The following is an 88,673-nucleotide window of genomic DNA, read 5'->3' on the forward strand; positions in this document are numbered from 1 at the left end:
TCAGCTGAGTTTTCAGTCATGAATCTGCGGCTCTTTACGTCTTGTCTCATCCCCGTATAATTTCCGTTGCCGAAGATTGAGTCATACATGCAAGGCATAACCGTCAGCGCCTGCGGCTTTTCTTCATAGGTGACGAGCGAGTTTACGGCCACGCCTTTATAGTCGTCTTTCTTTATTATCATGCTCAGGCGGTTTTGCATGCTTATGTTGCGTGTCCACAGACTTTGACTTATGGCTGCTTCACTGTTGTCGGTATAGCCTTTGCCGCTGTTCCAGTGAGCTGTCATACCGGCCGTTTCGCTGAGATATAGTTTCTCTTTGTTTATCTTATATTCAAAGTCGCCTTCAGCCCTGTTTTCTGTAGCAGCATCGGCCAACTGTTCCGATATCACGGTGTTGCTCCCGTCGGGAAGCAAATATGTAGTCTTGTCATAACTGTTTCTGTGTTCATGGTCGTTGGAGTAAACAATGTTAAGCCGAGTTTCGTGGTCATCGTCGTTTTTCCATACGGAATTAATGCTTGCTGCGTGCGACTGATTAAAATAATAGTTGTGCTTGTCTATACCAGGCGGAGTAGGGCGCACAATGTCGGTAAACTGTTCAGCTTCGCCACTGTTGTTGCATGATGCAAGTTCTGCCGACACGTCAGTGCCGTCGTTGGCCGTCTTATATGTTGCTATGTGCTGTCTCTTTTTTGAAAAATAAGTCATTACGGCTTCTTCGTGCCACATCATGCCATTGTCGTCGGCACCGACGCCGAGCAGTGCTTCCATATTTAACGTGCCGGCTGCCTCAGGTTTCAGTTTCAGGTTTATAGCTGCCTCGTCTGGAATAACGAGTTTTTTCAGGGCTTTCACTCCCTGATGGTTCTCCATCACCTGAACCGTTGCCACCATCTGTGCCGCAAGATTGTTGGTGGCAATGCTGTAACGTCCGGCAAGAGCGTCCATGCCGTTGATGTAAAGGTGGCTTATATTCTTGCCCTGATAATAAATATGTCCGTTGTCGTCAACCTGAATGCCGGGCATACGCCTTAGCACATCGCCTATTGATATGTCGTTCTTGCCGATAAAGGCGTCGACCGAATAGTTGAGCGTGTCGCCAAGCTGCCAGATTTTACCCGATTTCACCACTACTTCCTGTAGCTCTATCGACTCTTTTTCTGTCTTATAGTTATGTGTTGCCGATATGTTCTTTACGGTTTCGCTTATTTTCTTTATGTTGAAACCGTACACCATGAGCCTTATTTCACTCTCGTTGCTGTCAAACTGCAGTTTATAGCGTCCGTCGCTTTCCGTAAACGTGTATGCAATGACGCTTGTCGTGTCTTTTTCCGACAGCGCCATTACTGTTATGTCAGACAGCGGTGTGCCTTTGCCGTCGGTAATCTTGCCTGTGAATATGGTCTGCGCGAAGGCTACACTATAGGCAGACATTAATATCAAGAGCAGTATGGTGTAACGTTTCATCAGCGATTTTTCCTTTTTCGTTTTGTTATGACTCATTATTCAAGCTCAATCGGGTTGTAAGGCTCAGGAGGATAGTCGCCTGATGTAACCATGTGTACGGTTTTTCTGTCGTCGCTGACAAACAGCTCCTTTGGACCGCCCACGGCCAGTGCGCCTCCCGGGTCTTTATAAATCTTCTTTATCAGAGCCATAATCTTCTCTCTTGTCATCACCTTTTCTTTCATGTTGTGGGCTTTATAAGTTGTTATCATGTCGCCGGGCCGTCCTTTCTCCAGTCCTACGCATGTCCAGATATAGTCATTGTCGTCTGAACTTATCTGCATGATGAGTCCGGGCAGGCCGGCAAACTTATACGGACCGCTATATATGGGAATGTCGGGTGTGTACCATGCCGTGTATTTACGTCCGCGGAACGTGCACGATGCCTTTTTGCACTGATAGCCAATTATTGTTTTGCTTCCGCTTTCCAGCTTCCATTCAATTTTTGGAGCAGCCTCATTGTAGCATAGGTTTGTATAGTTATAATACATCCTGCGCCTTACGTTAAGGGTTTTTGTTTTCGTGTTGGTGAGTATTTCTTCAGGCAGCACGTCGTTTTCGTCGAGTTTCGAAGGATAGTTCTCGTCTTTTTCGTATGCTATCGTGCGCAGAGAGTCGTTAATATGCAGCAGTCTGCTGTAGCAGTAAGTGTAGTTGTATCCGATATCGAGCCTCTGCAGGTCTTTACATACGGATGCACGGTCGGCAGTGTCTTTTACGAATTTAACGTCATAGTAAACCTTTATCCTGCATGAGTCGATGTCCTTCATGTCTTTTTTGCTGATGCTGAACGGACGGCTTATGCCCGATGAGCGTCTGGCTTTGCGTATGTTGCTTTTAACGCTTTTAGCAAACTGCGGATTGTCTTTTATGTCTTGTGCGCAGGATGCGGCACACATAAAAAGTGACAGGCTAATGATGATAACGATGTTTTTCATAATTTCGCGTTTATATGTGATATGACATGCAGTTGCAAATTTAGCCTTTTCTTTAATATCGTGTACTCTGTGTGCATAACTTTTTTTGCCGCTGGTTTAATTTGTTTAAAATTATAATTATATGATGTTGTAATTTGTTTTATTAAAGAAATATAACCACGGATAGATTATAAGAACTTGATAAATACAATATTGTCTTCATTGACACGTTAAATAAATACCAATACAGCTTGTTTATGAAGATTTATATTTTGATATTGCTCGTAATTTGTCCTATTTCTGCTAGTTGTCAGAATGTGGAAAAAGGAATTGTAGTATATACCGATAGTGTTGAAACGCCTGATTATGATAAGACGGCAAAAACGTATGATATTGATACAGATGCACCTGTAGGTTCGCTCATGTCAAGGCTGGGCAAATTTGATGTTTCGTATATTGACAATTCTTTTATGACCGAAGGAGTTAAACGTTGTTTGCGTATGGCTCTTGATGTATGGGAAGACAGATTGAGCATAGATGTTCCTGTACATATTATGCTGGATGCAGGTGAAGACATAGATCCTTCATTAGAAATAAAAACTGCTGTTGCTTATGCTGGCAATGGAAAAAATGCGCTGCCGTGGAGTCTGTTTGCCCAAACAAATGAAAATGAAAAAGACAATATTCATGGCACAATAACAATAAACGCTTTGATAAACTGGAATACATCATGGAGTAGCGATGGGACAGATTGGGGTATTGATAATCTGCAAACAGCCTTGCTCAGGCATATTGCCCATGTGCTCGGCTTTGGTACAAGTGTTGTACAGCAAGAAGGCGAGTTAGGTTTTGCAATAAGACAACAGGCTTCGCCTTTTGATAATCTTGTCAGTGATGGACAAAAAACTTTGGGCAGTCTTGCTGTCGGTGCAACATCAGCTACACTGAATGACTTTTTTAAAGAGGCAATCAGTTTGTATACTCCACATTCAGCCTATAAACTTTTTACTTCACCTACTGGCTATGTGCCATACCGTAGCGGAAATTATTTTTCATTAAGCGGCGACAATATCATGAACTATCCTTATGGCGACCGCACACGTCTGTTGCCGATAAGCGACGAAACTCTTGACGTGATGTCTGCCATCGGATGGAGAATCAATCCTTATGACGTTCACATTAAAGGAAACAATACTGATGTGTTAGGGTATGGCAGTCTTTATACCAGTCATACTTTTTGTGCAGAAGATTCTTTAGGATGTCGTGTCGCTTGTGACTGGATTTATCAGATATACGACAATAATGCTCATAAATATGTAGACGCAGCTGTAGGGCAAGGAGCAGATTTTATTGTGACACCAACTGATGAAGGCTTATCTTATGTTGATGAGTTTATGTGTCTGCAAGGTCGTATTACTTGTATCACTAATGGAAATGAATACACATTTCCATTGACACTTGATGCACGTCCGCAATTTGTCAGTTATAAAATATCAAATGTACAGCAAACCGCCAATTCTGACTATTACAGCTTTGACATTACTATATATTCTCGTGGTGCGACAGGCGGGGATGTAATTGTCTCAAGTGACTACGGTACATTATGCACACTTACATTAACCGATTCGGATGAACATACCCTGCATATATCTGATGCATTGAAGATTGGAGAAACTTATTTGTACGTAAATCTTACTAATAGATATGGAACAACGACTAAATATATAAAAGTGAATCCGCAGTCGACAAAAATTTCAGACATGATAACTACGGTCCAACCTTCTGCATATGATGTATACACAATGCAGGGTGTACTTATAGGTCGAAACATGCAGCTGTCAGCACTTGGTAATGGCTCGTATATAATAAGAAGTAAAACTGATCCATTGAAAGGCAGAAAAATTATATTGAAATAATTGCTTTATGTTATTATATAATAACGCCGCTAGCCATAATGGTTAGCGGCTACTTGTTTATATTTGCATATATATTAAATTCTTTCGTATTATAGTTTGAAAACTTATGTTTTAGAATTTAAACTTTAATGTGATAACAGCCTCTGCCTGCCGGAGCCTGTAAGAGTATGAGTAAATGTCGTTATCACGGAATGTCCTTATAGTGTATTCTTTTCTGTTGGTTATGTTTTTCAGTGCGAGTTCAATCTCTATTGCTTTTCCTGTCCATCTTGTTCCGCCGTCGATTTTTGACACATTCGAGCGGCATCATATATTAATCAAAATAGGAAAAATTTTGGCAAACTTTGGCGACGGTAGATGGAGCTCTATTAAAACAATGTGTCGACATGAATTTGAACTTTTGATATCTGTTTTTGATTATTGTATTTCAAAACGTCAGTTGGCTATTGTCATGTGAAAGTAGGAAAATAGAGTGATTCTGTTGCTTATTATTGGATCAGTTATGCAATTTATGGCGTTTTGAGTGCTAAGATGATGGGTTTTTAGGTGCAAAAAGCATGATGTTGTGCGTTATTATGCCGTTTTTGGCGAGGTAGATGGGCGAGTTTCTTATCAAAAGTGGCAGGTTTTTTAACCGTTACTCTATGAGTTACGACCCAAAAGTGGGCGAGTAATGTTTTTTAACAGTATGAGGTTTTTGCACAAAATTATTGATATATGCATATCGTGTTGGTATATAGATAATTACAGATGCACACGAAAAATGGCTGTTTTTCGTGCCTGATTGCGATTTTTCGGGAAGAATGTGGTTATTGATGCTTACTAAAAATCACAATGTAAGCAAATGATGGTGTTTGCTTGCATTGTGATTTGTGTGGATAAAGATGTTGTATGGGAACTCTTACCCTTATTAATCAGCTCTCGCGGTCAATGGGTTTTGCCGATGTTCTTGCCGTGCGAGTAAGCGTGTACAGCAATTTCGCCGATAATCTTTTCTGCCATTTCGGCGTCTATCGTGCCGCCTTCGGGCAGGCGTGTGTAGTTGGCGTCGTGCTCATCCTGCTGCTCCAGACGGCCGCACAACAGCAGTTCGAAGTTGCGCTTATATTCGTTCACCATGGCCTGATAGAAGTCGTCGGTGCGGCAGGCAAAGCGGACAAGCTCCATGTCGCTGGTTCCGGGCTTCATAAACTCGCGCAGCTGCTGCTCCATCTCCTCTGTTGCGAAGTTGAGGCGCATCAGGGCAAAGAAGGCCTCGCGATTGAAATAGCGTGAAATGTGCTCATAGTGGTTGAGCATGGTTTTCTTTACGTTTATCGGCTCAAAGCCGTTCTGGATGTCGGTGCCGTGCTGCGACTCTATTATTCCGGTGACGAAGTATTTGAAGAAACTTCTCACCACGGCCGCCAGCACGATGTCTTTGCTGATCTGTTTCATATCTTGTCATTGTTATTGTTGTCGTTGTCTTGCAGCGCAGCCTTTATGTTGCGCATCAGTCCGTCGTATTTGGCACGCTTTACGGCGCTGCCTTTGAAGAGCCGGCGATAGTCTTCCACAGTCAGTGATGTCCATTTCTCGCGCGTCATGTTGAGCAGTTCTTCGCGCGGGCGGAGCTGCTCTTCAGTTGTGCCCTGCGCAAACCTATTCCACGGGCAGGCGTCCTGGCAGCGATCGCAGCCGTAGATGCAGTTGTCCATCTTGCAGGCATATTCCTGCGGAATGTCGCCCCGGTTCTCAATGGTCAGGTAAGAGAGACAGCGGTTTGAGCTGAACTCTGTGCGCCGGCTGTCGTCTGTAAGATGCAGGGCGCCGGTGGGGCAGGCGTCTGTGCAGGCGTGACAGTTGCCGCAACGTGAGGGCAGGGGGCTATCGTATTCAAGTTCTGCGTCGACAAACAGCTCTCCGAGGAAGAACATGCTGCCGGCATGTGGGATTATAAGCTGATGGTTGCGCCCAATCCAACCCAGTCCGGCTTTCATCGCCCAATAGCGTTCGAGCACCGGAGCCGTGTCGCAAAAGGCGCGGAAGGTAGGGATTTGAGAATTGAGAATTGAAAATTGAAAATTTTGATTACTCTTTTGGTTGTGGACGGGTAGGTTATTTGGGGCGCTGCCGAGTGAGGATTGTGAGGCGGCATTTGCGCTGCATGGTTTGTCTGCTTTGGGGAGTGTTGCCGCCAGTGTGGCGTTGTTGTCTGTGCGTTCTGTGAGTCCGAGCGTTGAGGCCAGCTTGCGCAGCTTGTCTTTCATTATGTAATGATAGTCTTGGCCCAGGGCATAGACGGCTAATTGTGGCTCGTCGGCGGGTATGCGGCTTGACGGAGCGTAGCTGAGCGCAACACAGACGATGCTCTTTACGCCGGGCATGAGCAGCTGCGGGTTGAGCCTTTTGTCAGTGTTGGCAGCCATATAGTCCATGCCGGCATGGCCCTTACGGCTGAGCCATGCAGCGAATCTTGCTGCCTCTTCGGCTTCAACAGGCTCAGCCTTGGCTATGCCACAAGCAAAAAAGCCGAGGTTGCGTGCCTCAGCTTTTATCGTTTCACTCGAAAGTCTTAAACTCATATCCCTGTTCTTTTAGCCATTTCAGTGCCTCCGGCAGAGCGTATCTCAGTTTGTCGATGCTCTTCAGCGAGTCGTGAAACGTGATGATAGAGCCGTTGCGCGTGTATCGCTTCACGTTTTTCAGCACGTCTTCGGCAGTAAGCCATTTGCTGTAGTCGCGTGTAACGAGGTCCCACATCACGATGCGGTATTTGCGCCCCAGCCAGAAATACTGTTCCCACAGCATCCACCCGTGCGGCGGTCTGAACAGATGCGCGTTGATAAGGCGGTTTGCCTTTTCGGTGTTTGCGCTGTAGGCTTTGGTAGAGTGCTTAAAGCCGCCCCAGTGGTTGTATGTGTGGTTGCCCACCTGATGGCCGGCTTCGACGATTTGTCTAAACAGCTCGGGGTGCTTGCTTACGTTTTCTCCAACCATGAAAAATGTGGCGTGAGCCCCATATTCGGCCAAGGTCTTCAGGATAAACGGCGTTGATTCGGGTATAGGCCCGTCATCGAAGGTGAGGTATACCGCCTTCTCGTTCTTGTCCATTCTCCATGTTGCCCTCGGGTAGAGCCAACGTAGCCATTTGGCCGGCTGTTCTATAATCATCTTTTTTCTTTTTCTTTCTGATGTTAAGTTTATTCAAATTTATAATTGAGAGTCGCGAATGGAGAAATTAAGCAGGGCGTAAGCCAATTATGATTTGTCTTTAGAGGTATTCTCTCGTATATTCCTTCAAGCCAACTCTTTGGCAGTCGGCTTAAATGTCGTGAGAGCAATCATAATTATCCATTCTCAACTCTCAATTATCAATTATAAATCATTCTTCGCCCATCAGTCGTCCGCCTTTGCTCTGATATGTGGCAGCGTCGGCGTTAAACTGCTTCATGAGGCTCTCAGCCCATTTGTTGTCTATCATGTGGGCTATGTCGATGCAAGAGTTCATGACGTATAGGTGCATCATGCAGTCTTGCTGCGACTGCATAAAGCGGCTTCCGCTGAGCGAGTTGTACCAAACCATATACTGGTGTGCGTTCTTGAACACTGAGTTGATGGCCTCCTTAGCCTTTGCCTTGTTGCCCAGCAGGGCGTAAGCCTTGGCTATGTCGATACCTCCGCTGAGATAGTTCATCGGCACATTGTATGCCGGTATGACTTTCTCTGCATATGCCAGGGCCTTGGCTGCCTTGTCTTTCTTGCCCTCCTGTATCAGGTTGAGCGCAAGCTGCGCAAAGAGACGTCTGTGAGTGTAGCAAATGCGCATCACAGTTTCGTCGAGATAGATGCCCTTCTTGTCGAGACCGCCGAACTTGAAGCGTGTCATGAGGTTGGTGTAAACACGCTCGGTGTCGAAGTTCTTCATGCCCGGAGCATTTGTCGTGAACGGTGTGATGCGGTTAGCCAGACCTTCCTGTATGAAGTTGTCGCCAAGGTTCATATAGTTTTCCTGACCAACAGTGATAGCCACGTAGACAGGACGTGTCCAGTTGCATTGTGAAATCATCTCGAGCATCATCAGGTCGCCTTTGTAAAGAGCGTTCTTGCCTTTGAGCGAGATGATCATCTGATCAGGTATAGAGTCGCTCGCCATCATCATGCCGCTCTTTCTTACGGCCTCTTTGTCAATGGTCAGATACAGCGTGTCGGTAGGTATGACATGCATGTCGTCCTTGCCGTCGCGTACCCAATGCTTGAGGACGTTCTTTACTTCAAACGGATTGTCGCCCAATGTGGCCTTTGCCTCTTTCGGGTTAGTCTTATAGAAGTCGAGAATCTGCTGCTTCAGTTCGGGTACAACCTCAACATACTCGTTGGTGCCTGAGTAGTAGTCGAGTCGCGGCCATGTGATAGGCACAGAAGGAGAGTTGTAAGCCTGGCGGCACATCTGATCGATATACCAGTCGGTCTGCAGATAGCTCAGGTTGCAGACGCGTGCGTCTGTCCTTGCTCCCTCAACTTCCTGATTATACCAGAGCGGGAAAGTGTCGTTGTCGCCGTTTGTGAATATAATCGGGTTGCCCTTGTCCTGCATTGACATCAGATAGTTCTGTCCGAAGTCGCGGCATGTGTAGCGTCCGCTGCGGTCGTGGTCGTCCCATGTCTGGCTTGCCATCTGTATAGGAACGAGCAGGCAGAGGATAGACACTATTGCAGACACGGCAGTGCCGTTGATGTTGAGTCGCTTCAGAAGATCGATGATGGCTGCAACGCCAATACCGCACCAGATGGCAAAAGCATAGAACGAGCCTGCATACGCATAGTCGCGCTCGCGTGGCTGCATAGGTGTCTGGTTAAGATATATGACGATGGCCAGACCTGTCATGAAGAACAGGAAGAACACTACCCAGAACTGGCGTATGCCACGCTGTCCGCGGTAAGCCTGCCAGAACAGACCGATAAGACCGAGCAGCAGTGGCAGACAATAGAACACGTTGTGGCCCTTGTTGTCCTTCAGGTCATCAGGCAGCTTGCTCTGGTCGCCCAGACGCCAGTTGTCGAAGAACGGAATACCAGAAATCCAGTTGCCGTGCTCAAGTTCGCCGTTGCCCTGAATGTCGTTCTGACGTCCGGCAAAGTTCCACATGAAGTAGCGCCAGTACATGAAGTTGCACTGATAAGACAGGAAGAAGCGTATGTTCTCCATCTGTGTAGGCATCTTCACGGTTATAGGCTCGCCGCAGCGGTCGTAAGGCACCTGTGTGCCGTCAACTCCGCCCATCCAGCTCTCGTATGCACTAGCGTGTGCGGCATCCCACATACGCGGGAACACCATGTTCTGTGCGTAGATGTAGTCGGTCTTATAGCGAACTATGAAGTAAGAGTCTTTTTCGTCGGCAGAAGCTTTCTCCTTGCGCTGGTATATAGGTGCGCCCTGCTTCATGCGCGGCTTGCAGTATTCGCCGTCGCGGTCAAACTGTACCTGAGAGGTGTAAGCCTGTCCGAAGAGCAGCGGGCTGTCGCCATACTGGTCGCGGCTGAGGTAGCTTCCCAGCGTGAAGATGTCCTCGGGAGAGTTCTGGTCCATAGGCGGGTTGGCCGAAGACCTGATGACGATGAGGGCATAGCTTGAATATCCGATCATAAGCATAAGCATGCAGAGCAGAGCTGTGTGCTTGATGCGTGAGTTTACGAGCAGCTCCTTGCCGCGCTTCCATTTGAGTACGAACCACAGGGCTGCAAGAACTATTATGCCGATGATGAAGGCAGATATGCCGAAACCGTAGAACGGCACGCCGAGCATGGCAACAGAGAGCAGGAACGAAATATTCTCGCGCTTCTGGTTCTTGTTGTTGTAGCTCTCATAGATAGCCCATATGACGATGGCCACGAGCAGTATGATGTAGATAATCTCGCCGGTGTTGAACGGGCAGCCCAGCACGTTGACAAAAAACAGCTCGAACCATCCGCCAACCTTGATGATGCCCGGAACCACGCCGTAGAGGATGGCTGCAACAAGCACAAACGATATGAAGAGTGCTATGAGAGAACCCTTGAGGTTGGCATTGGGGAACTTGCGGTAATAGAACACCAGGACAATGGCCGGAAGACAAAGGAGGTTGAGCAGGTGGACACCGATACTCAGTCCGGTCATGTAGGTGATAAGCACCAGCCAGCGGTCGCTGTGAGGCTCGTCGGCATGGTCTTCCCATTTTAGTATGAGCCAGAACACAATGGCCGTGAACGCTGAAGAGTAGGCATAAACCTCACCCTCAACGGCACTGAACCAGAATGTGTCGCTGAATGTATATATCAATGCTCCCACAAGGCCGCTGGCTTCAATGGCAATGAGCTTGCCTGTTGTCAGCTGGCTCCAGTCTTTCAGAATAAGTTTGCGTGTCAGGTGCGTTATGGTCCAGAAGAGGAACATAATACATGTTGCGCTGAGAAGTGCGCTCATAGTGTTCACCATGAGGGCCACTTGTGACGGGTCGCTGGCAAACTGAGAGAACAGATTGGCTGTGAGCATGAAGAAAGGTGCACCGGGCGGGTGACCGATTTCTAACTTATACCCTGTTGTAATAAACTCCGGACAGTCCCAAAAACTGGCTGTCGGCTCAATGGTGCTACAATATACGAAGGCTGCAATAAAAAAAGCTAACCAGCCTAGAATATTGTCCACTAATTTAAATTGTTTCATTGAATATAACTGTTTTTTATGAATTTCAATTTTCAATAAAATACGTGCAAAGATAATGTAAATCAGAGATAAAACAAAATAAATTAATTTGTTTTAATATTATCTTGAGTTTGTGTAACTGCCTAAGGCATAACATGTTGTGTGGCTTTTGGCCCTCTGCCGCATCTCGCGGCATGTCAATATGTGCTGTGTATGCTTTATATCTATGTGCGTAACTTTTTGATATTCAATGTATTATCATATATGCACCGCTGCTCTTGGCTACACGAAAATTTCAACGCCGTAGATGATGAGCGCATATCGCAGAAATTTTCCGATTATAACGCTTATTACGGTTATGGCAACATTAGAGCGCATCAGGCCGAGTACTATTGTTATGCCTTCGCCGATGACTGGAAGAAAGGAGAAAAAGCCCATCCATGCGCCACGGCCTGCCATGAACCGTTTGGCTCTGTCGAGTTCTTTTTTGTTCACGTGCAGGTATTTTTCAATCCAGTCTATGCTTCCGAGCATGCCGATGCCATAGTTGAGCATGCTTCCGAGCACGTTGCCTATTGTGCCGTAAATAACCAGCTGCCACGGGTCGAGCCCGGCTGCAAGAAGCGCAAGCATAACCACCTCGCTGCTCAAGGGGAATATGCTGCCCGCAAGGAATGCAGATATCAGCATTCCTACATATCCGTAGTTTGTCAGAATTTCTATCAGGGAATCCATAAGTTATATGCTGTTAGTGCTAAGGTACCTGCTGTCAGGCAGCAGAACGTGATGTTTGTCAGCTTTGTATTTGTCAGTGCTATATAGTGGGCTGCCAGTATGCTCGTGCTTATTGTCATGATGCTTAACAGCGGCTTTATGTGCTGCGGTTGTAATATTATAAAGACAAAGGTTATGGCGGTCATTGTTATGAGAATCTCATAAATCATCCTGGTTCTTATCTTGTCCTTATAGCTGTTGCGCAGAAAATGGAAGCTGCCTATTGCGGCGATAATCGTGATGTAAGCAAAAGTAGCTATTACGTGATAATTGCTGAAGTCAAACTGGAATGGCGATGCAAACTGAGCTATCGACTCTATGTGGGCGAGCAGGAGGTCGGCCGTGCCGTTGAAGATGAAATATCCCGACAGAAACCAGTATGGCGCTGTTATGCCGATGAGCGACGCCAGGAGCGAACGCATGCTGAACGACATGAGGTTGGCACGCATCATTATCCATAGGAATGGTACGAAGTATAATATCTGAATGAAAAAGATGCTGGCAATGCCGATGAAGAAAAATGCATAGAACACCAAGCCTTGCGAGCGCTTGTTCTGATAGCATTTGAACAGAATAAGATATGTGGCAACAACACAAAACTGGACGACCCACACGTCTGTGGAATCGAAAAGAAAAGCAGACATGAGCGTAAGTGCCATAAACGAACAGGAAACCATACGGCTGTAGATGCGTATGAGCGAGTTGCTGTTGTTGAGCTCGACCATCAAATAGGCAGAAAGTCCGAACAACAGGAAATGAAGATACAGCTGATTTGCGATGAGGCCGCCTGCCAGCCATATCATAATTGAATAAACTGCCGTCACCGGCAGTGCGAAGCGGCTTCCCGCTATTTTGTTCTGTAATCTTTTTACCACTTCTGAAAACCTTAAATTCTTTAATTATAATGGAAATATATGTTCCAATGAGAACACATTATTATAATAATAGAAGATGGTGTGACAAAATATTGTTAAAGGATGCTTCCGTTATTTGTTAACAGTCTTCCCTTGTAACTAAGGCAGATGTAAAGCTGTTTTAACGGGCTGTTTATTTCGTTTCTGCTCATCGGGCACGAACTTATTTCAGCCTTTTCCTGTAACTACATATTTTGACACACCGTATTGACCTTCAATATTACCTTCCGTCTAGAGGTCTTGTCCTATATCACTGCGGAAGTATTTGTCCTTAAACTCAATCTTCTGAGCTTCTTCAAACGATTTCTTCAAGGCTTCTTCCTTGTCTTTTCCGTAAGAGCTTACGGCTATCACGCGTCCGCCTGCCGTAACGATATTGCCGTCTTTGATGGCTGTACCGGAGTGGAACACGATACTTCCTTCAACTTTGTCAATGCCGTTGATGGTGTAGCCCTTGGCATATTTCTCGGGATATCCGCCGCTTACAAGCATTACGCATACGGCTGCGCGCTCATCGAATTCAATTTCATGCTTGTCGAGATCGCCGTTGGCCACGCCTTCAAAGAGGTCTACGATGTCGCTCTTCAGACGCAGCATCACGCTCTCAGTCTCTGGGTCGCCCATGCGGCAGTTGTATTCGATAACCATCGGGTCGCCGTTGACGTTGATAAGACCGAAGAAGATGAAGCCCTTATAGTCGATGCCTTCTGCTGCAAGTCCGTCTACGGTCGGGCGTATGATGCGGTCTTCAACCTTCTGCATCCATTCTTTTGTTGCGAAGGGCACAGGAGTTACGCTGCCCATTCCGCCTGTGTTGAGGCCTGTGTTGTGTTCGCCTATGCGCTTGTAGTCTTTTGCCTCAGGCAGGATCTTATAGTTCTTGCCGTCTGTCAGTACAAATACTGAGCATTCGATACCGCTCAGGAACTCTTCGATTACAACATTTGCCGATGCGTTGCCGAACATTCCGTCGAGCATTTCCTTGAATTCTTTCTTGGCTTCTTCAAGTGTCGGAACAATAAGAACACCCTTGCCGGCACACAAGCCGTCGGCCTTTAGAACATATGGAGGCTGGAGCGTTTCGAGAAATTTCAGTCCTTCCTCAATGTTTGTGCCGTTGAATGTCTGGTATCTTGCTGTCGGTATGTTGTGGCGCTGCATGAATCCCTTGGCAAAATCTTTTGATCCTTCAAGAACAGCTCCCTGCTTTGACGGACCGATGACGGGGATGTTGGCTGTGCGTGCATCATTCTTGAATTCATCATAGATGCCTTTTACCAGAGGATCTTCAGGTCCTACAACAACCATGTTGATGCCTTTCTCTACGGCAAATTCCTTCAGTGATCCGAAGTCGTCAGCCTTTATGTCAACATTCTCGCCTACATTGGCTGTTCCGGCATTGCCCGGAGCAATATATAGTTTCTCAACTTTGTCGCTTTGAGCTATTTTCCATGCCAGTGCATGTTCGCGGCCGCCTCCGCCCAATAATAATATCTTCATTTTTATGATAAGATTTGTTTATCGTTTTTACTTTAGATAATCCTCAAAATATTGTGTTATTCTTTCATGCAGGTGTACGCTTTGATGACCCATCATGTTGTGTCCCTCGCCGGGATATACAAAGAAGTCGGGCTGCGTGCCTGCCTCGATGCAAGCCTTAAGGAATGAGATGGCATGCTGCGGAACTACAGTCGGGTCAACCGTGCCTATTATTATCTGCAGTTTGCCTTTCAGGTTCTTTGCTTTGTTTATCAGGCTTGTTTCTGCATAACCTTCAGGGTTGGCCTGCGGTGTGTCCATATAACGCTCGCCGTACATCACTTCATACCATTTCCAGTCGATTACCGGACCGCCTGCAACTCCTACTTTAAATACGTCGGGGTAGGTGGTCATGAGCGATGTTGTCATGAATCCGCCGAAGCTCCAGCCGTGAACTCCCATGCGTGTGGTGTCTACATAAGCAAGGCTCTTCAGATATTCTACGCCTTTGAGCTGGTCTTTCATCTCCTCTACGCCAAGGTGGCGGAATGTTGCCTGCTCAAAGTCGCGTCCGCGGTCGCACGAACCTCTGTTGTCGAGGATGAAGAGCAGATAGCCCTTCTGAGCCATATATGTTTCCCAGCTGCGGCTCGCATAGTGCCAACGTGCCTCCACGTTGCGTATGCCGGGGCCTCCGTAGACGTATACAACGGTAGGATATTTCTTGTTAGGATCAAAGCCTATCGGCTTCACCATTCTGTAATACAGGTCTGTGGTGCCGTCGGCAGCCTTGATGGTTCCACAAGAATATTCAGGTACATTGTAGCCTTTCCATGGGTCGGCAGCTGTAAAATAGTTGACGTTTTTAGCGTCGCCTGTGCTTACAATGTTTATCTTGCGCGGCACATCTGGTTCGCTGTAGTTGTCATAAAGATATTTTCCGGTGCTTGACAGAATCATCTCACAATGTCCTCCTGCGCCGCGTGTTGAAGCGTGGAAGCCTTTGCCGTTGTCAAGTAGAGTGCGCTTGCCGGTCTCTATGTTAACCATATAAAGGTTGTTCTGGATGGGGCTGCATTCTGTTGAAAGTATGATTGCACTTTTCTTCGACTCGTTGAATCCTACGAGTTCAAGTACAAGCCATTTGCCGCTTGTTATCTGCTTGAGCTGTTCGCCTTTGGTATTGAACAGATACAGATGGTTATATCCGTCTTTCTCACTCTGCAGTATGAACTTGCTGTCGTCCCAAGGCAAGAATGTGATAGGAGTTACCGGATGAACATATTTGTCGTTATGTTCCTTATAGAGAGTCTCGAGCTTGTTGCCTGTTGTTGCGTCATAGCTTACGAGCGCCATGTCAGTCTGGTCGCGGTTAAGCTCTATCATATAAACTTTCTTGCAGTCGGGGCTCCATGCTATGTTTGTGAAATAGCGGTCTGTTGGGTCGCCTGCTTTCAGATATATTGTCTTTCCTGTCTTCAGGTTATAAACGCCCACTGTAACCTTATGGCTTGTTTCGCCCGCCATAGGATATTTTATTGGCGTTTCGGTGGCTATTCTGGTGTCGATATTAACGAGCGGATAGTCGGCAACCATGCTCTGATCCATGCGGTAGAAAGCCAGACTCTGTCCGTCAGGACTCCAGAATGTGCCTTTATATATTCCGAATTCATCGCGGTGTACGCTCTGTCCGTAAACAATCTCCCTGCTTCCGTCGGTTGTCAGCTGAGTGGTTTTGCCTTCGCCGTCGGTAACAAACAGGTTGTCATCCTTTACAAAAGCAACAGCTCTTGATGCGGCGTTCCATTCTGCGTTGCTTTCGCCTTCGCAGCTCTGGCGCCATATAACCTTCTTCGACTTGAAGTCGATGAGCATGCGCTCTTTCTTGCCGTTGATCAGTACGAGTGATTTTTCGGGATAGGGGAATGAGGCATAGAACAGGTGACGGATTTTTGTGCTGTCGTCTGTTCCGGCCCATTTGTTGATGTCGTCAACAGTAAACATCACGGTCTCTTTGCCGGTTTTCTTGTTGACCAGGCTGCATTCTTCCGTGTCTGTTCTCACGAGTTGGTCACCCCACCATGTAAGATACCTGTTCTTAGGCACCATGTTATGGTAGTTCTTGCCGCCGAAGTTAAGATCTTCTAGCGTAAACTGCTTCTGGGCATTTACAGCTGTTGTTGTTAGCATCATCAGTAATGAAAATAAACCCAATTTGGCTAAAGCCGCAATATTCTTATGTTTCATAATCAAAACGTTTTACGGTGATCGCGTTTGCCTTTGTTGTCTTTGTAGCCTTTTCCGCCTTTGCGTCCGCCCCTGTCGCCGTTGTCGTCGAAGTTGCGGCCCTTGCGCTTGTCGTAGCTAAAATCCTTATGGTCGTCGAAGTCTCTGCGCTCACGGCCGCCTTTTCTGCGCTCGCGTCCGCCGTCGCCGCTGTCTTTGAACGAAATCTTGTGGAATTTGAACGTGCGGATGTCGCCTTCCTCGTTGTCATCCTCCTCTTCAATGCGCTTCTTGAACTCGCGGTTTTTCTTGAAGCGGTGCTTGTCGGCCATGGCGCGTTTCTCTTCTTCGGTCTTCAGGATGTTTCCTTCGCTTCTGAAGTCTTTCAGCTTGCCGTCAAATATCTGATATTTACGGAATTCGCACTCAAGCGAACCGTTGTAGAGAGGTATCTTTATTGATGGTTTCAGGCCTATCTGGTCGAAGCACTCCTCGCGATAACTGAGCACCCATGCATCGTTCTCTTTAAACTGATGTTTCAGTATTTCGCCTATAGTGCGGTAAGTTCCCAGCAGGTCGGGTGTAGATATTCTTTCACCATAAGGCGGGTTTGTCACCATTATAGCCTTTTCAGCAGGCTGCTTAAAGTTCTTTATGTCAGCCTGTTCTATAGTTATGCATTTTGTCATGCCGGCAGCCTTGACGTTGAGGCGCGCCTTTGTAACGGCTGCAAGGTCGATGTCATAGCCATATATATGGTGAGTAAATTCGCGCTCATTAGAGTCGTCGTTGTAAATCTGGTCGAAGAGGTCGCGGTCAAAGTCGGGCCATTTCTCGAAGGCATATTCCTTTCTGAACAGACCTGGGGCCATGTTGTGGGCTATCAGGGCAGCCTCTATGGGCAGAGTTCCCGATCCGCACATCGGGTCAACAAAGTCTGTTTCGCCTCTCCAGCCGGTCATAAGAATCATTCCGGCAGCGAGAACCTCATTGAGAGGAGCCTCGACAGACTCCTGTCTGTATCCTCTTCTGTGAAGACTTTCACCACTCGAGTCGAGCGACAGCGTACACTGGTCTTCGGCGATGTGCATGTTCAGGCGAATGTCCGGGTTGGCCACTGATATGTTAGGACGCTTTCCGAATTTTTCGCGGAACTGGTCTACTATGGCATCTTTCACCTTGTAAGACACAAATTTGGAATGTCTGAATTCCTCAGAGAACACAACCGAGTCAACCGAGAAACTCTTTTTCAGGTCGAGATACTGTGTCCAGTCTATTTTCTTTATTTCGTCATACACCTTGTCGGCCGTGTCTGCCTTGAAGTGTGCAATAGGTTTCAAAATTCTTATTGCCGTGTGCAACTGAAAGTTAGCCCGATACATCATTTCCTTGTTACCGGTGAACGACACCATGCGTCGTCCTGTCTGCACATTGTTAGCTCCAAGCTCTGTCAGCTCCTGTGCCAAAACGGGCTCCAGACCCATGAACGTTTTGGCGATGAGTTCAAATTCTTGTTCCATTATAAAGGTTTTTCTTTGTTATTTTGCGAGTGGTTGTTTTATTGGGTTAATTTGATTTTTTATATTTCCTTTTTTGCAGTTCTATGTCTTTTGGGCTACAAAGCACAGGCCTGCTGCAATCTGGTCTGACAGCAACTTGTGCAGCCGCTCTATGTTAATTCCGATATGATATGTGATTGTTCTGATATTTACCGTCGGCTTCCCATAATATCCGGGACACAAGATAGAACGCGAAAGCTCTATGATTTCTTTAAGCGTCTTGCCTGAAGGAAGCCGATCCCCGTCACGATGCCGGTGAAATAATTCCTTATGAGATTCCGGCTTTGACAGTCGTTCTGTTGTCGTGGTGAGAATCTTCGTTAAATTATCAGTGCTCATGCAATTTTTATATCTATAATTTCTGCAAAATTAATTCATTTATAATTAAAAGCCAAATTTTTTTTACTTTTATTCCGTTTGACTTTTTCATATCCGTTATATGATGTTGCATGTGGCTTGTCCGTGCGGTTTCGCGGCATGTGGCGTCATGCTGTTTAGCTTTTGTTTTTATATGTTTTGACATTGACTGGCATACAACTTGTCGGGCCGGCTTTGTCAAAAAACAGCCAAATTTGTTTTGTTCTGCTCTCAACTTGCATTATCTTTGCATGCCGAAAAGCGATGCCTATGCTTAATGTGGCATACTGTTGCATGGTTTTCAGGCTTGTTTTTGTTTTTTATTCTTATTATTTTCAGATGATATGGATTGGATACACGGCATAATAGAGAATACTCAGTTTCCTTTGTTGACGGCGTTTTTGCTTGGTCTTATAGTGGCACTTCACCCCTGTCCGCTTGCCACCAACATTGCAGCCATGGGCTATATTGCGCGCGATGTGGCTAACTGTCGCCGAGTGTTTCTTAACGGACTTTTCTACACCTTCGGCCGGATGATTGCCTATTCGGTGCTTGGCATGGTGCTTATCGTTGTTTTGCGCAACGGTGCCGACATGCTGTCGCTGGGCCACTGGTTCAGCGAGTGGGGCGAGCGTCTGCTGGCTCCGGTGCTTATAGTCATCGGATTATATTTCATGCTCGGCCATCTGATACACCGCCATGAGCATTGTCCCAATGTGCATTCACGCGGACATCGCTTCCATGGAGCCGGAGGCAGCATGGCTCTGGGGCTTCTTCTTGCCCTGTCGTTCTGTCCAGAGAGTGCCGTGGTTTATTTCGGCATGCTCATGCCTCTTTCTGTCGAGTCGCACGGCGGATTTATGCTGCCCGTAGTATTTTCTGTTGCCACAGCCATACCTACGGTGCTTATGGCCTGGGCTGTGGCTTACGGCCTTGCCGGCTTGTCGGCCATGAAGGAGCGCATGCATGTTCTTCAGCGCTGGGTCAGTGTCGGCGTTGGCGTCCTGTTTATCGGGGCAGGAGTGTTCTGCCTGTTCTTCTGATGCCTTCCGGCTGTCGGTTTTTCCGGTGTCAGCGTGTTTGGCTTCCTTCAAAGCTTATGTTTACATGCTCAAAGCCCATTGCCTTCAGCATCTGCGTAAACTGCCTTTTGGCGTTGTCCTGTGCGTTTTCTATATTTTCTTTTGTAAGGCATCTTGCCTTCATTTTTGCATAGGCGCGCTTATACATGTCGGCCCTGTCCTTGTCGCTCCATGAGCCCGACTCGAAGAACGATTTTGTGCGGGCTTCGTCTATGAAGTTCTCATCGAGCAGCTTTATCTTCGGCAAGGTTATCACGAGCGTGTCTTTGTCGGCTTTTATCCAGTCGGCCTTGGCTTCGCTCATGTCGAATCCGAGGCGCAGTGTGCCGTAGTATATTCGTATCAGCTCGTCGTCCTTAAAGAAGCCTTTCCTCACGGTGTCTATCATTTCCTCGTTTTCAATAGACAGAAACTCCCATTCGCCTATCTCTTTCATCGCCAGCACCTGTGTCGGCGTTATGTCGATTTTGTCGTCTACGTATACCGTGGCCTCGTTGCCCCTGCACGACCTGACAAGATATGCCGACGCAATGATGGCTACAAGGATGACGATGAATATTATAGATAGCTTCAGGCGTCCTATCATCAGCCACATGCTGGCCCATTTGCTCCTTTTGCGGCGGTAGTTATTATTGAATTCTTCCATTTTCGATAGTGTTATTTTCAAGAATCATCGGCAGGTCGCTGTCGGTGAATTTCTTTCTGAACGTTATGGTTATGTTCTCCTCCTTGTATCCCATTTTGGTTATCATTGGTATCAGGGCATGCGCTGCGCTCTCCTTGGCCATGTCGAGTATGCCCAGCCGCGGTATGCTGCTGATTATCGCCGCCCGTCCCTGTTTCTCGTAGTTGGCCATTTCGGCGTCGCTGAAGTTCGACCTTATCAGCGACACGTGTTTCTTTATCTCGTTGTGGTCAATGCGGCTTCCGGTCAGCTCAACCTTCGGGTCGGGCAGTATTATCTCTATCTTGTCGCCGTTGCGCCTTACGTTCTTTTCAGAGAAGTTGCCGAAGTCGATATATGCCTTCAGCGTGGCGTCTATCGGTATGGCTATCTTTCTCGTCGTGAGCGGCACGGAGAAGTCGAACTTCTGCTGCAGGAACGAGCCTTTCAGCTTCACCTGGTCGTCGTGCGTTACAATCTTGTGCACCTGATATTCTGCCGTGTACAGCTTGGCGCATTTCTTTATCTGCATCACCATGACAGGTATGGTGTCTATCTTTTCGGCTTCTCTTTTCACGGGCTTTCTGTCTGTGCATGCCGTAAGCATCATTGCCGCGAGTGCCAGATATAATATTATTGTTTTCATACTTGATTACAAAGTTAATCAAAAAAGTTATAATTACGGCGTCATTCAACCGTTATTTTTTTGCGTCTTTTATATTATTTTGATGTTAAAGCCCGTTTGTTTTTCTCATTGTGTAACCGTCAAATCAAATTTAAGGCTCGTTTAATTATTTTTATTTTGTTCTTCGTGCTATTTGCATTATCTTTGCACGAGTAATTCTTAAAATACTGAAATGAAATTAACGCACACATTGATTTTTATGGCGCTGATGTCGGTCGCCGCCGTGTCTTGCAGCGAGAAGAAACAGCCGAGCAACATCATTGCCCATAAACCTGTAAAGAAGGCGCCCTCAGCTCCTGTGAAGATGCAGAATTCTGATTATGAGGATGCCGTGAGTTGGATAGGAAGTTCTTATAATGTCAAGATAAGCCGCAGGTCAGACACCGGTCTGCCGCTGATTGTAGACGACAGCGGCAACAAGTATTACGACAACGTTATAACGCTGAGCGTCGTACGCCCTGACGGGTCAGAGTTTTTCAACCGCAAGTTCACCAAGTCTGATTTCTCGTCATATATCGGTGAAGAGTATGCCAAGAAGAGCGCCTTGCTCGGCATCGTGCTTGAGAAGGCAGACGGCGACAACCTGAAATTTGCAGCCAGTGTGGGTGCCCCCGACGTGCTCAGCGACGACTATGTGCCGCTCATCATCACTATTTCGCGTACAGGAGGAGTGAGCATTCGGAAAGACTCGCGCATCGACTCTAACAGCGATCAGCCCGACTATGAGGATGAAGGTGTATAGACTGTTGTAACATATTGATAATCAGTAGATTGTAAAAGGCCGTCTTTTAGCTCCTAAAAGACGGCCTTTTACATGCCGAAAGCATACCTTTTGCAGTGTGAAAGGTATGCTTTTGTATTTTTGCAGAATATGTATGCCGGTCTGATTGGCTATTTCCGCTGTCTGAACTCATGCGGAGTTATGTCGGTTATGCGCTTGAAGAACTTGCAGAAGAAACTCGGGTTGGGGAAGTTTAGCTCCTCGGCTATCTGCGCTATCGGTGTGTTGCCGTATCTCAGCATAATCTTTGCGTTGGTTATCAGCGCGCGGTCTATCCATTCTTTTGCCGTTATTCCGCTGGTCTCCTTAATCACAACGCCGAGATAGCGCGGCGTTACGCACATCTTGTCGGCATAGAACGACAGAGCGTGCTCCTTCTTGTTGTAGGTGCTCACCAGCTGTATAAACCTGTCGAACATCTCCCTGTTGTGGGGCTTGTTGTGTTCGTCGGTGTCGTTGTGCTTGTTTTTCAGAAACTTATAGTAGTGGATCAGCGAATATATTATCCCGTCTATAGTTTCGTCAGGACAGTCTTTCTGTCGTGCAATCTCCCATGCCGACAGAAACATCCTGTCGGCAATGTTTATGTCGCTCTGTCCTGGTGTGGCCACAAAGTTATAGGCGTTGCGGTTGTATTCGCCCGGAATTTTTCCGCTGAACACCATGTTCATCTTCTCGTTGCTTATCATCATGCCGCACATCTCGAAGTCATCCGAAAAGTGGTTCACCTGTATTATGCTCCCTCTTCCTATGAATGCTATCGAGTTTTTCTCCAGTTTATAGTCTCTCAGGTTTATCGTTATGCTGGCTTCTCCCGCCTTGATAAATGCCAGGCGGCAGTCTTCTATAATATAAGGTGTGCCTGTCTGAAGCAGGTTACTGAACAGCTTGTGTCCTGTGCGCAGCATGCCGACGTCGCGGCCTATAATCTGTAGTGCGTTTTTCTGCTCGTCGATATTTCCTAGCATGGATTTTATCTCGGAGAATGAAAAACGTTCAGGATACATGTTGTTTGTCTTCATAAAACGTATTTTTTGAGTGCAAAAATAATGAAAATGTGGAATAAAGGCAATAAAATACTCATATCTACACCTTTTTTACGATATTTTAAGTACAAAAGGGACATTTTATAGCTTTATAGGATAATACTTGTAGTGTTATTATTTGCTACCTTTGCACTGTGTTCTTTTAGTTGCCTGTATTGCATTTGTTGCTACATCTTGCAGTGGGCTTATTGGTATGAAATATTAATTATATGTGAATAACAGTGATATGAAACGTTTAATTGTTTTTATTGCGTTGGCCTTGTCGTTCGTGTCGGCCTTCTCTCAGATAACGCTCGACGAGTGCAGGGAGCTCGCCCGGGCCAATTATCCGCTCATAAAGCGTTTTCGCCTGGTTGAGCAGAGTCGCTCTTTGTCGGTGAGCAATGCCTCCAAGGCATGGCTTCCGCAGGTTTCTCTCAATGCCCGCGCCTCTTATCAGAGCGAGGTTACGCGGCTTCCGGTAGACATACCTGGCGTAGAAATCAGTCTGCTTCCTAAAGACCAGTATGATGTCAGCGTTAATGTCAGTCAGCAGATTTACGACGGCGGCAGCGTCAGCTCATCGAAGAGACTTGAAGATGCGCGCAGCGACGTGGAGCGTGAGCAGGTCAACGTGGCCATTTATGATGTCTACGAGCGCATAGATCAGCTTTATTTCGGCATATTGCTGCTTGACGAACAGATAAGGCAGGTAAGGCTTCTGCAAGACGACCTGTCGCTGAGCTATCAGGCTATAAGCGGAATGGTGCGCGGGGGAGTGGCCAACCAGACCGATCTTGACGCCGTTAAGGTGGAGCAGGTGAAGGCCGTTCAGACAGAAACGGGTCTTGTTACGTCGCGTGCCACTTATCTGAAGATGCTCTCAACATTCATCGGCAAGCCGCTATCCGGCAGCGTGAGCCTTGTCCGTCCGGCTGAGTCGGATGTTTCGGGCATGGTCAACAATCGTCCTGAACTCGCCCTTTACAGTGCGCAGAACCGTCTGCTCGACCAGAAGCTCAAGAGTCTCGACACTCATCTGCGCCCGCGTTTAGGTCTGTTCCTGCAGGGCGGCTATGGCAATCCGGCACTTAACATGCTTAAAAACGGCTTTGAGGCTTATTATAAAGTTGGCGCGACGCTTACGTGGAACTTTGGTAGTCTGTATACACGTGCCAACGATAAGCGCAAGATTGAGACCGAAAGACTCAACATACAGGCCGAGCGTGAGGCTTTTCTCTTCAATACCGGCCTGCAGAGCGAACTGCAGCGCGGCAACATAGAAAGTCTGCGCCGCCAGATCAGTCAGGACGACGAGATAATAGCCCTGCGTGAAAACATACGCTCCAAGGCTGATGTCAAGGTGGCAAACGGCATCGAAACCGTCAATGAGATGCTGCGCGACATCAATGCCGTGAGCGAGGCAAGGCTCACAAAGGCCTTTCATGAGATACAGCTTTTACAGGAAATATATAAACTTAAAAACATAAACAACTTTTAGCCGTATGAAAAAGTTTGCATTTATATTCTTGTCCGTGGCCCTTGCGGCATGTTCTTCAGGCAGTTCCGACTATGACGCCACGGGCATGTTTGAGGCCACAGAGGTGATAGTTTCTGCCGAGCAGAACGGCCGCCTGCTCTCGTTCACCGTAGAAGAGGGCGACCGCCTTCAGGCCGGCAGTCAGGTAGGACTAATCGACACCGTTCAGCTCCAGTTGCGCGCCTTGCAGCTCGGCGCCACAAAGGATGTGTATGCCACGCAGCGTCCTGACATAGAGACACAGATAGCAGCCACGCGTCAGGAACTGGCCAAGGCCGAGGCTGAGCAGCGCCGTTATGAGGCTCTGGTGAAGGACAATGCCGCCAACCGCAAGATGCTCGACGATGCAGTGAGCAACGTGCGTGTGCTGCGCCGCCGTCTTGCCGCCCGGCAGTCGTCGCTCGGCAAGAGCACAAGCAGTCTTAACAGTCAGATGACTGCCACAGAGATACAGCGCCGCGAGGTTATCGACCAGTTGCGCAAGTGTCATGTCGTGTCGCCAATAAGCGGCACGGTGCTCGAGAAGTACGCTGAGCAGGGCGAGTATGCCACAACGGGCAAGCCTCTGTTTAAGATAGCCGATGTCGTCGACATGAAACTCAGGGCTTATGTAACAGCCAGTCAGCTCAATTCGATAAAGATAGGGCAGAAAGTTAAAGTCTATGCTGATGAGGGCGAAGACAAGCGGCGTGAGTATCAGGGCGTGATAACGTGGATATCAGACAAGGCGGAGTTTACTCCAAAGACTATACAGACCCGCGACGAGCGCTCAAATCTCGTCTACGCTGTGAAGATTTCTGTAAGAAACACCGACGGTCTAATTAAAATAGGAATGTATGGCGACGTCAGGTTCTGATGCCGGGGGCATAGTATGGGCCGACGGTCTCTGCAAGAAATATGGCAAGACCGAGGCTCTCAGTCAGCTCTCATTCAGCGTTGACGAGGGCGAGATTTATGGCATCATCGGTCCCGACGGCGCCGGCAAGACCACTCTTTTCCGCATACTAACCACGTTGCTGTTGCCTGATGAGGGCAAGGCTGGCGTAGACGGACTTGATGTTGTGGCCGACTATCGCGACATACGCCGCCGCATAGGCTACATGCCGGGGCGCTTCTCGCTTTATCAGGATCTTTCGGTCGAGGAAAATCTAAAGTTCTTTGCATCTGTGTTCAATACTACCGTTGAGGAAAATTATGCCCTTGTGGCTGATATCTACCGTCAGATAGAGCCTTTCAAGGACCGCAGGGCGGGCAAGCTGTCGGGCGGAATGAAACAGAAACTTGCGCTCTGCTGCGCCCTTATCCATGCTCCGCGCGTGCTGTTCCTCGACGAACCAACAACGGGTGTCGACCCAGTGTCGCGCCGGGAGTTCTGGACCATGCTGAAAAAACTGCGAGATGAACACGGACTAACCGTGCTTGTGTCAACGCCATACATGGACGAGGCGTCGTGGTGCGACCGCATTTCGCTTATGCAGGGCGGCCGATTTATGCAGACCGACACACCTGTCGGCATTGTTGAGGCTTATGCCGACAGACTGTTTGCTGTCATGGCTGCCGACATGCACGGACTTATGACCGGACTGAAGGCATGTCCGCTCGTTGCCACTTCGTTCTCGTTCGGTGCAGCCTATCATGTTACGCTCGTGCCAGGTGCAACCCCTGACGCCCTGCGCTCGTGGCTCACGGCAAAGGGCTACGCCGAAGTCGGCATAACGGAGATAAGCCCTTCGGTTGAAGACTGCTTTATGGCATTAATGAAAACATCAGAAAAATGACAGACGAAAAAGTTATAATAGCAGAAAACCTGACAAAGCGTTTTGGCAGTTTTGTTGCCACCGACCATATATCTTTCAGCGTAAGACGCGGCGAGATATTCGGATTTCTCGGTGCCAACGGCGCCGGCAAGACCACGGCCATGCGCATGCTCTGCGGTCTGAGTCGCCCGTCGGAGGGCAGGGCTGTGGTGGCAGGCTTCGACGTTGCTTCGCAGGCAGAGCAGGTGAAGCGCCACATAGGCTATATGAGTCAGAAGTTTTCGCTCTATGACGATCTGACCGTGGCTGAGAACATGCGACTCTTCGGCGGCATATACGGCATGGGGCGCAGACAGATAGCCGAGCGTACAGCCGGCATGCTTGTCGACTTGGGGCTCGAGGGCGAGCGCAACTCTCTCGTAAAGTCATTGCCGCTCGGCTGGAAACAGAAGCTGGCTTTTGCGCTTGCCATATTCCATGAGCCGGAGATAGTGTTCCTTGATGAGCCTACGGGAGGCGTCGACCCTGTTACCAGGCGCCGCTTCTGGGAGCAGATATATCAGGCTTCCGACCGCGGAATAACTGTGTTTGTCACCACTCACTATATGGACGAGGCCGAATATTGCGACCGAATGTCAATAATGGTAGACGGAAAGATTGAGGCTCTCGACACTCCCGCTGCGCTCAAAAAGAGCTTCGGAGCCGACAGTCTGTATGATGTGTTTTTCAGTCTTGCCCGCAGGGCCAGGCGCACTTAGGGCTGGGCGGTGTCAGTATTGTTTTTCGTGTTTATGATAATTATATGATATGAGACGGTTTATTTCTTTTGTCCACAAGGAGTTTTGCCATATCCTGCGCGACTGGCGCACCATGCTTATCCTGCTGGTTTATCCCGTAGTGCTGATAGTGCTGTTCGGGTATGCCGTCACCACAGAGGTTAAGAATGTTCGCGTGGCAGTGCTCGACTTGTCTCACGACGCTGTTACGTCTAAGATTTGCGGGCATATTGCCGCCAGCCGTTATCTCGTCATGGCAGCCGCGCCTCACAGCCGTCCGGAGGTTGAAACCTTGTTCAGGCGCGGCGACATAGATGTGGCGGTGATTTTCGAGAGCGGCTTTGCCGACAATATTCGCCATGGCGGCGATGCCCGTGTGCAGATACTTGCCGACGGCAGTGAGCCTAACCAGGCTGCCGTGCGTGTTCAGTATGTCGAGCAGGTGCTTGCGGCTGCCAAGAGCGATGTCGTGGGAGATGCCGTAGGCCGTGGCTTCACGATAGTTCCCGTTACGCGCATGCTCTACAATCCGCAGCAGAAAAGCGAATACAACTTTGTGCCGGGCGTTATAGGCATGATTCTGTTGCTTATCTGCGCCATGATGAGCAGCATAGCCATAGTGCGCGAGAAGGAGAGCGGCACCATGGAGGTGCTTCTGGCGTCGCCCCTGCCGCCGGCGTGCATCATCCTTGCCAAGCTCGTTCCTTACTTCGTGATATCCTGCATAAACCTTGCGGCCATATTGCTGTTGGCTTTCTATATGCTGCATGTGCCCATGGCGGGCAGCCTGATATGCTTTCTCGGCGTAACGCTGCTCTACATACTCGTGTCGCTCACGCTCGGACTGCTCATCTCTACGCTTGTCAGCACGCAGATTGCGGCCATGATACTGTCGCTGCTGCTCATCGTGCCCACCATATACCTGTCAGGGCTCGTGTTTCCGCTCGAGAGCATGCCGGCAGTTCTGCGCGACATCTCGGCCATTGTTCCGGCGCGGTGGTATATCGATGCGGCGCGCAAGCTGATGATTCAGGGGGCAGATGCCGTTTATGTGGCTGCCGACGCTGCCGTAATGGCTGTCATGGAGGCGGTTTTGCTTGGCGTATCTCTTAAATTGTTTAAAGTAAGATTATAACTGTGTTATGGTGATAAGATATTTGATAGAGAAGGAGTTTTTGCAGATCAGGCGCAACGCCATTCTGCCCAGATTGTTTGTCATGCTGCCTCTTGTCCTGCTCATAGTGGTTCCGTTTGCCGCCAATCAGGAGATAAAGAACCTGAAGTTCTGTGTCGTCGACAACGACCACAGCTCTTTTTCGCGGCGCCTTGTGCAGAAGATAGACGCATCGGCATATTTCTCGCTGGCAGACTATTGCGGCAGTCATTCGGCAGCCATGCGCAGCATAGACGGCGGCAGTGCCGACGTGGCTGTTGAGATAGGACACGACTTTGAGCAGAATCTTGTAAAGACGGGCGTGGCAGACATTAATGTAGAGGCCAACGCCGTCAACGGCATGAAGGGCATGCTGGCTCAGGCATACATGCTTCAGATAATAGCCGACTATGCAGCGCAGCTTGGCGAGGAGCACGGCATTGACGCTTCGGGCGTGAGCCTTGCCGGAGCAGATGTCAGGCCGAGGTTTCTTTATAACGGACAGCTCGACTACAAGATGTTCATGATTCCGGCTGTTATGGCCATGCTGCTCACGCTGCTTATCGGCTTTCTGCCTGCGCTGAACATCGTCGGCGAGAAGGAGAGCGGCACGATAGAGCAGATAAACGTAACGCCGGTGGGACGGTTCAGTTTTATCTTTTCCAAGCTCATTCCTTACTGGCTCATAGGTCTGTTCATGCTTGCGTGGTCGGTGTTTCTTGCGTGGCTCATCTACGGAATGCTCCCGGCGGGCAGCATCCTGTTGCTGTTTCTCTATGCCACCTTGTTTCTGCTCATCGTGTCGAGTCTTGGTCTGATTGTGTCCAACTATTCGGCCACCATGCAGCAGGCGGCCCTGCTTATGTTCTTTTTCCTCGTGATATTCATCCTTATGAGCGGCATGCTCACGCCGGTGTCTGCCATGCCCGAGTGGGCACAACTCATCACCTATGTCAATCCGCTGCGCTATTTCATCGAGGTGTTGCGGGCGCTCTATCTTAAAGGCAGCGGCTTTGCCGACCTTCAGATGCAGTTCTTTGCCATGCTGGCTTATGCCGCCGTATCGTGGACATGGGCTATATGCAGCTACAAGAAGAGTGCGTAGACTTTTCAGCGTGGCATGCGGTACCAGGCTTTATCTTTCAGCCGCCGTTCCGCCCTGCCGCTATCGTGTTTGCTGCATCCTTTTGTTAAGGCCTTTGGATGTCTCGGCTCGATAGAACAATGGTTGATAAAATCTGTAGAGCAATAAGTATAATACTTTTTCCTAAAAACTCGTCACTCGTCACGTTTGCTTTTAACATGTTGACTGTCAATGTGTTGCAGTGTGACGAGTTGACGTCTCAACTCGTCACACTGCAGTGAAAATCCCGGTCAGCCAAAGTCACAAAAGGCATTTTTGAGATAATAATGCCATAATGTGATGAGTTGAAAATCCAACTCGTCACACTCTATCTTGTTGTGTTACAGATATTTACATGCCGATGTGATGAGTGATGAGTTTTTCAGAAAAACTTTTTTGTTTTTCTCCGCATGTGTCCTTTCCTGATTTCGGTTGACTTCAAACCGTTCTTTCCCTGATTAAGGTTGACTCCGGTTAAACTTATAACTGTTATTGGTTGACAAAGTCATTAAAAATTTTGGTTTAATGCCGTGTTGTGAATATCAGATTTTTATGACATTATCATCATTACCCCACGTTCTTGTCATATTGCTATTTATCCAAACAACGCTCCTCATTTTTCCAATATGTCCCCTTTTGCATCCTGATATGCCATGTTTCACATCGCAATATGCCGTTTTTCGCACGGCAAAAGGTGGCATATCGCATAATCTTACCCTTGTTTTACTGGAATATGCTCTTTGAGGTCATGGTGACCTGTTTATAACGGAAATCACGACAGAGTCTTAATCCTTGTTTTACTGGAATATGCTCTTTGAGACATATAGGTTAGAGGACTTTATACCTGGGTACTAATAGTCTTAATCCTTGTTTTACTGGAATATGCTCTTTGAGATTACTTAGATGTAAACGGAGTGACACTGACGATAAATGTCTTAATCCTTGTTTTACTGGAATATGCTCTTTGAGCCAGGCAGGAACTATGATTGTCGTCTCGTTAAATAGAGGTCTTAATCCTTGTTTTACTGGAATATGCTCTTTGAGCCCTAAAGTAGTACTAACAAAAAACAAAAGTCTTAATCCTTGTTTTACTGGAATATGCTCTTTGAGTGGACTCTCCTAAGAAACGGAGCGTTTGAGAAGTACGAGTCTTAATCCTTGTTTTACTGGAATATGCTCTTTGAGAAGATACATTAGGACTCGTAAAAATAGGATATAGAGAGTCTTAATCCTTGTTTTACTGGAATATGCTCTTTGAGATGGCATAACATTGAAAGATATTTATATCACAATGAGTCTTAATCCTTGTTTTACTGGAATATGCTCTTTGAGACTCAATATATTACTGTTATGAAATATTTTATATCGTCTTAATCCTTGTTTTACTGGAATATGCTCTTTGAGTTTGTTAAAAGAGGCATTAAGCGAATTTGATTCTAAGTCTTAATCCTTGTTTTATTGGAATATGCTCTTTGAGATTTAGTAAAGTCAAGGACACTACAGCCACTCTTATACCAGTCTTAATCCTTGTTTTACTGGAATATATTTGTAGTATGTATTAAGTACTTGGTATACAATGAAATATGAATGTTAATGTAAAAATGTCAAAGAACGCTTTGTTATAATCAGAACAACAATATTCAGAATTGTTGTTATAGCATTACATAATGTAAAAATCATCAACGACAAACAAGTTCTTTTTTGCCCGTGTAATGGCTGTGTACATCCATTGGTAGACGAATGGCTTAGGCTGTAAGGCAAAGTTTCTGGGTATGTCGAGATAAACGTTGTTCCATTCGCCTCCCTGTGATTTGTGGCATGTTATGGCATATCCGTAGACACAGCGGAGAGCATTAAGATAAGGGTCGGACATCATTCTGCTCCTGAATGTGTCGGAGTTTTGTTTTATGCCTTCCTTTTTCATTCTTATGTAGAAGTCGATGAACAGTTCCTTTTGCTGCTCTTGCGACAGGTTTATCTGGTTTGAATATATAATGTCGGTGATGATAAGTTGTGAGTAAGCTTTGTTTGTGAACAGTTCCGTTACAGACACTGTTAGGAATGTAAGTCCCGCCCGTCTTATCACGGTGTCGCCAATCTCAGTTATCTTTACGAGGTCGCCGTTCATAAGTCCTGATATGCAGTTGTTCTGGGTGACAAGCAGAAGGTCGTCTGTGGCAAGGGTAAGTTTGTTTATGCCCAGAGCCGGCCTGATGATGTTTGTCAGGATGTCGCATTGTCTGTTTGTGGTGCATATAAGTGTAGACGCATTGTATCCGTGGGCTTTCAGGTCTTTGATGTAAAGCTGGATAAGCTCAGCCTGACTGCCGAGCATGCGTATGTTCTTGCAGCCTTTAAGAGGAAACTTAGCCCATTTCCACGGCTGAGGGTTAAAGTATAGCTTCCTGAGCTTTTGTGACGCCAGCACAATGTCGTTGTCCTTGTTCTGTCTTACTACCTCCGTAAGTTCGGCTTCTTCAACACTGATGTTGAATGTACTTTTCATGTAAGTTCCGGTCAGGGCGGGCGATGTCTTTTGGCTTATTGGCGGCAGCTGGCAAGTGTCTCCCACGAAGACAAATTTGCCATTTATGTCGTATTCGAGAAGGTCGTGCAGCAGGCGGCCGCTGCCGAACATAGCCTGGCTCGAAGTCTTGTCGGGCACGTCAGAAATCATTGAAGCCTCGTCGACAATATAGATGTGTGCAGTATTGGTGTTGTTGGCTTTTGTAACCTCGAATTTAAGCATCAGCTGTCCCGACTTGTCTGTTCCGGTTTTCTCTCTGTCTTCAACAATGGTTTCAAGATCCTGATTAAAGTCGCTGTATTTATAAATCAGTCCGTGCACGGTGGTGGTGGCGTCGCCCGTAATGTTGTTCATTATCTTGGCGGCACGGCCGGTAGACGCAACCATGTGGTAAGGAGTGTTGAATTTTTTCAGCTCGCCGATAAGCGACTTTATCAGTGTTGTCTTACCGGTTCCGGCATAGCCTTTTAATATGAATACACGTTTCTGTGAACTCCTGACAAAATCAATAAGGCGAAACAGGGCGCGTTGTTGTCCTTCACGCAGCGTTATGTTGTTTTTACTCATATTTTCTGAACCGCTTAAAGTGAAATTCTATTTTCTTTGATCCGTCGCTCATTTCCTCAGTTATTCTGTATGATGTGGATGCTACACATGTAATGCCGTGGCTTTGCAGCTTTCTTACAATATTGAATGTGAGATTCATCTCTCCCATGACATGCACTGTAACTTCACGGTCTTTTGCCTTTTCTAATATTTCTGTTACATACTTGTCTGCTATTTCAGATATTTTGTTTTCGTCTTCCAGCGGATCGATGTTTGGGAACGGCATGTCCATGCATTCACCGTAAGCCTTTGCTGCGTCAAGCTGCTCTCTGCTCCATTTTGCTGACGGATGGTTAGACAGATTGATAAACAGGCGTGGCCTTTCCTGTTCTGCCGTTTCTTGGGCTTTGGGCTTTGGAACGTTAAGAATATTGATCATGGCAGTGATACACTCGTCAATGTTTTTTCTTAATTTGTTCGGCGCAACGGGGTTGTTCCTCATACCCGCATGATTGAAGTCGTTGCGCATTTCTTCGAGAGCCTTATATTTGCTCAAAAAAGTGTCATCAACGATATATCCGTCAGACGCTATGATGTCTACAAGTTTTTCAAAATCCTTGTCATTAGAACTTATATACTCATGCTCTTTTTTCTTACGGCGCATGTCGGCTTTGATGATTGCCTTGTTGGCTATTTCACGTTTGTGACTGTCGTTTATAGGTATTCCGTATCTTTCACAGAAAAACGTAGTTATTCCTTCTTTTAGCATGGTTACGGCAGCCTGATACTGCCCTTTGTCGAAGCACCATCTTGCTGCCATGATGCAGTTTTTAGCCGTCTTTTCTGTCGTAAATGCTGTCATGGATAGTTTTATCTTGTCGAGCAAAGGATTTAATGGCTGTATGAATGTTGTTTCGGGCATGTCTGTCATATTATCCAGTGTTGCAGGACAATATACGTCTAAGCCCCTGCAGAATTTCATGCTGTCGACAAACTGCTGTAAGCCGCCTGTAAATCTTTTTAGCGCCTTGGCGTTATTCTTAAGACTTTCATCAATCTTATTTTGTTCATCAGGATTTTGACTATGTGCAAGTTTGAGTACATGTGATGTCTTTTTCTCACAAAGATATTTTAGGCCGTTAACGTCTCCGTTTGATAGAAAATTAGCGGCAGCAAAAGTCCAGTCCTGAAGAATGCTTAGAGGCAAGAGGTCTACTATAGGGGCTTTGTTTTCTGCATGGTCAAGTGCTTCATAGTTACCGTAAGATATGGCAGCCACGTTGACCTTCTTCATGAATTTTGCATAGTTGCTAAGCACAAGGATAAGCATCGGCAAGTATCTGAAACTGTGGGTGAGGTCGACATATAACTCATCGCCTTCTTCAAGAATGTTGTACACAGTGTTGAATATATTCCATGTTTCGCCTTCGTTCTTGCCGTCGTCAATCCTTACTTCTTCTGTCTTTGCAGGAAGAGACATATCCTCTATTATATGTTTTAGTCCGGCATAATCTTCGTGTTCTCCGGTAATTTTGTTACATTTCTGATTATCGGCAATATCCCAGTTCTCGGTTTTAGCCCTGTCTGTCAATAAGATGAACACCCGGTCGTTGTCGGTCCATGATTTAACATTGTGGTATTCAATCAGGGCTTGTTGGATAAAGCGCGTTTCAGATGAAACGAACGTGTCTTTACAGTATTTGCATTTCTTATAGAAACCTGTTCCGAGAACTGATATAAAAACTCTTCTTGCCATGTATTATGCTTTAATTGATTGTAGAATTGAATCAAATTTCTGAGGTATATTCTCAAGCGCGTGTCGTCCTATGATGGCGTATGACTTTGTCTCCTCAATCTTTTCACGTAAGTCAGACCTTAAGAACTGCGATACGAGTACGCTTTTTGACTTGTCGCTTCCATAGTTTTGACGTATAACGCTCATTTTGTTGATGTTGTCTTGTGTTACATCGCCTGATTTACATTCAACAAAGAGTAGTTTATTGCCTGTGTTAACGAGTATGTCTATTTCATTTTTATCGAAATCCTTCAGACGGGCTTCCATGTCGCGTGGGTTGAATGTTACGTTGCGCCATATCTCATATCTGCCGTCAGACCATCTGAATATTGCGTCTGCGACAAGTGCCTCCCACCATCTTCCTTCAAACAACAACTTTAGGGCATCGTGGTGGCAGATGTCAAGTAAGGTTGTGGCGGTGTTGTCTTTGATGCAGACAGACATAGAAGCAGGATTGTACTCATATTCATATTCCTCGGTTACAGATAGAGTTGACAATGTCTTGCTTACATATTGTCGGCGTAATTGATTAAACAGTCTTCTATTTTCATTAATGAAACAAGCTATCTTGTTTGATGCATCGAGCGTTTCTTTATCTGGTGCGGTAGTGTCATAGCTCTTTAGATGTTGTCCTTGTAGTCTGAAAATTGTCTTGTTGTCAACTTTGCCGTTCAGTGGTACGGAGGAATAGGTGTCAAGGTCGATGCATGACACCGAGTCGGTGTATATAATCCTTGCCTTATGCTGTTTGGCTACAATGTATGCACCGATAGCCATTATCTTTGTACCGCCGGTAATGTTGTAAGTTACGTTACAGTCGTTGCCTATCTTGCTGTGTATCTCTTCGCATTTTGATATTATTGATTTTATGTCGAATGCATTGATATCGCAGTATACTTTACACAACAGGCCTTTTTCTTCAAGGACTTTCTTGAGGTTGTGAGCCACTGCTAAGTTTTGCCTTGATCCTAAAACATACACCTCTTCAGAGTTAAACTCAATAATAGGGTAGTAGAGTGGCAAGTTTTCTTTTCCTAATAATGTGATGTGTACTTCTTTCATTGTACTTCTAGTCTTTCATTGTTAGCCGGACGAAACCAAGGAGATCGCAGTCTTTGCTTACGCGGCGCGTCTTGGGAAAATCATACTCCGTGTATCTAAAGTTTTTAGGCCTTGCCGCGTTTATGATATCTGACTGAAAATTGCTGCAACGTTCGCTCCATGCTCCCGTGATAAACCGCCAACCGCTGCCATGTCCTATGCGGAGAACGCATTTTTTGCCTGATTGTCCGCATTGGTCTGTCTTTTCAAGCATATCTTTGCATTTTGATATGTAGATTTCCACTTTATCGCTTTCGTCATCGTCTGCTCTTTCTTCCCAATATTCTATTTCTGATTTAAGCAGGTTGGCTGTATGGGTGTTTATTGCTGAGAACAAAGCTTCCAATGACATCATGCATTTGGGCATACGATGAACTTCTGAACGGGATTTTTCATATCTGTCCAAATCGAGCTTAAGGTCAAAAGTGGCTTCTTCTTCTTCACCGATAGCTTCAATCAGTTGCGGCTTTGATGTGTCCCAGAAGCTTCGGCTTGTCCGTTCGTTGATGTTGACCATATTAAACGCAACTGTATGGTAAACATCTGTGAAGATGGCATCTCTTATTATTAGAAATCTGAAAACGTCTTTTTTCTCATTTTCACCAAACAGGTAGTTTGACATAACCTTATCGTCGATTTTATTTCTGTTGTTATATATTTTCAGCATTTCGGGTTGCATAAGGTTTGCTTCAGTTGCCATTATAGCTGTACGGATAGCTCCTTTGATTGAACTTCCTGGAATGTAAGGCCTGCCAAGGCCGTCGTGGATGAACTCTTTTAATGTTTCGGTAACCCTTTCTCCTCCGAAATAATCAATAATTCTTGCATAGTCTTCAACTTTTGTCCCTTTAGGCGCATATGTATTGATTATTTCGTTAATCGGATTACCCCGTTCTATGGCGCGCACCCAATTATCGATATGCTCAATACCGATAAGGCTTAACACTTTGTTCGGATCTGTTACGGCTACAACGTCATAATCTTCTGAATCTTTAGTAACACAGAAGTCATTGTTCTTAATCAGCATTCTGCCGGAGCCTATATGAACAGGTGTAAGGGTCTCTATCTTTATTTCACTCATAATCTCTGTTTGATTTTGAAAACTATAGGTTTGCCGCTTCTGTAAACGGGATGCATGGCATTGTCGTTCCAATCCGGCTGTAAGTCGACAACTTTACCTTCAAGGTTATAAGTTGTTTCAAATACGGATCCTGTGCTGAACGCATAGACCATCTTTTTCCGAAGATGTCTAAATTGTGAGTTTGTGCTACCTGCCATATATCCTCCACGCTGAATAAGTGAATAAGTGCTGCCGTTGTTCATAATTTCTGCAAGTTCGTCTTGCGTAGGGATATATAGTGACAGCAGTACCGACTTATTGGCTTCGGACGGCTCGTTATATGTAAACGGAAAAGTGTCAACGTTAAACTTTCCACCGCCTACGCTCTTATCCGTACCGATGCCGGTCTCTCCTAAGAGAGTGAACAACTCTTTTAGTTTATTGAGAGTATCGCCTTTTGCATCAGTGATGCAGTAGAGGCCTGCGTTATCGGCATAGTAATGCCAGTCGAAGAAAAACGGTTCAGCATCTTTGCTACCGTCGCGTGATACACTTACTCGTTGGCTTATTTGTGATTTGAATATTAAAGGTTTCTCCTCATCTGCAAATGTACCATCAGGGACAATGAAACTGCCTTTGATTTGTGATTTTTTGATTTTCAAATTATTGCCGGTAGCCATCTCCAACCATAATGATTGTTCGATGTATCTTACTTTTTTCAGCTGTTTGCGGTATTCATGCTCTTCTGCATCAGTTACTGTAATGTCCAGCCGGCCTTGCATGCGAGGCATGAAGAAATATTTATCGTAATACGGAAATGCTGAACTTATGGCAAATGATGAGATAAATGTCTTAATGTCATCGCATAGCCCAGTGTTTGCACCAATTGCCGCCAAGGCTGACGATATGGTGTCGGAATGAAGTTCGGAAGCCGCCATGTCATAGTTCTCATGTCCCGTGCCGATGTGAACGGGTGACAAGTGGCTCATTTTTATGATGGTGTAATCGGCCATGATTAATATGTTTTTACTTCTTCTTTCATTTCTTTAAAAACAACTTGTCCGTATCCTCGTGAACCGTTGCCTCCAAGATAATCATCTTCGAGCAGTCTTATTGCATCTTTGATGGTGTTTCTGAGTTCATCCTCGTTATCTCCATCAAAAATATTCAGTACCATCTCAAGATTGAATTTCGCGCCGGCCGGTACACGTTCGAAGGTACGAGGATTTGGCTTTGCTGTTATTCTGTTTATGGTTACTTCGGTTTTACTTTCAGTGTACAGCAAGTCGGTGTTGTTAAGTTCTTCAGGATTTTTCAATTTTCCATCTCGTACTATTATTCTTGATGGATGTCCATTATTTATATTTATTTCACTTGCCACACCAAAGAGTTTTCCTGCTTTAGTGTTGGGGTCTTTAGTTACATCCCCGTTGTCTGTTTCACCGTAGGCAAGTTCTATCAACGAGCGCATTTTGCCTTTCAATGAACTGCCGGGTATGTAGGGCAACTGGGTTATTGGGTTGCGTACAACGAATTTGTCTGGGCCTCCAATATTTAGAGCTGTATTAGTGCCACCAATGTGTAATCCTGTCTTCAGTACTATTGTTCCTGTATAGATGATTTTCTTTTTCAATTTTATATCGGACATAATTTTTATTTTTTTAGTTTAAACTAGTTTTCTTCACCTCCGTATGCTTTATGGTAAGCCAATACGGCTTCGATTAAGTTACAGAAATTCTTGAAAGTTTTTTCGTCATTAACGTATGTATAGGCATCATCGAAGAAAAATTTAAATAGTTGGACTCCTAAATTTTTCCCCTCTCTTCCTGCTGCATATGCCATCTTTGGACGAAGCAGAAAAAATGAAGACTCACACTTTTTGTAATCTTCTATCTGTATGCGTTTTATTTCACCATATATACTGCGTATTTTAGAATTAGTAAGACCACTTTGTACCAATTCATTTCCTAATTCTTCTGCGTATGTAGGCAACTCTTTGTCTGCTTTATCAATAATCCAATTGGGTTTTATTGGTTTGTACATACGTCTTGCTTTTTCTCTAATTTCTTTTGGTGTCATTTTGATTGATTTTTTAGTTATTTCTTAGTTCAAGTTCAGCCCATCTGCAGGCCATGGCCCACAGTTCTATTGGGTGGTATGAGGTTGTTATTTCTTGTCTGTCAAACTTACGATTCTTGTCGCAGATGTCTGCCATGCAATGTTCTATTATTTTGCAAGCTTCTTTATTCTTTATACGGGATTTCATGCGTCCTAAATCGTATGTCAGTATCCAATATGTCTTTATATTGTTGATTTCATGACATTTTATATCTGCGTTTTCCCAATGACCAAGCAATTTGGAGATGAATGATTTTGGGAGACTTTCATCATTTTTCATTAAATTTACAATTTCGTTTTTAACGGCTTTTATAAGTGGGTACTCCTTGTCGAAGTTCATTGCCATACCTAAGAACGATAGAGAGTTCTTATTTTGAGTTCCGCATTTATGCCCTTTGGCTGTGTCTTCTTCCTTGGCACTAAGTTCGGCACCCTTTATTATCGGGAACTTTTCGTTAATGAATGTTATTCCTCCAGAGATTGAGAAAGCAGGGTTATTGCAGGTAAATTTTTTGAAGTCATTGTGAATGCGCTCGGCTAAACTGATAGTAACACTCCAATCGCCGACAATGAAGACATCATCTCCTCCACTATATATAATAACAGAATGCTCTTTGTCTGTTTCTTCCCATATAGTGTTGAGATAGCCTGAGAAGAAATAATCGAACGATCTGCTTAGTGCCGACATTCGTGACAGAGTGGAACGTTCAGACAATCCGTATTGGAATATATTGCCAAGGTTGTCTACATCCATGCGCAATATGCCTAAGCGGCTGAAGTTTCCGTCCTTAGACTTTATGCAAAGTTCATTAAATTTGTTGCACTCAAATCTGTTGCCTCCGTAGAAATCGAAGTCGAAGATGACATTTCCGCCAAGCTGTATTTGAGTTATGTCGAAATCATTGAAGAGTACAACGGATACATTTTCATCTTGCTTTTGAATTTTACTGAGATCTATGTTGTCGCCGTGGTTTATGAAATAATAATGTATTCCAAGAGCGGCAGGTTCAATATGGGTTATGTGGCTTGGCAACGGCAGTTCTTTTGTTGAGACAATCATCAGCTGATTATCCTGCAATGTCTTTCCCAATTTTATCTGCTCTTTCGTCGTTTTTCTTATTGGATAAAGTTCACCTTCTTTTAAAAGGTCTTCACCAACTCGGAAATATTCTCCCGTACAAACGTCAACAGCTCCATGTCCTTCTGTCATATAAGGGTTGAAGAACGATGCATAGTTTGCTGATATAAGATTCTTTAGTTTGTTGCTTTTCTTAACATCCTTTTTATCAAACAGTTCTTTCCAAATATCGCAAAGATTTCTCTTGCCTTGGCTGGTAAGCTCGTTCGCTTCGATTTCAATACTATCTATTGCTATGTAAAGAGACAATCCGTGAGCGTAATACATTTTGCTTTCTATCTCTTTGATTGTTTCTTCAAGTCTTTCTGCGACAACTTTGGTGTTAGGCGCTAAGAGGTAAAAGCCACCACCAGAGTTATAGATAATATTGGCTTTGAACAGACCAAGTCTATCCAGCAAAAAGCGAACTACAGCATCTGTGAGCAAACGCAGGTAGAAAGAACGGCCTTTAAGGCTTCTAGCTGCATACTTTGACACAATCTGATAGATGTAATTTTGTATTCCGCTTATGTCTGCTCCAATTAATACAAATGGTTTGGCTGTCTGTTTTTCTTCTTTGCTGATGTCATAAAGGCATACTGCTAATGCAGCAGAAGTCTTGGCATAGTCATACAGACTGATATCCGTATCTGTGCTTTGTGTGAAGGGAATGGTGGATGTATATTTTTTCAACAGTGAAAGCAAAGACTCAGACGTAACACGATAATTGTCTGATTTAAGCTTGTCAAACTCGGAGTTGAGACTTTCCCATAGTTTTTGGTAATCAGAAACCGTTGCCGGAATATCGTTATATTCTATTTGTTCTTTGTTTATTGACAGAGACGTAGGAGTTTGGCGACTGTTTCCTTTATTGCGTAAGATAAAGCATGTTGCAGGTATTAGCTTCTTCAGTTGTATCCGTTCTGTGGAACTTTTTGTTGTTTTACTGTCTGAACCTAATGCAAGCATTGATGCATTCTCAATGAATGGCAGCAGTTTGATAGTATCATCATTGCTTATATGATACTTTGACGCTAACGTGGCTAAGTGCTGTTGCATTATGTCTGTATGGTCATCGTTACACGTGACGGATTTAAGGCTGCTGATGCTGTTCAGCATAGCCGACAGATATAAATGTTCTTTCAAATAATCCATATTTGTTGTTCTTATAGTCTTTTTATCATTCCAAATCCAATACTTACACCTTTTCCCAAACCTATGTAATCAGGAAGAGATACATTGCTTTTGAAACGTATGTCGAATCCCATCATTTTTATATTCTTGAATCTATATACTTTTGGTTCATCAACTTGTAAAATTGTTACTTTTATTTTGTTATTGAAGTAAATACCCATTCCTTTTGCAAAAGACAGGATATTACCAACTAGTACATTTTCTAGAATTTGATATTTTTCGATAATATCATCTGTTTGTATGTATTTTTCGTAGTTTATCTTATTGAGTGGTAAATATTTTCGGATACTATATGTAAATTCGCTTTCCCATATTTGCACTATAGTATCGTTTGCGTCAACTTTTTCTATCTCTAATGTAGTTTTTCGGTTTCCTATATCTGCAATATCTTTATTATTATTGATAAAATCAATGATTTTATCTGTTCCTCTTTCTATAAATATTATTGCAGCATTACCGTTTATTCGTTTATATTGTATTAATGGATAATCATACCTGAATGTATTGTCTTTATCATGATTGTGAAATAATATTTCTTGTTTTTTTGTAATTTTTATAATTGCTCCACGTAAATATGGTATTTCATTAAATGAAATAGGATTTGAGAAGTTTAACCTAAAAGTTTTTATATGATTTGTGTCATGTTTTATCATAGATTTGAATGTCTCTTTTTAGTTTTCCAAAAGTGAGTTCTATGATGCAATATTACAAATAAAAAATGAGAAGGACTTATTTTTATTTAGAAAAGTTTATTTTTGTGTGGAAATATTGTTAAGATAATAATTCTATATTGACATATTCGTCTAATATAACCTTTGAATTATTTTGACGAATATGTCAATGACTTTAGAAATGTTATTATGTATCACCAATGCTATTTGTAGATGCTGTTTTGTTGAATAAATTTTTACAGCACAAGTTCAACCGGACAATGGTCGGAGCCGTATATCTCGGTGTGGATGCTTGCAGATTTTATTTTTTCTGTCAGGCGGTTTGACACGACGAAGTAGTCGATACGCCATCCTGCATTCTTCTCACGCGACTTGAAGCGGTAAGACCACCATGAGTAAATGCCTTCCTTGTCGGGATAGAAGTAGCGGAAAGTGTCTGTAAAGCCGCTTGCAAGCAGTTGGCTGAACTTGTCGCGCTCCTCGTCGGTAAATCCGGCGTTCTTTCTGTTTGTCTTCGGATTCTTCAGGTCGATTTCCTTATGAGCCACGTTCATGTCGCCGCACACTATTACGGGCTTCAACTTGTCGAGGCGCATGAGATATTCGCGGAAGTCATCTTCCCATTTCATTCTGTAGTCAAGCCTCTTCAGTCCGTCCTGAGAGTTTGGCGTATATACGGTTATCATGTAGAAATCTTCCATCTCGAGAGTTATTACGCGTCCTTCGTGGTCGTGCTCCTCTATTCCGAGTCCGTAGCTTACGCTGAGCGGCTTATGTTTAGTGAATATGGCTGTGCCGGAGTAGCCTTTTTTCTCGGCATAGTTCCAGTAAGACTCATAGCCGTCAAACTTCAGGTCGAGCTGTCCTTCCTGCATCTTTGTTTCCTGAAGGCAGAAGAAGTCGGCGTCGAGCTGTTTGAATATGTCGCTGAAGCCTTTTCCCTCACAGGCCCGCAGTCCGTTTACATTCCATGAAATTAGCTTCATAATGATGAATGGTTTTATATGGGTTAAAAAATAAAGGGCAGACTTTGTTAAATCTGCCCTCATTTATACTTTTATCGGTTTCTATGTAAAATTAGAATTTTGCCATCTTTATGGCATCAATTGCACACTCGTCACCCTTGTTGCCCAACTTTCCTCCGCTGCGGTCTTTAGCCTGCTGCAGATCGTTGGTGGTGAGCAGTCCGTAGATTACTGGAATCTCGCTCTTGGCGTTAAGACGTGCAATGCCGTAGGTTACGCCCTGACAGATGTAGTCGAAGTGAGGAGTCTCGCCTCTGATAACGCTTCCGAGGATGATTATTGCGTCATATCCGCCGTTGAGCGTCATCTGGTGTGCGCCGTAGATAAGTTCGAAGCTTCCGGGAACTGTCTTTACGTGTATGTTTTCAGGCAGTGCTCCGTGTTTCTCTAGTGTCCTTACGGCACCTTCGAGCAGTGCTCCTGTTATTTCAGGATTCCATTCGGCAACGACGATTCCGAAACACATGTTGCTTGCGTCGGGTACTTTACCGTAGTCGTAGTCAGAAAGATTGTGCAGTGCGGTAGCCATTATTTTACAGAAACTCTTTCAATATATTTGTCAATATCCTGCGAAACGGCAGAGTTAAGATACTTTGTCTTTATATCCTGATAAATCTGCAGAGCTTCGCTCTTCTTGCCCTGGCTCTCGAGAATCTCACCGGCCTGAAGCAGGAATATAGGCGAAATGCTGTTGTTGGTGTTGTCGGCAGCCTCGCTGTCTGCCATGCTTGCAGCCTTCTTGAGATATTCAACGGCCTTGTCGAGCTGCTTAACGTGTGCGTAAGCATTGCCAAGTGCAGCTACGGCTGAGGGGCTTATCATCTGATCATCGGCAGGAGAGAACTTGTCGAGATATGTTACTGCGTCGTTCCATTTGTCGAGGTTTGCATAGCAGAGTCCTGCATAGAGGTTTGCCAGGTTGCCTGCATCTGTGCTGCTGTAGTCAGATGCGATGTTTACGAATCCTACATATCCGGCTCCGTCTCCCTTCAGCGCCTTGTCGTATTGCTGATTAGAGAAATACTCCTGACCTTTAGCCAGTGCTGTGCTTGCTTCCTGCTCTTTTGGGCCTGAAACATAGGTCTCATAGCAGATGATACCTGCTACAACAAGGATAATCGCCACAATGGCGATTGAGATTGTTTTCTTATGTCTCAAGAAAACAGCCTCTTTCTGGTTGAGGGCGTCGTTCATTGTGCCCTTCTGTTCATTAAGATTTGCCATTTATATTTATTTTTATAATTAGCGGTTTATAAAGCGTGGCAAAATTACGTAAATTATCTGGTATTGTGAAATTTATTACATACTTTTTTTGTTTTTCATTGATAAATCGAGTAACTTTGCATGACAAAAGCAGCATTGGGCAATCGTAAATGTGTTATTGCCGGTATATGATTTTTATTGCTGTCCTCAAGTTGATAATTTGTCGGTAAATATGTTTTTAAAGAAGATATCCATAGTCAATTATAAGAACATCAGGGAGGCCACTCTTGACTTGTCGCCCAAGATGAACTGTTTCATAGGGCATAACGGCGAGGGAAAGACCAACATGCTTGATGCTGTATATTATATGTCGTTCTGCCGCAGCGCTTACACAACGAGCGACGCCAACGTGATACGCCACGGTGAGGATTTCTTCGTGTTAGATGCTGTTTATGTAAACGATTATGGCGATGAGGATTCTGTGTTTTGCGGCATGAAGCGCGGCTCAAAGAAGCATTTTAAGCGTAATAAGAAAGAATATAAGAAACTGTCGATGCATCTAGGCATGATACCTCTGATATTTGTCTCGCCGTCGGACACGGTGATGATTGAGGGTGGGAGCGAAGAGAGACGCCGGCTTATGGATGTGGTTATTTCGCAGTATGACAATTCTTATATCGATGCACTTAACCGTTACAATAAGGCTCTGCAGCAGAGAAATACGCTGCTTAAGACAGAGGAAGGGCCTGACATTGAATTGTTGTCGTTGCTTGAGGAACAGATGGCTTTTTACGGAGAGACAATTTATAACAAGAGAAACGACTTTATAGCCGAGCTGACTCCTTTGTTTCAGACGTTTTACAGCCGGATATCTCAGGATAAGGAAGAGGTTTCGTTGGGCTATGTGTCTCATTGTCAGCGCGGTCCGTTGCTTGATGTTATCCGTCGTGACCGCATGAAAGACCTTGCCGTGGGCTATTCTCTTCATGGTGTTCACCGCGATGACCTTGAAATGCTTATTGGCGGATATCCGATAAAGCGTGAGGGCAGCCAGGGACAGAACAAGACTTTTGTCATAGCCCTGAAGCTGGCTCAGTTTTATTTTCTTAAGCGCACTGGCTCAAAGACCACTCCGATACTGCTTCTTGACGATGTGTTCGACAAACTGGATGCGCAGAGAGTGGAGCAGATAGTGAAGATTGTTGCGGGAGACGAGTTCGGACAGATTTTCCTGACAGACACCAACCGCGACCATCTCGACCGTATATTGAGCAGTTCGTCGCTTGATTACAGGCTCTTTTATGTTGATAACGGCGACATTATGCCAAAGGAGGTTGCCGATGTTTAAGCGTGATGTTCAGACTCTGGCGGATATCCTGCAGAAATGTTTGAGGCAGGACGGACTAGAAACGCCACTGCAGCAGAAGCGTCTCATCGACTCGTGGGATAAGGTTGTAGGTAAGGTTATTGCCGGATATACGGCAGAAAAGTTTATCAAGAACCAGACGTTGTTCGTCAAGATTCTTAATCCGGCGCTGCGTGCCGATCTTACGATGATGAGAGACAGACTTGTGAAGAATCTGAACATGGAGGTGGGCGCCAATATCATTGTCGACATAAAGTTCTTCTGATGTTTTTTCGCATGCCGCATTTCGACATGTGTAGCGATGTGCTGATTGCTTTAAAAAAACATAGCAGCAATCAGATTGCGTCATCATTTTGCAGCAAGCCTATTCTTGCTTGTTAGAACTTTCGCGTATTTTTAGAATCATCGGTACGATTTCTTTGTAAATCTTTTTATCGCCGCGGATGTTTCTCAGAAGCAGGTCGCATGCTTTCTCGCCTGTAAGATGCGCCTGGTCCATTATAGCCGAAAGCTTTGGCGTTACAAAGGCGGACGACTCTGCTTCGGTAAAGCCTATGATGGCTACGTCCTTAGGTATGTGCAGTCCGAGGGTCTTTATTGCGTCAAAGGCAGCATAGGTTATGATGTCGTTGAAGGCAAGGATTGCGTCTGGCCTGTCTTCGCGTTTGAGCAATTTCAGAGTTTCGTTTCGCGCACTTTCGTAGTCGATGTTGCCGTTGATGACAATAGAGCGGTCAATTGTGATGTTTCTTTCGCGCAGAGCCTCCAGGTAGCCGTGTTTGCGGCGCTTGACCATGTCGAGATGTGTTGGTCCGCCGATAAATGCGATGCGCTTGCTGCCGGTGTCGATAAGGTGGCGTGTAGCCTGAAGTGCGGCTTCATCTCCGTTTGACACGACAGATGAGAATATGTCAGGAAGGCAAGTGCGGGCAAAGAATACCAGCGGTATACCCATCTTGTTGATTTCTGTGAAGTGAGAATAGTCTACGGTATCCTGCGCCAGACATGCTATAATTCCTTCAACGTACATGCTGACAAAGTTGTCAATGGCTTTTTCTTCTCTAATATGGTCTTCATGGCTGTTGGCTGCCACAACGGCATATCCGGCCTTCGTTGCAAAATCTTCTATTCCGTCGAGTACGGCCGCATAATAATGTGTTACCAGATTCGGCACAACTACACCTATTACTTTGGGCTTCTGTTGCCTCAGGCTTTGTGCGAATGGGTTAGGGCGGTAGTTGAGCTTCTTGGCAAGCTCTTGTACGCGAGTTCTCATTTCCTCACCTACTTCGTGGCTGTTTCTTAATGCGCGCGACACTGTCGCAATGCTGACTCCCAACTGTTCAGCCATTTCTTTTAAAGACGTTCTGCGTGCTGCCATTGCTACCTGTGTTTGTCGAATTGTTGAAGGAATAGTTAAATGATTATTGCAAATGTAATCAAAAAAAATAAAATACGCAAACGTTTACGTAACTTTAATAAAAATCGCTCAAATAGCAATGGCTCATTGCCGGATTTATGGCATACTGAAGGTTATGCGTAGATGTAATGACGTTGCTGACAGCGGTGAAATATTGTTTCCAGGAGCACTATTGAAACGTGTAGATTGAAACCGGAATTTGCGCCTGCGGCACTGGTTGTGGGTATGACAGTTTTCTGATATCCGGTCAGATGGTGAGTATATTGTTTCTCCCATTTGGGGCAGAATGTGTGAAAAAGCACAAACCCTTAAGCCGTTCTGTAGTTAGCTTAAGGGTTCGTGCTATGTCGAGACAATTTAATTTATACTTTTTTGCAGATAAGGAGATTACATGGGCAGAAGCTCTTCGCCTTCAAGTTCACATGAAGTGAATCCCATTTCTTTTGCTTTTTCTTTGTTGAATGCAAAGTATGTGGCTTTACCTTCCGTGCATATCTCGCCTTTTGAGTTTTCTAGCGTAACCTCAATAGTTACCAGGTTGCGTCTTTGTTCGGCTATGTGCGCCCTCAGCGTGATTTGCGGTTCTGTTGTCATTACCGGCTTCTTGTACCTTATTTCGAGATGAGTGGTCATTCCGCTTGTCTGCAGTTTTCTGAAAATCACCCATCCGGCTATTTCGTCAATGAGCGTGCACAATATGCCTCCGTGCATGGTGTCTATCCATCCCTGATAGTGGGTCTGCGGTTTCCAGAAGCTTATTATGTCGTCGCCGTCTTCAAAAAACTCCATATGTACACCTATCGGATTGTCGGGGCTGCATCCAAAACAGTTGTATCCTTCCTTATCCATCCATGGATTTTTAATCTTTCTCATAGGCAATAAATTATTTATGGTTGTTATCTGATTTCAGTGTCACCATGTCTTAGAACGTAAGTCGCATCATAAGCCTTACGCCGTTCTTGGTTGCCGTAGGCAGATGGTTGTAGTTCAGACGGTGTACATACTGAATATGTATAATCTTGAATATATTGTGGATTCCGGCAATTAGCTCAATATACGGACGCTTGCTGTCCATTATGTATGAACCTTCCGGGAATTCCATTAACATACCGTCGCCTGCGTTTGCTGCCAGGGTTGGGTTGTTCTTGTCGGTAAGTGTGCCCCAAAGGCATTTTATGCCAAGCCACTCGCGCCACTTTAGTTTTTTGAGGAGCGGTATGCGGTTGAATATCTTTCCGTTCAAGTCCCACGATATGTCGAGGCTTGCGTATCTGTCGTTAAGGAACTCCATGTTGTTTATCAGGTTGAATGTTTCGTCACTGATGATATACGACAGGTTGGCGGCCGGCATTATGAGCAGCGGGAACGGCACCTTGTTCCATTGTATGCCGCCCTTTGCCAGGATGTCTATCTTTCCCCAGCTGTTCAGCCACAGGCGCTTGTATATGCTTGCTTCGGTGAAGTTGTAGTCGTAGTCGCCTCCGAGGAAACCTTTTATACCTGTGGTGTGCGACAGTGTGAATACTGGTGCGTCGAGGTTTACGGGCAGACGGCGCTGCTTCGTATTTATGAATGTCTCACCCGGAGCATATCTAAGTTCAATGCGTGCCTCGGTTGTCCTGAATTTTCCCTGTCCGATCATGGCGTCTTCCATGCCGACCATAGACAAAGGCTTGAAGAAAAGGTCGCCGCAGGCTTCGTTCTCTTCTGTCTTCAGGCTTATGGTCGTTCTGAATCCCCATTCCTCTTCACGTTCGAACGAGAGCTGCTGGCGGTTGTAGAACATCATTTTTTCAACCTTAGTCCATTTCAGAGCCGTGAACACGTTATCCTTGTCGGTGTGCATGAATTTGTCTGAAGGTGAACATACGTCGTAAGTAGAAGTGAATGTCAGCGTGCGTTTCGGGAACTCTCGCGGAAGATATTCCTTCTTGTTAAACGAGTATGTCAGCTCGCCCTTGTAATAGTTCTTGCGGCTGTCCCATCCGCGTGCATAATATCCAGACAGGAACCAGTGCGGGTTAAGGTTAGCCGTTGTCTGTGCGCTGATACGAGTGCGCACTCCGTCGATGAAGTTAGAGCTTATCATCGTGTTGATAGGTCCTATGTCAACCTTGCTCGGATGGTTCTGACTTCCTGTCTCGACAAAGTTCTCTATGAATGCCCTTACACCAAAGATGATATACTTGAAGGCTTTCTGCTGACTCAGGTTGTTGATGAATGCATCCATCGAACTTTCACTTTTTGTCAGCTCCACGCTTCGGTATTTGTCCCAGAAAGCTTCGTCGCGCATCATGGCATTAGACTCATGCAGCACTTTCGTCTTGCCTTTAAACAGTTTGTCGGGCAGTTCGTCAAAGGCATAGTCGCTCATTCGTGTCGTTCGTATTACTATGGCTTTGGTTAGGAACTTGGCTATCGACATTTCAACGAACATGTCGTCGGTTGTCAAAGCCCAGTCACCTTCGGGCAGGCGGGTGTATTCCTGTATAATCTGAAGATTGTCGACAAAGTTGACGTCGCTTTTCTTTGGAAGCGTCAGGTTGCATCGTTTTACGTGCAGCGTTGAGTCAGCCAGAATCCATATTTCGCCCCTGAATCCGAAGTCCTGCTGGTTGTTGGGCAGAAACTGCAGATGGAAACACTTGTCTCTGTCAACGTATACGGTGTCGACAATGTAGAAGCGGTAAAATGATATGGCGTCCTTGCCGATAGGGCTTGTAAACGGATATTGCAGCAGACGGATCTGGTCGTCATACAGGTCTACGTCTGTGAATACGTCTTTTAGCACGTTGTTCAGGATGTCTCCTGTTTCAATCAGGTCGTTGACACCCGATGAACTTTGTCCCATTATTATCGACTTCTCGGTCTTCGGGTCTTTCCTGTATATGTTTCTTGTAACTGTCTCGTCGACAGACAACGGCAGAATGAGCTTGTTGTTGTACGGACAAGTCTCAATCTGGTTAATCAGCCATTTTTTCTTTTTCAGTTTTTCGTTCTCAAGCTCGGTAGGCTTAATGTCGTTTATGGCGAACGTTATTTTCTGATATTTGTTAAACTGATAATAGTCGTGGTTGGCAAGGTCGGTGCGTTTCTTAGCCGCAATGACACGCTTCATCAGCTCTACGGCCGGATTATTCTTGCGGCTGTATTTGCTTCGCTTCGTCTTCACCGTTACGCCTTTCAGCTGCTTGGTGTCAGTCTTGAGCGTGATTTTCATTTCTGAAGGCGTGTTCGGGCCTATCAGAATGGTGAGTTCCTGATATCCAACGGCGCTGAACGTAAGCTTCTCACCGTTAAGACGCTTTATAGAGAAGCGTCCGTAGGCATTTCCCGATGTAGCAATCTTCTCTTTTTTATATTGCACGCTGGGAAACGGAATGGTGTCGCCGGTGGATTCTTCAACAACAACACCTGTTATTGTCTGTGCGCCTGCTGCCTGTGCTAGTATTAAAAGAAGTAATATCAGAATATTTTTCATTATATGATTTTCTGTTTATTTTGAACCGTTGTTGTTTTTAGCGTATGAAGGGTCCGGTGTCCTTTGCATTAAAGAATCTGACTCAGGTCGGTTATGATCTTGTCAGGTATGGTCTCATCATATTTTTCGTCGGTCCAGCCTTCGCCTTTGAACCATATAGTCTTGCATCCGGCTTTCTTGGCAGGTGTGATGTCCTTGTAGAAGCTGTCGCCTACTACGGTTGTGTCGGCGGGATTTAGCTTCAATGCCTCTACGCCGAGAGTGAATATGCGCGGGTCGGGTTTGCGTATGCCAACGACGGCCGACTCTATAATATTAAGAAACAGATTGTCGAGTCCGAACTCCTTAAGCACCACGCTGATGTTGCCGTAGAAGTTGCTCACGAGCACCATCGGATGATTCTCGTTTATGCGGGTCAGCACCTCGCGGCTGTGACTCGTCTCTCTCTTCACCTCTTCATAAAGGTCTTCGAGTATGGTCTTATGGCTTTTTACATATTCATCCTCTGACACGTTCCAGTAGCCTTCTGCCATGAGATATTCCATCTCTATGCGCAGTTTTGTGTCGAGCGTTTTGTGGAAAGTGTATTCTGGCTGAATTATGGGGTGTGAGCCTAACGTGCGTTCAGCATGAACGTATGCCTCGCGAAACTGTTCTTCAGTTACAGGTATGTTGTGGCGGCTGTAGGCATGCCATAGCACCTTGCCCCAGTGGCGGCCGGCGGTGTCGAGCGTGCCGCCGTAGTCGAAGATATATCCTTTTGTCATTGAATCTTTTTTGTTATTTTCTTGCACAGTGATTCATGCTTCTTGTGCATGTAGATATATAGAATGTTCATCAGCGTTATCTCTATGAGCATGTACACCCACGGGCAGCCGAGCAGGCATGTAACGTAGATGCATATTGCGCGCGTATTGAAAGTCAGGATGTTGGTGTACTTCATCAGCGGACGGCTTCCCTCAAGAAACTCCTCTCTGATGTCGGCCGGCACCTGCGATGCGCTGCCGTATTTTTCTTTCATCACCTTTATCATCTTCTGAAAAGCAGGCGAACGTTTCTCCTGACTCTTGCAGTAGTTGGCGTAGTTGTAGTAGAACAGATGCTCGAACAAGGCTCCGTGCTTGGGCAGCGACTTGTATATCTTTATCTGACTTTCGTAAGTGTCGAGTTCGCTGCCTTCCTTGCCTTTAAGGAAAAACAGGTGTATCTGACGGTAATAGTCGGAAAGCGAGCTCTGAGGCGAATGGCACATCACTCCGGCTATGAAGGCAATGACCCATATCCACAGGCCCCATTGTATGTCAAGTCCGGGGATGGTCTGTCCCATCATGCGGTATGAAAGGGCTGCATATATCGCAAAGAACCACACGTCTCCCGAGAAGCCGTCGAGCACTCGGCCAAGAAGCGTCTTCTGTCCCGTAAGGCGTGCAAGCTGTCCATCGGTTGAGTCGCAGAAGTTGGCAAACATAAGCAGCACGATGCCTGCAATGTTGTGCATTATGTCTGTGTATGAGAACATCCATCCGGCGCCGACGCCCAAGAATATTGACAGTATTGTTATCGTGTTAGGGTGGACGCCTAGCTTCTTCCACATTAGGGCGAACATCAGTCCGATGGGGCGCGTGAAGTGAACGTCGAGCCACTCTTCCGTATCTTGTGATTTCAGTGATGCGTTAAGCATCTCTTTAAAATTGCTCATAAGTTTCTTTCTGTTTTTTATAACGTTACATCTTTTTGCAGATTATCTCTGCCATGGCCTCGGCTGCCTCTTCGCGGCATCTTGAAAAGCTGGGCCAGTCGTTAAAGTCTATTATTGCATACGAACCGTCCTCGCGCACAATGCAGTCGCCTCCGTATATGTCGATGTTTATCAGCGATGCAGCCTTCTCGGCGTCGGCTTTAAGGTGTGCGGTGTCAAACTCATAGTGGGCAGGCTTGCCGTTGACACGCTCGTCGCCGAATTTCGACACGCCGTCGTCGCCGGGATAATATGTCCTGAAAAAGTCGGTGCCCCTGACGCCGTAGAACTTCACGAGGTCGCCCATGACGTGTGCGGTTACCACAATCTGCGTTATGCCTCTTGCCGCAAAAACGGCTATTTTGTTGTCTCTTTCAGTCTCGTCTGCCGCGAACACCACGTCGTCTTTGCTCTGTGCAGCCTCGTCGCCGCGCTTAATCCAGTAGCCACTGTTGCCGGTGAGCGGTGCCACGGGTATGCCGTTGCTTCGCATCACGCTGTCTATGTTGGCCCTTGCGCATGCCCTTACGCCTTCGGGCGAGTTGATTACCGTTGTGCCTAGACGCTGCTGTTCCTCCAGAAAGTTTAGCGTAGAGCTGAGGCGTCCCATGGTAAGAATCATGTCAGCGTGTCCGCATTCGCCCAGTTGCTCTTCCTTTACGGCTGTTGTTTCGTGCCCTTTTGCCTGAAGTCTTGAGCATACGGCGTCCATTATGGCCTTGTCTTTTTCAACGGAGTTAGGTGAGAACTTTTCGGCACGGTATATAGCTATCACCTTCTTCATGACTCTCCGTTCAAAAACTTTTCAGCCTTGGCTATGTCGCCGGCATGGTCAATGTCGAGCACCTTGCTGAAGAGCCTTGCCTTCAGGCGGCATCCTGCTGCAACGAGCGCGCGCTGAAAGTTGCGCATGCGGCTGTCTCCGCGTTCTATACACTGCCGCAGGATGGTTATTGCTCTGGGGGTAAGTCCGTAGATTCCGCCGGAAATAAGTTTGCAGCCGTTCTGCTCGTCGAAGAATCCCGTTATGTTCATGTCGCTGTCTGCTCCTACATACAGCGGCTTTTCGTCGTCGATAAAGTCGGTTACGCCCATCATTCCGTCGGCGGTTCCGTTCTCAACACATTTGTTAAACTCTTTGATGTATTGTGCAAATTCTTTTTCGTGGAATATAGTGTCTACCGTGGTCAGGCAGAACGGGCCGTCTTCAAGATATTTGCTTATTTCGTAGAAGCTGTGCATCGAGCTCGGCGTGCTCTTCACTATATATTCAAGCGGCACGGCTGTTCCGTTAAGACCTTTCTCCTTCAGCTCTGCCAGATGCTGGCTGACGGCAGTCATGTTGCTGTTGCATATTACGATTATTTGTTCCGCGTGGTTATCCATGAACACGCTAATCAGCCGGTCAATCAGGCAAACGCCGTTGACTTTGACCAGAGGTTTGGGGGCATTTACGCCCTCTTTTGCCAACCGTGAACCTTCGCCGGCGGCAATAATGGCATATTTCATAAAGATATCTTTTTACTCAATGAGTGCGCAAAGTTAGCCATTATTGGTGAAAGTAGAAAACTTTTTAGTGTATTTTTGTTTTTGCATAAAGGTTATAATTACAATATCTTAGCCGCATTTCCGCTCTGAATGTGCCTAAAATTAATGTGTTTGAATATCCTTGTTATTTTATCTGCATATCAGTGTCATTAATAAAATTTAATATGTCGGCAGGTCTGTTATTGTGGTTTGTGCCGTTCTGTAATGTCGTCAAGCGGCGGCAATGCCGTTCGTTTATATATATTTATATAGGTGTGGCAGCACTGGTCGCAGCTGTATCAGCCTGCATTTCAGATAGTATATTCATCATTTGTGTCATGCACGGCATGGAGTGTGTGGTGACCTTATAGTATAAAGGATGGTTATGGATTGATGAGGCGCTTGTGCTCGCCGTACATCATATTGCAAAATGTCTTCCGGATAATCATAGCAAAGTGTCAGACGGATTATGTCTGAGTTTTTGTGTGAAATAGAAATGCCTTGTCGTTCATATCAGTGCTTTTGGTAAAGCATGTTTACAAAATGCGGCAAATGTTACGTTTCTTTTTGTAAAAGCATGCCTTTTACCGTTCCAAAAGCCACGTTTCTGACTTCAAAAGCAGTGAGTTTGCAGTGCATTTTGCTGCCTTTTATATGGATTTTATGTGATGATTTGTTGCACAGATTGCCGGGATTTGAACTAACACGCTGATTTAATATGCTTTACGTCTGCACACTATTTCTGCGCTATTTTCGGATAAATGATTTTAATTTTCAAATATCCTCGTTGTGGAACGTCGACAAAAATCATAATGAAAGCATATGGCGGCAGATGCTTTCATTATGATTTGGGTTAAAAGTAATGTAGTTGAAAAAATATTATGTCATGATGCCTGTATATAAAATATTTCGCTATCTTTGCCGTCGGCGGTAGTGCCCGTTTCTCTTTCTGTTATGTCATACGCTGATTGTAGGCACGTGTCTATTGGCAGACAGAGATGTGGTGCAAGCTAAAAACCTTTCGGTGTTTCGGCTCATTGCGAGTAAACATTGTTTGTTTTATTTGATATTAACCTCTAAAATTTTAAGGTAATGAGAAAAAATGTTATTCTTACGGTCATTGCGCTCATGATGTCTTTATCTTCGGTCATGGCTCAAGACAAGGTTTATCAGTTGTCGAGTCATATACTTGACATTAACACCGGTCGCCCTGCGCAGGGCGTAAAGATTGTGTTGTCAAAGCTGTCAGGTGAAAATAACTGGAGCGTCATGGAGGAAAGGACTACCGACGGGAACGGACGCGTTAAGGATTTTCTTGAGAAAAGGACAGGTGCAGACAACCGTGGCGTGTATAAACTTACATATTACGTTGCCCCGTATTTCGAGTCGCAGGCACAAGACACTTTCTATCCATTTATCGACGTGGTGTTCGAGATAAAGGACGATAGTCATTACCACGTGCCGATAACGCTTTCGCCTTACGGATATTCTACTTATCGGGGCAGCTGAACCAGGTGCAATCTGTGCCTTCATGCAGGTCTGTCTGCTGCTTGTCTTATGGCATTATGTGCAGATATGCCTGCCGCATATTGGTGATTAATGTTTTCTGCCGGTGTGTCTACATTGTCCGGGTATTGTTTCTGGCAAGATGTTCCGGCGATTAAGGGAGTAACACATCCGGCAGAAAACATTTTGGTAAATAATAATTCTTCAGTATTCAAGCACACATCCGGTCGGTGCTTATCTCACATTTACGCTCCCTGATCCGGTTACGCTCTCATCATGTTTATTCACCTTGCCTTGGATGTCGATAGAGCCCGAACCTGTTATTTTGCTTTTTGCATAGCCGATGTTGGCGTTGTTAAGCTCTATTGAGCCCGATCCGGTTATGCTGCCGGTAACGTTTTTAATCGTTGCGTTGCTGATGCTTATCGAGCCTGAGCCAGGAATGCCCATGTCGCTTTGTGCCGTAGTGAGACTGTTTATTTCAATGCTTCCGCTGCCCACGACGCCTATTGACGATTCGTTGCATATTATGCTGTTGATAGAAATGTCTCCGCTTCCGGTTATCTTCAGCTTCAGCCTGTCGGTGTCGATGCCCTCTTTGGCGCTGAAGTTGCCTGAGCCGAGAACAGACACGCCTCTTATGTTGGGCGAGGTTACATATACGTTGACATCCTTGCGCGGATTTCTGAGCAGCGACATCAGTGATATGCTTTTCGACTCTTCCTTGATGTGCAGCGTGTTGTCCTTGCTGTATATCTTCATCCGTTTAATGTCTTCCTCATTTCCTGATACTTTTACGGAAGTTTTGTTCCCCTGTATGAAGTAGACGTTGTTGCTTCCTTCAATGCTGATGTCGGTAAAGTCGTTCACGTTTATGTTTCTCTCTACATAATTTTCACTGTTTTTTACGGCATTCTCCGTCTTGCATGCCTGTAGCGCAATGGCCATCAACGGCAATAAAAGTAGTCTGATGTTCATATTCTTCATATTTTTATTTTGTTCTTTATATCATTAAGACGTAACAGGAGCTGAAAAAGTTGCACGCTATCAGACTTTTTTTCAGGATTAATAAATAATTTGGCAAGTCAGACTATGAATCCTGTCGGACGTCGGTCTGTATGTTGTTCAGCTCACTCTGCATATTGATGCTGTTGTCAGTCTTTTAATTTCCTTGGTTGTCTTGCGGTCTGCTTTTATTTGCATAGGCAGTTATGCCGTTAAAGAAAGCAGGTGCTTGCCTGCCTGATGCAGCGTAAAGATACGGCAGGATGACAACGGCTGGTCAGGATAAAAAACGAAAAAAGGTTGGCTCAGGCCTTACGGCCGTTGCCAACCCCAGTTTAAACAGTTTTGATTATCTGAGAATATTATTATTGTCTTTCCTCAAGAAACTTTCTTGCGGCGCGCAGCTGATGGCGCATGATGCTGACAAACTCCTGGCTCTCCTGCAGAATGTTAAGATAGAGCAGCGACACTTTCAGGTTTGTGCTGTTGTCCTGATACATGTGGTCTATCACATTCTTGCGCATTGCTGACAGCTCTTCTTTAAGTTCCTCTGCTATGGCGAGAGTCTCCTGATACAGGTCGTATCTGTTGGTCGAAATCATCTGCTCTGTGTGGTTCATCAGTTCGCTTATCTTGCGGCGCACGCTTTCAAGTTCGTTGAGATAAACCTTAGGCAGCGGGTTGAAGTTGTTGTCAACGTGCTCCTTTATCGGGTCGAGCATACGTTTCAGACAGTAGATAAACTGCTGGTTGCTGTTGGCTCCCAGATGGAACCATGTGTTGCGCTCGATAGCTATGTCTCCCGGTATGCGTCTCATTGCAAGAAGTTCCTTGCGGCGGAATTTCTTCAGCTGCGACTGCTCCTCTTTCAGTGCGCTTCCGCAGTGGCGCAGTTCGCGCAGGCTCTCGTTGCTGATGCCTTCAACTATGCGGTTGTACTGCTCGAGGGCAAATCTTGTTACGAAGCTCTGTGTGCGGGCAACATGCTTTGACAGCAGATCCCATACAATCTCTTTGTCCTTTGTGCGCATCATCAGCTGGAACACGTCGTCTTTCTTCTCCTCCTTCACCTTCTTTGCATAGTTGCGGTTGCTTCTCCAGAGCAGATAGATGTCGAGGCACATGAAGGCAATCATTACGATGAATCCGCCGAAGTGCATCAGGGCACATACTATTGCGCAGACTGCAAAGGCAACGCCGGCTGTTACGAACCATCCGCCGATTACTGATATTACACCTGTTACACGGAACACGGCGCTCTCGCGGCTCCATGCGCGGTCGGCAAGTGAGCTACCCATGGCAACCATGAATGTAACGTATGTTGTTGAAAGAGGCAATTTATAGTTTGTACCAACTACGATGAGCAATGCTGCAAGCACCAGGTTGACAGCTGCACGCACCTCGTCGAATGCTGCGCCCTGAGCAAGTATCACTTCTTCTTTGTTGAATCTGCTGTCAATCCATTTGATGGCTTTGGCAGGTATTATCTTTGATACGGTTTCGCCGATATCCTGTGTGGCTCTTACCATACTGCGTGCCACGCGTGATGATCCGAACATTTCGTCGCCCTCATCCTGACGGCTTAGGTCAACGCTGGTCTTAACCACGTTCTGTGCCTTCTTTGATGTGGCCATTGCTATGATCATTATGATTCCGGCAATAAGCAGATAGAGCAGGGGACTCTTGGCTGATGTCATGAGTGAGTCCATCATGAATGAGTCGTAGTTGCCGTGACCGTTGGCAAGGAAGTCGTTAAGAGAGTCGAGACCGGCAAGAGGCACACCGATGAAGTTTACAAGGTCGTTGCCTGCGAAAGCCATGGCAAGGGCGAATGTGCCGAGAAGCACAATCAGCTTGAACACGTTGATGCGCAGAAGATGGATTATCTCCATGAGTATTGTTGAGGCTATCAGTGTGATAATCATCAGCATTGATGTGTTCTCCTCAATCCATGTACGCGCTGTCTCAGCGATATACGGCGACTTGCCGATACCCTTGATAAGGATGAAGTATGTAAGTGTTGTGAACGCTATACCGCCGAATATGGCTATTGTGTAGCGCAGGTGTTTCTTGTAGTTGAATGTAAAGATCAGTCGTGAAATCCATTGCACGATAATTCCGAAGAAGAAGGCGATGGCCACCGACACGAATATGGCAATGATTACGCTCAGCGCCTTGTCGCTGTTAAGCAGGTCGTAGATGGTGAGTGACGGATCGGCATGCATCTTCAGCATAGCCAGGATGAATGTACCTCCGAGAAGCTCGAACACAAGCGATACTGTGGTTGACGTAGGCATACCGAGAGTGTTGAACACGTCGAGTATGATGACGTCAGTAACCATTACGGCCAGGAATATCGTCATTACTTCCTGAAAGGTGTAGTTCTCCGGCCTCATTATGCCATGGCGTGCCACGTCCATCATTCCGGCGCTCATCACGGCTCCGATAAGTACACCGACGGAGGCAACTATCAGCACCGTACGGTATTTGGCTACCTTGGCGCCAATGGCCGAGTTTAAAAAGTTAACCGCGTCGTTGCTGACGCCAACAAACAGGTCGAAGACTGCAAGCAAAAGCAGAAATGCGACAATTAAAAAATAAATTTCTGTCATAAACTGTAATTTGTTATGAGTGATTCCGTTTTATTTCACGCTGCAAAAGTAGAAAATACGTGTTACAGCGGTTTTAAACAGATGTTTCATTTATGTTACAATTATGACATTGCGCACTTTTTTGGTCGTATTATATAATAAGGTATACCTTTGTGTTTTGTGCCGGCAGCGTTGTGTTATATTAACTTTTTGCAGGTTAAGGTGATAAGAGTTCCGAATAGCACTGTGCCGGTGATAACGGCATAAGGGCCGGCATGGGTGAGTCTTTTTGCGTTGTGAGTCAGACCGCTTGACCATGCAGGCCCTTATGCGCCGATGTTGCAGACGTAGCATTACACCCTCTGCTCGGTGTTGTTCAGTTTCAGCATGTTTTCGGGCACGCTGCTTTTTATTGTATCTATGAGCATGTTGAGCACGGCATGCCTTACGAAGCTCTTTGTCGTCATCATGATAATCTCTCTTGTCGGTATTGGGATGGCGAAGGGGCGTATCAGTTCTCGTTGCCTGTCGGAAAGCTGCGGCAGGGCAAGTTCGGGTATGAAAGTTATGCCCTTGCCGTTCTCAACCATGCGCATGAATGTCTCTATGCTCCCCAGGCTATATGTTGTCTTGCTTGTGCGTGCCTCCTTAAGGTCGCAGAATTTTACCAGCTGGTCGCGGAAGCAGTGCCCCTCGTCGAGCAGCCATATAAATTCGTTGTTAAGGTCGGCCGTGCGTATGCTCTTTTTCTCAAACAGCCTGTCCTCGCGCGACACGTATGCAATGAACTGCTCGTAGAAAAGTGTGGTAGATGCAAAATGTTCCATGTTGTCCAGCCTTACCAATATGGCCGCATCTATTTCGGCCCTTGCGAGGGCTCTTTTTATTTCTTCGGTCTTCATCTCTATGACCTTTAGCTCCATCTCAGGATGCTGCGATGTAAGCTGTGGAAAGAAGCGCGGCAGCAGATAAGGCGCTATGGTGGGCAGTATGCCTATCCTGAATGTTCCGCCAAGAGCCTGCTTGGCCTCAGCAACAATGTCTTTTATCTTTCTTGCGCGTATCAGCACCTTCCACGACTGCTCTATCACTCTCTGTCCTATGTCGGTAGGAGTAACGGGCTGTGCCGTGCGGTCGAATATCTTTATGCCCAGCTCGTCTTCAAGTTTTTGTATCATGGAGCTAAGTGTGGGTTGCGTTACCTTGCAGTATTCGGCTGCCTTGGCAAAGTGGCGCAGTCTGTAGACGGCCACGATATATTCCATTTGTTGTAGTGTCATGTTGCTGTTGCTTTTTGTCTTCAGGCCGCAAACATACACATAAATTCTGAAAAGATAAATTTTTGAGCCGAATATTTTTGTGCTGTCATCATTTGTGGGTATGCCGTTTTGTCTGTTCCGCTGCCGCATGCGGCTTAGTCCCTGCCGCAGCGTGTTTTGCCCTGTTTCAGGCAGGTGTAGCTCCATTTCTTTATGTGCTTTACGGGGCCGTTATAGGTTTTGTCTATCATGCAATAGAAAAAATCTGTTTGCTTTGTTTTGTGGCGCAAACTATCTTTGCATTGTCAAAACGACATAGAGCTGAAATTTAATAATAACAATTTAAAAAACTTATAGAAATATGGAACCAATTATCAATGCACAGATGCCTGAGTTCAAGGTACAGGCTTTTCAGAATGGAAGTTTCAAGACTGTTAGCAACGAGGATTTGAAAGGTAAGTGGGCTTTATTCTTCTTCTATCCTGCCGACTTCACTTTTGTTTGTCCTACCGAGCTCGTTGACCTCGCAGGCAAGTATGAACAGCTGAAGCAGATGGGCGTGGAGGTGTTCTCTGTCAGCACTGATACACATTTTGTCCACAAGGCATGGCACGATGCTTCTGACAGCATAAAGAAGATTGAATATGCAATGCTTGCCGACCCCACAGGCGTGCTCTGCCGCGGATTCGGTGTGATGAAGGAGGACGAAGGCGTGGCTTATCGCGGAACATTCCTCGTGAACCCGGAAGGACTTATAAAGATTGCAGAGATACAAGATAACAGCATAGGCCGTAATGCCGACGAGCTCTTGCGCAAGGTTGAGGCTGCACAGTTTGTGGCAACACACGACGGCGAGGTTTGTCCGGCTAAATGGAAGGCTGGCAGCGAAACACTGAAACCCAGCATAGACTTGGTTGGTAAGATTTAGTCTTTATTGTTCGGCCGGATTTTCTGATATGACATGTCAACGAATCCGGCCTTTCTTGACTTTTACGGACAGCATTTTTTAATTTATAGAAAAAACAGAACGGGTATGTTGGATAAAGGTATATTAGATCAGGTTAAATCGCTTTTGGGCGGACTGAAGTCTGAAATAGGAATTAAGGCCGTTTGTGGCGCTGCGCATACAAAGGCAGAGGAGTTTGGCGACTTCTTGAAGGATTTCTGTTCATGTTCAGACAAGCTGAAGCTTGAACTGACCGTAGAGGATAGTCTCAGACTTGAGTTTACATTATATAAAGACGGCGCCGACACTGGCATCGTGTTCCGTGGCATCCCCGGCGGCCATGAGTTCTCATCGCTGCTGCTTGCAGTTCTCAATGCCGACGGACAGGGAAAGAACATGCCCGACGATATCGTTGCGCGCCGCATCAGAGCCATCGGTGGTGATATAAAGCTGCGCACTTATGTCTCGCTTACATGTACCAACTGTCCTGACGTGGTTCAGGCGCTGAATGTTGTGTCACTGCTCAATCCGTCGGTGAGTCATGAAGTTATCGACGGGGCACTGTGGCAGGACGAGGTTGAGCGTCTCGGCATACAGGGCGTACCGTCTGTTTATGCCGGCGACGAGCTTATCCATGTAGGCCGCGGCGACTTGTCGGCATTGCTGTCTAAACTTGAAGAAAAATTCGGCACTGCTCAGACTGCCGACAGCTTCGAGCCTGTTGAGCGAAGCTATGACGTTGTAGTTGTTGGCGGAGGACCTGCCGGTGCGTCTGCCGCAATCTATTCGGCTCGCAAGGGGCTCCGTGTAGCCGTTGTAGGCGAGCGTGTCGGCGGTCAGGTTAAAGACACCGTCGGGATAGAGAACCTTATCTCGGTGCCTCACACCACGGGCGACAAGCTGGCATCCGACCTTATGAGCCATCTCGGACATTATGCCATTGACGTGTTTGAAAACAGAACGGTGGTGAAAGCCGAACTGGGCGGTAAGCAGAAGTATATCCATGCGGCAGGAGGCGAAAGCTTTGTTTCGCCGGCAGTGATAATAGCAACAGGTGCAAGCTGGCGCAGACTGGGCGTAGAAGGTGAGGCCGACTATATCGGCCGCGGAGTGGCTTTCTGTCCTCATTGCGACGGTCCGTTCTATAAAGGCCGGCATGTGGCAGTCATCGGCGGAGGCAATTCGGGCATAGAGGCAGCCATAGACCTTGCCGGAATATGTTCAAAGGTAACCGTACTTGAGTTTGCAGATGAACTGCGTGCCGACACTGTGCTTCAGGATAAGGCCAGAAGCCTTGACAATGTTGAGATATTCACGTCGATGCAGACAATGAGAGTGATTGGCGACGGCAAGAAGGTGACGGCCATTGAGGTGAAAGACCGCAAGACTGAAGAGGTGAAGACCGTGGAGCTCGACGGCATATTTGTGCAGATAGGTCTGGCAGCAAACAGCAAGTCGTTTGAAGGTCAGCTGGAGCTTACGCCGCGGAAGGAGATAAAGACAGATGCTTATTGCAGAACCTCGATAGCAGGTGTGTATGCTGCCGGCGACGTTACCGACGTGCCTTACAAGCAGATTATAATTGCGATGGGCGAGGGTGCCAAGGCTGCCCTTTCTGCTTTCGACGACAGGGTGAGAGGACTGATATGATGCCTGGGTGCGGTTTAGTTCAATAGGTAATAATCACATATTTTCATTTTATAAGGTTTATAGATTTTTATAACATTATTTTTATTCTTCATGTTAGCATTAGCATGCCTTTTGATCTGCGAAAGGCATGCTTTTGTGTTGTAATATGTGTCCTTTTATATCGTGATATGTGCCCTTTTGCGTTATGATATGCCTTCTTTTGTGATTTATATGCAGGCATATCCTTTGTCGGGTATAATGAGGTTCAGACAACTGATTATAGCTTATGTCTGTAGGTGAGACAATTTTTACCGTAAATGCAGCATGCTTGTGTCATCTAAAATCAGTAAAACGGCTGTTTGAAGTCAACCAAAATCAGGAAGGAGAGGGATGAGAATACACGAAAATATTTTTTGCAGAAACTCGTCACTCGTCACATTCCTTTCCATCTGCCTGATAATGAAGTGGTTAGAGTGTGATGAGTTGAAATTCAGACTCGTCACGGATAATCATGTGTGACGTTTCAAAATCGCAACTCGTCACACTTTAAATCATTGATTGTCAGTTTGTTATGTGTAGATGTGACGAGTGACGAGTTTCTGCAAAAAACTTTTTTCGGTTTGTCCGCAACGTTTTGTGTTATGGGCAGCAATATGCCTTTATGCATTTTCTGCGTTGCTATATAAAAAGAAAGACACCGTTATTTTCAGATAACGGTGTCCATCTTTATGTCGTTTTCCTCATGAGGAATTTCTTTCTCTTTCTGAAAGTCGAAGCATACGCCTATCTTGTAGGCCTGTGGAATATTCTTCAGGAACCTGTCGTAATACCCCTTTCCGCGTCCCAGCCGGTTGTTGTCTGCGTCGAAGCTCATGCCGGGCACGACAGCCGTAGTAATCTTGGCGTAGTCGGTGAAGAGTTTTCCGTTGGGCTCCATTATGCCGTAGCTGCCCACGGCCAGGTCTTCCTTGCTTTCATACACCCTTATTTCCATGTTCTCGCCGTCAATTACCTTTGGCAGCAGCACCGTCTTGCCTTGCCGGGCCAGCAGTTCCACAGTGTCGTGAGTGAACACTTCGTCAGGCAGCGAGTAATACATTAATATAGTGTCGGCATTGGCCACCTCGCTCATGCCGAGCAGCCTGTTCATGATCGGAAGCGACAATTCTTCCAGTTGCTTCCCGGTGAATTGCCGTTTCCTCTCGCGTATGAGTTTTCGCAGTTCCTTTTTTTCCATGGTTATGCTTTTAGATTCATCTTCATGTCAACGTATGGCATTGTTGTTCCCGTCATGGCCGTCTTGCCGTCCTTTTTCTTGTCTTTTGGCTCCGGCTTTTTGGGGAATGCCGCATTGTTCTTAAACACATTCAGCGCAGCCTTTATCACGTTGTCGTCAAGATTGAGATATTCAATCCAGTCTTCCTCGTCCATGATGTTGTATATAATCCGGCTGTTGATGTATCTTTCGAGCAGGTTGTGCGATTTCTTTATCATCAGGTTGCGGCGCTGCAGTCCGTGCTTGTCGGCATAGGTGGCAAACTTGTCTACGGTGTTCTGCTTTACAAGATAGTCGGCAAGCTCCATCATTTCGGTGAAGTTGTTGAGCTTAAGGCGGTTGTCGTCGGTATAGACGAATGCAAACTGCAGTATTAGTCCGCTCATGCTTGCCTCCTTGAAGTATGAAGTTATGCCTAAGGTGTCTTCCGGCACGAAGATGTCAGGCGTTATGCCTCCTCCGCCGTACACTGTGCGGCCAATGCTTGTGTGATAAGCCGGTCCGGTGTGCTTGATGCTGTCCTGTGAGAAGAACTCACCATGCTGATATCTTACCAGCAGGTCTTCCTCATAGTCTTTGTCGTCGCCCATCACGTATGGCTTCTGTATGCATCGTCCTGACGGTGTGTAATAGCGTGCCACGGTCAAGCGTATCATTGAGCCGTCGGGGAAACCGATCTGCTGCTGTACGAGACCCTTGCCGAACGAGCGGCGGCCTATGATTGTGGCCCTGTCGTTGTCCTGCATGGCTCCGGCAAAAATCTCTGAAGCCGATGCCGATGTCTCGTTTATCAGCACTACCAGCGGGATGTTCTGATAGCTTCCGCGCCCGTCGCTCTTGTAGTCTTGTCTTGGCGACTTGCGCCCCTCTGTATATACGATGAGGCGGTTCTTGGGCAGGAACTCGTTGGCCATCTGAACGGCCGACTTCAGGTATCCGCCTGTGTTGTCGCGCAGGTCGATTATCAGGTTGCTGAAGCCTTCCTGAGAGAGCTGTGCCAGGGCGATGAGAAGTTCGGGATAAGTGTTCTCGCCGAAGTTCTTTATCTTGATGTAGCCCGTGTTGTCGTCGAGCATGTATGTTGCGCTGACGCTCTTCTGCGGAATGTCGCCTCGGGTTATAGTGTAATATTTTATGCTCTTTTGTCCGTAGCGCTGCACGCCTATTTTCACCTTGGTGTCTTTAGGTCCTTTGAGGCGTCGCATAGCTTCTTCGTTAGTTACGACCTTGCCCACGAAAGGCTTTCCGTCTACGCTCACAATCTTGTCGCCGGCAAGGATGCCTGCCTGTTCAGCCGGGCCGTTCTTTATTACGCCCTGCACGTGTATGGTGTCGTTTCTTATGACAAACTCAATGCCCACGCCCGAGAACGAGCCTTTCAGGTCGTCGGTGGCCTGCTGCACGTCCTTCGCACTGATGTAGACAGAGTGGGGGTCGAGGTCAGACAGAATCTGAGGTATGGCCTTGTCGACTAGCGAGTCGATGTTAACCGCGTCAACATACTGGTCGTCTATGATGTGCAGCAGATTGTTCAGGCGGTTGCTGCCCGAGTTTATTATGTTCAGGCGGTTGCCTGAAAAGTGGTTAGCGTAGAACGTACCTATTATGATGCCGATAATCACACAAAGAGCCATCAGCAACGGCATCATGCGGTTTGATTTATTCGGATTCATGTTCGTCTGGATTTAGATATATAACTTCTATTTTTGCTCTTTTTAGCAGGTCGATGCCGTCTTCGAGTCTGTATTTTTCACCATAAACTACGCGCTTGATTCCTGCCTGAATTATCAGCTTTGAGCATTCAATGCAGGGCGATGCCGTAACATACAGGGTAGAGCCGTCGCTGTTGTTGGAGCTTCGCGCCAGTTTTGTTATGGCGTTTGCCTCTGCGTGCAGCACGTAGGGCTTTGTGACGTTGTTGTCGTCTTCGCAGACATTCTCAAAGCCGCTCGGCGTGCCGTTATAGCCGTCGCTGATAATCATTTTGTCCTTAACCACCAGGGCTCCTACCTTGCGGCGCTGGCAGTAGCTGTTTTCTGCCCAGATGCGTGCCATGCGCAGGTATCTCAGGTCAAGCAGACGCTGTTTTTCTTCTTTGTTCATTGTGTTTATATGTGAAGAATAGGTTATTTCTCTTACTTTTTCTTGTTCGAAGGCTTTTTTATGCCGTTGCGCTTCAGCAGGGCGTCTATTGTGGGTTCGCTGCCCTTAAAGCGCTTGTAGAGAGTCATCGGGTGTTCGGTGCCGCCCTTTGAAAGGATGTTGTCGCGGAAGCTTTGCGCTGTCTCCTGATTGAAGATTCCGTGCTTCTTGAACACGCTGAAGGCGTCTGCGTCGAGCACTTCGGCCCATTTGTAGCTGTAGTAGCCGGCAGCGTATCCGCCAGCCATGATGTGGCTGAACTGCACCGTCATGCAGGTGTCGGGCAGCTGTTCGGTAACCATGGCTTTCTTCCATGCTTTCTTTTCAAACGGTATGATGTCTTCGTCGAATGTCTCTTTCTTTGTATAGTAGGCCATGTCGAGAAGTCCGAAACTTACTTGGCGCAGACATGCGTATGCTGCCATGAAGTTGCGGCTCTTCACAATGCGGTCGATCAGCTCGTCCGGCAGAGGCTCGCCTGTCTGATAGTGGAAGGCGAACGTGCGCAGAAATTCTTTCTCAACAGAGAAGTTTTCCATAAACTGTGACGGCAACTCTACGAAGTCCCACCATACATTGGTGCCTGAAAGGCTCTCGAATCTTGTGTTGGCAAACATGCCGTGAAGCGAGTGCCCGAACTCATGCAGGAATGTTTCAACTTCGCCCAGTGTCAGCAGTGCCGGCTTTTCGTCGGTAGGCTTCGTCAGGTTCATCACTACGCTTACATGAGGCCTTACGTTTTCGCCCTTGCGGTCGATCCATTGTCCCTGATATTCTGTCATCCATGCACCGCCCTGTTTGCCCTTGCGAGGATGGAAGTCGGCGTAGAACACGGCAAGATAAGAGCCGTCCTTGTCGAACACCTCGTAGGCTTTCACGTCGGGATGGTAAACCTGTATGTCCTTGTTCTCCTTGAATGTTATGCCGTAGAGCCTGTTGGCAAGGCCGAACACGCCCTGAATGACCTTTGAGAGTTCGAAATACGGGCGAAGCATCTCTGAGTCGATGTTGAACTTCTTGAGCTGCAGCTTGTGAGAATAATAGCTGAAGTCCCACGGCATCACCTTGAAGTCTTTGCCTTCAGTCTTCTTTGCCAGTTTCTCGATGTCGCTCACTTCCTTTACGGCAGTAGGCTTGTAAGCGTCTATGAGGTCGTCGAGCAGCTTATACACGTTGCGCGCGTTTCCTGCCATGCGGTTCTTAAGCACGTATTCAGCGTATGTCTTGAAGCCGAGCAGCTGTGCTATCTCGCGTCTCAGATTAACCAGACGCTTGCATATTTCAAGATTGTTTTCTGTATTCTCGTGTGTACACACTGTGTTGCGTGCCATATACATCTGCTTGCGCAGTTCGCGGCATGTAGAATATGTCATGAACGGACTGTAGCTTGGAAAGTCGAGCGTAAACACCCAGCCTTCAAGATTGCGCTCCTTTGCAGCAACGGCAGCAGCCTCGCGTGCCGTGTCGGGCAGTCCGTCGAGCTGTTGTTCGTCAGTTATGTGCAGCGTATATGCCTTGTTCTCTTTGAGCAGATTCTGAGAGAACTGCAGCGACAGCATGCTTGCCTCCTCGGTAAGCTTGCGCAGCTTCTCCTTGCCCTCGTCGTCGAGCAGTGCTCCGCTGCGTACAAATCCGTCGTAGCAGTTGTCGAGCAGTCTCTTTTCTTCAGGCGTGAGCTTGCGGTGGTGCATGTGCACGGCCTTTATGCGCTCAAACAGGCGTTTGTTGAGCCTTACGTCGTTGGCATGCTTTGTCAGTATGGGCTGCAGCTTCTGCGCCAGCGCGTCCATCTCGTCGTTGGTCTCAGCACTGAGAAGATTGAAAAACACGGTTGACACGCGCGACAGCAAGTCGTAATATCCGTCCTTGTCTTCGTCCACGTTGATTATCGTGTTGTCAAAAGTAGGCTTGTCAGGATTGTTTATAGTCTTCTCAATCTGTTCGTCGTCACGGCGTATACCCTCCATGAAGGCCTCCTCAAAGTCTTCAAGGCGTATTTTCTCGAATGGCACGGTGTCGTGCGGCGTGTTATATTGTTCAAAAAAAGGATTTTTGCGTTGCTCTTCTATTCTCTCTTCATTCATACTCACGTTTCCCTAATTTTTGTTTACAAAGGTAGTAATTTTCTTTCTTCTGAATAATAATACGGAAGAAAAATTTAGCTAATATTTGTTATATGTCGGCTTTTGTCTGCCGCTTGTATATCAAATTGGCTGATAAGCTTCCTACATGAGCATTCTTTCGAAAGCATGAACGCAGAATTCACCCCTTCTGAGCGATATAATTCCTTCGTCGTTCATGGCTTTCAGAGCTTTCGATACGTTGAGACGGCTCTCGCTGATCTCTTCAGCGAGCCGCTCCATCTTTATGTTTACAATCTTCTCTCCGGCAGGTCTCAGGCTTCTCTCTTCGATGAATCGGGCTATCTTTTGCCTTATGCCTTTCGGACGTAGTTTCCACATCTGTCTGTCAGAGCGTTGCGACAGTGTGCAGATGATGTTAAGCAGGTTTAGTCTGAATATTTCGTAATTGTCAGACATGAGCATCACTTCTTTCTTTCCCAGACATATCAGGTCGCAGTTTGTCTTTGCCGCAAACGTTCTTGTATAGCGCTGCATCAGTCCGAAAATCCTTTCGGGCTGAAGTATGTTGGGGGCTGCGAGTGTTTCGGTTATCGAGTAGCTCTTGTCGTCCGAATGGCATGTGGTTGTTATCTGACCTTTAACCAGAAAAAAGAGTTTGTTGCAGGTTTCGCCTTCATGCACAATGACTTTTCCTCTTGCGAACGACAGTTGCCTGAATTTCGTTTCCGAGAGTATCTGCTCCAGGTCGTTCCGGCTCATGCCTTGAAAGAGCGGAAGTTCAAGCAAGTGTTCTTGTAGCTCCGTGTGCATGTGGCTGTGCTGTTGTTATTCTGCAATCTTGTTTTTTAGCGACGGCGAATACCATACGGCGTTTTTGCCGTTTTTGTCTGAATAGATAAAATATACCATCAGTTCGGGATGCCTGTCAAGAATGGCTTTTGCCTTTTCAAGTCCCATCACCATGAAGGCTGTGGCATAGGCGTCGGCCGTGGCGCAGTTGTCGGCCAAAACAGTTGCCGACAATATGTTGTGCTGTACAGGATAGCCTGTTATGGGGTCGATGGTGTGGGCATATTTCTTGCCGTCTTTGTAGTAGAAGTTGCGGTAGTTTCCGCTTGTAGCCATTGCTTTGTTGGTTACGTTCAGTATGGTCTGTATTTCCTGATTTGTGTTTAGCGAGTCGTCAACGGGCTTGGTGACGCCGATTTTCCAGGGCAGTCTTTTCTCGTTGATGCCGCGTGTAACAATCTCTCCGCCTATTTCTACCATAAAGTTTTCTATGCCTTTGCTCCTCAGCAGTCGGGCCACGGCGTCGCTTCCGTAGCCTTTGGCAATGGCGCTGCAGTCGAGCATTATGCGCTTGTCGTTCTTTACTATTTGTTTCCCGTCAAGCCTTACTTTCTTATAGCCTATAATCTGTTTCAGACTGTCTATTGCCGCTGGCGTGGGCTTAGTGTCGTTCTTGAATCCGAAGCCCCATGCGTTTACCAGTGGAGCCACTGTTATGTCGAATGCTCCGCCTGTTTCTTCAGATATTTTTTGTGCAAGGTTAAACACGTCTGTGAACATGCTGTTCACTTCAACCTTCTCGTTGCGGTTTACTTTTGATATTATTGAACTTTTGTTGAACGGAGACAGCGATGCGTCAACCTTCTGTAGCTCTGCCTCAATTTCTTTCTGCAGGTTTTTGTCGCTTTGGTATGTGATGTTGTACACCGTACCGAATATGAATCCTGTGTTGTGCTGATAAGGCATTGTGCGCTGCTGCCGCACGATGATTATTGTCCCTATGATTAGAAATATGAGAAAAGCCAGCTGCAGTGCCAGTTTCTTCTTGCTTTTTTCTCTGTTCATCGCTGTTCTTGTTTTAGTCTATTGTCTTTCAGAAGTTTATATGTCTATCGATACGTTGAATGTGCCCCCGATGTTAGATCCTCCGGTCTTTCCGAATCCGGGCACATACCATGAGTTGCCCAGTTCGCCGTCATCGTAGGCTATTCTGCTCTTGTACCTTACGCTCCATCCAAGATGCAGAGGTCCCCATATCTTTGCGTCTACTCCTATTACTGCTTCAATCCAGTGGTAATTGCATTTCACGCCTTTCGCTGAATATACGGCAGTGCTTCCCCATACGGGGTCGGTGATATCTGGATGCGACAGGTCGTATTTAAACGAAGTGAAAGCGTATCTTGCGCCGGCATAAAGCCTGTATATGTCGTGCTTGTTTTTTAGCAGATTGAAGTCGATACCGATTTTTGCGTATGGTGCGCTCGTCTTGTATGATATTTTGGTGACGTCGTTGTCGTGGTCTGCCTTGCCGAGGCCAAGCTCAAACACAGGGAAGTATTTGTCGCGCAGGTTTATTCGTAGCGCGGCTTCATACTGTCCGTAGTCGCCAAGAAACATCTGTGCCGGTCCGACCAGGTCTACTGATACGGCAAAGCCCCTTAACAGGGGCACGCTGTCTTTCTTCTCCACGTTCTTTTCCTGCGCGTTGGCCGTTGAGGCCAGTAGGAGCATCAGGCTAATTGCTATGCTTGAAATATATGAAAAAATGTTTCTTCGATGTGTCATAGTTCACGTCCTGATTGTTTATTGTTATCGAGTCGATGGCGTTGTGCGTGCAGCTTACGGATGTTATCTTGTGGAAGAATGCCGGTGCGCAGTCAACCGACTCGAAGTGGGGCTTGTTCTCTTTCTCTACGGTCACTGTGTCAAGTTTTGTAGTCTTGTATAAAGTGTCCTTTGTCTCTATGAAAAACACGTCCTGGTTCTGCGCATAGCTTATCGGCAGCGAGAATTCGGTGGTATTTACGCTGCGGTTTATCAGCACAGAGTCGTTGCCGTCAACACGGTTTGTGAATATTGTGAGCGTGTCTGCCAGTGTGTCAACCTTGCCGTCGGGCGTCATCAGCTGATATTGTGTGTAGACAAGGCTGTTGAGCGGGCAGTCGATAGACGAGCACGCTGCGGTGGTTATCAGCAGCGTTATGAAGTATAGCGGCAGTGCTGCCAGTGAGGGACGCAATAGTCTGCGTGCCTTGCGGCTTGCCTTTGTCGTGACCGACTTTATCGTTTTTATCTTAATTCCTGTCATGGCATGCTTGTTCTTGTAGCAGCTTTATGTGGCGTTGTTGTTTTCTATGTGTTATTTTCTGTTTCCGCCACATCTTATTTCTTCAGATATCTGATAGTCGTTTCTGTCTGAAGAGTTGCGGCTGATGAGGTCGCCGAGGAATCCGGCAAGAAACAGTTGTGTGCCTATAATCATCATTGTCAGCGATATATAGAAGTAAGGCGTATCGGTTACGAGGCGCATCTGCTGACCGTTTGACACTGCCACCAGCTTGTCTATGCCGATAATGGCTGCTGCAATGAAGCCTATGAAGAACATTATTGTGCCGAGGAAGCCGAACACGTGCATCGGCTTGCGTCCGAAGCTGCTCAGGAACCACAATGTTATAAGGTCGAGATAGCCGTTGAAGAAGCGGTTGAGGCCGAATTTCGACTTGCCGTACTTGCGCGACTGGTGATGAACCACTTTTTCGCCGATTCTGTCGAATCCGGCGTTCTTGGCCAGATACGGGATATAGCGGTGCATCTCGCCGTACACCTCGATGTTCTTTACTACGTCCTTGCGGTATGCTTTAAGGCCGCAGTTGAAGTCGTGCAGGTTATTTATTCCGCTTATTTTACGTGCCGTTGCGTTAAACAGCTTTGTGGGGATGGTCTTCGACAGGGGGTCGTAGCGCTTCTGCTTATATCCCGAAACAAGGTCGTAGCCGTCTTCGGTTATCATTCTGTAAAGTTCCGGTATCTCGTCGGGAGAGTCCTGCAGGTCGGCATCCATTGTTATCACCACGTTGCCCTGTGCTTCCTTGAATCCGCAGAACAGGGCAGGACTTTTTCCGTAGTTGCGGCGGAATTTTATGCCCTTCACGCATTCGTGCTCCTCGCTCAGCCGGCTTATCACCTTCCACGAACCGTCGGTAGAGCCGTCGTTGATGAATATTACTTCATAAGAGAAATTGTGTTCCTTCATCACACGCTCAATCCATGCGTAGAGTTCGGGTAGTGATTCTTCCTCGTTGTATAATGGTATTACGACTGATATGTCCATCTTATCTGTGTTTTAGAATTTACGTTTATATTTTGATTTCAGCAGCGCGGCTATCGGCCAGCTTATCACAATTCCCAGAAACAGGTTGGTTGTAAGAAACTGCAGCGCTATGTCGATAGGGCGGAGCGTTGCTATTGTGTCCATTGTCATCTTCATTTCATCGGCCTTTATCCCGTAAAGCGTCATGAGCGACTTAAACTCGGGGCTTGATGTCATGGCCGTGTACTGGGCAAGCATGAAGCCGTGGTCGATAAACTGAAAGTAGATATATTGCGCAGCAGCCATCAGCAGCGATGCGTAAAAGTATGTCAGCAGGCTGTAGCCGTATGCTTTCCAGTAAGATATAACTCCGTCAAGAATATTGTCGCGGAAATTCTTTAGGCGTATTGCCGATACAACAATGGCAGATATGCCTATAGCCATCGCTGCCATGTTCAGCACGGGCTCATAAAACTGTCCGATGAAGCAGGCAAAGCTCAATATCCACATTCCGCCCATTATGGCGCCGTCGATGCGCGCGTAAGCTTTTATTTGTTCGTATTCCTCGCGTGTAGTCATTATTGGGGATTAATTGATTTTTTTCGTTTGTCTGTCTGAAGCGTGGTGTCTTATGGGGTGTTGCATCAGCTTTGACACCCGGCGCCATACGCCTCACGAGAACATAATCGGGTGCAAAATTACTTATTTTTCACCATATAATTATTAGCTGTATGAGTTTTTTTGTTTTTTTATGTGAAAGATGTGCCGTCGGCGTGCGTTATGCCGTCGGCCTCGTGCCGCCTTTATATATGGCCATTGTGCATGTCGCCTGTGCCGATTCCGCATGCTGCAAGATATCGCTGATTTCAAAAAATAAGTTAAAATACCGCGAAAGACGATGCAAAAATGCTTTGTTGTTAAACTTTATTATTACCTTTGCAGCCGCAAAGACGGGTAAGTCTTGTACGGCCAGCTCCCTTCGAATCCTCCAGGACGGGAACGTAGCAAAGGTAGTTGGTTGTAGCGGCGCGATACAAGTAGCTTGCCCACCCGCCTCTTTAGCTCAGTTGGCCAGAGCACGTGATTTGTAATCTCGGGGTCGTTGGTTCGAATCCGACAAGAGGCTCGATAATGTTTACACGTTTACAGACAAATGCCTTTAGTGGCGTTTGTCTTTTTTATGTTTGGCCTTATGCCGTGTGGCCTTGGCGTCTGCCACCACTTCCTGCACGAACGGGAACGAATGCTTCTCCGACAAGCCCATATCCACTGAACCGGTAAGCCTCATGCTGACATTGGTGTCTCCACACTTGGCCATAAGTTACTCAAGAACGCCTATAACCAAGTCCCATGCATTGGCATCATACCCGACGCAACTTGATGGCATATACAATGATGACAATAAATGAGGTAATCAGAATTAAAAGGGCTATTAAATAGTTAAAACTGCCACCGCAATAAACTTCATAAGTCACAAAAGCAAGAAACATCATGATCAACAATTTCAACCACGCTACCAGTTTTGCTATCAAACTGTAGCCTTTTTGCCTATCTTTAAATTTCTGTGGCAAGTTGCAATAATGTGGATGCTTCTCGAAAAATGTCATAAAAAAATAAATTAAAACACTTATAAGCGGTAGTATCAAAGTGTAAAAAGGGCTTCCATATTCATCTGCAACTCCGTGTATGTTCCAGTGCGTAGGCACGTATTGCCGTGTCATTATGACCACAACACAAAGTCCAATTTGCACAACAACCAACAAGATCGTTAGCAAATTTGTATTATTTTTCAATTTCGGCATTTTGTAAATTTATCAAAATAGCATTACGTAAAACATCTTCATCATATTTTGAGCATTCCTCAGGAAAATTATTTCTAATATATTGCATAAGTGAATTTACTGTTTCATTTGTAAATTCATCAGCAACAATATAAGCCATTTCTTTATTTTGTGATTTGATATTCCATACCTCTATTGTATTAGAGGTCATAAGATTTTCCACAAGTGCTCCATTTTTTCTCCTCTTATTTCCGCTTGTTGTCGCTGCGACTTTCCATGCTAAAGCCGTTACGGCTCCAACAGCATTAGCTACTCCAAAATGTTCTACAACAACAGCCCAAACTACTGCTACGGCACCTACTATTACTGCTACGGCAAAAGCGACCGCACAGGCTTGTGTTTCAAAATTTTTTACAAATATGCAACTTCTTTTCCAAATATAATATTAGAAAATGTAAAATAATGTTATTTGCCTCGTAATTTGTATGATTCATTCAGTATTTTGTCTATTTCACTTGAAATTAATTCAAACTATCAGTATTCATCGAAGTACACAATGAAAACTTTAACATAATCAATGTAAATCCAACTAAACAACTATTAAGTTGTGGTTATCATAAAAGATACCCAACTTCATATTATTTTGTCAAGCAAATATAGGCTGCCGCTTCCGCATGTTGTTTGTAAAACCATGACGCAGATTTTGTATCTTTATGATAGTTGGTCTGTGTCATTGTTTTTGGATAAAATAGAAAATCAGAATCACTAAAATCCGCTTTACAGATAAAGAATGTTTACGTTATGAAGTAAAAGTTGTGCTTTCATGCTGTAAAAGCAATGCTTTTGCATGGTCGTTTCAGGCATATTGCAGCTAAAAATAAGGCTGTTTTGCTGTCAAAAACAGTGGTTTTGGCTTGTTTTTACGCTGAAATAACTGCACAAAATCTGTGAGGCGTGCGTAACGTCTTGTGATATAGCTGCTTACGTTTGCACACAATTTCGCGCTGTTTTCACGGCCAAATGATTTTTATTTCAGAATATCGCGGCTGTGGAACGTCATCTGAAATCAGAAAGAAAGCATTTTGCGTAATATGCTTTCAGTATGCCGGCAGCCGTTGCGCCCTTTGTCGTCCGGCTTTATTTCATGTCTGCTCGTGTATTGCGGCGGGGCCGATGGCCATAATTTACCATGCCGTATGTTTGTGAAGTATGCTTATTTTCAGTATCTTAGCATCTGGAATATGAAAATGAACAGAAACCATATCTTGCAGCTTGTTACCGAAGGCGAGCATGTGCATCAGGACTTTAAGTTTGCCATAACAGACGCATGCAAGATAGCACGCAGTCTTTCTGCCTTTTCAAACACCGAGGGAGGGCGGCTGCTCGTGGGCGTTAAGGATAACGGCAAGATCGCCGGCATACGTTCGGCTGAGGAAATATATATGATTGAGGTTGCCGCAACGAGATACTGCAGGCCGTCGGTTACTCTCGACAGTCAGATATATAAGGTCGACGGCAAGGATGTGCTTGAAGTCAGTGTGGCCGAGAGTCAGCATAAGCCCGTATACGCCGTTGACGAGGACAAGAAACCTAAGGCATACATTCGCATTAAGGACGAAACGATACTTGCCAGTCCGGTGCATCTCGATATTTGGCGGCATGACCATAAGGATGTGATGATAAGATGTAACGAACGGGAGCAGTGCATCTTGCGCCTTTTGGAGAAGTATGGCGAGATTACGCTTAACCGGTGTGTCAGACTGTCGCATATTCCCCGCCGTCAGGTAATCAGCCTTTTGGCCGATTTTATCCGTTTCGACCTGGTGGAGACTGTTTTCAGAGAGCATATATTTTATTTTAAACTTAAACAAAACCAATAAGCGTCATGGAACTATTCACACAGATAATCAACGAGACCAACGACATTCTCTGGACTTACATACTTGTAGTAATGCTGCTGGGCTGTGCCGTATGGTTCAGCATCAAGACTAAGTTTGTGCAGTTTCGCATGATAGGAGAGATGATACGCCTGCTGGGCGACTCCACGGCAAAGATAAACGGACACGAGAAGCACATATCTTCTTTTCAGGCTTTCACCGTGTCGCTGGCAAGCCGCGTCGGCACAGGCAACCTTGCCGGAGTGGCAACGGCCATCACCGTGGGCGGTCCGGGCGCAGTGTTCTGGATGTGGATTATAGCTTTGCTTGGTTCGAGCAGCGCATTTGTCGAGTCGTCATTGGCGCAGTTGTTCAAGATAAAGGGCAAACACTCGTATATCGGCGGACCGGCTTACTATATGGAGAAGGGACTTAAAAAACGCTGGATGGGCATCCTCTTTGCAGTGCTTATCACCATAACGTTCGGCTTTGCTTTCAATTCGGTGCAGAGCAACACCATGAGCGCTGCTCTGCAGAGCGCGTTTGCCGTTGACCCCGTGCTGTCGGGCTCCGTAATATCGGTGCTTACGCTGTTTATCATCTTCGGAGGCATCCATCGCATCGCGGCGTTCAGCAGCGTCATAGTGCCCATAATGGCCGTTGGCTACATCCTGCTGGCACTGTTTGTCGTGCTGACCAACATTGGCCGCATACCCGATGTCGTATCTCTCATTGTTGGCAATGCCTTCGGCTGGCATCAGGCTTTGGGCGGCGGAATGGGCGCGGCACTTATGCAGGGCATAAAGCGCGGACTGTTCAGCAACGAGGCGGGCATGGGCTCGGCTCCTAATGCTGCCGCCACAGCCCACGTAACCCATCCCGCCAAGCAGGGCTTCATACAGGCGTTGGGCGTGTTCACCGACACATTGCTTATCTGTTCGTGCACGGCTTTCATCATTCTGTTCAGCAAAGACAGCGTAGACAGCAGTCTCGACGGCATACAGCTCACTCAGGCTGCACTCACCAACGAGGTGGGCGGCATTGGCACTGTCTATGTTGCCATAGCCACTTTGTTCTTCGCCTACAGCAGCATTCTCGGCAACTATTATTACGGCGAGGCCAACATACGTTTCTTCACGTCGCGCCAGTGGCCCGTGTTTGTCTATCGTCTTCTGGTTGTCGGCATGGTCATGTTCGGCTCTTTGGCAAGTCTTAATCTTGTGTGGAGCCTTGCCGACGTAACTATGGCCCTGATGGCTCTCTGCAATCTCGTGGCAATATTGCTTTTGGGCAAATATGCTTTCAGGCTGCTCGACGACTATCTTGATCAGAAGAGAAGGGGCATAAAGAGTCCTGTCTTCCGTAAGGAAAGCATGAAGGACATCGAGCAGGACCTTGAATGCTGGTAAGCTGAAAAGCATTAATATTGCATTTCTGTGGCTGAAAAATGCCGCTTTGCAGGCGTCTGCAGCACAAAATGGCATAAATTATGCGCTTTTGCATGAAATAAATTTATCAAAGATTTGCAGAATTAAAAAACAGACATTACCTTTGCAGCCGCAAACACGGGGATAGCTCAGTTGGTAGAGCATCGGTCTCCAAAACCGAGTGTCGGGAGTTCGAGCCTCTCTTCCCGTGCAATAACATAGAGCCGCAGCCAATAAGGTTGCGGCTTTTGTTTTCTTGATGGTTGTTATTGCGCCATGCCAGGTTTGGATTAAACAGGCAAAATCGTTATATTTGCATCGCCATAAACATTATCTCTGAAGATATGAACATAGAACAGTTTCGCGATTTTTGCCTTACAGTGAAGGGAGTTGAAGAATGTTTCCCTTTCGGCAGCGACGTGCTTGTGTATAAAATTATGGGCAAGATGTTCACATATTGCGGTCTGGAACCCAAAGACGGCTGCTTTATCGCCAACATGAAGTGCAGCACGGAGCGGTCGGCTGAACTCATGGAGCGATATGACGGTATATTCTTCGGTCGCCACTCTGACAGAAAATATTGGATAACGGTGGCTCTTGATAGCGATGTGCCCGACAGTCTTATTTGCGAACTTATACTTCATTCGGTTGAAGAGGTGGTGAAGAAGATGCCTAAAAAGATGCAGCGCGAATATGAGTCACTGACAGAATAATGGCTTTATTGGGCACTTGTGGCGTGAGTGTGCGGTGGACGGTGCTTATCGTCTGACTCTCGCCGGATAAGTTATTTTATGTCGAATTAAATAAAATATCAGATATGCAGATTCTTATTGGATGCGCGAAGGATATGCGCGGAAGTGATGACGGCAATTATGGCATTATGACCGAGCCGCGTTTTGCCGGCGAGGCTATGCACAACGCACTGCAGATGGCGGGATATGATGAGGCCGAACTGGCTGACATGCTTCACTGCAACGCAGACATTGCGCGGCAGAACCGACTGAGGTATATGCACTTTGCGGGCGAAGGACCGAGGCTTCAGGCTGTTTTGGCATATACGGGTGTGGTTTATAAGTATCTTGATGCGCCGGACTTTACGCCCGAAGTTCAGACTTATGCACAGGAGCATCTGTGGATAACTTCGTTCTTGTATGGCCTTTTGCGCCCCGCCGACATGATAAAGCCTTACAGACTTGAAGGCAACGTGGTGCTGCCGGATAACGGTGTGAGTATGTTCGACTATTGGAAACCGCTGCTCACCGACGTGCTTATCGATTCGGTTAAGGCTTCAGGCGGACTGCTTGTCGACCTTGCGAGCAGCGAGATGAGGCGACTGTTCAACTGGCGCAAGGTGGCGCGCGAGATTGATGTTGTTCGTCCGGAGTTCTATGTCAGCAAGGGCGGACGGCTGAAGACTATTGTCATTTACGCCAAGATGTGCCGCGGAGCCATGACGCGCTATCTGCTTCAAAACCGCATTGACAATGCCGACAAGCTGAAGTCGTTCGATTTTGAGGGATTCTCTTACAGCGAGGTCGACAGCAAACCCGGTTTCCCTGTGTTTGTCGCAAACCTATAAAGCGGCTGAAGGCATAGGTATAACGCTTTAATAAACCACGATGCGGCTTGTTGACCTGTTGTGGTTATGCTTTTTGGTAGTTGAGTATCCGTGCCGGAATTGTGATATTGTTTATCTCTGTTTTTATATTTTCGGTAAATGATAATAAACAAAAATGACTGCTGAGCAATGTTGTAATTTGCTCAGCAGTCATTTTTATATTGTGAAGATTATTATCGGTTTGTTTATTCAAGGTCAACCACCGTTATTCCGGCACCGCCAAACTGCACGTGTTCATCGCGGTAAGAAACAACGTTTGGCACTGTTGACAGATACTGACGGATAAGCTGGCGCAGTATGCCCGAGCCTGTGCCGTGCAGAATGCGCACGCGGCTCATGCCCACAAGTATGGCATCGTCGATAAAATATGTAACGGCGTTTATGGCTTCGTCGCCCCTCATTCCGCGCACGTCTATGTCCTGCTTGAAGTTCAGCTTGCGGTTGTCTATCGTCTCGCGCGTCTGTCGTCCCACTGAAGCGTAGGTCTTCGGCTCCTCCTTCTTGGGCATTTCGGCACGCTCCAGGCGGTCGGCGCGCATCTTGGTGCGCATGTCGCCGAATATCACTGTGGCCATCTTGCCGTCGGTGCTTTCTATCCGTCCCACAGATGTAAGGCCCTTTATGCGCACTGTCTCGCCGGCTTCCAGCGGTGCGTCTTTCTCTTTCTTCTTCAGCGTGGCCTCTTTCAGTGCGGCAGCCGCGTCTTTGTTCTTCTCGGCCTTCTCCTTCTTGCGCTTCTCCTTTCTCTCCTTGCGCTCCTGTATCTGTTTTATCTTTCGGGCTATCATCTCGTCGTTGGCAGTAGTGTCAACCTCGTTGATTTCCTGCTTAAACGCATTTAGCTCTTCCCTTATGCGCTTAGTCTCCGCCTTTTCGGCCTGACTTTCGCGTATCTCCCTTATGGCGTTCTCAATCTTCTTGTTGCTCTCGCGCAGCAGTTCTTCGGCTTGTTCCTTCGCCTTGCGTATCACGTCCTTGCGGCTCTGCTCCAGTTCCTTCACCTCGCTTTCATATTTAGCAATGGTCTGCTCCATTGTCTTCTCGCGCTGATGAATGTTCTGTCGCTTGTTTTCCCAGTAGCGTTTGTCGCGCACAATGTCCTGCAGATACTTGTCGCTCTGTATGTAGTCGCTTCCAACAATGTCGCTCGCGTCTTTTATCACCTCTTCGGGCAGTCCTATCTTGCGAGCTATCTCTATTGCAAACGAGCTTCCGGGGTTGCCTATCGAGAGTTGGAACAGCGCTTTCATCTGTTGGCGGTCGTATAGCATTGCTCCGTTTACCACTCCTTCATGGTCTTCGGCAAAGTGCTTCAGGTTCTGATAGTGGGTGGTTATTATGCCGTAGGCCTGTTTGTTGCAGAACTGCTTCAGCACGGCTTCGGCTATGGCACCGCCAATCTGCGGCTCCGTGCCCGTACCAAATTCGTCGATGAGCAGCAGCGTGCTGTTGTTGGCAAACTTCATCATGTACTTCATGTTCATGAGGTGGCTCGAGTATGTACTCAGGTCGTTCTCTATGCTCTGCTCGTCGCCTATGTCGATAAGTATGTTCTTGAATATTCCTGTGTGCGAGCGGTCGCCTACGGGGATTGACAGTCCGCACTGAAGCATGTATTGCAGCAGTCCGGCCGTCTTCAGGCAAACCGACTTTCCGCCGGCGTTAGGGCCCGATATTATCAGTATGCGCTTGTCTTTGGTCAGCATTATGTCGAGCGGCACAACCTTCTTGTCCTGCTTTTCTAACGACAGCTGCAGCAGCGGGTGGCGGGCCTGAATCCAGTCTATGTGGGGCTTCTTCCCGACTTCCGGCTCAATGCCTTTTATCAGCCGTGCCAGTTCGGCCTTGGCGCGTATCATGTCTATCGTTGCCAGAAACCTGTACGACTCCAGTATGGGCTTTACGTGCGGACGTACGAGTTTTGAGAAATCTGTCAGTATGCGTATTATCTCGCGGCGCTCCTCGGCTTCAAGTTCTCTCACCTTATTGTTGGCCTCAACCACCTCGGTAGGCTCAATAAATACGGTCTTGCCCGATGCCGACTCGTCGTGTACTATACCTTTAATCTTGCGCTTCAGTCCCTGCGTTACAGGTATCACCAGTCGGCCGTCGCGTATGGCAGGCGTAACGTCCTTGTCAACCAGACCTTCGCTCTGTGCCGAGCGCAGTATGCTGTATAGCGTGCGCGATATGCTGCCTTCGGTGCGCGACAGCTCGCGCCTTATGTTCTGCAGCTCGACCGATGCGCTGTCTTTCACCTTTCCGAACTTGTCGAGTATCTGGTCGATGCGCTGTATCAGTTGCGGAAATGTTATAATGTCTGCCGTCAGGCGGTGAAGCGCGGGGTAGGGGTATGTCCTTTCTTCCTCGTCGTCGTTGCCGTCCGTGCGGTTAAGATAGTTGACGATGTTGCATATCGTCTCGAGCGAGCGCCTGAGGTCAAACAGTTCGCCCTCATCGAGATGAGTGCCTTCAAGTCGCAGGCGTGCCACCGACTCGCGCACGTCGAAGAAATATTGCATCGGAAAGTCGTCTGCTTCTTCTTGCAGCCGTCTGAACTCTTTCACCTGTTGCAGCCATTCGTTTATCACTTCTGCGTCGCTCGAGAATGTCATGTTGTCTATTCTCTCCTTACCGAGTGTACTGAGGCAGCGCTCGCGCAGAAGCGTGCGGATTTCATCGAATCCTATCTTAGTTTCAAACGTCTTTGGATAAATCATGCTGCAAAGGTAGTGCAACCCTGCTGAAATGCCAAATAAAATCATCACATCTTTATATCGTGCGCATGTATGGCGCATTGATTTTCGCCGTGTCGCAGCATAAGAGTTGCCAAACTTCAGGCTTTAATCATGTCTGTTTTTACGTTTTAAAATATGTCTTTTCGCAGCATGATATGTGCCTTTTGTATCTTAAAAGGCATCCTTTTACCTTCTGAAAGGTGCCCTTTTGCCGTATGAAATGTATCCTTTTGTATGTTGAAAGATGCTCTTTTGGCAGCACGCAGGTGTCTTTTTAATATTTCTTGGTTGTTGTCTTTTGTTTACAGTGCATATCCGTTCATATTGCCTTTTTCATGTTTTTCTGTATGTAAAGCATATAAATCCATTGCCGTTGACGCCTTTCCCTGATTTCGATAGATATGTTTTTTGCTTATTCCTGTCGGAAGTTGACTTTTGGTAATCCTTTTACTGATATTGGTTGACTCAAATACTAAAAAAGTTTTGTTAAAAACTCGTCACTCGTCACAATGCGGTTTAACTCGTTGAATGTCAGCTTGATAAGGCGTGACGAGTTGATTTTACAACTCATCACATCCCGCCATTTTCGCCCTTTTTTGCCCGAAATTCTTCACGTTTCGGCAGGTTGTGATGAGTAGTGTGACGAGTTGAAAATGCAACTCGTCACACAATAACGTTTTGATTGTCAGTGTGTTAAGCCCAGATGTGACGAGTGACGAGTTTTTAACAAAAACTTTTTCTCGTTTCTCGTCGTGTCGCCATGTCCGGCATCACCGCATGCTTTTAAGCCATCCAAAAGCGTATGAAATCACCATGAAAACAAGAAAAACACACTTTTTTTGAAAAAAGTCGCCAAAAAATTTGGAGATTACATAAAAACCCCTTACCTTTGCACTCGCTTTTGAGACACAAAGCTTGTCGATCCGACAATGGAGAGATGGTAGAGTGGTCGATTACAACGGTCTTGAAAACCGTCGTGCTGAGAGGCACCGGGGGTTCGAATCCCTCTCTCTCCGCAATAAAGGGTGTAAATCAAGCATTTGCGAGATTTACACCCTTTTTACACCCGGAAATTGGTGTATCTATTTTGGTAATAATTTAGGCTCAGTTTGAAAGTCGAAGTGCTATGCGCTCCGCAAGTACAAAATAATTCTAACAAATATTCTTTTTAATATAGAATGAATCATCAAATTCATTTCATTTGTTGTTGAACGCATTCCAATTGTTTAATTTTATAGCCCAATAAAGAAATTGCAAATTGAGCCGTTTATGTAAAATAGGAAATACAATGAATATAAAAAATTACTATGGCAAATTGTGCACAGAAATGTATGAAATCTTACATGATAAAGCACCGCAAGATGAATTGGATTTTTATCTTTCATATGCAGAAAAAAATAAAAAAATCTTAGAAATAATGTGTGGAAGTGGTCGCTTCCTTGTTCCATTTTTGGAATATGGATATAACATTCGTGGGGTTGATTTCTCGGTTGAGATGCTTGAAAAACTGAAACTAAAAGCTCCTGAAGCTGATGTGGAATATGCTGATATAGCAGAATATACGACCAATGAACAATTTGACTATATATTTATTTCTTCTGGGTCTGTGTCATTATTTACAGACATGAACCTTTGCCAAAAGATTCTGAAGAAAATAAAAGGCTTGTTAGCCCCTGCAGGAAAGTTTGTCTTTGCGGTAGATACTATTGCCGCTAAATGTTTGGACAATGATGATTATGAAACGTCCGTATCTGTAAAAATGAAAAATGGTTTCGATTTGGTCTTAAAGACTAAAAACTATTTTGATGTACAACAACAGATACAGTTTTCACCGGGAATATATGAACTTTATGATAGGGACAAACTGCTGAAAAGTGAACATATGGACTTTCAGACCCATCTGTATAAGTTTGGCGAAATGGAAAATTATTTGAGAGAAGCAGGATTTACAGAAATCAAGACCTATTCCTCCTTTGAAAAGGAAATAGCCATTGATGACTGTTGCGATATGTTTTTGTTTGAATGCAATTTATGACATTTCATTACACAAGAGAAACAATGAATCAATTACACATAAAATTGGATGAGAATTCGTCAGCCATGCAATGGGCAAACAGCCAGACTGACAAATTGGGTGCCAGAGGGCATATAGGAACCCATCTGGACTGTTATACGATAGCTCCGGAAAAGAATGAATATGAGGTAAAGGGACTGATTCTTGACTGTAGGACCAGTATGCCTAAGCCAGAGGATATTTTACATATAGACTCGTTGGAAAATATGGCATTGGTACTGCATACGGGAAATTCAGAAAAACATCAATACGGAACGGAAGATTATTTCAATGAAGCTACTTTCCTGTCGGAAGAGGTGCTAAATCTTATTTTAAGCAAGAAGCCTCTTTTCATTATCGTGGATTCCCATGGCATAGCTGAAAAAGGAGCAAAACATATTTCTTATGACAAGAAATGCGAAGCTAATGGCTGTCATGTCATAGAGAATGTGGATCTGACTTCCGTTAAGGACAAAAAATCTATTCAGATAAAAATATCAATCAATGTCAGTCATCCTTCAACGGGTAAGCCGTGTGAACTGTATTGTATGTAATTATATCAAGATGCTATGGTCATATTAGTCACTGGTTGTACCCATACGGGAAAAACCTTGTTTGCACAAAGACTGCTGGAGAAATATAAATATCCCTATCTGTCAATAGACCATCTGAAAATGGGACTTATCAGGAGCGGACAGACAAGCCTGTCGCCAGAAAGCCCAGATTCGGCTCTGACAGATTTTTTGTGGCCTGTTGTACGGGAAATCGTAAAGACCTGCGTTGAAAACGGACAGAACCTGATTGTAGAGGGATGTTATATACCGTTCGGCTGGGAAAAAGACTTTGCGGATGATTATCTGTGTGATATAAAATACATGTGTTTGATATTCAGTAAAGAATATATAAAACAGCATTTTGCGGACATTGTAAAAAACGAAAGCGTAATAGAGAAAAGGCTGTCTACAGATATTGTTGCCGATGAGATGATTAAATCCAACAGATATAATCTGGAACAATGCAAATTGAGAGGCTACGACTATATCCTTATTGACGACGTATATCAAATAACTACAGATATAAAATAAACACTCCAGTAACCATTTTTACAGGAGTGTTTTATATCGTTTCTATTAAAGTTTGGCACTATAAAATGTTTTGTGTAAATGTAAAATACAGGATTCAAAATAGAGTTCTGTATTTTTTATTTTATATATTTACACCCAAAGAATAAGATTATGCGAGAAAAGAATCAAGTAGTGCCGGATGAAATGTTAAGCAAGGAATTCCTTAGCCGGTTCAAGACAGAATCCGATGTAAGCAGATTCCTGAAGCAGTTGCATGCCCAGGTATTGGAAAAGATGCTTGAAGGTGAAATGGATGCCCATTTGGGGTATGAAAAGAATTCCGTGGCCGGTAATAACAGTGGCAATTCACGCAACGGCAGCTATCCGAAGCGGATTCAGACTGAACATGGGAAAGCAGTCATCTCCATTCCGCGTGACCGTAATGGCCAATTTGAGCCGATAGCTGTGCCCAAACATGAAAGCCGTGGACTTTCTATAGAAAAACTTGTCATCTCCCTGTATGCCAAAGGAATGAGCGTTTCTGACATAGAGGAAGAGATGCGTGAGATTTATGAAATTGAACTCTCTACATCAGCCATTTACATCATTACAAACAAGGTAAACCAGGCCGCTCAGGAGTGGCAGAACCGCCCGTTGGATCCTGCTTGTCTGATAGCCTGGCTAATCCTTTTTCAAATCCTTTAAACCAATCTGACAATTCCATGATGATAACGTAAGTAAGGATACAAAGGTACGAAAATGAAATAATAAATGGATAAGTTGGTAGAAGTATTTTTACATTGTCCGGTTTAATATAAAATTTATCTCTTGATGAACCTTTGAACTTGCATATTCTATTCCTTTAGTCTTTTCTAAGTCGCGAAGCTGTTATTCGCAATAGCAAAATATATTACTTTCTTGCATCTTTTTTGCTTTTCACTTATCAAATTTCGCATTAAACTTATAACTTTGGGGAGAGTTAATGTTTGATGCTTATGATACAGAAATTCTTGCAGAGATACAGAGAGGCGTTTGGCTATGGCGTACCGTTGCCTGTAGCCTTTGGATATAGCGACACGCCTGTTGAGGAGATAAGGAAGATACCGCGCTGTATGATTGGGGCGATACGCAATGTGTGCGACGGTCAGGCGCTGACGTTGAGCGTTGACAATGTGCTGTGCGGCGGCGGAAGTCTGTATACACGATTTGCACCGATGCAGGAACGCATACCGCGCTTTGTTTCGGAACAGGAACACTATAAGCAGACGCCCGAACAGGTTAAGACGTATGTTAGCCGTCTGGGTATAAGTCTGACAGAAAAGCCGTATCTCAACTTTGTGCGTATGGATAAGCTCGCTTCATTAGATGATGCAGAAGGCATACTGTTCTTTGCCACGCCCGATGTGCTTTCAGGCTTGTGCAGCTGGGCTTTCTACGACAATGATGCCGACGATGCCGTATGCACACGCTTTGCTTCAGGTTGCTGCAGCATAGTGACATTTGTCGTAAACGAGAATAGAAAGCAGGGGCGCTGCTGCTTTATCGGAATGTTAGACCCGTCAGCCCGTCCGCTTGTTCCTGCCAACGAACTGACATTTGTTATTCCGATGCACCGTTTTAATGAAATGATGCAGACTATGGAGCAGTCGGCGCTATTTCAGAAAGCATACTCGATAGTAAGAAAACGTATTAACGGGGAGATTGGGAAATGAGACAAGAGCTTATACACACCTGTCCGGAACTTGTCGACTATATCAACGAGATTGGTTTTCTGCCTTTGCTTCGCATGGGCATTGACGGCTGGTCGGCAGAAGATGCGGCGGATGAAGAATGTCAGTACACACGCCTGCCTGACGGAGGATGGGAATGGAAAGGCTCTGTGCTGCGTGAGAGCCGTTGCGCCTATGGCAAGTTCTTCAAGCGTAAAGCCGCGTTCGTAAGCAGAGAGTGGTGGCCTGACTTCTGCAATTATCGCCGCAGCCTTTATCCTTATCCCGAAGAGGGTAGCGTAGAGGAGGCCGTTCTCGCCACGCTGAAAAGCGAAGGAAGCCTTATCACGCGCGAACTGCGCGCTGCATGCGGATTTACCGGGCCGAAGATGCGCAGCCGTTTCGATGCATATTTGACACGACTGGAAATGGGCTGCTATATTGTAACCGAAGACTTTATCTATCCGCGCGACAGACATGGGCGTGAATACGGCTGGGGATGGTCGCTGCTGACAACGCCCGAAAGTCTGTTTGGGCGAGAGGCATGCTGTCCTGACCGCACGCCGCAAGAATCATACGATAGGCTGCTCGAACATTTCAGAAAAATATTGCCGGATATGCCAGAAAAGACTTATAACAGTCTGCTCGGGATAAAGTCATGACATCTGCCGAATGCGCCTGCAGGGGCTGTATGCCCTCCGCCGCTTATCCTGCTTATGTTGCCAGGCGGCGTCATGTATCAGCTAAAAGTGAACAAAACGCAGTCATGATTTTGTCTGTAGCGTAAATTATTGTACATTTGCATTGCGCATGCACGAAACATGCTACTGACGACAAAAAATATGAGAACACAAGTGTTGATGGCGAAAGATGCATTCATCAGGCTGCATGCACATGCTCAGATGTGTGGCGGCTTCATACAGTTGAGCGGTAATGACCGTGATTAAATGCCTTTGATGCCAACAAAGCCGACCGTCGCCCTGCACGACCTTCGGACAGATATATGCTTAAACATTGTAACTAATATGAAAACCGAAAAACAACATCTTTTGAAGAAAGACGGGATAAGCTATGTTGTTCCGTTCATACTGATTACGTCATGTTTTGCCCTGTGGGGCTTTGCCAACGACATAACAAACCCGATGGTAAAGGCCTTTTCAAAGATATTCAGGATGAGCGTCACTGACGGCGCCCTGGTTCAGGTAGCCTTCTATGGCGGCTATTTTGCAATGGCGTTTCCCGCTGCCATATTCATACGCAAATATTCTTATAAGGCAGGCGTGCTCATGGGGCTGCTGCTTTATGACGTAGGCGCGTTTATGTTCTTCCCGGCCAAGTACACAGGCTGCTATTATTCGTTCCTGCTGGCCTACTTCATACTTACCTGTGGCCTGTCGTTCCTTGAGACGAGCTGCAACCCTTACATCTTGTCGATGGGCACCGAAGAGACGGCTACAAGGCGCCTTAACCTTGCCCAGTCGTTCAATCCTATCGGGTCGCTGCTGGGCATGTATGTAGCAATGAACTTCATTCAGGCGCGCCTCAATCCGCTTGACTCTGATGCGCGTGAGCAGCTCAGCGAGGCCGAGTATGCCGTGGTGAGAGACTCCGACCTGAGCATTCTCATACAGCCTTACGTGATAATAGGCGTGGTGATTCTCTTTATGGTCTTTCTGCTGATGATTGTGCGTATGCCGAAAAACGCAGAGAAGCAGGACGGCAACTTCATGTCTACCATCAGGCACATCTTCCGCCTGCCTCATTATCGTGAGGGAGTGATAGCCCAGTTCTTTTATGTCGGTGCGCAGATTATGTGCTGGACGTTTATCATACAGTATGGTACTCATCTGCTCATGCAGACAGGTATGTCGGAGAAAGATGCCGAGGTGATGTCGCAGCATTACAACATCATAGCCATGGTAATCTTCTGCTGCAGCCGCTTCATCTGCACGTTCTTCCTAAAGTTCTTCAATGCCGGCGCCATGCTTGCCACGTTGGCCGTGGTGGCTGTATTTTTGCTTATAGGAGTGATATTTATGCAGAACATCTATGGCCTTTACTGTCTTGTAGGCGTTTCTGCCTGCATGTCACTGATGTTCCCCACGATCTACGGAATAGCCTTGTATGGATTGGGCGAGTCGGCCAAGTTTGGTGCCGCCGGACTTATCATGGCCATACTTGGCGGAAGCGTACTGCCTCCGTTGCAGGCTCTTATCATCGATCAGGGATATGTTATGGGGCTGCCGGCTGTCAACGTGTCGTTTGTTCTGCCGCTAATCTGTTTCCTCGTGATAATATGGTATGGTGTGCGCTCTTATTCGCGCATCGCTTCGCGTTCGTAAAAGGGAGCAAAATAATTAGCAATTGACAACTAAAAATTAAAAGTGAAAAACGCCTGACGGAAATGAAAGATTAAAAGTGAAGAGTGAAAAATCCAATAGCAAACGTAGTGATTACAAGTAGAAACCACAATACATTTGGATTTTTCGTTTTTCACTTTCGTAAGACGCACTACGTTGCTATTGTGCCGGCGGATCTGTGCTCCGCCGGAAGTGAGTATAAGGATTTTTTAATCCGATTACTTCCTATTTGCTATTACATCATGTAGACTTCATTTAAACATGCGGTATTTTAAGCGGATTGAAAATCCAGATAATATCTACCGGCAGATTGCAAATCAGCCGGCACAATAGCAACGTAGTGCTTGCGACAGAAGTCCTCAAAGCATTTGGATTTTTCACTCTTCACTTTTCACTTAGAAAATGCTCCTTTAACTACTCTAACTACCGAGAAACAAAAGGATCAAAGATCCTTATATTTGATTCCGGCGGAGCGCAGATCCGCCGGCACATTAGCCTTGTTGATTATTGTCACAAGCACTACGTTAGCATTTGGATTTTTCATTGTTCACTTTTAATCTTTCATTTCCGTCAGGCGTTTTTAACTTTTAACTTTTAATTTTTAATTGCGCTTTGACGCCTGCTCTTCACTTTTCACTTAGAAAATGCTCCTTTAACTACTCTAACTACCGAGAAACAAAAGGATCAAAGATCCTTATATTTGATTCCGGCGGAGCGCAGATC

At 46.0% G+C, this 88,673-nt stretch carries 75 protein-coding genes, 3 tRNA genes, 1 other RNA gene and 2 pseudogenes (1 of these 81 only partly in view); 29 read left to right on the forward strand and 52 right to left on the reverse strand.

The window, feature by feature from the left end; all coding sequences use genetic code 11:
- Window positions 1–1,469, reverse strand: the 5' portion of a protein-coding gene (locus ACZMIG_RS09025) for a hypothetical protein (protein WP_487889442.1). It extends 1,168 nt beyond the left edge of the window; the window shows 1,469 of its 2,637 coding nt (coding positions 1–1,469); it begins with the start codon at window positions 1,467–1,469; the stop codon falls past the left edge of the window.
- A 35-nt stretch (window positions 1,470–1,504) separates the two neighbouring features.
- Window positions 1,505–2,446 (reverse strand): GLPGLI family protein, encoded by a 942-nt coding sequence (locus ACZMIG_RS09030; RefSeq protein WP_418874201.1) that lies wholly within the window; start codon window positions 2,444–2,446, stop codon window positions 1,505–1,507.
- Window positions 2,447–2,682: 236 nt separating this feature from the next.
- Here ACZMIG_RS09030 and ACZMIG_RS09035 point away from each other — a divergent pair, with 236 nt between their 5' ends.
- Complete coding sequence (locus ACZMIG_RS09035; RefSeq protein ID WP_487889443.1) at window positions 2,683–4,341, forward strand: hypothetical protein; 1,659 nt, start codon at window positions 2,683–2,685, stop codon at window positions 4,339–4,341.
- A 111-nt stretch (window positions 4,342–4,452) separates the two neighbouring features.
- On the opposite strand, the gene ACZMIG_RS09040 is transcribed toward ACZMIG_RS09035, so the two are convergent.
- The 11 genes and pseudogenes from ACZMIG_RS09040 to ACZMIG_RS09090 all read right to left on the reverse strand — a co-directional run.
- Window positions 4,453–4,635: a hypothetical protein gene (locus tag ACZMIG_RS09040; protein ID WP_418874199.1), complete on the reverse strand. Its 183-nt coding sequence runs from the start codon at window positions 4,633–4,635 to the stop codon at window positions 4,453–4,455.
- Window positions 4,636–5,268: 633 nt separating this feature from the next.
- Window positions 5,269–5,778: a hypothetical protein gene (locus ACZMIG_RS09045; protein WP_487889444.1), complete on the reverse strand. Its 510-nt coding sequence runs from the start codon at window positions 5,776–5,778 to the stop codon at window positions 5,269–5,271.
- Window positions 5,775–6,905, reverse strand: a complete 1,131-nt coding sequence (gene queG / locus ACZMIG_RS09050) for a tRNA epoxyqueuosine(34) reductase QueG (protein WP_487889445.1) — start codon at window positions 6,903–6,905, stop codon at window positions 5,775–5,777. Before queG ends, ACZMIG_RS09045 begins: the two co-directional genes overlap by 4 nt.
- Window positions 6,883–7,494 carry a polysaccharide deacetylase family protein gene (locus ACZMIG_RS09055; protein WP_021854693.1) on the reverse strand — a complete coding sequence of 204 codons (612 nt, stop codon included), beginning with the start codon at window positions 7,492–7,494 and terminating at the stop codon, window positions 6,883–6,885. Before ACZMIG_RS09055 ends, queG begins: the two co-directional genes overlap by 23 nt.
- A gap of 211 nt (window positions 7,495–7,705) precedes the next feature.
- Window positions 7,706–11,023, reverse strand: a complete 3,318-nt coding sequence (locus ACZMIG_RS09060; protein WP_487889446.1) for a DUF2723 domain-containing protein — start codon at window positions 11,021–11,023, stop codon at window positions 7,706–7,708.
- Between the two features lie 261 nt (window positions 11,024–11,284).
- Complete coding sequence (locus tag ACZMIG_RS09065; RefSeq protein WP_487889447.1) at window positions 11,285–11,737, reverse strand: YqaA family protein; 453 nt, start codon at window positions 11,735–11,737, stop codon at window positions 11,285–11,287.
- Window positions 11,725–12,651, reverse strand: coding sequence for a hypothetical protein (locus tag ACZMIG_RS09070; RefSeq protein ID WP_021854696.1), 927 nt, complete (start codon window positions 12,649–12,651; stop codon window positions 11,725–11,727). The genes ACZMIG_RS09065 and ACZMIG_RS09070 overlap by 13 nt, the downstream gene beginning before the upstream one ends.
- A gap of 270 nt (window positions 12,652–12,921) precedes the next feature.
- Window positions 12,922–14,190 carry a phosphoribosylamine--glycine ligase gene (purD, locus tag ACZMIG_RS09075; protein WP_487889448.1) on the reverse strand — a complete coding sequence of 423 codons (1,269 nt, stop codon included), beginning with the start codon at window positions 14,188–14,190 and terminating at the stop codon, window positions 12,922–12,924.
- A gap of 27 nt (window positions 14,191–14,217) precedes the next feature.
- On the reverse strand, window positions 14,218–16,416 hold the full coding sequence (locus ACZMIG_RS09080) for a S9 family peptidase (RefSeq protein ID WP_418874195.1): 2,199 nt from the start codon (window positions 16,414–16,416) through the stop codon (window positions 14,218–14,220).
- Between the two features lie 2 nt (window positions 16,417–16,418).
- A complete protein-coding gene (locus tag ACZMIG_RS09085; RefSeq protein WP_021854700.1) occupies window positions 16,419–17,915 on the reverse strand; it encodes a THUMP domain-containing class I SAM-dependent RNA methyltransferase in 1,497 nt (498 codons plus the stop codon).
- 99 nt (window positions 17,916–18,014) lie between these two features.
- Window positions 18,015–18,293 (reverse strand): annotated as a pseudogene (locus tag ACZMIG_RS09090) (serine acetyltransferase); the annotation flags it as partial.
- Window positions 18,294–18,655: 362 nt separating this feature from the next.
- On the opposite strand from ACZMIG_RS09090, the gene ACZMIG_RS09095 reads away from it, so the two are divergent.
- Window positions 18,656–19,354, forward strand: coding sequence for an aromatic aminobenezylarsenical efflux permease ArsG family transporter (locus tag ACZMIG_RS09095; protein WP_487889449.1), 699 nt, complete (start codon window positions 18,656–18,658; stop codon window positions 19,352–19,354).
- Between the two features lie 28 nt (window positions 19,355–19,382).
- Here ACZMIG_RS09095 and ACZMIG_RS09100 read toward each other — a convergent pair whose 3' ends face one another.
- Together ACZMIG_RS09100 and ACZMIG_RS09105 are read right to left on the reverse strand one after the other, a co-directional pair.
- Window positions 19,383–20,039, reverse strand: coding sequence for a DUF4230 domain-containing protein (locus ACZMIG_RS09100; protein ID WP_302432994.1), 657 nt, complete (start codon window positions 20,037–20,039; stop codon window positions 19,383–19,385).
- Complete coding sequence (locus tag ACZMIG_RS09105; RefSeq protein WP_021854706.1) at window positions 20,023–20,703, reverse strand: DUF4230 domain-containing protein; 681 nt, start codon at window positions 20,701–20,703, stop codon at window positions 20,023–20,025. Before ACZMIG_RS09105 ends, ACZMIG_RS09100 begins: the two co-directional genes overlap by 17 nt.
- A 211-nt stretch (window positions 20,704–20,914) precedes the next feature.
- Here ACZMIG_RS09105 and ACZMIG_RS09110 point away from each other — a divergent pair, with 211 nt between their 5' ends.
- Window positions 20,915–21,484, forward strand: a complete 570-nt coding sequence (locus tag ACZMIG_RS09110; RefSeq protein ID WP_021854707.1) for a DUF4738 domain-containing protein — start codon at window positions 20,915–20,917, stop codon at window positions 21,482–21,484.
- 149 nt (window positions 21,485–21,633) lie between these two features.
- On the opposite strand, the gene ACZMIG_RS09115 is transcribed toward ACZMIG_RS09110, so the two are convergent.
- Window positions 21,634–22,545, reverse strand: a complete 912-nt coding sequence (locus ACZMIG_RS09115) for an AraC family transcriptional regulator (protein ID WP_302432995.1) — start codon at window positions 22,543–22,545, stop codon at window positions 21,634–21,636.
- A gap of 250 nt (window positions 22,546–22,795) precedes the next feature.
- Between ACZMIG_RS09115 and ACZMIG_RS09120 the strand changes: the two genes are divergently transcribed.
- From ACZMIG_RS09120 to ACZMIG_RS09145, 6 genes are read left to right on the forward strand one after another with little or no spacing between them, the layout of a single operon-like run.
- Window positions 22,796–24,049, forward strand: coding sequence for a TolC family protein (locus ACZMIG_RS09120; protein ID WP_487889450.1), 1,254 nt, complete (start codon window positions 22,796–22,798; stop codon window positions 24,047–24,049).
- 4 nt (window positions 24,050–24,053) lie between these two features.
- Window positions 24,054–24,944: an HlyD family secretion protein gene (locus ACZMIG_RS09125; protein ID WP_487889451.1), complete on the forward strand. Its 891-nt coding sequence runs from the start codon at window positions 24,054–24,056 to the stop codon at window positions 24,942–24,944.
- Complete coding sequence (locus ACZMIG_RS09130; RefSeq protein ID WP_302023339.1) at window positions 24,925–25,866, forward strand: ABC transporter ATP-binding protein; 942 nt, start codon at window positions 24,925–24,927, stop codon at window positions 25,864–25,866. Before ACZMIG_RS09125 ends, ACZMIG_RS09130 begins: the two co-directional genes overlap by 20 nt.
- A complete protein-coding gene (locus ACZMIG_RS09135) occupies window positions 25,863–26,603 on the forward strand; it encodes an ABC transporter ATP-binding protein (protein WP_487889452.1) in 741 nt (246 codons plus the stop codon). The genes ACZMIG_RS09130 and ACZMIG_RS09135 overlap by 4 nt, the downstream gene beginning before the upstream one ends.
- Before the next feature lie 49 nt (window positions 26,604–26,652).
- Window positions 26,653–27,756 carry an ABC transporter permease gene (locus tag ACZMIG_RS09140; protein WP_487889453.1) on the forward strand — a complete coding sequence of 368 codons (1,104 nt, stop codon included), beginning with the start codon at window positions 26,653–26,655 and terminating at the stop codon, window positions 27,754–27,756.
- 10 nt (window positions 27,757–27,766) lie between these two features.
- The gene (locus tag ACZMIG_RS09145) at window positions 27,767–28,879 is read left to right on the forward strand and encodes an ABC transporter permease (RefSeq protein WP_487889474.1); all 1,113 of its coding nucleotides are present in this window, start codon (window positions 27,767–27,769) and stop codon (window positions 28,877–28,879) included.
- A 1,678-nt stretch (window positions 28,880–30,557) separates the two neighbouring features.
- Here ACZMIG_RS09145 and ACZMIG_RS09150 read toward each other — a convergent pair.
- The 12 genes from ACZMIG_RS09150 to ACZMIG_RS09205 form a co-directional block, all read right to left on the reverse strand.
- Window positions 30,558–31,991 carry an ATP-dependent DNA helicase gene (locus ACZMIG_RS09150; RefSeq protein WP_487889454.1) on the reverse strand — a complete coding sequence of 478 codons (1,434 nt, stop codon included), beginning with the start codon at window positions 31,989–31,991 and terminating at the stop codon, window positions 30,558–30,560.
- Window positions 31,984–33,726 carry a TIGR02221 family CRISPR-associated protein gene (csx2, locus tag ACZMIG_RS09155; protein ID WP_487889455.1) on the reverse strand — a complete coding sequence of 581 codons (1,743 nt, stop codon included), beginning with the start codon at window positions 33,724–33,726 and terminating at the stop codon, window positions 31,984–31,986. Before csx2 ends, ACZMIG_RS09150 begins: the two co-directional genes overlap by 8 nt.
- Before the next feature lie 3 nt (window positions 33,727–33,729).
- Window positions 33,730–34,827 carry an HFX_2341 family transcriptional regulator domain-containing protein gene (locus ACZMIG_RS09160; protein ID WP_487889456.1) on the reverse strand — a complete coding sequence of 366 codons (1,098 nt, stop codon included), beginning with the start codon at window positions 34,825–34,827 and terminating at the stop codon, window positions 33,730–33,732.
- 7 nt (window positions 34,828–34,834) lie between these two features.
- Window positions 34,835–35,947 carry a type III-A CRISPR-associated RAMP protein Csm5 gene (csm5, locus tag ACZMIG_RS09165; protein ID WP_487889457.1) on the reverse strand — a complete coding sequence of 371 codons (1,113 nt, stop codon included), beginning with the start codon at window positions 35,945–35,947 and terminating at the stop codon, window positions 34,835–34,837.
- Window positions 35,944–36,939, reverse strand: coding sequence for a type III-A CRISPR-associated RAMP protein Csm4 (gene csm4, locus ACZMIG_RS09170; protein WP_487889458.1), 996 nt, complete (start codon window positions 36,937–36,939; stop codon window positions 35,944–35,946). The genes csm5 and csm4 overlap by 4 nt, the downstream gene beginning before the upstream one ends.
- A 2-nt stretch (window positions 36,940–36,941) precedes the next feature.
- Window positions 36,942–37,574, reverse strand: coding sequence for a type III-A CRISPR-associated RAMP protein Csm3 (gene csm3, locus ACZMIG_RS09175; protein WP_487889459.1), 633 nt, complete (start codon window positions 37,572–37,574; stop codon window positions 36,942–36,944).
- A 23-nt stretch (window positions 37,575–37,597) separates the two neighbouring features.
- Window positions 37,598–38,005, reverse strand: coding sequence for a type III-A CRISPR-associated protein Csm2 (gene csm2 / locus ACZMIG_RS09180; RefSeq protein ID WP_487889460.1), 408 nt, complete (start codon window positions 38,003–38,005; stop codon window positions 37,598–37,600).
- A gap of 13 nt (window positions 38,006–38,018) precedes the next feature.
- A complete protein-coding gene (gene cas10, locus ACZMIG_RS09185; RefSeq protein ID WP_487889461.1) occupies window positions 38,019–40,316 on the reverse strand; it encodes a type III-A CRISPR-associated protein Cas10/Csm1 in 2,298 nt (765 codons plus the stop codon).
- Between the two features lie 11 nt (window positions 40,317–40,327).
- Complete coding sequence (locus tag ACZMIG_RS09190; protein ID WP_302023299.1) at window positions 40,328–41,008, reverse strand: CRISPR-associated endonuclease Cas6; 681 nt, start codon at window positions 41,006–41,008, stop codon at window positions 40,328–40,330.
- A gap of 254 nt (window positions 41,009–41,262) precedes the next feature.
- A complete protein-coding gene (locus ACZMIG_RS09195; RefSeq protein WP_288172712.1) occupies window positions 41,263–42,015 on the reverse strand; it encodes an exodeoxyribonuclease III in 753 nt (250 codons plus the stop codon).
- Between the two features lie 88 nt (window positions 42,016–42,103).
- On the reverse strand, window positions 42,104–42,580 hold the full coding sequence (gene ribH / locus ACZMIG_RS09200; RefSeq protein WP_021854716.1) for a 6,7-dimethyl-8-ribityllumazine synthase: 477 nt from the start codon (window positions 42,578–42,580) through the stop codon (window positions 42,104–42,106).
- The gene (locus ACZMIG_RS09205; RefSeq protein WP_021854717.1) at window positions 42,580–43,275 is read right to left on the reverse strand and encodes a tetratricopeptide repeat protein; all 696 of its coding nucleotides are present in this window, start codon (window positions 43,273–43,275) and stop codon (window positions 42,580–42,582) included. The genes ribH and ACZMIG_RS09205 overlap by 1 nt, the downstream gene beginning before the upstream one ends.
- Before the next feature lie 211 nt (window positions 43,276–43,486).
- Here ACZMIG_RS09205 and recF point away from each other — a divergent pair, with 211 nt between their 5' ends.
- Together recF and ACZMIG_RS09215 are read left to right on the forward strand one after the other, a co-directional pair.
- Complete coding sequence (recF, locus tag ACZMIG_RS09210) at window positions 43,487–44,602, forward strand: DNA replication/repair protein RecF (protein WP_125103906.1); 1,116 nt, start codon at window positions 43,487–43,489, stop codon at window positions 44,600–44,602.
- Window positions 44,595–44,885 (forward strand): DciA family protein, encoded by a 291-nt coding sequence (locus ACZMIG_RS09215; protein WP_021854719.1) that lies wholly within the window; start codon window positions 44,595–44,597, stop codon window positions 44,883–44,885. Before recF ends, ACZMIG_RS09215 begins: the two co-directional genes overlap by 8 nt.
- A 99-nt stretch (window positions 44,886–44,984) precedes the next feature.
- Here the strand turns inward: ACZMIG_RS09215 and ACZMIG_RS09220 are convergent, their stop codons facing one another.
- From ACZMIG_RS09220 to ACZMIG_RS09250, 7 genes are all read right to left on the reverse strand, one after another.
- A complete protein-coding gene (locus tag ACZMIG_RS09220) occupies window positions 44,985–46,001 on the reverse strand; it encodes a LacI family DNA-binding transcriptional regulator (protein ID WP_021854720.1) in 1,017 nt (338 codons plus the stop codon).
- A gap of 426 nt (window positions 46,002–46,427) precedes the next feature.
- Window positions 46,428–46,913 (reverse strand): PaaI family thioesterase, encoded by a 486-nt coding sequence (locus ACZMIG_RS09225; protein ID WP_053398302.1) that lies wholly within the window; start codon window positions 46,911–46,913, stop codon window positions 46,428–46,430.
- 49 nt (window positions 46,914–46,962) lie between these two features.
- A complete protein-coding gene (locus ACZMIG_RS09230; protein ID WP_302951873.1) occupies window positions 46,963–49,521 on the reverse strand; it encodes a DUF5686 family protein in 2,559 nt (852 codons plus the stop codon).
- Between the two features lie 68 nt (window positions 49,522–49,589).
- Complete coding sequence (locus ACZMIG_RS09235; RefSeq protein ID WP_021854724.1) at window positions 49,590–50,288, reverse strand: HAD family hydrolase; 699 nt, start codon at window positions 50,286–50,288, stop codon at window positions 49,590–49,592.
- Window positions 50,285–51,220, reverse strand: a complete 936-nt coding sequence (locus ACZMIG_RS09240) for a CDP-alcohol phosphatidyltransferase family protein (protein WP_418874192.1) — start codon at window positions 51,218–51,220, stop codon at window positions 50,285–50,287. Before ACZMIG_RS09240 ends, ACZMIG_RS09235 begins: the two co-directional genes overlap by 4 nt.
- Window positions 51,221–51,245: 25 nt before the next feature.
- Window positions 51,246–52,043 (reverse strand): ATP-grasp domain-containing protein, encoded by a 798-nt coding sequence (locus ACZMIG_RS09245; RefSeq protein ID WP_484446465.1) that lies wholly within the window; start codon window positions 52,041–52,043, stop codon window positions 51,246–51,248.
- On the reverse strand, window positions 52,040–52,768 hold the full coding sequence (locus ACZMIG_RS09250; protein ID WP_487889462.1) for a sugar phosphate nucleotidyltransferase: 729 nt from the start codon (window positions 52,766–52,768) through the stop codon (window positions 52,040–52,042). The genes ACZMIG_RS09245 and ACZMIG_RS09250 overlap by 4 nt, the downstream gene beginning before the upstream one ends.
- Window positions 52,769–53,878: 1,110 nt before the next feature.
- Between ACZMIG_RS09250 and uraH the strand changes: the two genes are divergently transcribed.
- Window positions 53,879–54,295, forward strand: coding sequence for a hydroxyisourate hydrolase (gene uraH / locus ACZMIG_RS09255; protein WP_053398307.1), 417 nt, complete (start codon window positions 53,879–53,881; stop codon window positions 54,293–54,295).
- Window positions 54,296–54,526: 231 nt separating this feature from the next.
- Here uraH and ACZMIG_RS09260 read toward each other — a convergent pair whose 3' ends face one another.
- From ACZMIG_RS09260 to ACZMIG_RS09270, 3 genes are all read right to left on the reverse strand, one after another.
- Window positions 54,527–55,270 (reverse strand): head GIN domain-containing protein, encoded by a 744-nt coding sequence (locus ACZMIG_RS09260; protein WP_288950388.1) that lies wholly within the window; start codon window positions 55,268–55,270, stop codon window positions 54,527–54,529.
- A gap of 392 nt (window positions 55,271–55,662) precedes the next feature.
- A complete protein-coding gene (locus ACZMIG_RS09265) occupies window positions 55,663–57,909 on the reverse strand; it encodes an inorganic phosphate transporter (protein ID WP_053398309.1) in 2,247 nt (748 codons plus the stop codon).
- A 332-nt stretch (window positions 57,910–58,241) separates the two neighbouring features.
- Entirely contained in the window at window positions 58,242–59,168 is a 927-nt protein-coding gene (locus ACZMIG_RS09270) for a hydrogen peroxide-inducible genes activator (RefSeq protein WP_125105278.1), read from the reverse strand.
- A 340-nt stretch (window positions 59,169–59,508) separates the two neighbouring features.
- On the opposite strand from ACZMIG_RS09270, the gene ahpC reads away from it, so the two are divergent.
- Together ahpC and ahpF are read left to right on the forward strand one after the other, a co-directional pair.
- Entirely contained in the window at window positions 59,509–60,075 is a 567-nt protein-coding gene (gene ahpC / locus ACZMIG_RS09275; RefSeq protein WP_021854734.1) for an alkyl hydroperoxide reductase subunit C, read from the forward strand.
- 105 nt (window positions 60,076–60,180) lie between these two features.
- Entirely contained in the window at window positions 60,181–61,743 is a 1,563-nt protein-coding gene (ahpF, locus tag ACZMIG_RS09280) for an alkyl hydroperoxide reductase subunit F (protein WP_487889463.1), read from the forward strand.
- A 685-nt stretch (window positions 61,744–62,428) separates the two neighbouring features.
- Here ahpF and ACZMIG_RS09285 read toward each other — a convergent pair.
- The 10 genes from ACZMIG_RS09285 to ACZMIG_RS09330 all read right to left on the reverse strand — a co-directional run bounded on the left by ACZMIG_RS09285 (window position 62,429) and on the right by ACZMIG_RS09330 (window position 71,902).
- Entirely contained in the window at window positions 62,429–62,959 is a 531-nt protein-coding gene (locus ACZMIG_RS09285; protein WP_487889464.1) for a 5-formyltetrahydrofolate cyclo-ligase, read from the reverse strand.
- 2 nt (window positions 62,960–62,961) lie between these two features.
- On the reverse strand, window positions 62,962–64,671 hold the full coding sequence (locus tag ACZMIG_RS09290; RefSeq protein WP_418874189.1) for a S41 family peptidase: 1,710 nt from the start codon (window positions 64,669–64,671) through the stop codon (window positions 62,962–62,964).
- Window positions 64,658–65,101, reverse strand: a complete 444-nt coding sequence (locus ACZMIG_RS09295) for a dCMP deaminase family protein (protein WP_288950396.1) — start codon at window positions 65,099–65,101, stop codon at window positions 64,658–64,660. Before ACZMIG_RS09295 ends, ACZMIG_RS09290 begins: the two co-directional genes overlap by 14 nt.
- A gap of 32 nt (window positions 65,102–65,133) precedes the next feature.
- On the reverse strand, window positions 65,134–67,224 hold the full coding sequence (locus ACZMIG_RS09300) for a M3 family metallopeptidase (protein ID WP_053398673.1): 2,091 nt from the start codon (window positions 67,222–67,224) through the stop codon (window positions 65,134–65,136).
- Window positions 67,225–67,365: 141 nt separating this feature from the next.
- Window positions 67,366–68,034: a Crp/Fnr family transcriptional regulator gene (locus ACZMIG_RS09305; protein WP_053398672.1), complete on the reverse strand. Its 669-nt coding sequence runs from the start codon at window positions 68,032–68,034 to the stop codon at window positions 67,366–67,368.
- 15 nt (window positions 68,035–68,049) lie between these two features.
- A complete protein-coding gene (locus ACZMIG_RS09310) occupies window positions 68,050–69,078 on the reverse strand; it encodes an FAD:protein FMN transferase (RefSeq protein WP_053398671.1) in 1,029 nt (342 codons plus the stop codon).
- A gap of 36 nt (window positions 69,079–69,114) precedes the next feature.
- The gene (locus ACZMIG_RS09315; protein WP_239684907.1) at window positions 69,115–69,744 is read right to left on the reverse strand and encodes a DUF6048 family protein; all 630 of its coding nucleotides are present in this window, start codon (window positions 69,742–69,744) and stop codon (window positions 69,115–69,117) included.
- A gap of 4 nt (window positions 69,745–69,748) precedes the next feature.
- Window positions 69,749–70,321: a DUF6452 family protein gene (locus ACZMIG_RS09320; RefSeq protein ID WP_418874188.1), complete on the reverse strand. Its 573-nt coding sequence runs from the start codon at window positions 70,319–70,321 to the stop codon at window positions 69,749–69,751.
- 51 nt (window positions 70,322–70,372) lie between these two features.
- Window positions 70,373–71,344, reverse strand: a complete 972-nt coding sequence (locus ACZMIG_RS09325; protein ID WP_303054084.1) for a glycosyltransferase family 2 protein — start codon at window positions 71,342–71,344, stop codon at window positions 70,373–70,375.
- 12 nt (window positions 71,345–71,356) lie between these two features.
- Window positions 71,357–71,902, reverse strand: coding sequence for a DUF4199 domain-containing protein (locus ACZMIG_RS09330; protein WP_418874187.1), 546 nt, complete (start codon window positions 71,900–71,902; stop codon window positions 71,357–71,359).
- Between the two features lie 373 nt (window positions 71,903–72,275).
- Here ACZMIG_RS09330 and ffs point away from each other — a divergent pair.
- Both ffs and ACZMIG_RS09340 read left to right on the forward strand, forming a co-directional pair.
- An RNA gene (gene ffs, locus ACZMIG_RS09335) (signal recognition particle sRNA small type) lies at window positions 72,276–72,374 on the forward strand.
- 1 nt (window position 72,375) lies between these two features.
- Window positions 72,376–72,449 (forward strand) — tRNA-Thr (locus ACZMIG_RS09340).
- Between the two features lie 33 nt (window positions 72,450–72,482).
- Here ACZMIG_RS09340 and ACZMIG_RS09345 read toward each other — a convergent pair.
- From ACZMIG_RS09345 to ACZMIG_RS09355, 3 genes are read right to left on the reverse strand one after another with little or no spacing between them, the layout of a single operon-like run.
- On the reverse strand, window positions 72,483–72,641 hold the full coding sequence (locus tag ACZMIG_RS09345) for a hypothetical protein (protein WP_021854746.1): 159 nt from the start codon (window positions 72,639–72,641) through the stop codon (window positions 72,483–72,485).
- A 43-nt stretch (window positions 72,642–72,684) separates the two neighbouring features.
- Window positions 72,685–73,125: a DUF1648 domain-containing protein gene (locus ACZMIG_RS09350; protein WP_021854747.1), complete on the reverse strand. Its 441-nt coding sequence runs from the start codon at window positions 73,123–73,125 to the stop codon at window positions 72,685–72,687.
- Window positions 73,106–73,327, reverse strand: coding sequence for a hypothetical protein (locus ACZMIG_RS09355; RefSeq protein ID WP_288172707.1), 222 nt, complete (start codon window positions 73,325–73,327; stop codon window positions 73,106–73,108). Before ACZMIG_RS09355 ends, ACZMIG_RS09350 begins: the two co-directional genes overlap by 20 nt.
- Window positions 73,328–74,345: 1,018 nt before the next feature.
- Between ACZMIG_RS09355 and ACZMIG_RS09360 the strand changes: the two genes are divergently transcribed.
- From ACZMIG_RS09360 to ACZMIG_RS09380, 5 genes are all read left to right on the forward strand, one after another.
- Window positions 74,346–74,984, forward strand: a complete 639-nt coding sequence (locus ACZMIG_RS09360) for an AlbA family DNA-binding domain-containing protein (protein WP_288172709.1) — start codon at window positions 74,346–74,348, stop codon at window positions 74,982–74,984.
- Window positions 74,985–74,989: 5 nt separating this feature from the next.
- Window positions 74,990–76,390 (forward strand): alanine/glycine:cation symporter family protein, encoded by a 1,401-nt coding sequence (locus tag ACZMIG_RS09365; protein WP_487889465.1) that lies wholly within the window; start codon window positions 74,990–74,992, stop codon window positions 76,388–76,390.
- Between the two features lie 156 nt (window positions 76,391–76,546).
- Window positions 76,547–76,619, forward strand: a tRNA-Trp gene (locus tag ACZMIG_RS09370).
- 133 nt (window positions 76,620–76,752) lie between these two features.
- Window positions 76,753–77,121 carry an MmcQ/YjbR family DNA-binding protein gene (locus ACZMIG_RS09375; protein ID WP_053398665.1) on the forward strand — a complete coding sequence of 123 codons (369 nt, stop codon included), beginning with the start codon at window positions 76,753–76,755 and terminating at the stop codon, window positions 77,119–77,121.
- Window positions 77,122–77,225: 104 nt separating this feature from the next.
- The gene (locus ACZMIG_RS09380; RefSeq protein ID WP_487889466.1) at window positions 77,226–77,987 is read left to right on the forward strand and encodes a YaaA family protein; all 762 of its coding nucleotides are present in this window, start codon (window positions 77,226–77,228) and stop codon (window positions 77,985–77,987) included.
- Between the two features lie 224 nt (window positions 77,988–78,211).
- On the opposite strand, the gene ACZMIG_RS09385 is transcribed toward ACZMIG_RS09380, so the two are convergent.
- Window positions 78,212–80,746, reverse strand: coding sequence for an endonuclease MutS2 (locus ACZMIG_RS09385; RefSeq protein ID WP_053398664.1), 2,535 nt, complete (start codon window positions 80,744–80,746; stop codon window positions 78,212–78,214).
- A 949-nt stretch (window positions 80,747–81,695) separates the two neighbouring features.
- Between ACZMIG_RS09385 and ACZMIG_RS09390 the strand changes: the two genes are divergently transcribed.
- The 8 genes and pseudogenes from ACZMIG_RS09390 (at window position 81,696) to fucP (ending at window position 87,932) form a co-directional block, all read left to right on the forward strand.
- Window positions 81,696–81,780 (forward strand) — tRNA-Ser (locus tag ACZMIG_RS09390).
- Between the two features lie 272 nt (window positions 81,781–82,052).
- Complete coding sequence (locus ACZMIG_RS09395) at window positions 82,053–82,799, forward strand: class I SAM-dependent methyltransferase (RefSeq protein ID WP_302023280.1); 747 nt, start codon at window positions 82,053–82,055, stop codon at window positions 82,797–82,799.
- Window positions 82,800–82,822: 23 nt separating this feature from the next.
- Entirely contained in the window at window positions 82,823–83,371 is a 549-nt protein-coding gene (locus ACZMIG_RS09400) for a cyclase family protein (protein WP_302023279.1), read from the forward strand.
- Window positions 83,372–83,386: 15 nt separating this feature from the next.
- Complete coding sequence (locus ACZMIG_RS09405) at window positions 83,387–83,902, forward strand: P-loop nucleotide/nucleoside kinase family protein (RefSeq protein ID WP_302023278.1); 516 nt, start codon at window positions 83,387–83,389, stop codon at window positions 83,900–83,902.
- A gap of 150 nt (window positions 83,903–84,052) precedes the next feature.
- A pseudogene (locus ACZMIG_RS09410) lies at window positions 84,053–84,580 on the forward strand (transposase); the annotation flags it as partial.
- Between the two features lie 296 nt (window positions 84,581–84,876).
- Complete coding sequence (locus tag ACZMIG_RS09415) at window positions 84,877–85,593, forward strand: DUF169 domain-containing protein (protein ID WP_487889467.1); 717 nt, start codon at window positions 84,877–84,879, stop codon at window positions 85,591–85,593.
- A complete protein-coding gene (locus tag ACZMIG_RS09420) occupies window positions 85,590–86,252 on the forward strand; it encodes an AlkZ-related protein (RefSeq protein ID WP_487889468.1) in 663 nt (220 codons plus the stop codon). Before ACZMIG_RS09415 ends, ACZMIG_RS09420 begins: the two co-directional genes overlap by 4 nt.
- Before the next feature lie 363 nt (window positions 86,253–86,615).
- The gene (fucP, locus tag ACZMIG_RS09425; RefSeq protein WP_487889469.1) at window positions 86,616–87,932 is read left to right on the forward strand and encodes an L-fucose:H+ symporter permease; all 1,317 of its coding nucleotides are present in this window, start codon (window positions 86,616–86,618) and stop codon (window positions 87,930–87,932) included.
- Window positions 87,933–88,673 lie beyond the last annotated feature (741 nt).

The sequence above is a fragment of the Xylanibacter sp. genome (assembly GCF_057607445.1).

Coding starts and splice junctions, on each gene's coding strand:
- ACZMIG_RS09030 (WP_418874201.1), bottom strand. CDS start 2,446: ATGAAAAACATCGTTATCATCATTAGCCTGTCACTTTTTATGTGTGCC.
- ACZMIG_RS09035 (WP_487889443.1), top strand. CDS start 2,683: ATGAAGATTTATATTTTGATATTGCTCGTAATTTGTCCTATTTCTGCT.
- ACZMIG_RS09045 (WP_487889444.1), bottom strand. CDS start 5,778: ATGAAACAGATCAGCAAAGACATCGTGCTGGCGGCCGTGGTGAGAAGT.
- queG (WP_487889445.1), bottom strand. CDS start 6,905: ATGAGTTTAAGACTTTCGAGTGAAACGATAAAAGCTGAGGCACGCAAC.
- ACZMIG_RS09055 (WP_021854693.1), bottom strand. CDS start 7,494: ATGATTATAGAACAGCCGGCCAAATGGCTACGTTGGCTCTACCCGAGG.
- ACZMIG_RS09060 (WP_487889446.1), bottom strand. CDS start 11,023: ATGAAACAATTTAAATTAGTGGACAATATTCTAGGCTGGTTAGCTTTT.
- ACZMIG_RS09065 (WP_487889447.1), bottom strand. CDS start 11,737: ATGGATTCCCTGATAGAAATTCTGACAAACTACGGATATGTAGGAATG.
- purD (WP_487889448.1), bottom strand. CDS start 14,190: ATGAAGATATTATTATTGGGCGGAGGCGGCCGCGAACATGCACTGGCA.
- ACZMIG_RS09080 (WP_418874195.1), bottom strand. CDS start 16,416: ATGAAACATAAGAATATTGCGGCTTTAGCCAAATTGGGTTTATTTTCA.
- ACZMIG_RS09085 (WP_021854700.1), bottom strand. CDS start 17,915: ATGGAACAAGAATTTGAACTCATCGCCAAAACGTTCATGGGTCTGGAG.
- ACZMIG_RS09095 (WP_487889449.1), top strand. CDS start 18,656: ATGGATTGGATACACGGCATAATAGAGAATACTCAGTTTCCTTTGTTG.
- ACZMIG_RS09100 (WP_302432994.1), bottom strand. CDS start 20,039: ATGGAAGAATTCAATAATAACTACCGCCGCAAAAGGAGCAAATGGGCC.
- ACZMIG_RS09105 (WP_021854706.1), bottom strand. CDS start 20,703: ATGAAAACAATAATATTATATCTGGCACTCGCGGCAATGATGCTTACG.
- ACZMIG_RS09110 (WP_021854707.1), top strand. CDS start 20,915: ATGAAATTAACGCACACATTGATTTTTATGGCGCTGATGTCGGTCGCC.
- ACZMIG_RS09115 (WP_302432995.1), bottom strand. CDS start 22,545: ATGAAGACAAACAACATGTATCCTGAACGTTTTTCATTCTCCGAGATA.
- ACZMIG_RS09120 (WP_487889450.1), top strand. CDS start 22,796: ATGAAACGTTTAATTGTTTTTATTGCGTTGGCCTTGTCGTTCGTGTCG.
- ACZMIG_RS09125 (WP_487889451.1), top strand. CDS start 24,054: ATGAAAAAGTTTGCATTTATATTCTTGTCCGTGGCCCTTGCGGCATGT.
- ACZMIG_RS09130 (WP_302023339.1), top strand. CDS start 24,925: ATGGCGACGTCAGGTTCTGATGCCGGGGGCATAGTATGGGCCGACGGT.
- ACZMIG_RS09135 (WP_487889452.1), top strand. CDS start 25,863: ATGACAGACGAAAAAGTTATAATAGCAGAAAACCTGACAAAGCGTTTT.
- ACZMIG_RS09140 (WP_487889453.1), top strand. CDS start 26,653: ATGAGACGGTTTATTTCTTTTGTCCACAAGGAGTTTTGCCATATCCTG.
- ACZMIG_RS09150 (WP_487889454.1), bottom strand. CDS start 31,991: ATGAGTAAAAACAACATAACGCTGCGTGAAGGACAACAACGCGCCCTG.
- csx2 (WP_487889455.1), bottom strand. CDS start 33,726: ATGGCAAGAAGAGTTTTTATATCAGTTCTCGGAACAGGTTTCTATAAG.
- ACZMIG_RS09160 (WP_487889456.1), bottom strand. CDS start 34,827: ATGAAAGAAGTACACATCACATTATTAGGAAAAGAAAACTTGCCACTC.
- csm5 (WP_487889457.1), bottom strand. CDS start 35,947: ATGAGTGAAATAAAGATAGAGACCCTTACACCTGTTCATATAGGCTCC.
- csm4 (WP_487889458.1), bottom strand. CDS start 36,939: ATGGCCGATTACACCATCATAAAAATGAGCCACTTGTCACCCGTTCAC.
- csm3 (WP_487889459.1), bottom strand. CDS start 37,574: ATGTCCGATATAAAATTGAAAAAGAAAATCATCTATACAGGAACAATA.
- csm2 (WP_487889460.1), bottom strand. CDS start 38,005: ATGACACCAAAAGAAATTAGAGAAAAAGCAAGACGTATGTACAAACCA.
- cas10 (WP_487889461.1), bottom strand. CDS start 40,316: ATGGATTATTTGAAAGAACATTTATATCTGTCGGCTATGCTGAACAGC.
- ACZMIG_RS09190 (WP_302023299.1), bottom strand. CDS start 41,008: ATGATAAAACATGACACAAATCATATAAAAACTTTTAGGTTAAACTTC.
- ribH (WP_021854716.1), bottom strand. CDS start 42,580: ATGGCTACCGCACTGCACAATCTTTCTGACTACGACTACGGTAAAGTA.
- ACZMIG_RS09205 (WP_021854717.1), bottom strand. CDS start 43,275: ATGGCAAATCTTAATGAACAGAAGGGCACAATGAACGACGCCCTCAAC.
- recF (WP_125103906.1), top strand. CDS start 43,487: ATGTTTTTAAAGAAGATATCCATAGTCAATTATAAGAACATCAGGGAG.
- ACZMIG_RS09215 (WP_021854719.1), top strand. CDS start 44,595: ATGTTTAAGCGTGATGTTCAGACTCTGGCGGATATCCTGCAGAAATGT.
- ACZMIG_RS09220 (WP_021854720.1), bottom strand. CDS start 46,001: ATGGCAGCACGCAGAACGTCTTTAAAAGAAATGGCTGAACAGTTGGGA.
- ACZMIG_RS09225 (WP_053398302.1), bottom strand. CDS start 46,913: ATGAGAAAGATTAAAAATCCATGGATGGATAAGGAAGGATACAACTGT.
- ACZMIG_RS09230 (WP_302951873.1), bottom strand. CDS start 49,521: ATGAAAAATATTCTGATATTACTTCTTTTAATACTAGCACAGGCAGCA.
- ACZMIG_RS09235 (WP_021854724.1), bottom strand. CDS start 50,288: ATGACAAAAGGATATATCTTCGACTACGGCGGCACGCTCGACACCGCC.
- ACZMIG_RS09240 (WP_418874192.1), bottom strand. CDS start 51,220: ATGAGCAATTTTAAAGAGATGCTTAACGCATCACTGAAATCACAAGAT.
- ACZMIG_RS09245 (WP_484446465.1), bottom strand. CDS start 52,043: ATGAAGAAGGTGATAGCTATATACCGTGCCGAAAAGTTCTCACCTAAC.
- ACZMIG_RS09250 (WP_487889462.1), bottom strand. CDS start 52,768: ATGAAATATGCCATTATTGCCGCCGGCGAAGGTTCACGGTTGGCAAAA.
- uraH (WP_053398307.1), top strand. CDS start 53,879: ATGAGAAAAAATGTTATTCTTACGGTCATTGCGCTCATGATGTCTTTA.
- ACZMIG_RS09260 (WP_288950388.1), bottom strand. CDS start 55,270: ATGAACATCAGACTACTTTTATTGCCGTTGATGGCCATTGCGCTACAG.
- ACZMIG_RS09265 (WP_053398309.1), bottom strand. CDS start 57,909: ATGACAGAAATTTATTTTTTAATTGTCGCATTTCTGCTTTTGCTTGCA.
- ACZMIG_RS09270 (WP_125105278.1), bottom strand. CDS start 59,168: ATGACACTACAACAAATGGAATATATCGTGGCCGTCTACAGACTGCGC.
- ahpC (WP_021854734.1), top strand. CDS start 59,509: ATGGAACCAATTATCAATGCACAGATGCCTGAGTTCAAGGTACAGGCT.
- ahpF (WP_487889463.1), top strand. CDS start 60,181: ATGTTGGATAAAGGTATATTAGATCAGGTTAAATCGCTTTTGGGCGGA.
- ACZMIG_RS09285 (WP_487889464.1), bottom strand. CDS start 62,959: ATGGAAAAAAAGGAACTGCGAAAACTCATACGCGAGAGGAAACGGCAA.
- ACZMIG_RS09290 (WP_418874189.1), bottom strand. CDS start 64,671: ATGAATCCGAATAAATCAAACCGCATGATGCCGTTGCTGATGGCTCTT.
- ACZMIG_RS09295 (WP_288950396.1), bottom strand. CDS start 65,101: ATGAACAAAGAAGAAAAACAGCGTCTGCTTGACCTGAGATACCTGCGC.
- ACZMIG_RS09300 (WP_053398673.1), bottom strand. CDS start 67,224: ATGAATGAAGAGAGAATAGAAGAGCAACGCAAAAATCCTTTTTTTGAA.
- ACZMIG_RS09305 (WP_053398672.1), bottom strand. CDS start 68,034: ATGCACACGGAGCTACAAGAACACTTGCTTGAACTTCCGCTCTTTCAA.
- ACZMIG_RS09310 (WP_053398671.1), bottom strand. CDS start 69,078: ATGAACAGAGAAAAAAGCAAGAAGAAACTGGCACTGCAGCTGGCTTTT.
- ACZMIG_RS09315 (WP_239684907.1), bottom strand. CDS start 69,744: ATGCTCCTACTGGCCTCAACGGCCAACGCGCAGGAAAAGAACGTGGAG.
- ACZMIG_RS09320 (WP_418874188.1), bottom strand. CDS start 70,321: ATGACAGGAATTAAGATAAAAACGATAAAGTCGGTCACGACAAAGGCA.
- ACZMIG_RS09325 (WP_303054084.1), bottom strand. CDS start 71,344: ATGGACATATCAGTCGTAATACCATTATACAACGAGGAAGAATCACTA.
- ACZMIG_RS09330 (WP_418874187.1), bottom strand. CDS start 71,902: ATGACTACACGCGAGGAATACGAACAAATAAAAGCTTACGCGCGCATC.
- ACZMIG_RS09345 (WP_021854746.1), bottom strand. CDS start 72,641: ATGGCCAAGTGTGGAGACACCAATGTCAGCATGAGGCTTACCGGTTCA.
- ACZMIG_RS09350 (WP_021854747.1), bottom strand. CDS start 73,125: ATGCCGAAATTGAAAAATAATACAAATTTGCTAACGATCTTGTTGGTT.
- ACZMIG_RS09360 (WP_288172709.1), top strand. CDS start 74,346: ATGAAAATGAACAGAAACCATATCTTGCAGCTTGTTACCGAAGGCGAG.
- ACZMIG_RS09365 (WP_487889465.1), top strand. CDS start 74,990: ATGGAACTATTCACACAGATAATCAACGAGACCAACGACATTCTCTGG.
- ACZMIG_RS09375 (WP_053398665.1), top strand. CDS start 76,753: ATGAACATAGAACAGTTTCGCGATTTTTGCCTTACAGTGAAGGGAGTT.
- ACZMIG_RS09380 (WP_487889466.1), top strand. CDS start 77,226: ATGCAGATTCTTATTGGATGCGCGAAGGATATGCGCGGAAGTGATGAC.
- ACZMIG_RS09385 (WP_053398664.1), bottom strand. CDS start 80,746: ATGATTTATCCAAAGACGTTTGAAACTAAGATAGGATTCGATGAAATC.
- ACZMIG_RS09395 (WP_302023280.1), top strand. CDS start 82,053: ATGAATATAAAAAATTACTATGGCAAATTGTGCACAGAAATGTATGAA.
- ACZMIG_RS09400 (WP_302023279.1), top strand. CDS start 82,823: ATGAATCAATTACACATAAAATTGGATGAGAATTCGTCAGCCATGCAA.
- ACZMIG_RS09405 (WP_302023278.1), top strand. CDS start 83,387: ATGGTCATATTAGTCACTGGTTGTACCCATACGGGAAAAACCTTGTTT.
- ACZMIG_RS09415 (WP_487889467.1), top strand. CDS start 84,877: ATGATACAGAAATTCTTGCAGAGATACAGAGAGGCGTTTGGCTATGGC.
- ACZMIG_RS09420 (WP_487889468.1), top strand. CDS start 85,590: ATGAGACAAGAGCTTATACACACCTGTCCGGAACTTGTCGACTATATC.
- fucP (WP_487889469.1), top strand. CDS start 86,616: ATGAAAACCGAAAAACAACATCTTTTGAAGAAAGACGGGATAAGCTAT.